This window comes from Umezawaea beigongshangensis (genome assembly GCF_016464305.1).
GTDB classification, from domain to species: Bacteria; Actinomycetota; Actinomycetes; order Mycobacteriales; family Pseudonocardiaceae; genus Umezawaea_A; species Umezawaea_A beigongshangensis.
Genome location: NZ_JAEIOJ010000004.1, coordinates 57,320 through 170,814, shown reverse-complemented (window position 1 = coordinate 170,814; position 113,495 = coordinate 57,320). Strand labels below are relative to the sequence as shown.

Sequence of the window (113,495 nt, the reverse complement as noted above, 5' to 3'; positions counted from 1 at the left end):
CGATCTTGGTGGCCGGGTCCTGGATCATCTCGCGCCAGTGGGCGATCCAGCCGGGCAGACGACCGAGCGCGAACAGCACCGTGAAGAACTTCGTGGGGAAGCCCATCGCCCGGTAGATCAGGCCGGTGTAGAAGTCCACGTTCGGGTACAGCTTGCGCTCGATGAAGTAGTCGTCCGCGAGGGCCGTCTCCTCCAGCTTCTTGGCGATGTCCAGCAGCTCGTCGGACGCGCCCAGCTTGGTGAGGATCTCGTCGGCGGTCTTCTTGATGATCGCGGCGCGCGGGTCGTAGTTCTTGTAGACCCGGTGGCCGAAGCCCATCAGGCGGACGCCGTCCTCCTTGTTCTTGACCTTCCGCACGAACGCCGCGACGTCGCCGCCCTCGCTGCGGATCTTCTCCAGCATGTCCAGAACCGCGCTGTTAGCGCCGCCGTGCAGCGGGCCGAACAGGGCGTTGACGCCCGCGGAGACGCTCGCGAAGAGGTTCGCCTCGGACGAGCCCACCAGGCGCACGGTCGACGTGGAGCAGTTCTGCTCGTGGTCGGCGTGCAGGATGAACAGCAGGTCCAGGGCCTTCACCAGGTCCGGGTCGAGGTCGTAGGGCTCCGCGGGGAACCCGAAGGTCATCCGCAGGAAGTTCTCGACCAGGCCCAGGGAGTTGTCCGGGTAGAGGAACGGCTGCCCCACGGACTTCTTGTACGCGTAGGCCGCGATCGTCGGCACCTTCGCCAGGAGGCGGATGGTGGAGATCTCGACCTGGTTGGCGTCGAACGGGCTGAGGCTGTCCTGGTAGAACGTGGACAGCGCGGACACCGCGGAGGACAGCACCGGCATCGGGTGCGCGTCGCGGGGGAAGCCGTCGAAGAAGCGCTTCAGGTCCTCGTGCAGCAGGGTGTGCCTGCTGATCTTGGAGGAGAAGTCCTCCAGTTGGGCCTGCGTCGGCAACTCGCCGTAGATCAGCAGGTAGCTGACCTCGATGAAGTTGGAGCGCTCGGCCAGCTGCTCGATCGGGTAACCGCGGTAACGCAGGATGCCCGCGTCGCCGTCGATGTAGGTGATCTCAGAGGAGCAGGAGGCGGTGTTGACGAAGCCGGAGTCGAGGGTGACGAGTCCGGTCTTGGCCAGAAGTTTTCCGAGATCGATACCGGGCGCACCCTCGGTGGCCGGCACCACGTTCATCTCGTGCTCTCCGCCCTCATGGCGCAGCGCGACGGTACGGGTGTCGTTCGGCGCAGTCGTCGCGTCGGGCATTCAAGTCCCTCTCACGCTCGGACGGGGTGGAGAGCTCGGCTCGGCCGGTTCGTGCAGGCCGAGCCACTCGGCACGCGGATCTGGGTGACCGCACCGCAGCACCACCCCGTTGGGGTCCTGTCAGTCAGTCCTGCCACGCTAGTCGGCCCCGAACGCCGAGCGCAGCAGCAGAGTGAACCGATTCTGCGAGGTGGGACCGGTATCACACGCCCGCCGGACGCCCCCGCGGACGTGCCCGGCCCTCGCGCGCGTGCGTGCGCGAGGTGCCGGACGCCCCGGATCGCCCGGTCAGCGCCACGAACCGCGCGGTGGGGCGCACCGGGCGAATTCCCACCCGATCGGGGCTGGGAACCGGCACGCGGCCGTGTCGTGGATCACGACGTGCGACGCGTCTCACCTGCTCCGGAAGGCCGCCAGCTCCTCGCTGGTGGGGGGTTCCGCGCCCGCCCTGGTGCACGTGAACGCCGCCGCCGCGCCCGCGTGGGCGAGCGCCTCCGCCCACTCGGCCGGACGCAGTGCCCGGACGGCCTTCGCGGACAGCGCGTCGTGCTCGTGCAGCCAGGCGAGCAGGGCGCCCTGCACGGTGTCGCCCGCGCCGATCGTGTCCACCACGGTCACCGGCGTCGGGGGCACCCGCACGACCTCGCCGTCCCCCGTGAGCGCGACGAGCCCGTCGCCTCCCCTGGTGAGCACGACGGCGGCCGGACCGGCCGCGCGCCACCGCCGGGCCACGTCGAGCACCTCGTCGTCCGGCGCGTCCTCCGGCAGGTCGGCCAGCCAGCGCGCGTCCTCCACCGACACCTTCAGCAGCCCCACGTGCGGCAGCCACGACTCGAAGCGGTCGCGGTAGGCCAGCGGGTCGGTGATGAGCATCGCGCGGACGTTCGGGTCGAGCACGGTCAGCGCGCCGCGCTCGCACTCCCGCACGAGCACCCGCTCGTACACGCTCGCGCCCGGCTCCAGCACCATCGACAGCGTCCCGAAGGACACGGCGCGCACGTCGTCGGCCAGCCCGCCGGGGTCGGCCACCCGCCGGTCGGCGGTGCCCTCGACGTAGAACGAGTAGCGGGCCGACCCGTCGGCCGCCAGGCCCACCACGGCGAGGGTCGTGGGCTCCGGGCCGCGCTGCACCAGGCCGGAGGCGACGCCGGAGGCGTGCAGCCGGTCCACGAGCGCGTCGCCGAACAGGTCGGTGGAGATCCGGGACAGGAAGCTCGTGGGCGCCCCGAGGCGACCGGCCGCGACCGCCACGTTGTACGGCCCGCCGCCCGGTCTCGGCTGGAGGTCGGCCAGGCCGCCCCCGCTCACCTCCGACGACGGAACCAGGTCGACCAGAGCCTCACCGGCCACGACGATCACGAACGCCTCCCCTCGCCAGGACACGGCCGCGCCGGGTCCGGGCGAGAAACTACCCGTCCGCGGGGCGCTCGCGCGCTCCGATCCGCCCCTGCGCCGTGCCCGGTTCCGCCAGGCCGCCCAGCAGCAGGTCGGCCAGCCCGGCGAACGCCTCCGCGTCGGTGACCCCGGCACGCCGGGTGAGCACACCGGTCTGGATGCCCTCGATGAGCAGGCCCGCCATCTCGGCGACGAGCGTGGCGTGCACGTAGCGGAACACGCCGTCGTCGACGCCCCGCTGGACGAAGCCGCGGATGCGGTCGGCGGCGGCGCGGGCGTTGCGCTCGTAGGTGCTGCGGGTGGGGGCGAACTCGGCGACGTCGGCGATGAAGCGGGGCGAGGCGCGGCGCAGCTCCTCCGCCGCGCCGGACAGGTAGCCGCCGATCCGCTCGCGCACGTCGGCGACGTCGGCGACGCGCGCCTCGACGCGCTCGGCGGTGGCCTTGAAGTAGTGCGCGACGACCCGCACGGCCAGCTGCTCCTTGCTCGCTGCCAGCGAGTACAGCGTCGACTTGGAGCAGCGCAGGCGCGCGGCGAGGTCGTCCAGCGTGAAGCGGGCGAACCCCTCGGCCAGGAACAGCTCCTCCAGCCCGGCCAGCAGCTCGACCTGCCTGGCCGTCGGCGGGGTGCGGACCTCCGACGTCGCGCGGGGCAGCGTCATCGCGCCCTCCTCCACTGGCCGCAGTACTGGAAGTAGTCCTACAGTACTGGTACCAGTACTCACCGGAGGTCGCCCGTGCCCGCCGAACGCCTGCTCCCCACCACCGAGGCGCACGACCTCGTCGCCCTCGTCCGCGAGATCGCCCGCGACGAGCTCGCCCCGCGGGCCGCGGAGCACGAGGAGCAGGAGCGCTTCCCCCGCGAGGTGTTCCGGCTGCTGGGCCGCAGCGGCCTGCTCGGCCTGCCCTACCCCGAGCGCTTCGGCGGCGGTGAGCAGCCCTACGAGGTGTACCTCCAGGTGCTGGAGGAGATCGCCTCCGCGTGGATGTCGGTCGCGGTCGGCCTGTCCGTGCACGTCATGTCGAGCTACGGCCTCGCGACGTTCGGCACGCCGGAGCAGCGGGAGCGGTGGCTGCCGGAGGTGCTGGAGGGCCAGCTGCTCGGCGGGTACGCCCTGTCGGAGTCGCACGCCGGGTCCGACGCGGCGGCGCTGAGCACCCGCGCGGTCCGCGACGGCGACGACTACGTGGTCACCGGCACCAAGGCGTGGATCACCCACGGCGGCGTGGCCGACTTCTACGCGCTGATGGCGCGCACCTCCGAGGACCGCTCGCGCGGCATCTCCTGCTTCCTCGCCGACGGTCGCACGCCCGGCATCACCGCCGCGCCGCCCGAGCGGAAGATGGGCCTGACCGGCTCCACCACCACGCAGCTGGTGTTCGAGGGCGCGCGCGTGCCCGCCGAGCGGCTGATCGGCGCGGAGGGCGACGGGTTGAAGATCGCGCTGTCCGCGCTGGACTCCGGGCGGCTCGGCATCGCGGCGTGCGCGGTCGGCCTGGCGCAGGCCGCGCTGGACGAGGCCGTGGCGTACGCGAAGCAGCGCACCCAGTTCGGCCGGTCGATCATCGACTTCCAGGGACTGGAGTTCCTGCTCGCCGACATGGCCGCCGCCGTCGGCTCGGCGCGGGCCACCTACCTGGACGCGGCACGCCGCCGGGACCGCGGGCTGCCGTTCCGGCGGGAGGCGTCGATCGCGAAGCTCGTCGCGACCGACGCGGCCATGCGGGTCACGACGGACGCCGTGCAGGTCCTCGGCGGCGCCGGGTACACCCGCGACTTCCCCGTGGAGCGCTACATGCGGGAGGCGAAGGTGCTCCAGATCTTCGAGGGCACCAACCAGATCCAGCGACTCGTCATCGGCCGGGAGCTGCGCCGGTAGGACCGTCGCCGACCCCGGCGAGCACGCCCTCGCAGCCGCGCGTCACCACCCGCGCGCCACCACCCGCGCGACCCGGCCGGCTGACTCAGGACTCCCGGTAGAACGGGTCCGCCGCCGTGCCGACCCCGGTGGCCTCGTCGAAGGTGTAGACCTCGCGGCCGTCCACGAAGACCCGCAGGGCGCGGCTCATCACGTCCAGCGGATCGCCGGACCAGATCACCACGTCGCCGTCGAGGCCGGGCTTCAGCGAGCCCACGCGGTCGTCCAGGCCGAGGATGCGGGCGGGGTTCGCGGTGATCGACCGCAACGCGGTGTCGGCGTCCAGGCCCTCCTTCATCGCCAGCGTCGCCTGGTGCACGAGGAAGTGGATCGGCACCACCGGGTGGTCGGTCATGATGGCCACCTCGACGCCCGCGCGGGCGAGGACGCCGGGGGTGCGCATCGAGCGCTCGCGCAGCTCGACCTTGGAGCGGGTGGTGAACAGCGGGCCGACGATGACGGGGACGCCGTGCTCGGCCAGCAGGTCGGCGACGAGGTGGCCCTCGGTGCCGTGGTTCACCACGAGCCGGTAGCCGAACTCCTCGGCCAGCCGCAGGGCCGTGGCGATGTCGTCGGCGCGGTGGCAGTGCTGGCACCACGGCAGCTCGCCGTCGAGCACCCTGACCAGGACCTCCAGGGTGTTGTCGCGGTCGAACGGGCTGTCGTCGGCCGCGGCGGCGTCGCGCTTGCGCTTGTAGTCCTGCGCCTTCGTGAAGGCGTCGCGGATGACGGCGGCGACGCCCTGGCGCGTGGAGGGCAGCTTCTTCTGGTCGCCGTAGACGCGCTTGGGGTTCTCGCCCAGCGCGCTCTTCACGCTGACCGGCTCGCGGACGAGCATCTCGTCGACCGTGCGGCCCCAGCACTTCACCGCGACGGTCTGCCCGCCGACGGGGTTGCCGGAGCCGGGCTTGACGACGGCGGTCGTGACACCGCCGGACAGCGCGTCGGTGAAGCCGGTGTCGGCGGGGTTGATGGCGTCCAGCGCACGCATCCGCGCGCCGACGGGGTCGGTCATCTCGTTGGTGTCCTGACCGGCCCAGCCCTCGCCCTCCTCGTGCACGCCGAGGTGCGCGTGCGCCTCGACGAAGCCGGGCAGCACCCACTTCCCGGTCGCGTCGACGGTGGTGGTGCCCGGGGGGACGTCCACCTCGCCGTCGCGTCCCACGGCGACGATCTTGCCGTCCTCGATCAGCACCGTGCCGCCGTCGACGGGATCTCCCTCGACCGGGACGACGTACCCACCCGTGATTGCGAGATTCATGGTTAGCCAGGCTAACTACCTGGCGCGGTTCACGCCAGTGGGCGCACGCCCCAGCGCCCGGCCCAGGTCTCGCCCGGTGCCAGGTGCAGCAGGTCCACGCCCGAGTTCAGCGCGTCCGGCGGGCACGTCATGGGCTCGATCGCGACGGCCCGGCCGCGACCGGGGAAGTTCCCCGGCGTGTAGACCTGGACCCACCGGAACTCCGGATCGGCCCACACCTCCACGGCGCCGTCCGCGCCGCGCAGCACGTGGTGCACCAGCCCGTCCTCACCCGGCCGGCAGTCGCCGAACGGCGTGTCCAGCTCGACCCCGCGCAGCGACCGCGGGCTCGTGAAGTCGTGCTCGGTGCCCGCTACGTCCCGCGCGGGACCGGACGGCACCATGCGCTCGGGGTCGAGCGGCAGCACGGTGCGCGCGGCCAGCGTCAGCTCGCAGTCGTCGGTCTCGGCCTTCCCGGCGCGGACGTAGGGGTGGGTGCCGACGCCGAACGGCACGGTCTTCTCGCCGAGGTTCGTCACGCCGTGGGTCACGGTGAGCCCGTTGTCGTCCAGCGCGTAGCTGATCGTGGTGCGCAGCGGAACCGGCCAGCCGGAACCGGCCCCGATCCCCGCCTCCAGGGACACCAGCGACCCGGTGTGCTCGACGACGGTCCACTCCGCGTGCCGCACCAGGCCGTGGATGGCGTTGCCGCGCGCCTCCTCCGTCACGTCGAGGTGCTGGACCTCGCCGTCGAACGTCCAGGTCGCGTCCGTGACCCGGTTGGGCCACGGCACCAGCACCGCGCCCGCGCCCATCGGCGGCTTCTCGTCCTCGCCGAACGTCTCGGTGTACGGCACGCCGCCGGTCTCGTAGGACCGCAGCCCGGCTCCGGTGGTGGTGATCACGGCGCGCGCCGTGCCGTCGGTGATGACCAGCTGCTCGCCGGTGGGCACGTTCATGCCGGTCAGCCTAGTGCCGTGTCGGACCGCCCCGCCTCCGTCGAGGCGGTCCAGGTGCTCCGCGCCCCCTGCACGCCCACCACCGACACGCGAGTTGAGCGTTCAGGCACCGCGAGTTGAGCGTTCGGACACCGCGAGTTGAGCGTTCGGGTGAGGCTCGTGGCGATTCAGGCTTCGGGGAGCGACGGAGGGCTCCTGCGCTGGGCGACGTGGTTGATCAGCCACAGCACGACCCCGGCCAGCAGCAGGTAGCCCGCGATCCGGTACTCGTCGCCGGGCCGCCCGGACAGCGGACTGGCCAGGTAGGCGCAGCTCAGCGCGCCGAGCACCGGCACGATCGTGGGCGCCCGGAAGTGCCGGTGCTCAGCGGGCTCCCGGCGCAGCACGAGCACGGCGACGTTGACGATCGCGAACACGACGAGCAGCAGCAGCGACGTGGTGCCGCCGAGCTTCGCGATGTCCACCGTCGACACCAGGACCACCGCGACGCCGGTCGTGAACACGATCGACACCCACGGCGTGCGCCGGGACGGGTGCACGAGGCCGAACGCCCTCGGGACGATCCGCTCGTTCGCCAGGCCGTAGACCAGCCGGCTCGCCATCAGCATGTTGATGAGCGCGGAGTTGACGACCGCGAACAGGCCGATCAGCGAGAACACCCACAGCGGGAAACCGGGCGCACCGACCTGGACGACCTTCAGCAGCGCGCCGGAGCCGGCACCGGCCAGCTCGTCGGCCGGGACCAGCAGGGACGACGTGATCGCCACCAGCACGTAGATCAGCGCGGCGACGCCCATGCCGACCAGCACCGCCCGCGGGAAGATCCGGACCGGGTCGCGGCACTCCTCGGCCATGTTGACCGAGTCCTCGAACCCGACCATCGCGAAGAACGCGAGCGCCGTGGCCGAGGTGATCGCGACCAGCGTGCCCTGTCCCTGCGCGGGCTCGACCCGGGTCAGGCGGCTCGCGTCGCCGTCACCGGTCGCGACGGCGTGGACGCCGATCGCGACGACGATCAGCAGGCCGGACACCTCGATGCAGGTCAGGACGACGTTGGTCCTCACCGACTCGGACACGCCGCGGAAGTTCACGACCGCGAGCCCGAGGACGAACAGGATCGCCACCAGCGTGGACGAGACCGCGAACGTGTCCGAGAAGAACTCCCGCACCACCGACTGGAGGTAGGTCCTGCCGAAGGCCAGGGCGGCCGACGCCGCCGACGTGACGCCGGAGCTCATGACCGCGAACGCCACCAGGAACGTCAGGAACCGGATCTTGAACGCGCGGTGCGCGTAGAGCGCCGCGCCCGCCGCCCTCGGGTACTTGCCGACGAGTTCGAGGTAGCTGAACGCGGTCAGGAACGCGACCGCGAACGCGATGAGGAAGGGCAGCCACAGCGCGCCGCCGATCTTGCCCGCGACGTTCCCGGTCAGCGCGTACACGCCGGTCCCGAGGATGTCGCCGATCACGAAGAACAACAGCAGCTTCGGCCCGATGGCCCGGTCCAGCTCGGGCTGCGCGCCCGTGTTCGTCCCCTGCGCCATGCGCGCCGAGTGTGCCGGATCACGCCCGCGGCCGGTAGCGGCCGTTCAGCCCGAGAAGACCGCCAGCCAGATCGCGACGTGGTGGCAGAGCGCGGCGAGGACCGTGGCCGCGTGGAAGAACTCGTGGTGGCCGAAGACGCCGGGCCACGGGTCGGGCCAGCGCGTCGCGTAGAGCACCGCGCCCGCCGTGTAGAACGCGCCGCCGACCGCGAGCAGCACGAGGGCCGCGGTCCCCGCTCCGCGCGCGATGTCCGGCAGCACGAACACGGCGACCCAGCCGAGCGCGATGTAGATCGGCGTGCCCACCCAGCGGGGCGCGCGCGGCCAGACCATCTTGAGCACGACCCCGGCCAGCGCGCCGCCCCACACGACCGCGAGCACGACGCCCCCGGTCGAGGACGACATCGAGAGCACCGCGAACGGCGTGTACGTGCCCGCGATGAACAGGAAGATCATGCTGTGGTCGAGGCGCTTCATCCACACGTAGGACCGCGAACTGGTCCACGTGTGCCGGTGGAACAGCGAGCTGGTGCCGAACAGGCCGATCAGCGTCACGGAGTAGAGGACGACGCTGGCGATGCCGCGGTCCGACAGGTCGGCCAGGACGACGGCGACGGAGATCAGCGTCGAGGCTCCCACCAGGGAGACGTAGAACGACCACAGGTGCAGCCAGCCCCTCAGCGAGGGGCGCTCGCCGGGCGCGGCTTCCGGCGTCAGCAACACGTTGGCCATGGCTCAAAAGTAAGTCAGCCCCATCGGGTCCGCATCTCACACGGAAGTGAACAACATCGCTCCACTCGGTGTTGGTCTGCGGCCTCAGCGTTCCGCGGGTACCGCCGACCCCGTCTCCGGGGTGAAGCGGTAGCGCCAGATCGCCGGGAGCAGCAGGACCGCCACGACCGTCACCACCACCACGAGGACGCCGCCGACCGTCGTCGCGGTCCCAGGGCCGACCGCCGCGCCCGCGGTGCCGTGCAGCAGGTCGGCGAGCCTCGGGCCACCGGCCACGACCACGATGAACACGCCCTGCATCCGGCCGCGCATCTCGTCGGTGGCCGCGGTCTGGAGGATCGCGCCGCGGAACACCATGCTGACCATGTCGGCCGCCCCGGCGAGCGCGAGGAACACCGCGGCCACCCACAGCGACCCGGCCAGGCCGAACGCGGCGATGGCCACGCCCCAGGCGACGACCGCGAGCACGACGCCCACGCCGTGCCGGTGCACGCGGGACAGCCACCCGGACGTCAGTCCGAAGACCAGCGCGCCGATCGGGACGGCGGCGAACAGCACGCCCAGCGCGAAGCCGCCGCCGGGCGGGTCGCCGAACGTCCGCTCGGCCAGCTCGGGGAACAGCGCGCGCGGCATCCCGAAGACCATGGCGATGACGTCCAGCAGGAACGACGCCAGCAGCACCCGCTGGACCGCCAGGTAGCGGAACCCGTCGAGCACGTCCCGCAGTCCCGCGCGCCGCGCCGGGCCGTTGAGCGGGGGCAGCGGCGGCAGCTTCCACACCGCCCAGATCGTCGCGGTGAGGGCGACGGCGTCGATCAGGTAGAGCACCGGCAGGCCGAGGACGGGCATCAGCGCGCCCGCCAGCAGAGGTCCGAGGACCGCGCCGAAGCTCATGACGGTGGAGCTGAGCGCGGAGGCCGCGGGCAGCATCTCGGCGGGCACGAGCCGGGCCACGGACGCGCTGCGCGCGGGTCCGTTGATCGCGAAGAACGCCTGTTGCAGTCCCAGCAGGACGATGACGAGCCACAGCGAGTCCAGCCCCAGCGCGGCCTGGACCCACAGCAGCACCGCCGTGACCGCGAGGCCGGAGTTGGTGACCACGAGCAGTTTGCGCCGGTCGACGGTGTCGGCGATGGCGCCGCCGTAGAGCCCGAAGACCAGCAGCGGCACGAGCGCGGCGCCCGCCGCGACGCCGACCCACGCCGACGAGCCGGTGATGTCGTAGACCTGCTTCGGCACGGCCACCGCGGAGAGCTGGCTGCCGATCGCCGTGACGATCGTGGAGAGCCAGAGCCGCCGGAACGCGACCACCTTCAGCGGCCGCGTGTCGATCGCGATCCTCTTCAGCGCACGCACGACTCGTTAGCCTAGGCGAAGGAGTTGTGCCGACCCCAGAACGTCACCGAGGCCACCCCCGACCGGAGTCGGAGGCGGCCTCGTCGTGCCGGGGGATCAGGGAGCCACGCGTTCCAGCGACCAGCCGTCGCGGCCCTGCCGGAAGCGCAACCGGTCGTGCATCCGGTCGCGGCGGCCCTGCCAGAACTCGACCTCCTCCGGCCGGATGCGCCAGCCGCCCCAGTGCGGTGGCACGGGCACCTGCTCGGCGTCCGCGAACTGCCTCTCGATCTTGTGCAGCGCGCTCTCCAGCGGGCCGCGGCCGCTGACGACGCGGGACTGCGGCGACGCCCAGGCGCCGAGCTGCGACCCGCGCGGCCGGCTCGCCCAGTAGGCGGCCGTCTCCTCCGGGCCGACCTTCTCCACGGTGCCGCGCACGTGCGCCTGCCGCTGCACCGGGTACCAGGGGAACGTGGCCGAGGCGTAGCGCGTGGCCATGAGGTCGTGGCTCTTGTTGGACGTGTAGTTGGTGAAGAACACGAGTCCGCGCGCGTCGAGTCCCTTGGCGAGCACCGTGCGGGAGGACGGGCGGCCCTCGGTGTCGGCCGTCGCGAGCACCATCGCGTTCGGTTCGGGCAGACCCGCGCCCGCCGCCTGGTCCAGCCAGAGCTGCAACTGCTCGTGCCACGTCGGCATCAGCTCCGCCTCGCTCAGCGAACCGTGCTCGTAGGACGCACGCATCGCCGGGAGTGCGATGTTCGTCGTCTCCGTCATGGATCGACCTCCAGCCGAGCGAGAAGACGGGTACTCGTGATGGCCCGTGGTCACGCGACCGTACGGCCAAATCCACCACCGCGAAACCACCCGGACGGTGATGCCCGACACCGGTCGAGGTGACCGTCCGCACGCGTCGCTCGTCTAGATCGTGAACGTGATCGAGTCAGACGATCCCCCGCGTTTCCAGCGGGTTCTCCGGGGAATTCCATCTCGCTTGTGCGCGCGACGCGGAGCCGTCGTCACGCTGCGCTGTCACGGCGTCGCGCGCCAGGACGGTCGTGAGACCGCCGCCGGGAACCGCGTCGGGTCCGGACTCGACGGGGCGCGGCGGGGCGCTGGCGCGGCTGGCGCACGCGCGGTGGAACCGCCCGACTGAATCGTTCACTGGATCGTGATCGAAACCACCGCCGGGATGATTGCCCAGCGGCTCTCGCGGGAGCACTGTGGCGCCAGCCCGCGCGCCGGAGTTCCAGGTCGCGCGCGGAGTCCGGGGAGACGACGCGAGAGAACGGGACGGTGCACGACGTGGTGCAGGTGGTCGAGCAGGACGACGGTTTCAAACCCGGTCTGGAGGGCGTCGTCGCCTTCCGCACGGAGATCGCGGAGCCCGACCGCGACGGCGGCGCGCTGCGCTACCGGGGCGTGGACATCGAGGACCTCGCGGGTCACGTCGGTTTCGGCGACGTGTGGGCGCTGCTGGTCGACGGCCGCTTCGGCCGGGGCCTGCCGCCCGCCGAGCCGTTCCCCGTCCCGGTGCACACCGGTGACGTGCGGGTGGACGTGCAGGCGGCGCTCGCGATGCTGGCCCCCGTGTGGGGCTGCGAGCCGCTGCTGGACATCACCGACGAGCAGGCGCGCGAGCAGCTCGCCCGCGTGTCGGTCATGGCGCTGTCCTACGCGGCCCAGTCGGCGCGCGGCCTCGGCCGCCCGGCCGTGCCGCAGAAGCGGATCGACGAGTGCGCGTCGACCACCGAGCGGTTCCTCACCCGCTGGCGCGGCGAACCCGACCCGGCGCACGTGAAGGCGCTCGACGCGTACTGGGTGTCGGCGGCGGAGCACGGCCTGAACGCCTCCACCTTCACCGCGCGGGTCATCGCCTCGACCGGGGCCGACGTGGCCGCGTCGCTGTCCGGCGCGATCGGCGCGATGTCCGGTCCGCTGCACGGCGGCGCTCCGGCGCGCGTGCTGCCGATGATCGAGGCGGTCGAGCGCTCCGGTGACGCGCGGGGCTTCGTGGCGGGCCTGCTGGACCGCAAGGAGCGGCTGATGGGCTTCGGGCACCGGGTCTACCGGGCCGAGGACCCGCGGGCCCGCGTGCTGCGCCGCACGTGCCAGGAGCTGGGCGCCGAGCGCTACGAGGTGGCCGCCGAGCTGGAGAGGGCGGCGCTGGCCGAGCTGCGCGAGCGGCGGCCGGACCGGGCGATCGAGACGAACGTGGAGTTCTGGGCCGCGGTGATCCTGGACTTCGCGCAGGTCCCGCCGCACATGATGCCCGCGATGTTCACGTGCGCCCGCACGGCCGGCTGGTCGGCGCACGTCATGGAGCAGAAGCGCACCGGCCGCCTGGTCCGGCCGTCCGCGAAGTACGTCGGCCCCGCCCCGCGCACCCCCTCCGAGGTCGAGGGCTGGGACACCGTCTCGGCGGCGTGATCCGCTCCCCGTGTCCACCGACCGGTGGACACGGGGAGTACGTCGCACGGTCGTCCCGCCGGACCCCCTCCGGGCGACAGCATGTGTCCCATGAACACGATCGAAGTACGGGGTCTGCGCAAGACCTACGGGCAGCACGAGGCGGTGCGCGGCCTCGACCTGCACGTGGCGCCGGGCGAGGTGTTCGCCCTGCTCGGCCCGAACGGCGCGGGCAAGTCCACCACCGTGGAGATCCTGGAGGGCCACCGCCGCCGCGACGACGGGCGGGTGTCCGTGCTCGGCGAGGACCCCGGCCGGGCGACGCGGGCGTGGCGGGCCCGCATCGGCGTGGTGCTCCAGAACACCCACGACGCGGGCGAGCTGACCGTCGCCGAGTCGGTCCGCCACTTCGCCCGCCTCTACCCGAACCCGCGCGACCCGGCCGAGGTCGTCGAGCTGGTGGGGCTGACCGGCAAGAGCCGCTCCAGGGCCGACTCGCTGTCCGGGGGTCAGCGGCGGCGGCTGGACGTGGCGCTCGGCATCGTGGGCCGTCCCGAGCTGCTGTTCCTCGACGAGCCGACCACCGGGTTCGACCCGGAGGCCAGGCGGCGGTTCTGGTCGCTGATCAGGACGCTCGCCGCCGAGGGCACCACGATCCTGCTGACCACCCACTACCTGGACGAGGCCGAGGAGCTGGCCGACCGGGTCGCCGTCATCGCGAACGGCGAGGTCGTCGCCGAGGGCACCCCCGCCTCGCTGGGCGGGCGCGCGACGGCCGAGGCCACCGTGCGCTGGGTCGACGAGCGCGGCCCGCAGCTGCGCCGCACCCCGAACCCCACCGCGCTGGTCGCGGAGCTCGGCGCGCACGGTGAGCTGACCGAGCTGACCGTGACCAGGCCGAGCCTGGAGGACACCTACCTGGACCTGATCGGAGCACGCGCATGACCACCACCGAGGCACGTCCGCTCCCCGGCACCCTCGCGCTCGGCCTCGCCAGGGGCGGCGCCGAACTCCGGCAGTTCTTCCGCGCGAAGGAGGCGGTCCTCTTCACCTTCGCGCTGCCCGCGCTGCTCATGGCCCTGCTGGGCAGCGTCTTCGGCGACGAGATCCCCGGCACGGACGTCACGACGAGCCAGATGTTCGCGGCCAGCATGATCGGCGCCGGCATCATCTCGACCTCGTTCCTCACCCTGGGCGTCGGCATCGCGCAGGACCGCGAGGACGGCACGCTCAAGCGCCTGCACGGCACGCCGCTGCCCGCCGCCTCCTACTTCATCGGCAAGCTGGTCCTGGTGGCCGTCGCGAGCGCCGCCGAGGTCGTGCTGATGCTCGCGGTCGCCGTCCCCCTGTTCGACGTGCGCCTGCCGACCGACGCGAGCCGCTGGCTCACCTTCGCGTGGGTGTTCGTGCTCGGCGTGATCTCCTGCTCGCTGCTGGGCATCGCGGCCAGCTCGCTCGCCCGCTCCGCCCGCAGCGCCCCGGCCGTGCTGAACCTGCCGTACGTGGCGCTCCAGTTCGTGTCCGGCGTGTTCATCCTGCCGATCTCCTCGCTGCCGTCGTGGATGGTCACGACCGGTTCGCTGTTCCCGCTCAAGTGGGTCAGCCAGGGGTTCCGGTCGGTGTTCTTGCCCGACACCCTCGCCCTGCAGGAGGCTGCCGGTTCGTGGGAACACGGTCGGATCGCCCTGGTGCTGCTCGCGTGGTGCGTCGCGGGACTCGCCCTGTGCGCGGTGACGTTCCGCTGGACGGACCGGCGCGCGGGATGAGGGTCGACCCGTGGAGCCGCTTCGCCCTCGTCGCGCTCGCGGTGACGGTGGTGGCGGTCCTCCTCGGCGACGGGGTCTCCGCGCGGCGGCAGGCGGTGGCGACCGGTCTCCTGGTCCTCGCCGCCTGCTGGTGCCTGCTGGTGCGGCCGCGGCTGCCGGACGACCGGCTGGAGCTGCGCTGGCGCGTCCCGTTCCTGGGCGTGCTGTTCGTCCTGCACGTGTGCGCGGTGCTGGCCGCGCCCTCGGCGACGTTCGCGCTGTTCGCCCACGTCCCGCTGGTCTACGCGTCCCTGCCGCTGTGGTGGGCGCTCCCGCCCGCCGTCCTGTTCGTGGGCGTCTGGCCGGTGACCGGGTGGCTGACCACCGGTTTCCCGAGCGGGGTGTTCCCGCTGACCGCGCTCGTCGTGGTGCTCTCGCACGCGTTCGCCTGGGCGATCGACCGGATGGTCGGGCAGGCCGAGGAGCTGCGGGAGACGCGGGAGAACTACGCCCGCCTGTCGCACGAGGCGGGCGTGGCCGCCGAGCGGGCAAGGATGGCCGGGGAGATCCACGACACGCTCGCCCAGGGGTTCACCAGCGTCGTGACCCTCGTGCAGGCGGCCGAGTCGCGGCTCGACGGCGACCCCGAGGCGGCACGCCGCTACCTCGCGCTGGCCGCGGGCACCGCGCGGGAGAACCTCGCCGAGGCGCGGGCGCTGGTGGAGACCACCACACCGGCGCAGCTCTCCGGCCGCTCCCTGGACGACGCGCTGGAGCGGCAGGTCGCGCGGCTGGCCGAGGAGCTGGGCATCACCACCGAGCGGTCGACCACCGGCACGCCGCGCCCGCTGCCCACCCCCGTCGAGGTGGTGCTGCTGCGGTCGGCGCAGGAGGCGCTGAACAACGTCCGCAAGCACGCCGGGGCGTCGCACGTGACCCTGGAGCTGCGGTTCGGCCCGGCGTCGGTGCGCCTGCTCGTGCGGGACGACGGCCGCGGCGTCGGCGAGCGGCCGGAGGGGTTCGGCCTGCGCGGGATGCGGGCGCGCGCCGAGCAGGTGGGAGGCTCGCTCGTCGTGCGCGGCGAGCCAGCCGGGGGCACGACGGTCGACCTGGAGGTGCCGCTGTGATCAGACTGCTGCTCGCCGACGATCACCCGGTCGTGCGGGCCGGGCTGCGCGGGATGCTGGAGACCGAACCGGACCTGGTCGTGGTCGGCGAGGCCGGATCGGGCGAGGAGGCCGTCGCGCTGGTCCTCGCCGACCCGCCGGACGTGGTGCTGATGGACCTGCGGATGCCCGGCCTGGACGGCGTGGGCGCCACCGGCCGGATCATCTCCTCGGGGTCGCCCAGCCGTGTCGTCGTGCTCACGACCTACGAGACGGACGCCGACATCCTGCGCGCCGTCGAGGCCGGTGCGGCGGGCTACCTGCTCAAGGACTCCTCCCGCGAGGAGCTGGTCACCGCGATCCGGGCCGCCGCGCGCGGGGAGACCGTGCTGGCGCCGTCCGTCGCGGGCAAGCTCGTGAACCGGGTCCGCACCCCGGTGCGCCAGTCGCTGACGGCGCGCGAGGTGCAGGTGCTGCGCCTGGTGTCCGACGGGCTGTCCAACGCCGAGGTGGGCCGCGCCCTGCACATCGGCGAGGCGACGGTGAAGACGCACCTGCTCAGGGTCTTCGCCAAGCTCGGCGTGTCCGACCGCACCGCCGCCGTGACCACGGCGATCGACCGCGGCGAGCTGACGCGCTGACCGTGACGAGCGGCACCCGGGCGTCATGTCCCGGCTACCCGGCTGCAACACTGGAACTCCCGGCAACGGCGCCGGTCAGGAGGTCCCACCACTCCCGCCCACGGAGGCGTCGCACATGACCCAGACCGCCGACCCGACCACCCTGACGCTGCCCGACGAGCTGAAGCCGTCCGACGGGCGCTTCGGCTGCGGCCCCTCCAAGGTCCGCCCGGAGGCGTTGCAGGCGCTGGTCACGGAGGGCGCGGCCCTCCTGGGCACCTCCCACCGGCAGAAGCCGGTGAAGTCCCTCGTCGGCCGGGTCCGCTCCGGTCTGCGCGAGCTGTTCTCGCTGCCCGAGGGCTACGAGGTCGTGCTCGGCAACGGCGGCACCACGGCGTTCTGGGACGCCGCCGCGTTCGGTCTGGTCCGCGAGCGCGCCCAGCACTTCACCTACGGCGAGTTCTCCTCGAAGTTCGCCAAGGTCACGAACGACGCGCCGTTCCTCGGCGAGTCGATCGTCGTGAAGGCCGACCCCGGTTCCGCGCCGGAGATCGCCTACCAGCAGGGCGCCGACCTCGTGGGCTGGGCGCACAACGAGACGTCGACCGGTGTGGCCGTGCCGGTGAGCCGCCCCGCCGGTTCCGAGGGGGCGCTCGTCGCGATCGACGCCACGTCCGGGGCGGGCGGGCTGCCCGTGGACGTCGCCGACACCGACGTGTACTACTTCGCGCCGCAGAAGTCCTTCGCCGCCGAGGGCGGCCTGTGGGTGGCGCTGATGAGCCCGGCCGCGCTGGAGCGCGTCGCCGAGATCGGCGCGTCGGGCCGCTGGGTGCCGGAGTTCCTGTCGCTGCCCACGGCGGTCGACAACTCCGTCAAGGACCAGACCTACAACACCCCGTCGGTGAGCACGCTGTTCCTGCTCGCCCACCAGATCGAGTGGATTCTCGGCAACGGCGGCCTGGACTGGGCCACCGCCCGCACCGCCGACTCCTCGCAGCGCCTCTACTCGTGGGCCGAGGCCACCGAATACACGACGCCGTACGTGACCGACCCCGCGCTGCGCTCGCAGGTCGTGGGCACGATCGACTTCGCCGACTCCGTGGACGCCTCCGTCGTGGCGAAGGTGCTGCGCGCGAACGGCGTGGTCGACGTGGAGCCCTACCGCAAGCTCGGCCGCAACCAGCTCCGGGTCGGCATGTTCCCGGCGATCGAGCCGGACGACGTGACCGCGCTGACCCGGTCGATCGAGTGGGTCGTGTCCCAGCTCGGGTGATCCTGTCCAGCACCCGGCGAGGCCGTTCCGCGCACCGCGGGGCGGCCTCGCCGGCGTTCGGGGAGTTCACAGCGCGCACGAACTGCGACAACCGGAGTGCGCGGTCGCCGGAGTTGGGGCAGGATCACGTGAAGATATCAAATCGCACGGCGAGCCTCCCGCGTCAAGGAGGCTCGCCGCATTAGCGTCAGCGCTCAGCAGGTGGCGCAGCGGAGGGAGGCCATGATGCGAGCGTTGCGAGTCGTCGGGCTCGACGAGGACGGCAAGTCCGTCATCCTCGAATGTCCCGACCGCGGCGAGCGTTTCGTGCTCCCCGCGGACGAGCGGCTGCGGGCGGCCGCTCGCGGAGATCTCACCCGGCTCGGGCAGATCGAGATCGAGGTGCAGAGCCAGATGCGCCCCCGCGAGATCCAGACGCGCATCCGCGCCGGTGAGAGCGTGGAGCAGGTCGCCGCGGCGGCCGGGCTGCCCACTCACCGGGTCGAGCGGTACGCGTACCCGGTCCTGCTGGAGCGCTCCCGCACGGCCGACCTGGCCCAGCGCGCCCACCCGGTGCGCGAGGACGGGCCGGACGTGCAGACGCTCGGCGAGGTCGTGGCGCACTCCTTCGGGCTGCGCGGCCAGGACTACACCGACGTGCGGTGGGACTCCTGGCGCGGCGAGGACGGCAAGTGGGTCGTCCAGCTGCACTGGCAGGCGGGGCGGTCGGACAACCTGGCCCACTGGGCGTTCCACCCCGGAGCGCACGGCGGGACGGTGACCGCGCTGGACGAGGGCGCCGTCGACCTGATGGACCCGAACCCGAACCGCACGCTGCGCACGGTCCGCCCGGTCACCCAGCTGGCCAGGCAGGCGCTGGAGGCGCAGAGCCGTCCGCAGTCGCCGATCGACCGCGAGCTCGAGCCGGAGATCCTCGCCAAGGAGGAGCCCCGCCAGCCCGAGCCCGTCGAGGTCGTCCTGCCGGAGACGGTCGTGCCCGTGGAGCCCGGCGAGCAGGTCCCGGCGCAGGCCGTCGCGGCCGACGCCGCCGCCGCGCGCAAGGAGCCGCCGAAGCGCGGCAAGAAGAACCACCCGATCGTGCCCAGCTGGGAGGACGTCCTGCTGGGCGTCCGGTCCAACCGGGGGTAGACCGCACGTGCACGGCTCCCGAATCGCGTTGCGACTCGGGAGCCGTTCGCGTTCCGGGGTTTGAGCGGGGTGGCAGAGCGGTAATAGTGCAGGGCGTGACTGATGTGACTCGCACGTCCCCCAGGAGTGTCGTCTTCACCGTTCTCTACCGGGTCGTGGCGTCCGCGGTCGTCGGTTTCGGACTCGTGATGGCGTGGGCCAGCGCGTACCAGAACGGCGTGCTCAACGACTGGCTGAACGAGACGGACATGAGCGAGTTCGTCCTGCTCGTGCTGGTGGCCCTCCCGATCGCCCTGGTGCTGAGCGTGCTGCTGGCCGGTCCCGTCCTGTGGCTGGTCCGCGTCCGCCCGGTCTGGCCGATCGTGGTCCTGGGCCCGTTCGTGGTGGCCGTGGCCCACTGGTTCCGCCTCCACGAGTCGCTGCGCGACGTCGTGGGCAACAAGTGGGTCGCCTCGGCCCTGGTGGCGGCAGCGGGCTACGCCCTGGCCGCCCTGCTGACGTCCTACAAGATCAAGCGCTCCTGACCCCCACGCGGGTCAGGGGCGGGGGACCTCGGTCAGGAGGGGCTGGGGCCAGCCCTCGCGGGCGCACCAGGCCTCGGCCTCGGCGCGGCTCAGGCGGGTGGCTCCGCTCGGGGCGCGGTCGCCCACGCGGTCCCAGCCGTCGGCGGAGAGCACGTGCGCGCGTCCTTCCCGCACGGCCAGCAGACGGCCGTGCGGGAAGGCCATCGAGGGCTCGCTGCGGAGGAAGCGGACCGGCTCCGGGCGCGTCATGGCCCACATGATGTCCAGCACGCACCGCGCTCGGCAACTGGACCTCCAGCGCGCTCCAGGTCGCACGATGGAAAAAGCGGATGCCGGGAACGGGCCGCCTTCGTACTGTCGAGGTGGACCCGAGGGGGACGCGTGACCGACCTGTCCGACCGCAGCACTTCCACCACGTCGACACTGCGCAGGCTCTGGCCCCACGTCCGACCCCACCGGGCGCGGGTGCTGCTGGTGATCTTCGCGACGCTCGTGGCGATGCTCTGCGGCCTCGCGATCCCGCTGGTGATCCGGGAGGTCGTCGACGGGCCGATCGCCCGCGGCGACACCGGCTCGCTGCCGTGGCTCGTGCTGCTCGTCGTCGTGCTCGGCCTCGCCGAGGCCGGGCTGTTCTACCTGCGGCGCAAGCTGATCGCCGCGCCGTCGACGGCGGTGGAGGCGACGATGCGCGCCGAGCTGTACGCCCACCTCCAAGCGCTGCCGGTCTCGTTCCACGACCGCTGGCAGTCCGGCCAGCTGCTGTCGCGGGCCACGACCGACCTCAACACCGTGCGCCGGTTCGTGGCGTTCGCGGCCATCTTCCTGGTGGTCAACACGGCCGTGCTCGTCATCGGTCTCGGCGTGCTGTTCCACCTGTCGGCGCTGCTCGGCGCCGTGCTCCTGGTCACCTCCCTGCCGCTGGTGGCCATCTCCTACCTGTTCGAGTCGAAGTTCAAGGTCGTGGCGCGCACGGCGCAGGACCAGGCGGGCGACCTGACGACCACGGTCGAGGAGTCCGTGCTGGGCATCCGGGTGCTCAAGGCGTTCGGCCGCGGCCCCGAGCTGGCGCGGCGCTTCGCCGCGCAGGCCGCCGAGTTGCGCGCGACCGAGCTGCACAAGGCGCGGATCTTCGCCGCGCTGTGGGCCGTGCTGATCGTGCTGCCGGAGATGGCGGTCGCCGGACAGCTCGCGCTGGGCAGCTTCGGCATCGCGCAGGGCACGACGAGCGTGGGCACGCTGGTCGCGGCGATCACCGTGAGCGCCTACCTGCGCTGGCCGACGGACTCGATCGGCTGGTTGCTGGCCGAGACGAACCAGGCCGCCGCGGCGACCGAGCGGTACTTCGAGGTGATCGACGAGCCGACGACGGTGCAGAACCCGGCCGAGCCGGTGCCGCTGGCCACGCCGGTGCGCGGGCACGTGCGCTTCGAGGGCGTCCGGTTCTCCCACCCCGGCAGCGACGACGAGGTCCTGCGCGGCGTCGACCTGGACGTGCGTCCCGGCGAGACGATCGCGCTGGTCGGGGCCACCGGCTCGGGCAAGACGACGCTCACGGCTCTCGTGCCGCGACTGGCCGACGTCACCGCCGGGCGGGTGACCGTGGACGGCGTGGACGTGCGCGACCTCGACCTCGCCGACCTGCGGCGAGTCGTGGGCACGGCGTTCGAGGAGCCGGTGCTGTTCTCCGCGAGCGTCACCGAGAACGTGGCGCTGGGCGCTCCGGGCGCGGACGAGGCGCGGGTGCGGGAGGCGCTGCGGATCGCGCGGGCGGAGGAGTTCGTCGACGCGCTGCCGTGGGGCCTGGACACGCGCATCGGCGAGCAGGGCCTGTCGCTGTCGGGTGGTCAGCGGCAGCGGCTCGCGCTGGCCCGCGCGGTCGTCGGGCGACCGGCCGTGCTGGTGCTGGACGACCCGCTCTCGGCGCTGGACGTGCACACCGAGGCCGAGGTCGAGGCGGCGCTGCGGCGCGTGCTGCACGGGGTGACGGCGCTCGTCGTCGCGCACCGGCCGAGCACGGTGCAGCTCGCCGACCGGGTGGCGATGATCGTCGACGGTCGGATCGCGGCCGTGGGCGAGCACCACCACCTGCTGGAGCACGACGAGGAGTACCGGCGGTTGCTGTCCAGCGCTGACGGCACCGCCGGCACGGCCGGCACCGCCGGCACCGCCGGGAGCGCGGCGCAGGACGAGGAGGTGGCGGCGCGATGAGCACGACGGACGCGGAGACGGAGCGGGTGGACGTTCCCGCGGCGGAGGAGGCGTGGCGCGGTGTCGCCGCCGAGGACGTCGAGGAGCTGGACCACGCGACGGGCGTGAAGCTCCAGACCAGGTCGCGGCGGCTGCTGGGTTCGCTGCTGCGACCGCGGCTGCGCCCCGTCCTGCTGGCGCTGCTGATCGTGGTGCTGGAGAACGTCGTCACCCTGGCGGGTCCGCTGCTGATCGCGGCCGCGATCGACACGGGTGTCCCGGCGGCGCTGGACGGCCGCCCGCAGGCGCTCGCGTGGCTCGTCGGCGGGTACGCGGCGTCGACGCTGGTCGCCACGGGGATGCGCTACGCGTTCGTGCGGCTGATCGGCCGCATCGGCCAGGACCTCCTCCAGGACCTGCGCAACCGGGTCTTCCGGCACTCGCAGCGGCTGTCGGTGGCCTTCCACGAGTCCTACACGTCCGGCAAGGTCATCTCGCGGCTGACCAGCGACGTGGACGCGTTGCAGGACCTGCTGGAGATGGGGCTGGACGGCTTCTTCACGGCGATGCTGTCGATCGTCGGCATCACCGCGGTGCTGCTGTGGCTGGACCTGCCGCTGGCGCTGGTCGCACTGGCCGGGTTCGTGCCGATGGTGCTGCTGGTGCGGTGGTTCCGGCGGCGCTCGGCGCGGGTCTACCGGGGCACGCGCGGCGCCATCGCCAAGATCATCGTCCAGTTCGTCGAGACGATGAACGGCATCCGCGCGGTGCAGGCGTTCCGCCGGGAGGCGCGCAACGAGAAGATCATGGGCGAGCTGAACGGCCGGTTCCGCGACGCCAACACCGACGCGCTGACCGTGATGGCGACGTTCACGGCGCTGGCCCGCGTGATCGGCAACGTCTCGCTGGCCGTGGTGATCGCGATCGGCGCGGTGCGGGTGGCCGGCGGCGGCCTGGAGCTGGGCGTGCTCGCCGCGTTCACCCTGTACCTGCGGCGGTTCTACGACCCGTTCGACGAGATCGCGATGTTCACCAACTCCTACACGGCGGCGACGGCGGCGCTGGAGAAGATCTCCGGACTGCTGGAGGAGGAACCGTCGGTGCCGGAGCCGCAGGAGCCGAAGCCGCTGCCGCACGCCCGCGGCGACGTGCGCTTCGACGGCGTGGAGTTCCGCTACTCGGAGCGGACGCCGGTGGTGCTGCCCTCCTTCGACCTGCACGTCCCGGCCGGGCAGACGGTGGCGCTGGTCGGTGCGACGGGGGCGGGCAAGACGACGCTCGCGAAGCTCGTGGCCCGGTTCTACGACCCGAGCGCGGGCGCGGTGCTGCTGGACGGCGTCGACCTGCGCTCGCTGTCCGACACCGACCTGCGGCGAGCGGTGGTGATGGTGACGCAGGAGAACTTCCTGTTCTCCGGTTCCCTCGCGGACAACGTCGCGCTGGGCAGGCCGGGCGCGTCGCGGGCCGACGTCGAGCAGGCGGTGGCGTCGGTGGGAGCGCACGAGTTCGTCACCGCGCTGCCCGAGGGCTACGACACCGACGTGCGCAAGCGCGGCGGGCGGCTCTCGGCCGGGCAGCGGCAGATGGTGGCGTTCGCGCGGGCGTTCCTCGCCGATCCGGCGGTGCTCGTGCTCGACGAGGCCACGTCCAGCCTGGACGTGCCGACCGAGCGGGACGTGCAGGCGGCGCTGAAGACGGTGCTGGCCGACCGGACGGCGCTGATCATCGCCCACCGGCTGTCCACGGTGCTGATCGCCGACCGGGTGCTGGTGGTGGACGGCGGGCGCGTCGTCGAGGACGGCACGCCGGAGGAGCTGATCGGGGACGGCGGACGGTTCGCCGCGCTGCACACGGCGTGGCTCGACTCCCTGGCCTGAGCCGCGTTCCCGAGGTCGGCGTCCGGCACCGGCCGCGCCCTACAGCAGGGTCAGGACCAGCGCGAACCAGGCGAGGAGCACGCCGGCGACGACCCCGTGGGCGACCCAGCGCCACACGGGGACCCGGCGGGCGAGCCACACCGACGGCGCGAGCCCGCCCACGACCAGCACGTTCGCCACCAGGGCGAGCCAGCCGCCGGTCTCGCCGAGGCCGAGGGACAGCGTCACGACGCTGAACGCCACCAGGGCCGTGACGACGCCGCTGACGGTGAGCCCGGTCGCCCACGGCGTCTCCTCCGCCGGCGTCTCCTCCCCCGGCGTCTCCTTCGCGGGCGTCGACGGCGACGGCTCCTCCGCCGGACCCTCCGGCGTCGGCGCGGGAGGCTCGGGAGCGGTGATCAGACCCGTTTCACCCGTCACCGGATCGGAGTACGTCACGGGGGTGCGCATCGAGGCCGCGAGCCGCAGCGCGAGCTGCCGGCCGCGCCGGGTGACGAGCGCGGCGGCCGCGCCGTCGTCCGGCACGCCGTTGCGGGTGACGGCGTCGGCGACCTTCGCCCACTCGTGCAGCGCCTCGGCCAGACCGCCGCCGAGCGGCAGCGTGTGCGGGTCGACCTCCTGCTCACCGGTCTCGTCCCGCCCCGCCAGCACCGCGCGGCCATCGCGGACACGCAACTCCACGAACCCCTCGCCTCCACCGACCGGTCGAATTCCGCCGGGTCGAACGTATCGTGTCCGGGCCGTCTCAGGTGATGGCGTAGAACGCCACCGCGGCGGCCGTGGCGACGTTGAGCGAGTCGACCCCGTCCGCCATGGGGATGCGCACGGCGAGGTCGGCCTCGGCCAGCGCCTCCTCGGTGAGCCCCGGTCCTTCCGAGCCGAGCAGCACGGCCACCCGCTCGCCGCGCAGACCGGCGTCCGCCAGGCCGACCGCTCCGCCGCGCGGGGTGAGCGCGGCGACGCGGAACCCCTCGTCGCGCAGCACCTGCAGACCGCCGGGCCAGTCGTCGAGCGTCGCGAACGGGACGCGCAGCACGTGCCCCATCGACACGCGGACGCTGCGCCGGTACAGCGGGTCGCTGCACCCCGGCGCGAGCAGGACGCCGTCGACGCCGAGCGCGGCGGCGTTGCGGAACAGCGCGCCGAGGTTCTCGTGGTCGCCCACGCCCTCCAGCACGGCCAGCCGCCGCGCCCCGGCTGCCAGCTCCCGCGCCGAGCGCCGGGGAGCGCGATCGGCTGCGGCGAGCACGCCCCGGTTGAGGTGGAAGCCCACGACCTCGGCCATCACCTCGGCGGAGGTGACGTAGGCGGGGGCGTCGACCGGCGCGAGCAGCGGCTCCAGCGCCTCGATCCGGCGGCGGACGCCGAGCAGGCCGCGCACGGGGTAGGGCGAGGCGAGCAGCCGTTCCACCACGACGACGCCCTCGGCGATCACGAGGCCGCGCCCGCCGGGCCGGTCGGGACGCCGGTCGGCCGTCGACAGGTCCCGGAAGTCGTCCAGCCTGGGGTCGGCCGGGTCGTCGATCTCGATGGCCTGCACCGGGCCAGTCTCGCATCCCGGACACGTGGGATGCCCCGGAGGGCGCAACGATCAATCCTTCCACCAGCGTCTTCTCGCTGATCGTCACTACGAGGTGACGGAGAGCACCGGGATGGGCGCTGGCGGGGGCCAGGTGTCCGTGCCACGGTGAAGCCTCCGCCGAAACCGCTGTGCCGGGTCGAGCGAAGGGGGGACGACGTGGGAGGAGAGGTCTCCGGTCGCACGTTCACCAGGGAAGACAGGCAGCGGTACCGCGAGAAGGTCCACCGGTCGCTGGACGCCCTGGCGACGATGCTGGCGCAGAACAGCTTCTCCTTCCCCCGTCAGCAGATGGGCCTGGAGATCGAGCTCAACCTCGTCGACGACGAGATGCGTCCGGCGATGGCCAACGCCGAGGTGCTGGAGAAGATCGACGACCCGTCGTTCACGCTGGAGCTGGGTCAGCAGAACCTGGAGCTCAACGTCCCGCCGCGCGCACTGGCCGGGGACGAGGTGCTCGGCCTGGAGCACGAGCTGCGGGAGTCGCTGAACGCGGCGGACGCGAAGGCCGGGGACGCCGGAGCGCGACTGGTGATGATCGGCGTGCTGCCGACCCTGCGGCACGAGCACTTCGACGCCCGCTGGATCTCCCGCGGCCCGCGCTACGCGCTGCTCAACGACCAGATCCTCGCCGCACGCGGTGAGGAGACGGTGCTCCAGGTGGAGGGCACCCCGATGCCGGGCCGCCGTCGGCCGGAGCGGCTGCGCAGCTACGCCGAGACGATCCTGCCCGAGGCCGCGTGCACGTCGGTGCAGCTGCACCTCCAGGTCGCGCCGGAGGACTTCGCCGACCACTGGAACGCCGCGCAGTGCCTCGCGGGCGTGCAGGTGGCGATCGGCGCGAACTCGCCGTTCCTGCTGGGCAAGGCGCTGTGGCACGAGACCCGCATCCCGCTGTTCCTGCAAGCCACGGACACCAGGCCCGACGAGCTGAAGAACCAGGGCGTGCGCCCGCGCGTGTGGTTCGGCGAGCGGTGGATCACCTCGATCTTCGACCTGTTCGAGGAGAACGCCCGCTACTTCCCCGCGCTGCTGCCCGAGACCGGCGACGAGGACCCGTTGGAGGTGCTGGCCGCCGGAGGCGCGCCGCGTCTGGCGGAGTTGAGGCTGCACAACGGAACCGTGTGGCGGTGGAACCGCCCGGTGTACGACGTGGTGGACGGCGTGCCGCACCTGCGGGTGGAGAACCGGGTGCTGCCGGCGGGACCGACGGTCGTCGACACACTGGCCAACGCGGCGTTCTTCTACGGCGCGCAGCGGGCGCTCGTCTCGCAGGACCGTCCACTGTGGAGTCAGATGTCGTTCCAGGCGGCGGAGGAGAACCTCTACACCGGTGCGCGGCACGGGATGCACGCCCAGCTGTACTGGCCGGACATCGGCTGGGTGCCGTCCGACGAGCTGGTGCTGCGACTGCTGCTGCCGATGGCGCACGAGGGCCTGCGCGACTGCGGCGTGTCCGACGCGGCGCGGGAGCGCTACCTCGGGGTGATCGAGCAGCGCTGCCTGGCCCGGTGCACCGGCGCGTCGTGGCAGCGGGACACCGTGGCACTGCTCCAGGAGCGCGGCGCGGACCGGGACACGGCGCTGACGGGCATGGTGAAGCGCTACGTGGAGCTGATGCACACCGGGGAACCGGTGCACACCTGGCCGATCGGCTGAGCCGTCGCGAGCGGGCGGGAGGGCGGCGGTCCTCCTCCCCGCGAGCGGCGGCCGGCGATCAGCGGCGGCGCCCCGACTTCAGCGGCGCCACGTCGGCCCCGTCGTGGGAGCTGCGGCAGTCGTCGGGCGTGACGGCCTCGACGGCGAGCGTCAGCATCCCCTTCACACCCGTGTAGATCGACTCGCCGCGCGAGGCGATCGAGGTGTGCACCCGGTTGGAGTCGGAGAAGTCGCGGTCGTCCGTGACCCGCTTCTTCCCCGCCTCCTCGGGCTTCGTCGCGCTGCGGAGGTTGACCTCCAGCCAGGCGGCGACCTCGGTGGGCGTGGTCAGCACCTCTTCCGGGGTGCGCTCCAGCCGCTCCTGCCGAGGGGACGCGTGGTCGAGCGAGGTGTGTTCGACGTACGCGTGCCAGTGCGTGTTGCGCATGGACCAGGTCTGTTCGACCGGCCAGTCCTCCTCGGATGCCATGGTGTCCAGTCTGCACCCTCCCGCGAGACCGTCGCTCACACGTCCGGAATGCGGTTCACGCGCGCCGCGGCGACGCCGGGCCGGTCGCGCGCCACCAGCGGCAACGTCCCCCGAACGCCCGCACGCGCCTAATTGCCAGTATGTTGCAAGTGATAGACACTTGCAGAAGAAGGCGATGGGAGAGAGCGCGATGGCCCCGTACGTGCTGCCGGACCTGGACTACGACTACGCGGATCTGGAGCCGGCGATCATCGGCGAGATCAACGAGCTGCACCACAGCAAGCACCACCTGGCCTACGTGAAGGGCGCGAACGACACCCTGGAGCAGATCGCCGAGGCGCGCGACCAGGACGCGTTCGGCTCGATCGTCGGCCTGGAGACCACGCTCGCGTTCCACCTCGCCGGTCACTCGCTGCACCAGATCTGGTGGAAGAACCTCAGCCCGGACGGCGGCGACAAGCCGACCGGTGAGCTGGCCGCGGCGATCGACGAGCACTTCGGCTCGTTCGACAAGCTGCGCGCCCAGCTCGGCGCGGCGGCGAGCACGATCCAGGGCTCCGGCTGGGGAGTCCTGGCGTGGGACCCGGTCGGCCGGCGGCTGATCACCCAGCAGCTCAAGGACCACCACTCGAACCTGTCGATCGCCACGACGCCGCTGCTGGTGTTCGACATCTGGGAGCACGCGTACTACCTGCAGTACCGCAACCTGAAGGCCGACTACATCAGCGCGCTGTGGAACGTCGTGAACTGGACCGACGTCAACGCCCGCTTCGAGGCGGCGCGGGCGGGCCAGAACGGCCTGCTGCTGCCCACGACGTAGTCGCGTCGCCGCAGAACTCGGCGTGGACGCTCCGACAAGCTCCCGTCGACGGTGCCGGGCCCTCACGAGGGGTCCGGCACCGGCCTCCTTCCAGCGCGGACGACGGTGCCCCGCCCCTCGCGGTACGAGCGAGGGGCGGGGCACCGTCCGTTCCCGAACTGACCGCCGCTCCCACCACGAAGCGACGAGACTTAGGTTAGCCTAAGCTTTGGCTTCGGGGAAGTCCTTCTCGACGGCGTCTCTGCGGCGCATCAGCACGAACCCGCCGACCAGCGCCGTCACGACGGACACGGCCCCTCCCACGACCAGCGGCGCGCGACCGCTGAAGTGCTCGGCCAGCCAGCCCATCACCGGTCCGCCGAGGGGGTTGCCGCCGAGGAAGACCAGCATGTAGATGCCCATGACGCGCCCGCGCATCGCCGGTGCCACCGACAGCTGCACGGTGGAGTTGGCCGTCGTCGTGAAGGTCATCATCGCGATGCCCACCGGGATCAGCACCGCGCCGACGGTCCAGATGCTCGGCATCAGCCCGGCCACGATCTCCAGCACGCCGAACGTCAGCGCGCCGGTGATCAGCAGCCTCGTGCGGGGTCTGCCGCGCGAGCTGCGCCGGGCGGCCAGCGTCGCGCCGGCCAGCGTGCCGACGGCGAGCAGCGTGGACAGCAGTCCGTAGGCGTCGGCGCCCCCGCCGAAGACGTTGCGGGCCAGCACGGCGAGCGTGACGTAGAAGTTGAGGCCGAAGGTGCTGACGAAGAACACCAGGAACAGCAGGATCATCAGGTCGGGCCGCCGCCGCACGTAGCGCAGCCCCTCGACCAGCTGCCCCTTCTGCCGGGGCACGGGATCGGCGCGGTGCAGGTCGGCGGTCCGCATGAGCAGCAGCCCGGTCAGCACGCCCACGAAGCTCGCCGCGTTGACCAGGAACACCCAGCCGGTGCCGACGACCGTGATCAGCACGCCCGCGACCGCCGGGCCGACCATGCGGGCCAGGTTGAACGTCATCGAGTTGAGCGCGACGGCGTTGCCGAGCTGGTCGCGGCCGACCATCTCCACGACGAAGGACTGCCGCACCGGCGTCTCGACCGCGGACACGCAGCCCAGCAGCAGGCACAGCAGGTAGACGTGCCAGAGCTGGGCGAGACCGGTGACGTCGAGCAGGCCGAGCGCGAGGGCGCACAGGCCGAGCCCGGTCTCCAGGACCAGCAGGAACCGGCGCTTGTCGAGCCGGTCGGCCAGCACGCCGCCCCACAGGGACAGCAGCAGGACGGGCAGGAACTGCAGGGCCGCGGCGATGCCGAGCGCCACCGGGCTGCCGCCGGAGATCTCCAGCACGAGCCAGTCCTGCGCGACGCGCTGCATCCACACGCCGACGAGCGAGACGACCTGCCCGGAGGCGTAGAGGCGGTAGTTGCGGACCCGCAGGGAGCCGAACGTGCCGCTGGCGCGGGGCGCGCGTCCCAGCGGTGGCGACGGTGGCGGTGCTGACGGTGGCGGGGGTAGGGATCGGTCCCGGTCCCGCTGGTCCGCTTCGCCACCACCCGCGTACGCCGGCACGTCGTTACTGCCCCGCCATCCCGTCGATGATCTCCGCCGCCCTCGACAGCAGCTCCCGGTCCTCGCGCGACAGCTCGGCCAGACGCTTGTCCAGCCACGCCTCCCTGGCGGAGATCTCGTCGAGCAGGTACGTCCGGCCCCGCTCGCTCAGCTCGACGATGGCCTGACGGCCGTCGGTCGGGTGCGGGCGGCGGGTGGCGAACCCGAAGTCCTCCAGGGCCGCGATCACCCTGGTCATCGACGGGGGCTGGACGCCCTCCTTCGATGCCAGCTCACCGGGGGTCAGCGGTCCGCACTTGTGCAGTGTGGACAGCGCGGACACCTGCGTGAGCGAGATCGCGGAGTTGGTGCGCTGTGCGCGGAGACGACGGTTCAACCTGACCACCGCCAACCTCAACCGGCCGGCAAGCCCACGATCGTCCGCGTCGTCCACGTCGTTAGCCTACCTCACGATCTCACCCGGCAGTGGCGCCGAACGGGGCGTCACGGGGCCAGCAGGGCCCGGATCGGCCCGATCGCGAAGTAGAGGACGAACGCGGCGGCCACCACCCACATCAGCGGGTGGACGCTGCGAGCGCGCCCGGTCAGCGCGCGCAGCAGCACGTAGCTGACGAACCCCGCGCCGATGCCGTTGGCGATCGAGTAGGTGAACGGCATGACCACCATCGTGAGGAACGCGGGCAGCGCCACGGAGAAGTCGCCGAAGTCGATCTCCTTGACCTGCGTCATCATCAGCGCGCCGACGATCACCAGCGCCGGTGCCGCCGCCTCGACGGGGATGACCTGGTAGAGCGGGGTGAAGAACATCGCGGCGAGGAACAGCAGACCCGTCACGACGTTCGCCAGGCCCGTCCGCGCGCCCTCCGCGATGCCCGAGGCCGACTCCACGAAGACGGTGTTGGACGACGCGGACGCGGCGCCACCGGCCACCGCGCCGAGGCCGTCGACGAACAGCGCCCGGTTCACGTCCGGCAGCTGGCCCCGCTCGTCCACCAGACCCGCCTCCTTGCCCAGGCCCGTCATGGTGCCGACGGTGTCGAAGAAGTCCGTCAGCACGAGGGTGAACACGAGCAGCGCGGCGGTGATCGCCGGGACGCGGGTCCACGCGCCGAACGACACGTCGCCCAGCAGCGACAGGTCGGGCAGGCCGAACACCGAGTCGGGCACGGCCGGGTAGCCGAGGTTCCAGCCCCCGGGGTCGGTGCCCCCGGACGGACCGGCGTGCACGACCGCCTCCAGCACCACGGCCAGCACGGTGGTCGCCAGCACGCCGACGAGGATCGCGCCCTTCACCCGGCGGGCCATCAGGACGCCGATCAGCAGGAGCCCCACGACGAAGACCAGCGTCGGCCAGGAGGCGATGGAGTTGTCGATGCCCAGTCCCACGGGCACGGTGGTGTTCGCCGCGTCGGGCAGCCGCCGCACGAACCCGGAGTCGACCAGGCCGATGAAGCAGATGAACAGGCCGATGCCGACGGCGATGGCCGCCTTCAGCTCGGCGGGCACGGCGTTGAACACCGCCTTGCGCACACCGGTGACGACGAGCAGCAGCACGACGACGCCGTTGACGACGATCAGGCCCATCGCCTCCGGCCAGGTCATCTGCGGCACCATCGTGACGGCCACGAAGCTGTTGATGCCGAGCCCGGCCGCCATCGCGAACGGCAGGTTCGACACCAGCCCGAACAGGATGGTCGTGACACCGGCGACGAGGGCCGTCACGGCGGCGACCTGCGGCACGGGCAGGACCGCGCCGAGCACGTCCTTCTTCGCCCCCGCGTCGTCGGCCGAGAAGCTGCCCAGGATCAGCGGGTTCAGCACGACGATGTAGGCCATCGTCACGAACGTGACGAGCCCGCCGCGCACCTCCCGCCCGATCGTCGAGCCGCGCTCGGAGATCTTGAAGAACCCGTCGATCTTCGACGGCGTCGACGTCGTCGTGGCCATGCGCTTCCCCTCGGTGCGGCGGTTCTCGGCACGTGAGCCTGCCCCACGCGTGTTCCGGCCGGGTAATCTCCGCGACGTGGCCGAACCGTCCGAGATCGACCCGTTGCCGAGTCCCCCGCCGCTGCCGCCGCGTCTCGCGGACCCGGTGCCCGCGATCGTCGGTGGCACGGCGCTGTGGGGCCTGGCACTCGTGGTGCTGCTCGTCGCACGGCTCGCCTTCGACGCGGACACCACGACCTGGGTGTGGGCCAGCCTCTGCGGCTTCGCGCTGGGGATCATCGGGCACGGCCTGTTCCGCTGGCAACGCGGGGCAGCTCGACGCGGATCGCGCACCGCCCAGACGGGGCTGTAGATCACCTATCCGAGCAGCACGGCGGGCGTGGGCTCGGCGACGAGCGCGGCGAACGCGTGCCGCTCGGCCCAGCGCCCGGACGTCCAGGCGAGCGCGCGCGCCAGCCCCTCCGGCGTGTCGGCGGCGTGCGGGACGCCGTCGGCCGTCCACCAGGGCACCTCGTGCTCGACGCCACCGCCGTCCACCACGACCAGCCGGTCGTGGACGACGACCCCGCCCTCCGGCAGGGGCACGTCCAGCAGCTCGCACGCCACGCGCACCGCGCCGAGGTCCTGCCAGCTCACCGGGTCGCCGTCACCCAGCACCGTCCCGCCGAGCTCCTCGGAGGCGAGCGGCAGGTCCAGCAGCTCGGCCAGCGCACGCGCGGTGTCCTCGTCCACCGACGGCGTGGCCAGCACCCGCTCGGCGGGCACGACGCCGAACAGCCACGGCAGGTCGACCACGACGACGGACTCGGCGTCCGCGACCCCGCCGGACAGCACGCGCACGTGGTCCGGCAGGTCGACCCGCGCCGGGTCCACGTCGGCGTCGGCCAGTTCGGCGTGCGCCCGCAGCACCACCCCGGCCGGGATCTGCCGGTCGGGGTCGCCGAGCCGGGCCAGCAGGTCGGAGGCGTCGGCCACGTCCTCCACCACGAGGTCGGCGCGCACGCCGATCAGCTCCAGCAGCGACCGGTCGAGGCCGGTGTCCGGGACGGGGTCGTAGAGGCCGGTCAGCTCCTCGGCGTCGGACAGCCGCCAGTGCCGCGGCGCACGACCGGCGAGCAGCGCGTGCCGCGAGATCCACCACGCCGGGTGGCCGTCCGGGTCGCGCAGGGCGCGCGCCGTGACCGGGTCCCCGGCGAGCAGCCGCAGCGCCCGCGGCCACGCCGTGTCGGCGATCAGGTCGAGGTCGCGGATGCCGACGAGCCGGTTCGGCGGCTCGGGCAGCGCGTCCCACCACTCCTCCTCGTCGGGGAGGTCGTGCTCGGGCGCGGTCGGCAGCTCGTCCACGACCAGCGCGAACCCGTCGATCACGCCGACGGCGGCGAGCACCTCGCGCGGCCAGCTCTCGGCGAACTCGGCGGCCAGCACCCGCACCGGCGCGTCCCGCGCGAGCAGGTCGCGCAGCGTCGAGTCGGGCAGCACGTACTCGTCGGCGCGGTGCCACTCGCCGCCGGCGCCGGGCAGGGCCAGCTCGGACAGCCACGGCTGCTCCCCCGAGCGCACACCGGCGTGCTCGACCAGGCGCAGCACGACGCGCACCAGGTCGGCGGTGTCGAGCCCGGCCTCGGCCTCCTCGACGCTGCGGTGCACGGCCTCGCGCAGCGCGGCGGAGTCGAGCAGCTCGACCGGACCCGCCTCCTGCGCGCCGAGCAGCAGCAACAGCGGGTGGACCGCGTCGGGGTGGACGATGCGCAGACCGGACACGTCGACGCTCGCGAGCAGGTCGAGGATCGCGGGGTCGGCGTCGAACACCAGGACGCCGCGCGGGCTGGACACCGTGCGGCCGTCGGCCAGGGGCACGGGCAGCGCGCCCAGCTCCTCGCGGGCCTGCGGGTCGACCTCGGCGATCGGCAGCAGCGCGGCGTAGAGCCGCCGCCACCAGTCCGGCTCGCCGCTCAGCCCGGCCAGCGCCGCGGCGACCTGCGCCACGCCCAGCCGGGGCACGTCGAGCGCGGCCAGCGCCCGCGCGTGCTCGGGGAGGGTTAGCTCGGCGTCGAGCAGGCCGGGGACGACGTCCTCCAGCAGGTCGACCAGGTCCTCCGACGCCGCGTCGAGCACGCGGGAACGGGCCGGGGCGGCCCACTCGCCGGTGGCCAGCGGCAGCCACTCCGTCTCCCGCAGCCGGGCGAGCACGAGCGCGCGGAGCACGTCGTCCACCTCGGACAGCGGGAAGCCGGGCAGCGGGACGAGCGCGGTGCGGAACATCGCGGGCAGCGCCGCGACCAGCGCCGGGTACTCGCGGGCGGCCTCGGTCAGCACGGCCGTCGTCGCGGGACCGGGCAGGACGCGCCGCCGGGACGGCTCGACCGGCATGGTCGCGAGCAGCCGCGCGGGCAGCGACAGCCGCTCGTCGGTGGGGGTCGGGGCGTGCAGCACGTCCGAGGTCAGCGGCACGGGTTCGTCGTCGCGCAGCGGCACGGCCCAGCACACCGTCCACCTCGGCCGGTCCTGCGCCTCGACGCCCAGCGCGCTCACGGCCTCGTCCGGCAGCTCGCCCCCGGCGCGGTGCACGAGCCAGCGCGTCGTGCCGGCGGGGCCGTGCAGCAGCACGGTGTTCTCCGTCGGCTCCTCGCGCGACCAGGCGCGGTCGCCGATCTCCACCCGGCCGAGGCCGGGCAGGGCGAGCAGCAGGTCCGGCACCTGTTCGACGAAGCCCGCGACCAGCGCGTCGGAGTCGACGCCGGGACGCAGCGGGAGCCTGACCTCGGTGGTGAAGCCCTCGGGGACACCGCCCTCGTCGGTCGGCCACACCAGCCGCAGCACGGGCACGTCGCCACCGCGCAGCTCGGCCAGGTCCGGCAGGGCCTCGCGGGTGCGGTCGGCGGAGAACGCGACACCGCCGGTGGACGAGACCACCCGCGGGGCGTCGGTGACCGCGAGCACGGCGGCGAACCCGACGCCGAACCGGCCGACGGTCCCCGCGCTCTTGGCCGAGGCGCGCAGCGAGGCCAGCGCGGCGACGCCGTCCGCGTCCAGCGGAGCGCCGGTGTTGGCGGCGCGCAGCTCACCGTCCACGACGGACAGTCGCAGCACACCCGGCTCGGCACCGGCCGCGTCGGCGGCGTTCTGGGCGATCTCGACCAGGAGCCGGTCCCGGTAGCCGCCGAGGCGCAGGTCCTCCTCGGCGTTGGCGTCCTCGCGGAAGCGGGTCGGCGAGCCGCGCCAGGAGGCCAGCACCGAGTCGCGGAGCGCGCCGGTGCCGAAGGGGTCCGAACTCACAGCTGCGCCGGTGCTTCCTCCGGCGCGGCGACCGGGACGTTGACCTCCACGTCGAGCAGCGCGTCGTCGTAGATCACGTCGGCGACCGGGATGGCGGGACCGCCCTCGACCGCGACCTCGGAGTGCGCGCCGCAGCCGTACTCGACGTTCACGACGTGGCCGTCCGCCGGGGTCAGCTCGTTGGCGCAGACGCCGAACCCCGCGCCGAGCGAACCGGAGAGCTGGAGGTAGAAGCCGCAGGTGCCGCACGTCGCCGGGGCGCCGCGGGCCATGTCGCTGCGCGGGCCGAACTCACCGGACTGCCAGCGCTGCGCGGCGTCGAGGCGGCCCTCGCGGGACAGCATCCGCACGCGGCCGAGGCCGATCTCCAGCGCCACCTCCTCGACGCCCGTGTCGTCGGAGGCGAGGTAGCCGGGGGACAGCCGCGGGTCGTCGGCCCTGCTGGGCATGAGGTCGCCCACACCGAGGTCACCGGCGCGGACCCGCTCCTCCCACGGCACCCACGCGGGCGCGACGAGCGCGTCGGCGCCGGGCAGCAGCACGACCTCGCTGATCGTCACCGGCGTGCCGGGACCGGCGTACGCCACCGTGACGGCCCAGTTCCAGCCGCCGTAGCCGGGGTGCTGCGCGTCGAACAGGTGGGTGGCCGAGAACTCGTCCTCGGCCTGCACACCGGTGTGCGCGCCCACTCTCTGCTCCCCCGCCACCTCCTGCGCCGCGGCGCGGGCGAGGTCGACGGCGTCGGCGAGCACTGGCTTGGGCTGGGTCGGCGTCGCGGTCACACCTGCGATTGTGCCGCACGCCGTGCCGGGACGTGTGCGCACGTGCCACCCTTCCCGTGTGCGGATGCTCCTGGTGTTGCCGGTGCTGGTGCTGACGGGGGCGTGCTCGGCGTCGCCCGTGCCCGTCGCGGAGCCGCCGGAGGTGCTCGCGCTGCGCCCCGAGGTGATCGCGCGGCTCCCGCACGACGCCGACGCGTTCACCCAGGGCCTGGAGCTGGCCGACGGCGTCCTCTACGAGGGCACGGGTCTCCGGGGGCGGTCGTCCCTGCGCGCGAGCGACCCGGACACCGGCCGGGTCGACGAGCGGGTGGACCTGCCGGCCGACCTGTTCGGCGAGGGGATCACCGTCGTCGGCGACCGGATCTGGCAGATCACCTGGCGCGACGGCGTCGCCGTCGAGCGGGACCGGGCCACGCTGGCCGAGCTCCGCCGCGTGTCCTACGACGGCGAGGGCTGGGGGCTGTGCCACGACGGCGCGCGGCTGGTCATGAGCGACGGCTCGCCGGAGCTGACGTTCCGCGACCGGACCAGCTTCGCCGAGACGGGCCGGGTGACCGTGACCCGCGACGGCACGCCCGTGGAGGAGCTGAACGAGCTGGAGTGCGTCGGCGGCGCGGTGTGGGCGAACGTGTGGCAGACCGACGAGATCGTCCGCGTCGACCCCGCCTCCGGCCGCGTGACGGCGGTCGCGGACCTCGCCGCTCTGAAGCCCGCCGGCGCGTCCGGCGTCCTCAACGGCATCGCCGCGGTGCCCGGCACGGACGAGTTCCTCGTCACCGGGAAGAACTGGCCGACCACCTTCCGGGTGCGGCTGGTCGGGGGCCCGTGACGCGGTCCGCCGGATTTCCGCGCGCACACGGCCCTATGGTCCGGGGATCATGGACGTAGACCTGGGGAACGTAGAGCGCGCGGCCAGGACCATCGACCCGGTGTTCCGCCGCACTCCGCAGTACCGCGACGACCTGCTCGACGAGGCGCTCGACGCGCGGGTGGTGGTCAAGGTCGAGACGGCCAACCCGCTGCGCAGCTTCAAGGGGCGCGGGGTGGACTTCGCGACCTCGCGGCTGGAGCGGGGAACGCGGGTGGTCTGCGCCTCGGCCGGGAACTTCGGTCAGGCACTGGCGTACGTGGGCCGCAAGCGCGGCTTCCACGTCGAGGTGTTCGTCTCCGCCACCGCGTCGGAGAGCAAGGTGGAGCGGATGCGCGCGATGGGGGCGCGCGTCGTGCCGGTCGAGGGCGACTTCACCGACGCCAAGACGCGGGCCCGCGACCACGCGCGCGGTGGGAACCGGGTGTTCCTGGAGGACGGCAGGGAGCCCGCGCTGGCCGAGGGCGCGGGCAGCATCGCGGTGGAGCTGCTCCCGGCCGGGCCGTTCGACACGATCTACGTGCCCCTGGGCGACGGGTCGCTCATCGCCGGGATCGCCGTGTGGTCCAAGAAGCACGCCCCGCGCACGCGCGTCGTCGGCGTGTGCGCCCAGGGCGCGCCCAGCATGGCCGACAGCTGGCAGGTCGGTCAGGTCGTGCAGTCCGACCGCGCGGACACGATCGCGGACGGACTGGCGGTGCGCACGCCGGTGCGCGAGTCCCTCACCCGGCTGGTGGAGGTCGTGGACGACGTGGTGCTCGTCTCGGACGACGCGATGCGCTCGGCCGTGGACCTGGCGCGGCGCACGCTCGGTCTCGTGCTGGAGCCGTCGGGGGCGGCGGGGCTGGCGGCCATCGCCGCGTACGCGCCCTCGCGCGAGCGCTGCGCGACCGTTCTCACCGGGGGAAACGCCGACCCCGGGGAGTGAACGCCACACACGGGCGGTCCCGTTCGGGCAGGATGAGAGCGTGAAGCGATCCGGCTCCGAAGAACCGTCGCGGGGCGCTCCGCGCACCAGGGGGTGGAGCGGCGGCAGGAGGACGCGCCGGGAGCCGGGCCGGCACGAGGGCGTCGTCCAGTGGCCGCCCCGGCAGCAGGCGCCGGCGCCCCAGCCTCACCGGCAGCCACCACCTCCGCCTCCCCGGCAGCCCGCCGGGCGCAGGCCGTGGGAGGAGGACGAGGACTTCGTCACCCGGCCCGTGCGGCGACCTCCGCCGCCGGGACGCCCGCGCGACACCAGGCCGTACCCGACGGGCGTGCCGCCGCTGGACGAGCACCGGCTGGAGCCCCCGGACGAGCGGCGGACCACGCCGCAGCTGCCGAAGAAGCTGACCGTGACGCGCGTCGCCTTCTGGCGGTGGCGCCAGTTCGGGCAGCAGGGGGTCACGACGTTCCGCCGCGCCCTGCACGCCGACGGCGCGAAGCAGTCCGGCCTGTCGTCGCTCACCTACGCGGTGATGCTGAACTACGCCGCCGACGCCGCGATGGCCGTGGCGCTGGCGAACACGCTGTTCTTCTCCGCCGCCGCCGGGGAGAGCAAGGGCAAGGTCGCCCTGTACCTGCTGATCACGGTCGCGCCGTTCGCGCTCGTCGCGCCGGTCATCGGCCCGGCGCTGGACCGCGTCCAGCGGGGCCGCCGCTTCGCGCTCGCGGCGTCGTGCCTGCTGCGGGTGCTGCTGACGATCGTGATGGCGCTGCACTTCGACGACTGGATGCTCTACCCGGCCGCGCTGGGCTCGATGGTGCTGTCCAAGTCGTTCACCGTGCTGAAGTCCGCGATCACGCCGCGCGTGCTGCCGCCGGACATCACGCTGTCCAGGACGAACGCCCGCACGACGGTGTTCGGCCTCGCCGCGGGCGGGGTGTTCGGCGCGGTCGCGGCGGGGCTGTCGGTCCCGTTCGGTCCGGCGGGCGCGCTGTGGTTCACCGCCGTGCTGTCCGCCACGAACGCCTGGACCTGCCTGCGCATCCCCTCGCGGGTCGAGGTGACCGAGGGCGAGGTGCCGGCGTCGCTGCGGCGGGCGCCGCACCGCGCCCGGCGGCAGCCGCTGGGCCGGCACGTCGTGGTCGCGCTGTGGGGCAACGGCAGCGTCCGGATGCTGACCGGCTTCCTGATGCTGTTCTCGGCGTTCGTGGTGCGCGCGCAGACCGAGGGCGACGCGTTCATGCAGCTCCTGCTGCTGGGCGTGATCGCGGGCGCGGCCGGGATCGGCAGCTTCGCCGGCAACGCGATCGGCGCGCGGACGCACTTCGGCGACCCGGACCGGACGACGGTCCTCGCCGTCTCCGCGGCGCTCGCGTCGGTCGTGGTGGCCGCGGTGCTGCCCGGCCTGGTCACGGCGGCGGTCGTCGGGTTCGTCGGCGCGACCGCCTCGTCGCTGGCCAAGATCAACCTGGACGCGGTGATCCAGGACGACCTGCCGGAGCGGTCGCGGGCGTCGGCGTTCGGCCGCTCCGAGACGATCCTCCAGCTCACCTGGGTCTTCGGCGGCGCGCTGGGCGTGCTGCTGCCCCCGGACTACCGGATCGGCTTCGCGGTGCTGGCCGCGCTGCTCGCGCTGGGACTCGTGCAGACGGTCCAGTGCCGCCGCGGCACGTCGCTGATCCCCGGCCTGGGCGGTGACCGGCCCGTTCACCCCAACGCGGTGCAGGAGACCGACAAGTTCACCGAACGGCCGAGGCCGTAGGCTCGCTCGACGTGCGCCCAGTTCTGACCGTCTCCCTGGCAGCCGCTGGTCTCGTCCTGGCCGGGTGCTCCGCACCCCCGGACCCCGAGGTCACGTTCTACGCGGCCGGCACCACGATCGACGTCGGCCCGACCCAGCTGTGCGACGTCGCGCTGAACGAGTGCGAGGCGTTCCCCGGGGCCGCCGGAGCACTGCGGGTGCCGCCGGGCCGTCCGCTCCAGATCTCGGTGCCGGGCGAGGTCGCCGAGACGCCGTGGACGGTCGTGTTCAGCTACCGCAACGCCGCCGGTGAACCGCAGGAGCCCGCGCGCAGCCGCATCTTCACGAAGGACGAGCAGTACGCCTACACGCTGACGCTGCCGGACCCCGGTGACCAGCTGGAGACGGTGGAGGTGCAGCAGCTCGGTGCCGCCCTGACCCCGGACGGCACCGACCTCCAGTTCTTCACGCGGGCGACCTGGGTGCTGTCGATCGACGACCGCGGCTGATCGGGCGGATCACGGGTCCAGCTCCCTGGCGACCGCGCGGACCAGGTCGGCGATCAGCTTGATGTTCTTGCGATCGGGGTAGCGGCCGCGGCGCAGGTCCGGCTGGACCTTCACCTCCAGCACCTTGATCATGTCGTCGATCAGGCCGTGCAGCTCCTCGGCGGGACGGCGACGCGCCTCCACCACGGAGGGGGCCGGATCGACGAGCCGGACGCTCAGCGCCTGCGGGCCGCGCCTGCCCTCGGCCATGCCGAACTCGATGCGCTGACCGGCCTTCAGGCCCTCCACCCCCGGGGGCAGGGCCGACGCCCGGACGTAGACGTCCTCGCCACCGTCCTGGGTGACGAAGCCGAAGCCCTTCTCGGAGTCGTACCACTTGACCTTGCCGGTCGGCACCGCTCTCACCGTTCCTCTGCATCAACACGACGAACGCGCCCCGGGGCGTACCTGGGACGCGTCCCCCCAGAGTAGCCAGAACACTCCCGTCCGGGCACCTCCAAAGGCGTACTACCCTGGAGGCATGACCGCCGCAGCACCCCGTCCGAAGACGTTGCCGATCGCCGTGGCGCTGTTCGCCGCGGGTGTGCTGGCGCTCGTGGTGGTCTTCGGCCTGTTCGCCGCCGGGTACACCGAGATGCCGCTCTGGCTGAGCGTGGCGGCCTGCCTGCTCACCCCGATCGGCCTGGCGATGGCCGTGCTCAGCGTGGTGCGCGACTCGCGACGCGAGCGCTGAGCCGCTCCGCGTTCGCGGCCAGCCACGCCGGGAACCCGGTCAGGTCGGTCAGCACCACGTCGGCTCCGGCGCGCTCCAGCTCCTCCGCCGAGCACGGTCCGGTGACCACGCCCACGGACTCGGCTCCCGCCGCCTTCGCGCCGTGCACGTCACCGGTGTGATCTCCGACGTACACCGCCGCGTCGTGCTGCTTCAGCACGTCGGCCTTGCCCGTGGACCACAGCTCGCCGTGCAGGTGGTCGACCTCCCAGCCGAGCGCGGCCAGGTGCAGCGCCGCGTTGCGCCCGTACTTCCCGGTCACGACGACGACCTGCCCGCCGAGGGCGCGCACGGCCCCCAGCGACGCGGCGGCCCCCGGCAGCGCGCGGGTCGAGGGCACCACGACGTCCGGGTAGAGGGCGCGGAACCGCGCGACGAGGCCGGGGATCTCCTCCTCCGGCACGCCGAACTGCCGGAACGTCAGGTCCAGCGGCGGTCCGAGGTTCGCGGCGAAGTGCTCGCCGTCGATCGCGTGGCCGGTCTCGCGGGCGAGGGCGTCCATGACGGCCACCATGCCGGGTCTCGGGTCGATGAGGGTCATGTCGAGGTCGAAACCGACGGTCAGCCGCACGCCAGCACTCTACGTGCCGCCACCGGCGCCGATCCGCCCGTGCCGACGCCCCGCCCGCGTGATCAGCGCCGGGTCGGGCGGTCCGCCGCCGCCACCGCGGGCACGATCAGCCCCGACTCGTAGGCCACGACGACGGCCTGCGCGCGGCTGGTCAGGTGCAGCTTGCCCATCGTCCTCTTGACGTGGGTCTTGACCGTGGCCTCGCTGAGCACGAGCCGCTGGGCGATCTCGCCGTTGCTCAGGCCGTTGCCGACCAGGCGCAGCACCTCCGTCTCCCGCGCGGTCAGCACCGACAGCCGCGGCGCACCGGCGGCCGCCGCGCGGTGCTGCTGGGCGTGCGACTCGATCAGCCGCCTGGTGATCCGCGGCGCGAGCAGGACGTCGCCCGCCGCGACCGCGTGCACCGCGGCGATGATCCGCTCCGGCGGCGTGTCCTTGAGCAGGAAGCCCGCGGCGCCCTCGCCGAGCGCCGTGTAGACGTACTCGTCCAGGTCGAAGGTGGTCAGCACGATCACCCGGGGCGGGTCCTCGCCGGCCGCGGCCAGGATCTGCCGGGTGGCGGCGATGCCGTCCAGCACGGGCATCCTGACGTCCATCAGGATCACGTCGGGTGCGACCTCGGCGGCCAGCGCCACGGCCTGCGCGCCGTCGGCGGCCTGGCCCACGACCTCCAGCCCCGGCGCCGCCGTGAACAGGGCGGCCAGCCCCGCCCGGATCAGGGCCTGGTCGTCGACGACGAGCACGCGGATCGTCACAGCGCACCGCCGCTCACCGGCAGGCGGACGGACACGGCGAACCCGCCGTGCTCCCCCGGTCCCGCGTCGAGGACGCCGCCGTACAGCTCGGCGCGCTCGCGCATCCCCCGGATGCCGTACGAGGCCGCCACCGGACCCCGGTGCGAGCGGGACGCCGTGCCGTCGTCGGTCACCCGGAGCGTGAGCGTGCGCTCGCCGTAGTCCAGCTCGACGCGCGCGCTGGCCGGTCCCGCGTGCTTGAGCACGTTGGTCAGCGACTCCTGCGCCACGCGGTAGGCGCACAGGTCCGGCCCCGGCGGCAGCTCGCGGACCTCGCCCGTGACGACCACCTCGACGGGGAGTCCCGCGCCGCGCGTGCGCTCCACCAGCTCGTCCAGCATCGCCAGCCCCGGCTGCGGGCTGAGGTCGGTGTCGTCGGCGTCGGCGTCGGTGTCGTCGGCGCCGGTGTCGACGCGCAGCACGTCGAGCAGGTGGCGCATCTCCGCCAGCGCCTCGCGGCTGGTGCCGGCCACGGTGTCCAGCGCGGTGCGGGCGGTCGGCAGGTCGGTGTCCAGCACGTACCGCGCCACGCCCGCCTGGAGCGAGATGACGGACATGTGGTGCGCGACGACGTCGTGCAGCTCCCTGGCGATGCGCACGCGCTCGTCGGCCACCGCCCGCGCCGCCTTCTCGGCGAGCCGTTCGGTGCGCTCCCCCCACCGCCTGGTGCTCTCCCCGAGGACCCACGCACCCAGGGTCACCAGCACCGCCTGCACCACCTGCGCCCACGCGAACGGGTGCGGGAGCGTCGAGAAGCAGAACACCTCGGCGACCGTCGCCGCCAGGAACACGACGGCGGCCACCCACCGGGGCCGCAGCGTCGCCACGGTGAACATCCCGATGAGCATCCCGACGCCGCCGTTGGGGAACGTCCCGAAGCCCAGCAGGCTGAAGGCGGCCAGCGCGCTCACCACGACCACCATCACCAGGACCGGCGCCCACTGGCGCAGGGCGACCGGCGCCACCGTGAGCGCGGCCACCAGGTGCGCGACCCACCCGGCCCCTCCGTCGATCCCGGCGAGGGTGGCCGCGGTCAGCGCCGTCAGCACGACGGCCAGCAGCACGTCCGACAGGACCGGTCTCAGGTTCACCCGCACACCTGCACGGTATCCACCGCGCGGCGGCGCGGTCGCCAGCCGCTGGTGGCATCTCCGGCTACCACCTGCGGGGTAGCCGGAGACCCCGGCGCCCCTACGGGCGCGGGAACGTCACGCCGAGCGCGTCCAGGGCTCGGGTCATCGTCCGCATCACGGCCACCGTGTCGGCGTGCGGCATCCGGGGGCTCTCCACGTCCCCGGCGCGCACCCGGTCCACGACCTCCTGGATCTGGTAGGTGTACCCGGCGCCGTCCAGGGCGACCGTCCGCGTCCGCGGCTCCTCGCCGGTGCGGTGCACGGTGATCGCCTCGGGGCGGAAGAACGGGTCGTGGACCTCGACGCGGCCCATCGTGCCCACGACCGTCGCCCGCACGGCGGGAGCCGTCACCAGCGACGCGCTGAGCAGGGCGTGCGCGCCGCCGGGGTACCCGAGCAGCAGGCCGATCTCGGCGTCCACGCCGCTCGGGGCGAGCGAGCCGTGCGCGTGCACGACCGAGGGCTCCCCGAGCAGCAGGTGCGCGAACGACACCGGGTACACGCCCAGGTCGAGCAGGGAACCGCCGCCCATCGCCGGGTTCCACAGCCTGGCCCGCGCGTCGTAGTCGGCGACGAAGCCGAAGTCGGCGTGCACCGTGCGCACGTCGCCGATCGTCCCGTCCGCGACGAGGGCCCCCAGTTCGCGGACCAGCGGGTTGAACCGCGTCCACATGGCCTCCATGAGGAACAGCCCGCGATCGCGCGCCAGCGCGACCAGGTCCTCCGCGTCGGCGACGGTCAGCGTGAAGGCCTTCTCGCACAGCACGTGCTTCCCGGCCAGCAGCGCGTCGCGGGCGACCTCGTGGTGCTGGGCGTGCGGCGTCGCCACGTAGACGACCTCGACGTCCGGGTCGGCCAGCAGCTCGTGGTGGTCGCCGTAGGGTCGCGGGATGCCGTGCCGCTCGGCGAACTCGCGCGCCCTGTCGATCCTCCGCGACGACACCGCGAGCACCTCGACGTCCGGCACCCGCAGCATGTCACCCGTCACGACCTCGGCGATGCCACCGGTCGCGATCACTCCCCAACGCACTCGTTCGGCCACCGCGGCAGCTTAATCGGGGAACGCGTCGCGCCGTCCTCCGTGGACGACCGGAGGCACGGGGCCGCTCCGGAACGCGATCCGGGGAGACCGGGCGGGCGCCGCGTCCGCGGCTACCGCTCCGTCACCGTCTCGGAGCCGCCGGCCCCCGGCCCGGCCTCGTAGGGCAGGGGGACGACCAGGCACGGGCCGCCGCTGTAGAGCCCGGCGTCCACGGCCACGACCTTGCCGTCGGCGTACACGAGCGGGCCGTCGATCTCCTCCGGCGGCACGCCCATCTGGTCGGCGATGACGCTGTGGCCGTGCACGACCCGGCTGCCGCCCAGCGCCTCCAGCACGTGGTCCACGGTGTCCGAGCCGTGCGGGCCGCGGAAGGCGTAGCGCGTCGTCATCCTGCGCCACACCTCCCACCACTCGCTCAGGTCGTCGCTCGCCAGCACGGCGCGCACCGCGTCGTTGATCTCCTCGACGGTGCCGCCCCACTCCAGGTACGCCGTCGTGTCCGAGTGCATCAGCAGGTGGTCGTCGACCACGGCGAGCACCGGGCAGTTCGTCAGCCACGCGACGTGCTCGTCGGTCAGCCGGTCCTGGTCGCTGCGCAGACCGCCGTTGATCAGCCAGCTGCGGGCGAAGCTGCGCGGGCCCTGGCTGCCGGGCACCTGCTCGTCGCCGAAGCGGCGCATCCCCAGCAGCAGGATCTCGTGGTTGCCGACGAGGGCGTGCACCGCGCCGCCCGCCTCGGCCGCCTGCCGCGACAGCGTCATGACGAGTTCGATCACGCCCACGCCGTCGGGGCCGCGGTCGACGAAGTCGCCCAGGAACCACAGCTCGGAGTTCCCCCCGGCCCAGTTGCCCTCCGCGTCGAGCAGGCCGGTGTCGTGCAGCGCGTGGACGAGTTCGGCGAGGTGCCCGTGCACGTCGCCGACCACGTGCAGAGGCCGTGGGTCGGTGGTCACAGCAGCGACGATAAGCGAAGTGGCGGTGCCGCGCCGAAACGCGGAGGGGACGGGAGCCGCGGTGTCGCCCGCCGACCGCGCGCGGCACCCGTCCGATCACGCCGGGTGGTTCAACCGATCACGTCGGCGGGCTTCCCGGCGAACGGATCGGCCGAGTGGCCGACCAGTTCCGCGATGGAGCCGACGACCCTCGTGGGCCGGAACGGGTACAGCTCGGCCGTGGAGTCGGCCGAGATGCCGCTGAGCACCAGGACGGTCTGCAACCCGGCCTCCAGGCCCGACCGGACGTCGGTGTCCATCCGGTCGCCGATCATCAGGGTGTTCTCCGAGTGCGTGCCCAGCGCGCGCAGCGCCGAGCGCATCATCAGCGGGTTCGGCTTGCCCACGTAGTACGGGGCACGGCCGGACGCGCGCTCGATCAGCGCGGCCACCGCGCCGGTGGCGGGCAGCGAGCCCTCGCGGGACGGACCGGTCGCGTCGGGGTTGGTCGCGATGAACTTCGCGCCCTCCTCCACCAGGCGGATGGCCCTGGTGATGGCGGTGAAGCTGTAGGTGCGGGTCTCGCCCAGCACCACGTAGTCGGGGTCGCGGTCGGTCAGGACGTACCCGGCCTCGTGCAGCGCGGTGGTCAGCCCGGCCTCGCCGATGACGAACGCGGAGCCGTTGGGGCGCTGCGAGTCGAGGAACTTGGCCGTCGCCAGCGCCGACGTCCAGATCGACGACTCGGGCACGTCGAGCCCCGTGCGCAGCAACCGGGCCCGCAGGTCGCGGGGCGTGTAGATCGAGTTGTTGGTCAGGACCATGAACGGGACCTCGTTCGCGCGCAGCTCGGCGACGAACTCGTCCGCGCCGGGGATCAGGTGCTCCTCGTGCACCAGGACCCCGTCCATGTCCATCAGGTAGTTCCAGCGCTTGGGCTCGCTCTCCGACATGCGCCCATGATTCACCCGCTGGAGAGGGCGCGGCCAGCTCACGACCCGACGACGTGCCCGCGGGACTCCTCGATCAGCTCCCGGTCGCAGCGCTCGGCCACGGCGCGCTCCCCCGGCACCGCACGTGGCCGGAGCGCTCCAGCGCCGAGAGGCGCGGCGCCGCTGCGCGCGGTGACCCGACGTGCACCCGTCGCTCCAGGAGCACCACTCGCCCGTGTCAGCGGATTACTCTGGGGAAGGTGACTGCGGTGAACCTGGGAGTCCCCGTCGTGCGCAGCGCGCCCGACGTGTCCGCACGACCCGAATCGCCCCACCTCGTGGACCGCTTCGGCCGGGTGGCCACGGACCTGCGGGTGTCGCTGACCGACCGCTGCAACCTGCGGTGCACCTACTGCATGCCCGCCGAGGGGCTGGACTGGCTGCCGAAGCCGGAACTGCTGAGCGACGACGAACTGGCCCGGCTCGTCTCGATCGCGGTGACGCGGCTCGGTGTGACGGACGTGCGGTTCACCGGTGGCGAACCGCTGCTGCGACCCGGCATCGAGAAGGTGATCGCCGCCACCACCGCGCTCTCCCCGAGGCCGAATACGTCCATGACGACCAACGGCATCACCCTCGCCAAGCGTGCGGCGGGACTCGCCGAGGCCGGGCTGGACCGGGTGAACGTGTCGCTGGACACCCTGGACCCGGCGCGGTTCCACGAGATGACCAGGCGCGACCGCATCTCCGACGTGTTCGCCGGCATGGCCGCGGCGCGCGACGCGGGGCTGACCCCGGTGAAGGTCAACTCGGTGCTGCTGCGCGGGGTGAACGACGACGAGGCCGTCCCCCTGCTGCGCTTCGCGCTGGAGAACGGCTACCAGCTCCGCTTCATCGAGCAGATGCCGCTGGACCCCCAGCACGGCTGGGACCGGTCGAGCATGGTGACGGCGGAGGAGATCCTCGACGCGCTCGGCCGCGAGTTCACCCTCGCGCCGGAGTCGACGGATCGCGGGGGCGCACCAGCCGAGCGGTGGCTGGTCGACGGCGGTCCCGCGGTCGTCGGCGTGATCGCGTCGGTGACCCGGCCGTTCTGCGCCGCGTGCGACCGCACGAGGCTCACCGCGGACGGACAGCTGCGCAACTGCCTGTTCAGCACGAGCGAGACGGACCTGCGGGCACCGCTGCGGGCCGGGGCGACCGACGAGGAGATCGCGGACCTGTGGCGGGGCACGATGTGGGCCAAGGCGGCGGGGCACGGGATCAACCGGGCCGGGTTCGACCAGCCCGACCGGCCCATGAGCGCGATCGGGGGCTGAGGGTGACGCGGGTGACCGTGCGGTACTTCGCGGGGGCGCGCGCCGCCGCGGGCGTGCAGGACGAGAGCGTCGAACTGCCGGGTGAGCCGACCGTGGCCGACGCGCTGTCGGCGGTGCGCGACCGCCACGGCGACGCGCTCGCGCGCGTGCTGACCGCCTCCAGCTTCCTGCTGGACGGCGTGGCCGTGCGGGACCGGTCCGCGCCGGTGCCACCGGGGGCGCTGCTGGACGTGCTCCCTCCGTTCGCCGGTGGCTGACCGCGATTGATCGGTACCCCTCCGGAGCGGATCTCAACCCCTCGTCGATCTCCTCCGCCGGGTGATTCACGGCTAGTGAGACAGTCACGGTCAGCTCAAGAGTGCCCTCGGAAGCGTGAGCCACGCCTCACCTACTGTGATCAATTCTGAATGGTCTCAGAACGGAAACAGACCGATAACGGCGCTCCTACCTGCGAAAACATGGGTGATCGACTGACGTAGCGCCGCGTTACTATGACTTGGGTCACACCCGCTACCGTTTGGCGTCCCGGCTCCGGTTACGTACGGTCGCTAATCGGCTGGCCCCGAATCCAGCCAGAGCACCACCGGGACCGAGCACCGAGCCCTGTCCAAGCGGTTCCCGGCACATACCCCGAGCGAGAGAACTCTGCTGGACAGGGACTGACGAGCACTCCGGGCCCGAACCCGAGCACGTCGTGCAGGTGCAGCAGGCCGAGAGGGAAATGGCTCTTTACCGAGGCAAGCACCGCAAGATGTCCAACACCGCTCGCGGATTCGCGAAGGTCGCCGTCGCCGGCGCCATCGTCGGAGCGCCGCTGAGCATCGCCGCCGGCACGGCGAGCGCGGAGGGTTCCGGTGTCAACTGGGACGCCGTCGCCGCGTGCGAGAGCGGCGGAAACTGGTCCATCAACACCGGCAACGGCTACTACGGTGGCCTCCAGTTCTCCCCCCAGACCTGGGCCGGCCACGGTGGCCAGGGCAGTGCGGCGAACGCTTCCCGCGAGGAGCAGATCGCCGTCGCCGAGCGCGTCATGCAGACCCAGGGCATCGGTGCCTGGCCCGTCTGCGGCCCCAAGGGCCTCGGCGGTGGCGGTAGCGCCGCGCCGGTCCAGCAGCAGCGCGCTCAGGCGCCCGTGCAGCAGCAGGCCCCCGTGCAGCAGCAGGCGCCGGTGCAGAAGCAGGCGCCCGTGCAGAAGCAGGCGCCCGTGCAGCAGGCGCCCGTGCAGCAGGCCGCGCCGGTGACGGTGGCCCTGCCGACGTCGAACCCGAACGGTGACTACGAGATCAAGGCCGGGGACACCCTGTCGAAGATCGCGTCCGAGCTGAAGATCGAGGGCGGCTGGACGGCCCTGGCGGAGAAGAACAAGGACTTCCTGCCGAACCCGGACCTGATCATGGTCGGCCACAAGATCGCCACCAAGTAGGGCCCGCACAGCAGCACCGGACCCCCACCGCACCCCTCGCGGTGGGGGTCCCGCGCGCAGGGGCACGGCCCCGGCGAACCGCGAACGCTCCACTCGCGGTGCCCGAACGCTCCACTCGCGGTGCCCGAGCGCTCAACTCGCGCAGCGGGCGCGCGGCCTCACCGCCTCGCCGAAGGCGAGGCCGGGGTCAGGGGCAGTTCACCCACTCGTCCGTGCCGTCGGTGAAGACCTGGCGCTTCCAGACGGGGAGACGCAGCTTCACCTCGTCGACCAGGTCGGAGCAGGCGGCGAACGCCTCCCGGCGGTGCTCGGCGGCGACGGCGACGGCGAGCGCCACGTCGCCGATGCCGAGCGGGCCGACCCGGTGGGTGACGGCGACGGCGCGCACGCCGCTGTGCCTGGTGGCCAGCTCGGCGACGACGTCGGCGACGACGTCGGCCGCGCTGGGGTGCGCCTGGTACTCCAGCTCGCGCACGGAGCGACCGCCGTCGTGGTCCCGGACGACGCCCGCGAACGTCACCACGGCTCCCGCTCCGGCGTCGTCGACGAGCGCGGCGTGCTCCTCGACCGACAGCGGCTCCTCGGTCACGGTGGCGCGCAGCACGGCCGCCGGGCCGGTGTGCACCGCCCCGTGCGAGTGCCGGTGCGGCTGCGCGGGCGCGTGGTCCCCGCCTCGCAGCTGGTCCACGGCGTGGTCCAGCACGCCGCCCAGGACCTCCAGGCCGTCGCGCACCCCGCCGGTCGAGCCGGGCAGGTTCACCACGAGGGTCCGGCCGGCGACCCCGGCGACGCCGCGCGACAGCACGGAGGTCGGCACGCCGGGCCAGCCCGCCGCGCGGATGGCGTCGGCCAGGCCGGGCACCTCCCGGTCGAGCACGCCGAGGGTCGCCTCGGGGGTCCGGTCGGTGGGGCTGACGCCCGTGCCGCCGGTGGTGATCACCACGTCGACCCCGTCGGCCACGGCCCGTCGCAGCGCGTCGGCCACCGGCTCGCCGTCCGGCACGACCACGGGCTCGCCCACCTCGTAGGAGCGGCCCCGCAGCCACTCCACGATCAGCGGGCCTCCCCGGTCGGCGTACACACCGGCCGAGGCGCGGTTGGAGGCGGTGATGACGCGGGCGGTGTTCATCGGCCCTCCGGTCGGGTCCACGTGCCGCTCTTGCCGCCGTCCTTGCGCTGGACGCGGACCGCGTCCAGGGTGGCGGCGGGGTCCACGGACTTGATCATGTCGTGCAGCGCGAGACCGGCGACGGACACCGCGGTCAGCGCCTCCATCTCGACGCCGGTGCGGTCGGTGGTCCGCACGGTGGCGGTGATCAGCACCTCGTCCGCGCCGAGGACCAGGTCCACCTTCACGCTCGACAGCGAGATGGGGTGGCACAGCGGCACGAGGTCGGAGGTCCGCTTCGCGGCCATGATCCCGGCGATCCTGGCCGTGGCGAGCGCGTCGCCCTTGGGCAGTCCGCTGGAGCCGAGCAGCTCCACCACCTCGGCGGTGGTGCGGACCACACCGGTGGCCACGGCCGTGCGCGCGGTCTGGACCTTGTCGGAGACGTCGACCATGCGGGCGGCGCCGCTGGCGTCGAGGTGGGTGAACTGCTCGCTCATGACAGCGATGCTAGGCGTGCGGGCCGCCCGCCGGAGCGGGGCGGCCCGCACGGCCTCACACCTGCTCGGACACGGCCTTGCGGACGGCCTCGGCCACGGCGGGCGCGACCGTCGTGTCGAACACGCTGGGCACGATGAACGACGCGTTGAGGCGGTCGCCGTCCACGACGTCGGCGATGGCGTGCGCGGCGGCCAGCAGCATCGAGTCGTCGATGGTCCTGGCGTGCGCGTCCAGCAGCCCGCGGAACACGCCGGGGAACGCCAGCACGTTGTTGATCTGGTTCGGGAAGTCGCTGCGGCCCGTGGCCACGACGGCGGCGTGCTTCTGCGCCTCCATCGGGTCGATCTCGGGGTCCGGGTTGGCCAGCGCGAACACGATGGCGTCCGAGTTCATCGTCGCGACCTGCTCGGCGCCGAACAGGTTCGGGGCCGAGACGCCGATGAAGACGTCCGCGCCGACGAGCGCGTCGTGCAGGCGCCCGCTGACGTTGTGCTTGTTGGTCTGGGCGGCGATGGACGCCAGGTTGCTGTCCAGGCCCTCGCGGTCGCGGTGGACGATGCCGTCCACGTCGACGGCGACGACGTCACCGGGGCTCTGCTGGCACAGCAGGCGGATGATGGCCGACCCGGCCGCGCCGACGCCGCAGACGACGACCTTGCAGTCGGAGATCTTCTTGCCGACGACCCGCAGGGCGTTGCGCAGCGCGCCGACGACGACGATCGCCGTGCCGTGCTGGTCGTCGTGGAAGACGGGGATGTCGAGCTTCTCGCGCAGCCGGGCCTCGATCTCGAAGCACCGCGGCGCCGCGATGTCCTCCAGGTTGATGCCGCCGTAGACGGGGGCGATCAGCTCGACCGTGCGGATGATCTCCTCGGTGTCCTGGGTGTCCAGGCAGACCGGCCAGGCGTCGACGCCGGCGAACTTCTTGAACAGCGCCGCCTTGCCCTCCATGACCGGCAGGGCCGCGGCGGGACCGAGGTTGCCCAGGCCCAGCACCGCGGAGCCGTCGGTGACCACGGCGACGGTGTTGCGCTTGATGGTCAGGCGGCGCGCGTCGTCCGGGTTCTCCGCGATGGCCTGGCACACCCTGGCGACGCCGGGGGTGTAGGCGCGGGAGAGGTCGTCGCGGTTGCGCAGCGGGACCTTGGAGCTGATCTCGATCTTGCCGCCGAGGTGGACCAGGAACGTGCGGTCGGAGACCTTGCGGACCTCGATCCCCGGCAGCAGCCCCAGGGTGTCGGTGATGTCCTTCGCGTGGTTCGCGGAGAGCGCGTTGCACGTGAGGTCGATGACGACGCGGTCGGCGTGCGACTCCACGACGTCGAACGCGGTGATCACGCCACCGGCGCGACCGACCGCGCTGGTGAGATCACCCGCGGCACTCGCGGAGGGCGGGGCCTCCAGGCGAACGGTGATCGAGTACCCGGGGCCGGGGACCGGCATCGAACCTCCCACATCGACACAGCTCAAGCAGGTCTTGAGCGTAGTCCCGCCCCGTTCGCAGAACGCGGGCGGCTCGATGTGTGGTCCGGAGCACGCGGCGAGGTGCGGACGTCCTCGCCGCGCGCGCCGGGAGGACTACCTGTTGATCTCGGTCCTCGGGTGCTGGTAGCCGAGCTCGTCGGCGGGGAGCGGGAACACGACCTGCCCGAACGGGGACTGCGCGCCCTGCACCTCGCTCGCGAGCTCGCTCACCGCGTGCTCGCCCTCGGGAGCCTGCGGCCAGCTGGGGTCGATGCGCTCGGGGCGTGCCTTCGCCACGATTCCTCCTCGGTGGTGCCTGTGTCCGGACAAGTGTGCCCCAGACCTCCGGCAGCGCCATATACCGTGGTGCAGATGTCCGGCACCACACTGGCCGACTGGCTGCGCGCGCAGGACGACGCCACCCTCGTGGCGCTGCTGCGCGCACGGCCCGATCTGGCCACGCCGCCTCCCGCGGACACCACCGTGCTCGCCACCCGCACGGGGACCCGCGCGTCCGTCTCGCGGGCCTGCGAGGACCTCGACACGTTCACGCTGTCGGTGCTGGAGTCCCTGCTGGTCCTGGACGCCGACGTGGACCCGGTGCCGCTGCGGGCGGCGACCGCGGTGCTCGGCCGGGACGTGCGGGCGAAGCAGGTCAAGCAGGCGGTCGCGACCCTGCGCTCCCGCGCCCTGGTCTGGGGGGCCGACGACGTGCTGTGCGTGCCGCCCGCCGCCCGCGAGGCGGTGCCGCGCTTCCCCGGCGGCCTGGGCCGCTCCTCCCCGAAGCTCGCCGAGACGAACGTCACCGAACTGGTCGACGGGCTCGACGAGGGCGAGCGGCGGGTGCTGGAGGCGCTGGCCTCCGGTCAGCCGATCGGCCAGACGCGGGACGCGGCCCTGATCGTGCCCCTGGAACGCGCGGAGACGCCCGTGCAGCGGCTCCTGGCGCGCGAGGTGCTGCTGCGCCGCGACCCGTCCACCGTCGAGCTGCCGCGCGAGATCGGCGTGGCGCTGCGCGGCGCGCACCCCATGGGTGAGATCAAGGTCACCGAGCCGCCGCTGCGGACCACGTCGCTGAACCCCGCCACCGTGGACGCCACGGGCGCCGGGGAGGCGCTGGAGGTGCTCCGGCACACCGAGACGCTCGTCGCGAGCTGGTCGGAGGACCCGCCCGCCGTGCTGCGCTCCGGGGGCCTGGGCGTGCGCGAGCTGCGCAAGCTCGCCAGGGACCTGGACGCCGACGAGCGGCGGGCCGCGCTGCTCGTCGAGGTGGCCGTGCACGCCGGGCTGATCGCCGACAGCGAGGGCACCGACCCCGAGTGGGTTCCCACGACGCAGGCCGACGCGTGGCTGCTGACGCCCGTGGAGCAGCGCTGGGCCGCGCTCGCCGCCGCCTGGCTGGACCTGCCGCGGCTGCCCGGCCTCGTCGGGCGGCGCGACGACCGCGACCGGCTGCTCAACCCCCTCGCCGACGAGCTGCGCCACCCCGGCGCCTCCCGCGACCGCAGGCGCGTGCTGGAGGCGCTGGCCGCGCTGGAGCCGGGCACGGCCGCGCCGAGCACCGGGGAGCTGGCCGCCGTGCTCGCCTGGCGCGCGCCCCGGCGCGGCGGGCGGCTGCGCGACGAACTGGTGGCCTGGACCGTCGAGGAGGCGACCGCGTTCGCCGTCGTCGCCCTCGGCGCGGCCACCAGCGCCGGGCGGGTGCTGCTCGACCAGGGCCCCGGCCCGGCGGCCAAGCAGCTCGCCGACGCGCTGCCCGAGCCGGTCGACCACGTCTTCGTGCAGGCCGACCTCACCGTGGTGGCCCCCGGACGGCTGGAGCCGGAGCTGGCCGAGGACATGGCCGCCGTCGCCGACGTCGAGTCGGCCGGGGGCGCCACGGTGTACCGGGTGAGCGAGAACTCCGTGCGCCGCGCCCTGGACTCCGGACGCACGGCGGCCGAGCTCCAGGAGCTGTTCCGCAGCCGCTCGCGCACGCCCGTGCCGCAGTCCCTGACGTACCTGATCGACGACGCGGCCCGCAAGCACGGCCGGTTGCGCGGCGGAGCGGCCGGCGCGTTCCTGCGCTGCGACGACCCCGTGCTGATCGCCGAGGTGCTCGCCCACCCGATCGCCGAACGGCTCGAACTGCGCCGGATCGCCCCGACCGTGCTGGTCGGCCCGCTCCCGCTGGCCGACGTGCTGGACACCCTGCGCGCCGCCGGGTTCTCCCCGTCGGCCGAGGGACCGGACGGCCGCGTCCTGGACCTGCGCCCCGGCGGCAGGCGGATCACCGGCCGCAACCGCGCCCGCCGGGCCGTCTCACCGCCCCCGGCGAGCGACGAGCAGCTCTCCGAGCTGGTGCGGCTCGTGCGGGCCGGTGACCGGGCGGCGAGCACGCCGCGCGGCACGCGGGTGTCCGTGCCGGCCAACCTCGGCTCCGGCCCGTCCGCGACGCTCGCGCTGCTCCAGCGGGCCGCGCGGGAACAGCGCGGTGTGCTGGTCGGCTTCGTCGACTCGCACGGCACGGCCGCCGAGCGGGTCGTCCGGCCGCAGATCGTCGGCGGCGGGGTCCTGGAGGGCGTGGACGTGAGCTACGGCGAGGTGCGCCGCTTCCCCCTGCACCGGATCACGTCCGTCGCGCTCGTCGACGACTAGGCCGCGTTCCGGAGGTCCGTGCCCGGCACCGGCCGTGCCGGGGCGGCCCCCGCCGGACTAGACCTCGGACGCACGACCCGGCACGACGCCGAGGGGCCGCTCCGGTGTCGGAGCGGCCCCTCGGGGTTCGTGCGGTTCCGCGTCAGCCCGCGCGGACGGACATCCACTGCCGCATGGCGTGTTCCACCAACGTGATCAGCGTCTGCTTGGTCGACTGCCGGTTCCGCGCGTCGCACGTGACGATCGGGACCGACTGGTCGATGGTCAGCGCCTCTCGGACGTCCTCGATGCGGTGGTGGAGCAAACCGTCGAAGCAGTTCACCCCGACCACGTACGGCAGCTGCCGGTCGTCGAAGAAGTCGATCGAGGCGAACGCGTCGGCGAGACGGCGGGTGTCGACCAGCACGATCGCGCCGATCGCGCCGCGCACGAGGTCGTCCCACATGAACCAGAACCTGTGCTGACCCGGCGTACCGAACAGGTACAGGATCAGGTCCTGGTCGAGCGAGACACGACCGAAGTCCATCGCCACGGTCGTGGTGACCTTGTTCGGCGTCGCGGACAGGTCGTCCACGCCCGCACTCGCCTCGGTCATCACCGCCTCCGTGGTCAACGGAACGATCTCGGACACCGAGCCGACGAACGTCGTCTTGCCCACGCCGAAGCCACCAGCCACCACGATCTTCGCGGAGGTCGTCGGCTTCCGTACGCCCTCGGCCTGGGGACTAGAGCCTGCGAAGCCCACTGAGCACCCTCTCAAGGAAATCAATGGAAGGCCTGTCCCCCACGACCAAGCCACCCTGGTGAATCAAAACCAATCCAGCACCGGCCATGTCCCCGATGAGCACCCGGGCGACCCCGAGGGGCAGTCGCATGAGTGCGGCGATCTCGGCGACCGAACGGGTGTCGATGCACAACCCGCAGATCGACCGGTGCTCCGGGAGCACCGCCGCATCACGTTCCAGCCCTCGCTCACTGGTGGACACCAGTGCCTCGATCGCCAGATCGTAGTCCGGTCGGGTGCGGCCACCGGTACGCGTGTAGGGACGCACCAGCGACCCGGACTCCGCGGCCGGGTTCTCCTCGCGCCGAACGACCGGCTGGGGGCCGGTCGTGTACGGCGTCTGCTCCGGCACGCTGCTGGGCAGATCGTGCGTACCGAACAGGTCGGCACCGGGACCACCGAACAGCCCGCTGCCGTACCCGTCGATGTCGAACCGGTTCGGGACGTCGTCGTAGTCGTACGACGAATCGTTCACCTCACGCTGAGACATGTCGTCTAGCCCCTGCCCTGTGCCCTCGACCCGTGCGCCTCTGACCCCTGCGCCCTCGGCGTGCTCGGGCTCTTCGTGCCACGTGTTGCGTGCGCTTCCGGCGTTCTCGTCCTCTGCGGGGCCAGCATCGGGCTCGTCGAACTGGAAGCCGCCGCCCGCCCACTCCTGGTAGTTGAAGTTCCTACCGAAGCGACGGCCACCGGCGCCAGGGCGTTCAGCCATTTACTAGTCACCCCCGCGGTCATCGGACGACTACCGGCGAACCACACCCTGGAGCTGGGCACGCAGCTCCGGGGTGAGCTGCTGGCCGACTCTCTCGACCAGCAGTGTCATCTCGTAGGCAACCAGACCGATGTCACAGTTGGGTGCCGCCAGGACGGCGAGGCACGAACCGTCGCTGATGGACATCAGGAACAGGTAACCCCGTTCCATCTCGACCACGGTCTGGTTCACGACCCCGGCCTCGAAGCACCTGGCCGCGCCGGCCGTGAGGCTGACGAGACCGGATGCCACGGCCGAGAGCTGTTCTGCGCGGTCACGTGGCAGGCCCTGCGAGCCGGCGAGCAGCAAGCCGTCCGCCGACACGACGACGGCGTGTGCAACGCCGGGAACCCGACGCACGAAGTCGGTGATAAGCCAACCAAAGGTGCCTGGCTGCGCTGCGGTCGTCACTCCTGCTCCTCGTCTTGCCGGCTGGACTGGTCACCAGCGTATGCGTCGATCAAAGCGTGCCGGCCACGGCGGACCCCCTGTTGGAGGCTCGACATCCGGCCGCGGATCGCATCTGGCGACCGCGGGGGCAGCGGAGGCCGCTGCACTTGCTGCGCCGACTGCGGCTTCGGTGCTGCTGAACCGGGCACGAGCTGCGCCTTCGGGGTCCGCTTGGGCAGACCCGCCGGCGTCTTGCTCTCCGGTGCCTTGCTCAGCAGCGCCTGAGCAGCGTGCCAGCCCTCGTCGGCGGGCGACTGCCACGCCGACTCAGCTGAACGCGCCGCCCGCTCGGGGAATTCCGCCCGCTCGCGAGCGACGGGCTCCTGCACGGGTTCCGGAGCGGTGGGCTCCGGGGTGACGGGCTCGGGCTCGGGCTCGGGGACGCGGGTCTCCGGTGCCCTGCTCTCCGGGGTCCGCTTCGGCAGGGACGACCCGGAGGTCGATCCGCTGCTCGCCGCGGGTTCCGGACGCGACGGCAGCACCGTCTCCTGCGTGGTGGGTGCCACGGCGGGCACCGGCTTCGGCTTGCGCGTCGGCAGCGGCTTCTCCTCCCGTGCGGGGGCGGCGGTCTCCTGCGGCTCCGCTGCGGGAGGCACGGCCTGTGCGGTGGACGCGGAGGTCTCGCCGCCCACGGCCTGGAACCACTGGGACAGCACGGCCTCGTATATCGGCAGCCGCTCGGTCGGAGCGTCGTCCCGCTGCTGGACACGGGCCGCGTCGGAGGTGCCGTTGCGCTGCACGCCCTGGTCGAGCCCCTGGTCCAGGCCGAGAGCCGGCGCGAACTGCGTCGTCTCGAAGCCCTGCTCGTAGGGCGCGTCGGCGTCCTCGCCGCGGTCCTCGTAGGCGGTGAACAGCGTCGGCTCGCCGAAGGAGCCCTGCGGCTCCGGCAGCTCGTTCACGCCGGACCGCTCCAGCGGGGTGACGCCCGACTGCTCCAGCTCGTCGCCGGACACCGGCAGCCAGGGCTGCGAGATCTCCTGCGGCGTCTCCGCGAAGACGGGGAAGCTGCCGGTCGCCGAGCCGTTGGTGCTCTGCACGACGCTGACCGGGAACTCCGGCTGGGCCGGGAAGCTCGGCTGGTCGTCCAGCCTCGGCACGGCGCTGGTGAACGCGCCGGCGATGCCGCTGGCCCGCTGCGCGGGGTGGCTGTAGTCGGCGGTCGGCTCCGGCTGGACCATCGGCTGCGGGCTCGCGCCCGGCATCGCGACCAGCGTGTCCGGCACGATCACGAGCGCGGTGGTGCCGCCCTCGATGTCGTCGTTCGCCCGCAGCCGCACCTTGATGTCGTGCCGCTTGGCCAGCCGCGCGACCACGTACAGGCCCATGCGGCGGGAGACCGCGACGTCGACGTCCGGCGGGTCGGCCAGTCGCTCGTTCGCGTCGACGATCTCCTGGTCGCCCATGCCCACGCCGCGGTCGTGGATCTCGACCGCCAGCTCGCCCTTGCGGGTGCGGGCCGTGCGGACCGTGACCTTCGTCACCGGGTCGGAGAACGCCGTGGCGTTGTCCAGCAGCTCGGCGATGAGGTGCACGAGGTCGTTGACGGCGCGACCCTGGACGGTGAGCTCCGGGGTCTGGCCGACCTGCACGCGGGCGTACTGCTCGACCTCGGAGACCGCGGCGCCGAGCACCTCGGCGGCCGGGACCGGCCTGGTGAGGCGCCGGGAGAGGTCCGTGCCGGAGAGGACCAGCAGGTTCTCGCTGTTGCGGCGCATGCGGGTTGCGAGGTGGTCGAGCTCGAACAGGCTCGCGAGCTGGTCCGGGTCCTGCTCGTCCTGCTCCAGCCGGTCGATCAGGTTCAGCTGGCGCTCGACGAGCGCCTGGCTGCGGCGGGAGAGGTTGACGAACATGGCGTTGACGTTGTCGCGCAGCAGGGCCTGCTGGGCCGCCAGGCGGACCGCCTCGCCGTGGACCGCGTCGAACGCCCTCGCGACCTGACCGACCTCTTCCCTCGTGTGCACGGGCACCGGGGCGATGGCGCCCTTGGACGCCTCCTGCGGGTTCGGGTCGGCGAGAATCCTCTCGACCGCGTCCGGCAGACCGTGGTCCGCGACCTCCAGGGCCGTGCGGCGCAGGATGCGCAGCGGGCCGAGGATGGAGCGGGCCACGAACAGCGCCATGACGAGCGCCAGTGCCAGTGCGCCCAGCACCAGTGCGGAGTCCTGGAAGGCGCGGGCGCGTGCGGCGGCGGCCTTGTCGTCGGAGTCCGTCTGCAACTGCTCCAGCAGCAGGCTCTCGACGTCGCGGGTCAGGTTCACCGTCAGGGTGGACGCGATGTCCCAGTCCTTGGGCGACAGCGCCGAGAAGTCGTCGTTCCCGGTCTGGACCCGGCTCAGGGCCGCTTCCTGCATGTCGTGCGCGTTGTCGACGACGAGACCGATGACGGTGTCGTCGTAGATCCTGGCCTGCTCCGCGGTCGCCGACTTGCGGAAGTCGTTGCGCGCGGCGTCCAGCTCGGCGTCCGCGGCGAGGAGCTGACGCTCCTGGTCGCCGATGAACTGCTGGCGCTGGAAGACGTCGAGGAGGATGCCGCGCTTGCGGGACTCCTGCTCCTTGATGCGCGCGATGGCGTTCGTCGCGAGGTGCAGTCGCACCAGAACCGGGTCGTCGATGTCCGCGATGGCCTGCTCACCGAGGTCGAGCAGGCTCTCCACCGACTCGGAGTACGTGCGCAGCACGGCCTCCGAGGGGTAGCTGGTGTCGATCACCGCGGTGCGCAGGCTGTTCAGCCGCGCGAGCTGGTCCGAGGCCCTGCGGTAGCGCTCGGCCACCACCGGGTCCAGGTCGCCGCTCAGTTCGGAGATCCTGTCGTCCAGCTCCGCCTGCGCGTCGTTCACCCGCTTGAGCTGGCGGTCGAGCACGATGCGCTCGACCCTCCTGCCGGACGCGACGTAGTCCGCGCTCAGGTCGCGCTCGCGCTGGAGCTGCTGCACGAGGTCGCCCACGGCGTCCTCCAGGCGAACCTGGTTGGCGAGCTGCGCGAGACCTTCGGCCTCGTCGAGATCGGTGTAGACGCGCAGTCCGCCCAGCGCGAGAGCGCAGATGGTCGGAATGGCGAGCACCGCGAACAACTTGGTGCGCAGACGCCAGTTCTTCAGGCGCCACGTCGCAGCGCGGGACCTCCGTGCCTCGTCGGTGCTGGTCGAGCTCTTCTCACGCACGTCGGTCGTGCCGTACCCGGTTGACTCAGTCACGTTTCCATCACTCGGCGCAGCCAACCCGTCACCCGATTCGGGCCTTCCGGAACGCGGTGACAACCCCACGCCGGTCTGGCTGGGACCTCTTTCTCGTCGGGCCACCCTGGTGCTTCCTCTTCCGGCAGCAGTGTCCCCGGCCACTCCCCCTGGACCGAAGCTTGGACTCGAAAATCGGGCCGAACTGCAGCCCCGGAGCGGCGACGTCGGTTCGACACCCCACCACCCCCGGACCGGGGCACGATGGTCCGCTTGGACCTTGTGCCACCCGGCGGGGAGCGTAATGGGCAATTCCGCTCCGGGGAAGCCTCTGGAAGCACGGACCGTATCGACATGGGCTGTCGTTTCACACGTCCGGGTGGTTAACATCCCCGGTTGTCGGTACGCCCCACCACGACCGTTGCTCCGTTTCGGACCTCGATCATTATGACCTGTGGCGACCGTCACCCACCAACTCGACTCACCCGAGGACAGCAGGCGAGAGGTTTCATGGCTACCCGAGCGCATGTTCTGCGACGTGCCGCCGCGATTCTCGCGAGCGTCGCCACCCTCACCGCGAGCGCCGGTTGCAGCCTGCTGCCGGGGTCCGGTGACGGCGAGAACCCGCAGATGGAGCGCAACACGCTGCGCGTCGGCTACCTCCAGGTCGTCGACGTGGCCCCGTTGCAGATCGCCAAGGAGCAGGGCCTGTTCGAACGGGCCGGGCTCACCGTCGACCTGGTCGACGAGAGCAGCGAGCTGGAGGGGATCAACCAGCTCGACACGACGCTGGACGTCGCCTGGGCGAGCCACGTCAACCTGTTCCGCGCCATCGGCAACGACGGCAAGGAGCTTCAGATCCAGGGCGAGGCGTACCAGGCCGGCAGCAACACGATGGCCCTCGTCGCCGGGCCGAGCTCGCCCTACAACGGGCCGTCGGACGACGCGAACCCGAGGATCGCGGTGCCGGACGACCAGGACGTCGGCATGCTCACGACCAAGGCGGTGCTGGGCACCGCCGGCGTGGAGAAGGGCCGGATCGTCGCGAACGAGATGCCGTTCGACCAGATGGCGGACGCGCTGAACTCGGGCACGGTCGACGCCGCGTGGATGATCGAGCCGTACATCACCAGGGTGCAGACGAGCATCGGCGCGAAGATCGTGACCGACACCGCGCGCGGCCCGACGGTGGACTTCCCGATGTCCGGCTACGCGTCGTCGAAGAAGTTCGCCGACGAGAACCCCGAGACGCTGAGGGTCTTCCGGTCGGTCCTCCAGCAGGCGCAGCAGCTCGCGTCGACGGACAAGATCAGCGTGCAGGACTCGCTGCGCGAGTACATGGACCTCGACCAGCAGACCGCCGCGCTGGTGTCGGTCGGCACCTTCCCGCTGTCGCTCAGCCCGGTCCGCCTCCAGCGCGTCGCGGACATGATGCTGGACGAGAAGGTGCTCCCCAACCGCTTGGACGTGCAGTCGCTGATCCCGCCGGACGCCCGGAGCTGACGATCACCGCCGTGGCGGGTGGCCGCTGGAGCGGCCGCCCGCCACGGCGTCAGACGGGCTCGCCGAGGCAGAGCGTCGTCGGGGGCTGCGAGTAGGTGAGCACGCCGAGAGCGCCCTCCTCGTTCGGGCAACCGGCCTCGTCCCGGCGGTCGAGCACCTCGACGACCTTGAACGTGGACGACGACGTGCAGGCCGACTTGTCGGTCCTGCCGAAGACGGTGCTGCCGGACTCGGTGAAGCAGTCGCCCACCGAGGCGTTGAGCATCAGGCACAGCCGGTACCCGTTGCTGCGGCGGCCCTTCTGGCTGTACTCGGCGTAGTCGCCGTCCGGGCAGGACGCGGTGCGGCTGTCCAGGTTCACGGCCACCTCGTAGGACGCGTCCGGTGCCGAGCAGTCGACCTTCTCCGCGTCGGCGTCCGACGCGCTGGCGCTGGTGACCTTCACGCACTCGCCCGCCTTCGCGGCGCCCGCGCCGGTGCCCCAGACGTTGAAGCCGACGATCACGAGCACCAGCACGATCACGCCGACTCCGGCGAGGGCGAGCTTCCGGCCGCCTCCGGACGCGGGTCGCTGCCCGCCGGGGACCTGCCCCGCCGGGTGCTGACCGCCGGGGTACTGCCCCGGTCGCTGCTGCGCCCAGCCCTGGTTCTGCTGGTTCCAGTCCTGCGGGGGCGCTCCCTGCGGCGGAGTGGCGACCCACGGCTGCTGCTGCCCCCACTGCGGCTGCGGCGGCGCACCGGGAGGCGGCCCCCAGGGCTGCTGCGGCTGCTGGCCGCCCGGCCGGGGCGGGAACCCCGGCGACTGACCCGGCGGGGGCTGGTGGGGAGGCGTGGTCACGTGCGGTTCCTCTCGCTGTGCTGGCGAGCGGAACCTAGCCCTCCGGCGGGTCGCGCGCGGGCGGTTCCACCGCATCGTTGCGCTCCCGCGTCAGCCTCCGTTCTCGGCGAGGCAGAACGTGAGCACGGGCTTCGGGAACACGACCTTGCGGTCCTTCCCGCAGACGCCGTCCTCGGCCGTGCCGGTGACGGCCCTGGTGATCCGCACCGAGCGGGGCGCGTCGCACGAGACCTTCACGATGCCCGCGCGCTCGTCCTGCCCGTAGCAGGAGCCCTCGACGAAGTTGGGGATCAGGCAGAGCACGACGTCCGTGGTGAACGTCGAGTAGGGGGCGCCGCCGGAGGGGCAGCGCGCGCCCTGCGGCTCGATGGTGGCGATCTTCACGTTGGCGTGGTCGGCGGAGCAGTCGATGCGCTCGTAGGGACGCTTGCCGTCCGCCTCGGACACGCTGGCGCAGTCGCCGACCCGCGCACGGGCGGCCTCCTCCTCCGCGTTCTTCGAGACGGACCCGATGACGTACAGCACGGCGACGAGTGCGACGAGCACCGCTGCGATCAACCCGAACTTCTTCACCCCTGTTCATCGACCGTTCCCCCCGGCCGGTGAATCCCCGGATCGTGGGACGGCCGCTGCTCACCGTGCCCCCGCGGGCACGCGGGGCGACGGGGAATTCCCGCGGGCTTGCGGCGTGTTGCCACACTGGGAAGACGGCCAACCGACAGGAGTTCCCCCACGTGACCGACGGCCCTCTGATCGTCCAGTCCGACAAGACCCTCCTGCTGGAGGTGGACCACCCCCTCGCGGACGAGACCCGCACGGCCATCGCGCCCTTCGCGGAACTGGAGCGCGCCCCGGAGCACGTGCACACCTACCGCGTCACCCCGCTCGCGCTGTGGAACGCCCGCGCGGCCGGTCACGACGCCGAGCAGGTCGTGGACGCGCTGGTCCGCTACTCGCGCTACCCGGTCCCGCAGCCCCTGCTGGTCGACGTCGTGGACACGATGGGGCGCTTCGGCCGGCTCCAGCTCTCCCAGCACCCGGCCCACGGCCTCGTGCTCACCTCGATCGACCGCGCGGTGCTGGAGGAGGTGCTGCGGCACAAGAAGATCGCACCGATGCTGGGCGCGCGCGTCGACGACGACACCGTGGTCGTGCACCCCAGCGAGCGCGGCCGGCTCAAGCAGGTGCTGCTCAAGGTCGGCTGGCCCGCGGAGGACCTCGCCGGGTACGTCGACGGCGAGGCCCACCCGATCTCCCTGGAGGAGAACGGCTGGGAGCTGCGCGACTACCAGCGGCGGGCGGCGCAGGCGTTCTGGGCCGGCGGCTCCGGCGTGGTCGTGCTGCCCTGCGGCGCGGGCAAGACGCTGGTCGGCGCGGCGGCGATGGCCGAGGCGGGCGCGACGACGCTGATCCTGGTGACGAACACCGTCGCCGGGCGGCAGTGGAAGCGCGAGCTGATCGCGCGCACGTCGCTGACCGAGGAGGAGATCGGCGAGTACTCCGGCGAGCGCAAGGAGATCCGGCCGGTCACGATCGCGACCTACCAGGTGATCACCCGCAGGTCGAAGGGCGAGTACAAGCACCTGGAGCTGTTCGACTCCCGCGACTGGGGCCTGATCGTCTACGACGAGGTGCACCTGCTGCCCGCGCCGGTGTTCCGCATGACGGCCGACCTCCAGTCCCGCCGCCGCCTCGGCCTGACCGCGACCCTGGTGCGCGAGGACGGCCAGGAGGGCGACGTGTTCTCGCTGATCGGGCCCAAGCGGTACGACGTGCCGTGGCGCGACATCGAGGCGCAGGGCTGGATCGCGCCGGCCGAGTGCACCGAGGTCCGGGTGACGCTGACCGACAACGAGCGGCTGACCTACGCGACGGCCGAGCCGGAGGAGCGCTACAAGCTGTGCTCCACGGCCGACACGAAGCTGCCCGTGGTCAGGGCGATCCTCGACCGGCACCCGGACGAGCCGACGCTGGTGATCGGCGCGTACCTCGACCAGCTCGACGACCTGGGCGCGGCGCTGGACGCGCCGGTGATCCAGGGGTCGACGAAGAACAAGGAGCGCGAGGTCCTGTTCGACCGGTTCCGCCGGGGTGAGCTGCGCACGCTGGTCGTGTCGAAGGTCGCGAACTTCTCCATCGACCTGCCGGAGGCGTCGGTCGCCGTGCAGGTGTCCGGCACGTTCGGCTCGCGGCAGGAGGAGGCCCAGCGGCTGGGCCGCCTGCTGCGCCCCAAGGGCGACGGCAGGCAGGCGCACTTCTACTCGGTGGTCTCCCGCGACACGCTCGACACCGACTACGCGGCGCACCGGCAGCGGTTCCTCGCCGAGCAGGGCTACGCGTACAAGATCGTCGACGCGGACGACCTGCTGGGCCCGAAGCTGCCCGAGGTGGGCTGAGCCCCTGGTGCGAGGATTCCCCGGTGGAACTCGACAGCGCCTTCGTCTACTCGATCCCGATGCGCACCAGGTTCCGGGGCATCACCGAGCGCGAGGGCGTGCTGCTGTCCGGTCCGGCCGGGTGGGGCGAGTTCTGCCCGTTCCTCGACTACTCCGACGCCGAGTGCGCGCCGTGGCTGGCGTGCGCCGTCGAGGCGGTCGCCGAGGGGTGGCCCGCGCCGGTCCGGGACCGGATTCCGGTCAACTGCACGGTGCCGGTCGTGTCCCCGGAGCGGGCGCACGAGATCGTCGCGGCGTCCGGCTGCGCCACGGCGAAGGTGAAGGTGGCCGACCCCGGTTCGCGCCTCTCCGACGACCTGGAGCGGGTGGCCGCGGTGCGCGACGCGCTGGGGCCGTCCGGTGCGATCCGGGTCGACGCGAACGCCGCGTGGGAGGTCGGCGAGGCGGTGGCGGCGATCCGCGAGCTGGAGCGGGCGGCCGGTGGGCTGGAGTACGTGGAGCAGCCCTGCCGGACGATCGAGGAGCTGGCCGCCGTGCGGCGGCGGGTGGACGTGCGGATCGCGGCGGACGAGTCGATCCGGCGTGCCGATGACCCGCTGCGCGTGGCGGTGGCCGGCGCGGCCGACGTGGCGGTGATCAAGGTGGCCCCGCTGGGCGGGGTGCGCCGCGCGCTGCAGGTCGCCGAGGCGTCGGGACTGCCGTGCGTGATCTCCTCCGCCGTGGAGACGTCCGTGGGCCTGGCCGCGGGGATCGCCCTGGCGGCGGCGCTGCCCGAGCTGGACTTCGCCTGCGGCCTCGGCACCCTGCCGCTGCTGACCGGTGACGTGGCGACGGACTCGCTGCGGCCCGTCGACGGCCACCTGCCGGTGCCGCCGGTGGCCCCGGTGCCCGATCTGCGCGCCGGTGTCGCCGCCGACGCGGCGACCACCGCGCGCTGGCTCGACCGGCTCGCCAGGGTGGCCGCGCTCGGCTGACCCCGGGGTTCCCCCGGTGTCCGGCGATCAGCGGTGGATCGCCCCGTCGGTCGCGGTCAGCCGCTCGCCGCGCCCGCCCCAGCGCAGGGCGATGATCTCGGCGGCGATCGACACGGCCGTCTCCTCCGGAGTCCGAGCGCCCAGGTCCAGGCCGATCGGCGAGGACAGCAGACCGATCTCCTCCTCGGTCACCCCCGCCTCCCGCAGCCGGGCCAGCCGGTCGTCGTGGGTGCGCCGCGACCCCATCGCCCCGACGTAGGCCAGCGGCAGCCGCAGCGCCACCTCCAGCAGCGGCACGTCGAACTTCGGGTCGTGGGTGAGCACGGCGACGACCGTCCGCTCGTCGACCCGGCCCGCCGCGGCCTCGGCGGCGAGGTAGCGGTGCGGCCAGTCCACGACCACCTCGTCGGCGTCGGGGAAGCGACTGGCCGTGGCGAACACCGGGCGCGCGTCGCACACCGTGACCCGGTAGCCGAGGAACGCGCCCTGCCGCGCCATCGCGGAGGCGAAGTCGATCGCGCCGAAGACCAGCATCCGGGGCGGCGGCTCGAACGAGTTGACGAACACCGTCGCGCCGTCGCCGCGGCGCTGCCCGTCCGGCCCGTAGTGCAGGACGCCGGTGCGGCCGGTGGCCAGCATCCCGCGCGCGTCGTCGACGACCGCGTCGTCCAGCCTGGCCGATCCCAGCGACCCGGACGCCCGGTCGGGCCACAGCACCAGCCGACGGCCCAGCCGGTCGGCGTCGGGGTGCTCGACCACGGTGACGACCGCGACCGGCCGCTCCGCCCGCACGCTCTCCACCACCTCCGCGAACTGCGGGAACGTCGTGGCGTCGACCTTCTCCACGTACACGTCGAGGATGCCGCCGCAGGTCAGGCCCACGGCGAACGCGTCGTCGTCGCTCACGCCGTAGCGCTGGAGCACCGGCGCGTCCTCGGCCACGACCCGTTGCGCCAGCTCGTACACCGCGCCCTCGACGCAGCCGCCGGACACGCTGCCGACGACCGCGCCGCCCTGGTCCACCAGCATCGCCGCGCCGGGCGGACGCGGGGCCGAGCTGAACGTCGCCACCACCGTGCCCACCCCCACCGACTCGCCGGCGGTCCACCGCAGGGCCAGTTCTTCCAGCACGTCACGCATCGCGCACCTCGTTCAGCAGTCGTTCCGGCTCCCGCAGGTGAGCGCGCTCGTGGCCGGACACGCGCAGGGCGTGCGCGAACCCGGTCAGACTCGTGATCAACCCGTCCACGCTCCGATTGTGCCCGTGCCGGAGCCCGGCACGGCGCCGCTGCGACGGGCGGGGGCGGTGCGAGCGACCGGGGCGGGTGCCGGGGTCGTGATCCGGGTAGGACCGGGGTCGGTCCCCGATGTGCGCGCCGCCGCCCGCGACCAGGGTGGGGACATGACGAACGACGTGCTGAACGAAGCGACGACGAAGTTCAGGCAGCTGCGGCGCAGCCGGCAGGACCGGATGGTCGCCGGTGTCTGCGGCGGTGCCGCGCAGGCGCTCGGCGTGGACGCGGCCCTGCTGCGCCTCCTGCTGGTGGCCGCCACCCTCCTGGGATTCGGCGCCGGAGCGGTCCTCTACCTGGTGGCCTGGGCACTGGTGCCCGACGAGACCCCGTGACCCCGCCTACCGGGGAAATCCCGGAACGCCCGGCAGGCTCTGCCACGGGCGCGGTCCGGCCAGCGGCCGGTACTCCACGCCCAGCGCGTCCAGGCGCGGCAGGTGGTGGGTGGTGAGCCGGTCGAGGAACGCCGGGTCGCCCGCCGTGCCCCAGACGACCTCGGCGAACGCCGAGAGCCGGGGGAACGCCGCGTAGTCGAGCCGCCGGGGCGAGTCGACGTGCTCGGTCCACAGGTTCGCCTGCGCGCCGAGCACCCGCCCCGGCTCGTCGCCGGTGATCTCCGGCGGCACCGGGGAGTACCGGTAGACGTCCTCCACGCCCAGCACGGTGCCGACCGGGATCGGCTCGGACGGCAGGTCCGACTGCCGGTAGTCCAGGTACACGTGCTGCTCCGGGCACATGACGACGTCGTGGCCCTCCCGGACGGCCGCGACGCCCTGCTCCTCCCCCCGCCACGACGCGATGATCACGTCGTGCGGCAGCGGGCCGGACTCGGCGATCTCGTCCCAGCCGTACGGGCGGCGGCCGCGCCCGGTGAGGTGCGCGGCGAGCGCTCGCACGAACGCGCCGTGCTCGGGCCCCTGGTCGGGGACCTCGTCGCCGCCGAGGCCGATCACGGTGCTCGGGAACACGTCCACGAGCTCGTCGAACACGTTCCGGTAGAACTCCAGCGTCTCCGGGCCGACGTCGAGCACGCGCGGGTTGACGCCCCAGTCGGTCCACACGCCGCCGCCGTGCAGACCGAGCGCGGGGTAGGCGGCGACGGCGGCCTGGCTGTGACCGGGCACGTCGATCTCCGGCACGACGGTGACGTGCCGCTGCGCGGCGTACGCGACGACCTCGCGCAGGTCGTCCTGCGTGTAGAAGCCGCCGTGCGGGCGGGCGTTCACCAGCCCGCCGCGCCGGTCGCCCAGCCGCGACTCCGGCCGCCACGACCCGACCTCCGTCAGCGCCGGGTAGCGCTTCACCTCGAAGCGCCAGCCCTGGTCGTCGGTGAGGTGCAGGTGCAGCACGTTGAGCTTGTGCGCGGCCAGCAGGTCGACGTAGCGCAGCAGGTCGTGCTTGGGCAGGAAGTGCCGCGCCACGTCGATCATGCAGCCCCGCCAGGCGAACCGCGGCCGGTCCACGACCGTGCAAGCGGGCAGCACCGCCGGGCCGGGACGCAGCGGCGCGGCGCGGAAGGCGTCCGGTCCGCGCAGCTGCCGGATCGTCTGCTCCGCCCAGAACGCGCCCGCCTCGTCCGACGCCTCGACCAGCACGCGCTCGGGCGTGATCTCCAGCCGGTAGCCCTCCGGCTCCCCGGCCACGAGGCGCACCTCGGGTCGCGGGTCGCCCCGGAACTCGCCCTCGCCGCGCGCGAACGACACCGGTCGCGGCAGCAGCGTCGTCATCAGCCCTTCACCGCCCCGGCGAGCCCCGACACCAGGCGTCGTTGCACGAACAGGAAGAAGACCAGCACCGGGATCGTCATGAGCGTCGATCCCGCCATGATCGCTCCCCAGTCGTTCTGGTCCGGCTTGACGAACACCTGGAGCGCCAGCGGCAGCGTCTGGTTCTCCGCCGCCGAGATGATGAACGTCTTGGCGAACAGGAAGTCGTTCCAGGCGTGGATGAACGACAGCACGCTGGTCGCCACCAGGCCGGGCGCGACGAGCGGGAACAGCACCTGCCAGAGGAAGCGGAAGCGGCTCGCGCCGTCGAGCGTCGCGGCCTCCTCCAGCTCCACCGGCACGGCCGCGACGAACCCGCGCAGCATCCAGATCGCGAACGGCAGGCCGAAGGCGAGGTGCACGAGCACGAGCGAGCCGAGGTGGTTGAGCCCGAAGGCCGGAACGGTGTCGCCGACCGAGCGCATGAGGAAGAACAGCGGGACCGTCAGCGCCTCCACCGGCACCATCTGCACCACGAGCAGCATGATCAGCAGGGTGGTGCGGCTGCGGAACCGGAACCTCGTCAGCGCCGTCGCGGCGAGGAACGAGATCAGCAGGCTCAGCGCCACCACGATCAGCGCGATCACGACGCTGTTGAGGAAGTAGCGGCCGAAGCTCTGCACGGTGAGCGCGCGGGTGAAGCTGTCGAGCGTGGGCGCGAACGTCCACGGCCGAGGCTCGGCGGAGATCACCTCCGCCGACGGCTTCAGCGCGGTCAGCACCATCCAGTAGAGCGGGAACGCCACGACGGCGGCGACCAGCACGGTCACGCCCTCCGCGACGGTCCGCCCCGGCCGCTTGCCCAGCGGGGACGTCACAGTTCCTCTCCCGTCCGGCGCAGGGCCCGCAGGTATCCGAAGGTGATGAGCAGCAGCAGGGCGGTCATCACGACGCCGATCGCCGCGCCCATCCCGTACTGCGAGGCCGCGAACGCCTGCTGGTAGGCGTAGACGTTGAGCACGAGGTTGCGCCCGGCGATGCCACCGCCGTTGGTCATCACGTAGATCTGGGTGAAGACCTTGAAGTCCCAGATGATCGACTGGATGGTCACGATCAGCAGCAGGGGCCGCAGCAGCGGCAGGATCACGCTGCGCGCGGTCCGCCACGTCGACGCGCCGTCCAGCGCGGCGGCCTCGACCACCTCCACCGGAATCGCCTTGATGCCCGCGTAGAGGGTGACCATCACGAACGGGAACGAGCACCAGATCACCTGCGCGGCCACCAGGCCGAAGGCGATCCAGCGGTCGTAGGTCCAGGAGAAGCCGGTCGTGCCGAGCACCTCGTTGACGAACCCGAAGTTCGCGTCGAACAGGAACAGCCAGATCGTCGACCCGGCGACCGCCGGGGTGGCCCACGCGCCGAGCGCGGCCAGGAACAGCAGCGTCCTGGCCCACGTGCGGACGCGCGTGCTCAGCACGGCGAGCGCGGTGCCGACGAGCAGCGTGCCGAGCACGCAGACCGCGGCGAAGCCGACGGTCTGCGCGAGCACGGTCCAGAACTGGGAGTCCGACAGCAGGGCCCGGTAGTTGCCCAGCCCCAGGAACTCCAGCGCCGCCCCACCGCTGACCTGCTCCTGCCCGTAGTCGAACAGGGAGATCAGGACCAGCTGGTAGATCGGGTACCCGAGCAGTCCGGCGAGCACGAGGAGCGCCGGCGCGAGGTAGGCGTAGGCGACCCGCCCGTCCCCGCGCCGGAACCTCGTCCGGACGACCTGCTGGCTCACGAGCCGAACGCGGCGTTCATCTGCTCGGCCGCCGCCGTGGTCGCCGTGTTCACGTCCTGCGCGCCCGTCGCGACCTGCTGGAACATGGTCGGCAGCACGGCCTGCGCGTCGATCTCGGCCCAGTCGGCGGTGACCGGCACGAACCGGGCGCCCGCGGAGAGGGTCTTGATGAAGGGCTCCTCGAACGGGTCGTTCTTCGCGACCTCGGCCTGCACGTCGGCGAACGTGGGCAGGTTGCCCATCGCGGTGAACATCTTCTGCTGGTACTGCTTGCCGCCCAGCAGCTTCAGGAACTCCACGGCGAGCGTCTTGCGCTCGGTGCCGCTCATGACGCCGAGCAGGTTGCCGCCGGAGAACGCGGGCGCGATGGACCCGGCGGTCTCGCCGGGCAGCGGCACGACGGCGTACTTGCCCGCCGCGGCGCTCTCGTCGACGGACTTGCGGTTGAAGTCGCCGCCGATGGTCATCGCGGCCTTGCCGGCGCGGAACGCCTCCACGCTGGCGTCACCGCCGTTGCCCGCGCACTGGGCGGGCGGACAGATGTCGTCGCGCAGCAGCTCGGTGTACGCGGCGACGCCCTGGCGGGCCTGCTCGGAGTCGATGGCGGCGGTGTGCTTCCCGCCCTCCTCCTCCGCGATCTCGCCGCCCTTGGCCCACACGAACGGCATGGCGCCGTAGGTGTACTTGCCGCCCACGGAGATGCCGAGCAGGTCGGGCTTGGCGGCGCGGACGCGCCGGGCGAGGGGGGCGATCTCGGCGAGCGTCGTCGGCGGGGTCAGGCCCAGCTCGGCGAACACGTCCGTCCGGTAGTAGAGGGCGCGGACGCCGACGTACCAGGGCAGGCCGTAGACCTTGCCGTCCACCTTCGCGGTGTCCAGGACGGCGGGCAGCAGGTCGGCGCCCTCGTCCCAGCCGGACACCTCGCCGCTGATGTCGGCGAAGCCGCCCGCGGCGACGTAGCCCGCGAGGTCGGTGTTGCCGAACTCGGCCACGTCCGGCGCGCTCTTCGGGTCGCTGAACGCGGCCTTGAAGCGCTCGGCCCTGGTCTGCACCTGGACGTACTGCACGTCGACGGTGACGCCGGAGTGCGCGGCCTGGAACTCCTCGACCGCCTCCTTCACCACGGCCTCCTTGGGACCGCGGTTGACCTCGTCGAACAACCACACCCGGAGCTGGCCGGTCTTCTCGTCGGAGCCGGACGAGGCCGGCCCCGACTGGACCGGCGCGCACCCGGCCACCACGGCGGCACCCACCGCCGCCACCACCGCGAACCGCACGAACCGCATAGACCGAATCCCCTCACCGTGCGTTGCACATCATGCAACGCGTGTTTCGTGGAGAGCAACGAATGCGGCGATGCTAAGAGGGCGAACGGCGATGAGCAAGGGTCTGGACCAGACCGCTACAGGACGTTGACCACCTCATCGGCCCAGGTGCGGACCGCGGCGGCGTCGACGGGCCCCTCCCAGCCACGGGGACGCACCGCTCCGCCGACGTGGAACCCGGTGATCCCCGCCGCTGTGAGGCCGGTCACCTGATCGAGCCTCAGGCCGCCGCCGACGAGCACCGCCACCCCGTCGCGCTCCTGCCGCGCGGCCAGGTCGCGCAGCACCGGCAGCCCGTCGGCCACACCGCGCGGGCTCCCGGCGGCGAGCACCGTGTCGCAGCCCAGCCCCACCACGACGGGCCAGGAGGCCAGCGGGTCCGCGGAGTTGTCCAGCGCCCGGTGGAACGTCCAGGCGCAGCCCTCGATCTCCGCCAGCACCGCGGCGCAGGCGGCCTCGTCCACCCGGCCCGCGGCGTCCAGGAAGCCGAGGACGAACTCCTGCGCCCCCGCCCCGCGCGCGTCGGCGGCGGCGCGGCGCAGCGCGGAGAGGTCGCCGGGGGCGAACCCGGTGGCGTCGCGCAGCATCACCCGCACCGGCAGGTCGGTCGCCGACAGCACCTCGCGGATCGTCGAGACGGGCGGCGTGAGCCCGTCGGAAGCCATGTCGGCCACCAGTTCCAGCCGGTCGGCCCCACCGGCCTGGGCCGCGGTCGCATCGGTCGCGTCCAGCGCGATCACCTCGAACACGGTCTGGACCATAACGACGATCCACACCCGCATCCACGCCCGTGGACAGCTCCGCGGACCGGGTTGGGCGAAGTGGACGTATCTGGGTGTGCCCCGTCGACTCCTGATCTGGTGGAAGCCCCGCCGCAACCGAGGGAGGAACCCGGATGAGCACCGATCCCGCCACCACGATCCCGGTCAGCACCACGAAGCCCGTGAAGACCGTGGAGCCCGGCACCGACGTGCCGACGCCGCCCGCGACGACCGTTCCGCCGGTCACCCCGAACGGGCACCACCAGCCGTTCGGCGAGCCCGGCTCCGTCAACTGAGAGACCCCTCGGGGGAGGGGGAGGTGACCCGTCGGTCGACTTCGAGGGGTGTCGATCGAGGGGGATCACCCCGCACGGGGCGGTTCGCGGCGAGGGAGGGCGCCGCGAACCGCTTCCGCGGACAGCACCGCCGAACCACCGCTGCTCCGTTCGTGTGAAGCTTGCACGCGCGCGGCGGTCGCACGTATCTGGTACCGGACAGGTTCCTCCTGTCCGATCGAACGGCGTCGTCATCGAGGACGTCCGATCGGAGGTTCGGCGTGAGAGAAGTGCGCACGACGGGCGAACACCCGCCGTGGGAGGGACTCGACGGTACCGAACGCCACGCGGCCTGCATCGTCGCCGCACGTGCCGGGAACCGGCAGGCGATGGACGTGCTGGTCGCCGAGCTCACACCGCTGGTGTGGCACGTGGCCAGGGGGAACGGGCTGGACCGCAGCACCGCGGAGGACGTGGTGCAGACGGTGTGGCTCGCACTGCTCAAGAACGTGGACCGCCTGAAGGAACCGCGAGCGCTGGTGGGGTGGCTCGTGGTCACCGCGCGACGGGAGGCCCAGCGGACCTGGCCGTCGCAGAAGACCGAACTCCCGCTGGCCCCCGAGGTGGCGGACCAGCTGAAGAGCGAGACGGGCCTGCCGGAGGACGCCGCGCTGAACGACGACCGCGACCACCGGCTCTGGCGGGCGTTCGGCCGGTTGAACGCCCGCTGCCAGGAACTGCTGAGACTCACCGTCCTCGCCGGCCGCTCGGAGTACCGGGCGGTCGCCGAGGCTCTCGCCATGCCGCGCGGCAGCATCGGCCCGACCAGAGGCAGGTGCTTGACCGTGCTGCGCGGTTTTCTCGAACAGGAAGGAGGATCGCGGTGAACGACATCGACCCGCGCGATGACCGCAGAGGGAACGAGGACACCGCCGTCCTCACCGCGCTGGCGCACCTCGTCGACGAACTGGACCCGCCCCCCACCGATCTGGTGCAGCGCGTGCAGTTCGCCATCGACCTGGAGGACATCGACGTCGAGGTGGCGCGCTGGGTGCGCGCCGGCTCGCTGACGGGTGTGCGCGGCGGACAACCCGGCACCATCACCTTCACGGTGGACAACCTGACGCTGATGGTGAACTTCACGGCCACCGGCGAGCGCAACCGCATCGACGGGTGGCTCGTGCCGGCCGGGGAGCACACCGTGGAGGTCCGGGTGTCCGAGCACGCGTCGGCGACCACGACCGCGGACGACGGCGGGCGGTTCGTGCTGGCCGACGTGCCGACCGGGACGACGCAGATCGTCGTCCACCTGGTCAACGCGCGCGGCGAACGGGGACGCACGGTGGTGACACCCACGATCGTCCTCTAGGGGTCACGGAGCGTGCGTCTCCGACCCCGCACCGAACGCAACCCGTTCGGATCACCACACAACTCGGCCAGGGGCCCCACCGGACGCGCCAGGTGTGTTGCCATTGGGCACGTGCCTCGAACACGTCCCCCAGCTGCCGCGCCGACCCTGTCCCGCCGACCGGCGACAGGCGCCGCCGCCGCTCCCCCGGACGCCCGCTCGAACGGCGGCGCTCCGGAGGGCGGGGCGCTGGACGGCGCCGAAGCGAACGACGCTGAAGCGAACGATGCCGAAGCGAACGGTGGTGCGCCCGGCGACGTCACCGCGGCCGACGCGGTGCGCGACGCGCTCGCCCTGCGCGCGCAGGCGCACGCCAGGGCCGAGGCCGGCAGACCCGCCGACGCCGTGCGGCTGCTGCGCAGGGCACTGCGCGTCCTGCCGCTCGGAACGGGCGGCCTGGAGGCCACCGAGGTGCGCACGAGGGTGCTGATCACCCTCGCCTACGCCGAGGCCGAGGTCGGGTCCACCGCGACCGGCCTGGTGCACCTGGGCACCGCGAGCGACCTGCTGGCGAGCTGGCCCGACGGGAGCGTCCGGTTCGAGCTCCAGGTGCTCGTCAAGGCCCAGCACGCGCTCATCCTGCACCGCGCGGGCCGCAGCGCCGAGTCCATCGCCCTGCACGACGAGGCGATCGAGCTGCTCCAGAACGCCGGGGACGTCCCCGTGAGCCCGATCCTGCTGCCCGGCGTCGTGATGAACCGCGGGCTCACGCACATCGCCTCCGGCCGCCCGGTCGAGGCGGAGGCCGACATGCGCCTGGTCGCCCGCACGGCCGACGAGCGCGGCCTCCCGCTGGTGAAGGCCAAGGCGCTGGGCAACCTCGGTGACGTCGCGAAGCTCACCGGCGACGTCCCCGGCGCGCTGAGGTACTACGCCGAGGCGGAGCTGATGTTCCGCGAGCTCGCGCCCGACCTCGTGCCGCGCACCCAGATCGACCAGGGCACGGCGCTGCTCGCGGCGGGCCTCGCCGACGAGGCGGCCGAGCAGCTCGACCTGGCCCTGCCCCAGCTCCGCCGCAACCGGGCCGGTCAGGACCTCGCCGAGGCCGAACTGGCCCGCGCCGCTGCCGCGCTGCTCCAGGACGACCTGGACGGGGCCAGGCTCCTCGCGGGCAGTGCGCAGCGCCGGTTCGCCCGGCGCGGCAGCAGGTCGTGGGCCGAGGTCGCCGCGCTGACGAAGATGCGCGCCGAGGCCGTCGCCGTGCTGCGCGACGAGCACGGGCGGTCGGCCACGCCCGCCAGGGCGGCGAAGCTCGCGAGGCGGCTCGGCGACGTGGGCCTCACCGACGAGGCGTCGATGGCGAAGATGCTCGGCGCGCGGCTCGCGATCCGGCGCGGGTCCCTCCCCACCGCACGGGCGCTCGTCGCCCAGGTCTCCCGCCCCGGCCGCACCACGCCCGTCGACCACCGGATGCTGCTGCGGTTGTGCCGCGCCGAGCTGTCCGTGAGCGCCGGGGACCGCGCGGGCGCGCTCGCCGAGGCCGGTGCCGGGCTGACCGAGCTGGGCCGGGTCCGCGACCGCATGGGCGGGCTGGACCTGCTGAGCGGCACGGCCGTGCACGGCCGCGAGCTGGGAGAGCTGGCCGTGGGCCTCGCCCTGGAGGGCAGCGACGCCCGCGAGGCGTTCGCCTGGCTGGAGCGCACCAGGGCGCAGGTGTACCGCTACGAACCGCTGCCGGCCATCGACGACCCGGTGCTCGCCGACCGGGTGGCCGAGGCGCGCTCGGTCAGCCGGGCGCTCCAGCAGGCACGCCTGGAGGGACGGCCGGTGACCGAGCTGGAGGCCCGCGACGAGGAGCTCCAGCGCGAGGTCACCCGGCTCGGGTGGTACACCAGCCGGTGGGGGCGCCCCCGCCCGGTGTGCACCGCGGACGACGTCGTGCCGGTGCTCGGCGAGCGCGCGCTGGTCAGCTTCACCACCCACGACGAGGAGCTGTCCGCCGTCGTCCTGACCTCGGACGGCGCCAGCCTCGTGCGACTCGGGGCGGCCGAGCCCGCGGCGGAGATCTCCCGCCAGCTGCACGCCGACCTCGACGTGCTCGCCCCCGACCACCTGCCGCAGCCGCTGGTCGACGCCGTGACCGCCTCGGCGGCACGCCGCGCCGAGGCGCTGGACGCCGTCCTGATCGGTCCCCTGGCCGAGCTGGTCGGCACGCGGGAGCTGGTCGTCGTCCCGACCGGTTCGCTCTACGCGGTGCCGTGGGGCGCGCTGCCGTCGCTGCGCGGGCGCCCGGTCGTCGTCGCGCCGTCGGCGACCGCGTGGCTCACCGCGGCGCGGGGCGCGGCCGACAGCGGCCGCCGCGAGGGCGTGGTGCTGGTGGGCGGCCCCGACCTGCCGGAGGGCGTCGGCGAGGTGCGCAGGCTGCGCGCGGCCTTCCCGGACGCCGCGCTGCTCGACGGCGACCTCGCGACCGTGCAGAACGTCGTGGCGGAGCTGGACGGCTCGCGCCTGGCCCACGTCGCGGCGCACGGCGTGCACGAGCCGGACAACGCGCTGTTCTCCCGGCTGGAACTGGCCGACGGCCCGCTGTTCGCGCACGAGCTGTCCCGGCTGGGGCGGGTGCCGGAACGGGTCGTGCTCGCGGCGTGCGAGCTGGCGCTCAGCCACATCCGGCCGGGCGACGAGGCGCTGGGGTTCGCGGGCGCGCTGCTCGCCAGCGGCTCGCACACCGTGGTGGCCGCGGTGAACCGCGTCGGCGACCGGGCCGCCGCGGAGACGGTGGACGAGTTCCACCGGCTGGTGTCCGAGGGCAAGCCCGTGGCGCACGCCCTGGCCGAGGCCACTGCCCTGGACCCGCTGCGCCGGCCGTTCGTCTGCCTGGGCACGTCCTGAGCACCCGGTAGGACACGAAGAGGCCCCGCGACGAGTCGCGGGGCCTCTTTCGGTCGTTCAGGCGTGGATCAGAAGTCCATGCCGCCGGCGTCGGGCGCGGCCGGGGCCGCGTTCTTCTCCGGCTTGTCGGCCACGACGGCCTCGGTGGTGAGGAACAGAGCCGCGATGGAGGCGGCGTTCTGCAGCGCGGAGCGCGTCACCTTGGCGGGGTCGATGATGCCCGCGGCGACGAGGTCCTTGTACTCGCCGGTGGCGGCGTCCAGACCCTCGCCGGCCTTCAGGCCCTTGACCTTCTCCACCACGACGCCACCCTCGAGGCCGGCGTTGACGGCGATCTGCTTCAGCGGAGCCTCGACGGCGACGCGAACGATGTTCGCACCGGTCGCCTCGTCACCCTCCAGGTGCAGGCCCGCGAAAGCGGCCTCGGCGGCCTGGAGCAGGGCCACGCCACCACCGGCGACGATGCCCTCCTCGACGGCGGCCTTGGCGTTGCGCACCGCGTCCTCGATGCGGTGCTTGCGCTCCTTGAGCTCGACCTCGGTCGCGGCACCGGCCTTGATCACCGCGACGCCACCGGCCAGCTTGGCCAGGCGCTCCTGGAGCTTCTCGCGGTCGTAGTCGGAGTCCGACTTCTCGATCTCGGCGCGGATCTGGTTGACGCGGCCCTGGATCTGCTCGGCGTCACCCGAACCCTCGACGATGGTCGTCTCGTCCTTGGTCACGACGACCTTGCGGGCGCGGCCCAGCAGCGACAGGTCGGCGTTCTCCAGCTTCAGGCCCACGTCCTCGGTGATGACCTGGCCACCGGTGAGGGTCGCGATGTCCTGGAGGATCGCCTTGCGGCGGTCGCCGAAGCCGGGCGCCTTGACGGCGACGGACTTGAAGGTGCCGCGGATCTTGTTGACGACCAGCGTGGCCAGGGCCTCGCCCTCGACGTCCTCGGAGATGATCAGCAGCGGCTTGCCGCCCTGCATGACCTTCTCCAGGAGCGGGAGCAGGTCCTTGACCGTGGAGATCTTCGAGCCGTAGAGCAGGACGTAGGGGTCCTCCAGGACCGCTTCCTGACGCTCCGGGTCGGTCACGAAGTACGCGGAGACGTACCCCTTGTCGAAGCGCATGCCCTCGGTGAGCTCCAGCTCAAGCCCGAGCGCGTTGCTCTCCTCGACGGTGATGACGCCTTCCTTGCCGACCTTGTCCATCGCCTCGGCGATGAGCTCGCCGATCGTCGGGTCGGCGGCGGAGATGGACGCGGTGGCAGCGATCTGCTCCTTCGTCTCGATCTCCTTGGCGGTCTTCAGCAGCTGCTCGGCGATGGCCTCGACGGCCTGCTCGATGCCGCGCTTCAGGCCCAGCGGGTTCGCGCCGGCGGCCACGTTGCGCAGACCCTCGCGGACGAGCGCCTGAGCGAGCACGGTCGCGGTGGTGGTGCCGTCACCCGCGACGTCGTCGGTCTTCTTCGCGACCTCCTTGACGAGCTCGGCCCCGATCTTCTCCCACGGGTCCTCGAGCTCGATCTCCTTCGCGATGGAGACGCCGTCGTTGGTGATCGTCGGCGCACCCCACTTCTTCTCGAGGACGACGTTGCGGCCCTTGGGGCCGAGGGTCACCTTGACTGCATCCGCGAGGATGTTCATGCCGCGCTCAAGACCGCGGCGGGCTTCCTCGTCGAACGCGATCATCTTGGCCATTGCGGTGTGTTCCTCCGCCTGATCTACGAATGGGGCCACTGCGGACGTGCTGCCCACAGCGGAACACGGTGCTCAGGCCAGGCTCGGTGCCCGCGACGGACGACCTGCCCCGATCTCTCGGAGCCTGCCTCACCGTCCCAGCCTCACGTGCTGGCACTCAAGTGGTGCGAGTGCCAGTTCGTGTTTAGCACTCGACCGCGACGAGTGCAAGAACCGCAGCTCAGCGCGTCGCCCAGAAGGAGGCGGTTCTCACCCTCCGGCCTCAGTTGCTCCGCACGGGCACGCTCGTCGGCAGCGGCTTCCTGCTGCCGCTCTCGCCGACCGGGATCGACTCGCCCGTGGAGGTCTGCCCGCCGGTCGGCGGACGCGGCGGCTCGTCCTTCGGCGAGAAGACGATCACCAGCACGACGATGATCGCCAGCGCCACCGCGCCCGCGGCGACCGGCGCGAACCACGCAGGACGCGACGGGCGGCCGCTGAACGCGCTGGAGCTGATCTGCGCCGGCGCGCGCAGCCGGACCGGCTCGCCCAGCGCGGACTGGCCGTACGGGGGCTGCGGCTGGGGCTGCTGGTAGCCCTGCGGCGGCCCGAACACGGGCACCGCGCCCGTGCCGGGACCGAGGTGGGGGTGCTGGACCGGCTGCTGGCCGGACTGGGGCTGGCCGGACTGGAGTTGCCCGGACTGGGGCTGCACGGACTGGATTTGCCCGGACTGGGGCTGCCCGGACTGCGACTGGCCCGGCTGCTGGCCCGACTGCTGCTGGACCGGCTGCTGCCCGGACTGCGGGTGCTGCACCGGCTGCGACTGGCTCGTCTGGCCCGGCTGCGCGGAGCCCTGCTGCCCCTGCTCGCCCTGCGGGCGCAGCGGCGCCGGGGTGCCGGGACGCGCGACGGCGGCCAGCGCCGTGCGCGCGGCGTTCACGAACTCGGTGCACGTGGCGTAGCGCTGGTGGGGGTCCTTCGAGGTGCCCTTGCGCAGCACGTCGTCGATCGCGCTGGGCAGCGCCACCAGGGACGTCAGCGGCGGGATCTCGGAGCCGAGGTGGCCCTGGATGACGTCCTGCACGTTGCCCTGGAACGGCGGCCTGCCGCTCAGGCAGGCGAAGAGCATGCAGGCCAGCGCGTAGGCGTCGGTGCGGCCGTCGACCGGCTCACCGCGCAGGTGCTCCGGCGCCGCGTAGGTGGGCGAGCCGAGGAAGTCCCCGGTGCGGGTGCGGTGGCCGGTGGCGCCGCGCCTGGTCAGGCCGAAGTCGGCGAGGTAGACGTGCTCGCGCGACGCCTCCTTCGTGGTCACCAGCACGTTCGCCGGTTTCACGTCGAGGTGCACGAGGCCCTTGCCGTGCAGCATGTCCAGCGCCTCGGCGACCTGGCCGAGCAGCGTCAGGGTGCGGCCGGGCGCGAGCGGGCCGTCCTTGATCAGGCTCGCGAGGTCGGAGCCGTCGACGAGCCGCATGGCGATGTAGAGGAGGCCGTCGACCTCGTCGAAGTCGTACAGCGGCACGATGTTCGCGTGGTCGATCGCCGAGGTGTTGCGCGCCTCGTCGACGAACCGCTCGCGGAACTCCGCGTCGGCCGTCAGGTGCTCCCCGATGACCTTCAGGGCGACCTTCCGCCCGAGTCTCACGTCCGTCGCCCGGTACGTGACGCTCATACCACCGCGGCCGAGCACGCCGTCGATGCGGTAGTGGCCTAGACGTCGCCCGCTGAGGTCCTCCGACACGCCGGGCAGCCTAACCTCCGCAGATCGCGGTCCGCGTGCGGTTCCGCGAACCGGGCCCGGCGCGGGCGGGCGCCGACCGTCCCGGCGAGCCCGCGGACCGCGCGGACGCACCGGTCACGAACGGCGGCCGGAACCGCTGTCCCGCAGCCAGGACGCCGCCCGGCGCGGGCTGCGCGTCCTGGTCAGCACCAGGCCGGGTCCGGCGAAGTCGAGCACGAGCCCGCGACCGGTGCGCACGGACTGCGGCGCGTCCGGGACCAGCGCCCGCAGCCTGCACTGGAGGGTGTCGGCGAACCCGGCGACGTGGCCGCTGTCGACCGTGACCAGCTCACCGGCCTCCAGCGTGACGACGTCCAGCATCCCGTAGCAGGCGAGCACCACCGCGCCGCGGCCGTGCACGAAGCGCAGGAACCCGCCGTGATCACCGCCGAAGAGGGCGCGCAGCGGAGGCGCGGTGGACTCCACCGACACGGTTCCGGCCGAGCCGAGCCAGCCGTCCGCGGCCACGCACCAGCCGGTGGAGCCGTCGAGCTCCAGCACGTGCAGGTCGCCGGGCAGCGGCGGCGCGAGGTCCACCCAGCCGCCCTCCACGCCCGCCGTGCAGGTCCCGGCTCCCCCGCGCCCCTTCCGCTCGACGCCCAGGCCGTAGCTGGTGGCCACCACCGAGTCCGGGTCGATCAGCGCGGACTCCGACGGGGCCAGGGTCAGGCGCGCCACGCCGAAGGTCGGCGTGTGCCGGGTGCGGACCTGCAACATCTCCTCCAGGGACGCGGGCGGGACCAGGCGGCGACGAGCATCGCGGTGATCGTCCGGCGGCCGGTCGGAGCAGTCTCGCACGAGCGGGGGAAGATGCGGGACGTGTCGAAACCACTCACCGCGGTCGCGGAGCACAGGACGCGCGTCGCCGCTCTCGTCGGCCTCATGCCGGTCCTGGAGCTGCCCGTCTCCGACTGCCTCGGCCTGGTGCTGGCGCGCGACCTCGTCGCTCCGGTGTCCCTGCCGCCGTTCGACAACTCCGCGATGGACGGCTACGCCGTGCGCGCCGCCGACGTGGCCGGGGCCGCACCGGACTCCCCGGTGGAGCTGCCGGTGGCCGAGGACGTCCCCGCCGGGCGCACGGACCTGCCGCCGCTGCTGCCCGGCACGGCCCACCGCATCATGACCGGCGCACCCGTTCCCGCCGGGGCCGACGCGGTGGTCCAGGTGGAGCTGACCGACGCGGGCACCGAGCGGGTGCGGCTGTTCGCCCCCGCCGCGCCCGGCGCGAACATCCGCACGGCGGCCGACGACGTGACCACCGGTGACACCGTGCTGCGCGCCGGTCGGCAGCTCGGCCCGGCCCAGCTCGCGCTGGCCGCCGCGCTGGGCTTCGGCGCGCTGCCGGTGCGGCGCAGGCCGCGGGTGCTGGTCCTGTCCACCGGCTCCGAACTGGTGGGGCCCGGCCAGCCGCTGCTGCCGGGGCAGATCTACGAGTCCAACGGCGTGATGCTGGCGACGGCGGTGCGCGAGGCCGGCGGCGAGGCCGAGCTGCTGCGGTTCGTGCCCGACGACGTGGAGCAGTTCCTGGCCGCGCTGGACCCGCGTCTGGAGGAGGTCGACCTGGTGATCACCTCCGGCGGCGTGAGCGCGGGGGCCTACGAGGTCGTCAAGGACGCGTTCACCGGGCGCGGCGTGGAGTTCGGCAAGGTCGCGATGCAGCCGGGCGGCCCGCAGGGCGCCGGGCGGTACCGGGACACGGCCGTGGTGACGCTGCCCGGCAACCCGGTCAGCGCGCAGGTGTCGTTCGAGGTGTTCGTGCGTCCGGCTCTGCTCGCGTCGATGGGGCACGAGCGGGTCGAGCGGACCACCGCCCGCGCCGCGATCAGCACCGCCATCACCTCGCCCCCCGGCCGCGTGCAGTACCGGCGCGGCGCCCACGACCCGGAGTCCGGCCGGGTGGTCACGCCGGTGGGCGGCCCCGGCTCGCACCTGCTGTCGGCGCTGGCCGTCGCGAACTGCCTGATCGAGGTGCCGGCGGACGTCGTGGAGCTGGCCGAGGGTGACGAGGTGCTCGTCCGGTACCTGCACAGTCCGTGAAACGGGTGTGACGGAGGGCTCACCGCAGTGCGTTGATCACGGTGTGTGATCCGCATTACACTTCAGGGCGAGGGTGCCCTGCGGGCACCGCATCAGCAGTGCTGGAAGCCCGGTCGGCGCGTGCATTCGTCGGGGGATGCACGCGTCGACCGGACGGCCACCTCGGCCGCGGTCGCGTAGCGTGTGCTCTTCCGCCACCCACCCCACCGGAAGAACAACGGATTCCAGACGAGATGACCAGCGACAAGCCCAGCGGTGCCGCTTCCCACTTCCTCGAACTGGCCCGGAGCGTGGTGCCGCCGATGCACCCGGCCGGACGCCCGTTCGTCGCCGGTGCGGCCGCCGCGACCCTCCTGCTGCGCCGCCTGTCCCCCAAGCTCGGTGTGGTCGGCGGGCTCGTCACGGCCTGGGTCGCGTGGTTCTTCCGCGAGCCGAAGCGCGTGACGCCCACCCGCCCGAACGTCGCCGTGGCCCCCGCCGACGGCACCGTGTCCCACGTCGTCGAGGTGCCCGCACCCGCCGAGCTGGGCCTGGGCGACGAGCCGATGGTCCGCATCAGCGTCTTCCTGTCGGTGTTCGACGTGCACGTCCAGCGCGTCCCCGTCGACGGCGAGGTGCGGCAGGTCTCCTACCACCCCGGCAAGTTCCTCTCCGCCGACCTGGACAAGGCCAGCGAGGAGAACGAGCGCAACACCGTGCTGGTGCGCACGCCGTCCGGCCGCGACGTCGTGGTCGTGCAGATCGCCGGCCTCATCGCGCGCCGCATCGTGTGCGACGTCGTCGAGGGCGAGAAGGTCGGCGCCGGTCAGACCTACGGGCTGATCCGCTTCGGCTCGCGCGTCGACCTGTACGTGCCGCGCGGCAGCCGTCCCCTGGTCGAGGCCGGTCAGCGCACCGTCGGCGGCGAGACCGTGCTCGCCGAGCTTCCGGAGGACTGATCCTTGGCGCCCAGCACGCCGGGCATCAGGCTGCTGCCCAACGCCATCACCGTGCTCGCGATGTGCTCCGGCCTGTCCGCCATCCAGTTCGCGCTGGCGGGGTTCTACGGCCTGGCGATCGGCGCCATCGCCGTCGCGGCCGTGCTCGACGGGCTCGACGGGCGCATCGCGCGGATGCTCGACGCGAGCAGCAAGATGGGCGCCGAGCTGGACTCGCTGGCCGACGCCATCTCCTTCGGCGTCGCGCCGGCGCTGGTGATCTACGTGTGGCGGTTCGACGACCGCCTCGGCTGGGCCATCTCGCTGGTCTTCGCGGTGTGCATGGTGCTGCGCCTCGCGCGGTTCAACACGCTGCTGGAGGTCGAGCAGCCGCCGTACGCCAAGGAGTTCTTCGTCGGCGTGCCCGCTCCGGCCGGTGGCCTGCTCCTGCTGCTGCCGCTCATCGTCGACGAGCAGATGCACCGCTCCGGCTGGTGGTCGTCGACGCCGGTGGTGATGATCTGGACCGTCGCCGTCGGCGTCCTCGCGATCAGCCGCATCCCGACGCTGTCGGTCAAGACCGTGCGGGTGCCGCCGAGCTACGCCGCGCCGCTGCTGGTGGCCGTGGCCGTGCTCGGCGCGATCATCTTCATCTACCCGCTGGTGGCGCTGATCGCCGCGATGGTGATCTACCTGGCCCACCTGCCCTACTCGGTGCGCCGCTACCGCTGGCTGGCGAAGCACCCCGAGGCGTGGGAGGTCGCTCCCGCCGACCGCCGCGCCATCCGCAGGGCGCACGGCGTCGCCGCCCGCAGGCTCGGTCTGCGCCGGCCGCTCCGCGGCCGGGTGGCCGGTGCCGCGCTCCGCGCGGTGCGCCTGCCCCGCCGCCACGCGGTCCGCTCGACGCCCCCGCCGCCCCCGCGCCGCGACTGGCGCGGCGCGGGCATCCGCCGGACCCAGAAGAACCAGACCACCCCGCCCGACCAGCCCGAGTAACCCGCCCCAGCCCCGCGAGTTGAGCGTTCGGGCACCCCGAGTGGAGCGTTCAGGCACCGCGAGTGGAGCGTTCAGGCACCGCGAGTGGAGCGTTCAGGCACCGCGAGTGGAGCGTTCGGTCGCCGCACGCTCCACTCGCGGCGGGCGCTGGTCGCCTAGGCTCTGGGCGTGATCGCGTTGACGGCAAGGCTGTCCCCGTCCGCACTGGACACCCGCAGGGGTGTCGTCCGGATGCACCCGGAGGTGCTGGACGCGCTCGGCCTGCGCGCGTGGGACGCCGTGAAGCTCACCGGCGCACGGGTCAGCGCCGCGCTCGCCGCGGCGGGTGACGGGCCGCCCGGCGTGGTGCTGCTCGACGACGTGACGCTGTCCAACCTGGGCGTCACCGAGGGCTCCGAGGTCGTCGTCACACCCGTCGAGGTCGCGGCGGCCCGCACGGTCACCGTGTCCGGCTCGCGCCTGGCGACCACCTCGCTCACCCCGGAGACGCTGCGGCTCGCGCTCACCGGCAAGGTGCTCACCGTGGGCGACGCCGTGTCGCTGCTGCCGCAGGACCTCGCCCCGCCGCCCGGCGCGGACGTGCCCACGACCCGGCGGAAGCTGTCGAACGCCATCGGCACGACGTGGACCAGCGAACTGCTCACCATCACCGCCACCGATCCCACCGGCCCCGTCGCGGTGCAGCCGTCGAGCCTCGTGGGCTGGCGCGACGGTGCTCGCACCGGTGACGTCGCGCCGGCTCCGGCACCGGCCGCCCCCGCTCCGCGGACCGCCGCGGCGGCGGAACCGGCCCGGCCGCCGGTCCCCCTCGCCGACCTGGTGGGGCAGCGCGAGCAGGCGAAGCGGTTGTCGGAGTGGCTGGAGCTGACGTTCCAGCGTCCCGACCTGCTGACCCTGCTCGGCGCGCAACCCCGGCTCGCCGCCCTGCTCAGCGGCCCGGAGGGGGTGGGCAAGACGACGCTGGTGCGGTCCGTCGCGCAGGGCGCGGGCGCGCACGTCGTGGAACTGGCCGCGCCGAGCGTCGCCGTGCTGGAGGCCGGTGCGACCGCGCGGCGGATCGCGGACGCCATCGGCGAGGCCACGGCGCGGCAACCCGCCGTGCTGCTGCTGACCGACGTGGACGCGCTGCTGCCCGCCACGACCCCGCCCCCGGTGGCGACCGTGGTGCTGGACGCGCTGAGCGCCGCCGTGCGCACGCCGGGCTTCGCGCTGGTCGTCACGAGCGCGCACCCCGAGTCGCTCGACCCGCGCCTGCGGGTGCCGGAGCTGGTGGACCGGGAGCTGGTGCTGCCGCTGCCCGACGGCGAGACGCGCTGCGGGCTGCTGCGGGTGCTGCTGCGGGACGTGCCGGTGGAGTCCGGTGTGGACCTGGGCGCCATCGCCGACCGCACACCGGGTTTCGTCGCGGCCGACCTCGTCGCGCTGCGCCGCGAGGCCGCCGTGCGCTCGGCGCTGCGCCAGCGCGACGCGGACGCGCCGCACGTCGGCCAGGAGGACCTGCTGGCCGCGCTGGAGACCGTCCGGCCGATCTCGATGTCCACTTCGGACACGTTGCAGACGGGCGGGCTGACGCTCGACGACGTCGGCGACATGACCGAGGTGAAGCAGGCGCTGACCGAGGCCGCGCTGTGGCCGTTGCAGTACCCCGACTCCTTCGCCCGGCTCGGGGTGGCCCCGCCGCGCGGCGTGCTGCTCTACGGGCCGCCCGGCGGTGGCAAGACGTTCCTCGTCAGGGCGCTGGCGGGCAGCGGCAAGCTGAACGTGCTGTCGGTCAAGGGCGCGGAGCTGATGGACAAGTTCGTCGGCGAGTCGGAGCGGGCGGTGCGCGAGCTGTTCCGCCGCGCCGCCGAGGCGGCTCCCGCGATGATCTTCCTGGACGAGATCGACGCGCTCGCCCCGCGACGCGGGCAGTCGTCGGACTCCGGCGTGGGCGACCGCGTCGTGGCGGCGCTGCTCACGGAGCTGGACGGCGTGGAGCCGCTGCGCGACGTGGTCGTGGTGGGCGCGACGAACCGGCCGGAGCTGATCGACCCGGCGCTGCTGCGGCCGGGCAGGCTGGAGCGCCTGGTCTACGTGCCGCCGCCGGACGCACCGGCCCGCGCGGCGATCCTGCGGGCCACGTCGCGCAACACGCCGCTGGCCGGCGACGTCGACCTGGACGCGGTGGCGGCCGACCTGGACGGCTACTCGGCGGCGGACTGCGCCGCGCTGATCCGGGAGGCCGCGCTCACCGCGATGCGCGAGTCGCTGGAGGCCGCGGAGGTCACCGCGGCGCACCTGACGGCCGCCCGCCGGACGGTGCGGCCGTCCCTGGACCCGGCCCAGCTCGCGTCGCTGGCGGCCTACGCGGAGTCGCGCTCCTCGTGAGCGCGACCCCGGCTACTTGGTGGCGGCCTTCGTCCCGTAGTCGTTGGTGACGATCACGATGATGCCCTCGTGGGCCGCCTGGATGCCGTCGAAGCGCGGCTCCACCCTGGCCCGGATGATCGCGGCGAGGGTCTTCGCCGACGCCTCCTCCGGTGTGCCCGGCCGGTAGTAGACGGTCGTCGTGGGGATCTGGCCCTGCGAGTAGTTGCCCGTCTCGGCGACGGTCCAGCCGTTGGTCCGGACGTCCTCCGACGCGCGGCTCGCGAGCCCGGCGACCGTGCTGTTGTTGTAGACGCGCACCGGGGGCCGCTCGGCGGCGTTGCCGTCGGTCTCCGCGGCGGTCGGCTGCCCGGCCGCGGGCTGGCTGGTGGTGGCCGGTGGCTGCTCGGTCGGCGGCTGCGTCGTCGGCGACTGCTCGCTCGTGGTGCTGGCGGCCGTCGAGGACTCCGGCGCCTGCGTCGTGGACGGCGCGGGCTCGTCGGAGCCGCCCCCGCCCTGGTCGCCACCCGGCGCGCTCGTGCTCGGCGGGTCGGCCGGCGGGCCTCCGGCGAGCGGGTCGCCGGAGTCACCGCCGTCGACGAGGCTGAGGACGCCGATCACGAGGGCGACGACGGCGACGGCGATCAGGGCGATGCCCGCCGTCTTCGCCGGGCGGGCGGAACCCGCGCTGTCAGGAGAGCTCATCGGGGCTCGATTCCCAGCCTGCGGTCCGCGCGGGACCGCTGACGGACGGTGCGGACACGGCGCAGGCGCTTGACGAGCATCGGATCGGCCGCCAGGGCCTCCTGCTTGTCGACGACTCCGTTGAGCAACTGGTAGTAGCGGGTCGCCGACATGTCGAACAGCTCCCTGATGGCCTGTTCCTTGGCTCCCGCGTACTTCCACCACTGGCGTTCGAAGGCCAGGATCGCTTGCTCCCGGCTGTTCAAACCGCCGTCCGGCTCCCCAGCCGGTGCCAGTGCCTCTGCGGCGTCCATCCGGCTCCTCGCCACGCCCGTGTTCTTCTCGGCGCTCATTACACCACGTGATCGTCATCGCGGTCGTCTCATCACCCGGCGCGTCAGCAGAGGAGCGCGGATAAAGTTCACCACATGGCAGTTCACCCCATCCGGATCGCCGGCGATCCCGTCCTGCACAACCCGACCAGGCCGGTCGAGGTGTTCGACGAGGAGCTGCGCACCCTCGTGGCCGACATGTTCGAGACGATGGCCGCCGCGCACGGCGTGGGCCTCGCGGCGAACCAGATCGGGATCGACCTGCGGCTGTTCGTCTACGACTGCCCCGACGAGGAGGGCGTGCGCCACCGCGGTGTCGTCGTGAACCCGGTGCTGGAGACCTCCGAGATCCCCGAGTCCATGCCGGACCCCGAGGACGACCACGAGGGCTGCCTGTCCGTGCCCGGCGAGACGTACCCGACGGGCCGCGCGTCCTGGGCGAGGGTCACCGGCGTCGACGCCGAGGGCGACCCCGTCGAGGCCGAGGGCACCGGTTTCCTCGCCCGCTGCTTCCAGCACGAGACGGACCACCTCGACGGCCACCTCTACCTGGACCGCCTGATCGGCCGCCACCGCCGCGAGGCCAAGCGCATGATCAGGTCCAACGGCTGGGGCGTCCCCGGCCTGTCCTGGGACCCGGCGACGTCGGAAGACCCCTTCGCCGACGACGAGGACTGATCCGCGAGTCGCCCGTTCCAGCTCCGCGCCGGGCCGCTGGTCGGCGTGGCCGACCCGGAGCTGGGCGTGTTCGCGGTGTCGTTCCTACCGCAGTTCGTGCCAGCCGGAGGCGCGGGAGAGCCCCTCCTCGTGCTGGTCGCCGTCGTGCTGGTCACCGTCGTGCTGGTCACCGTCGTCCGGGTCGCCGTCGACGCGGTCTGGCGCCTGGTCCTCGTCGGGTTCCCGCACCGCATCGGCGGGTGGCTCGGCGGACCGCGCGTGCGCACGTGCCTGGAGAAGCCTTCTGGCGGCGTCCTGCTGGCGCTCGGAGTTCGGCTCGTACTCGACGCGGACCGATCCCGATCCGCCGCGCCGCCAGAACAGCTCCGGCATCGTGGTCACCTCGACCTGGGTGGTCGGACGCGCCAGCTCGTCGTAGTGCCCGGCGAGCACCTGCGCCCGGATGCGCTGGATCTCCCCGGCCGTGGCCACGTCTCCCGCGAGCAGGAACGGCAGGCACAGCCGCCACGTCTTCACGACCGTGTCGCGGGTCCGGTGCGGGGCGCGCAGCACGGCGCGCGCCACGCGCAGCGAGTGCTCCAGCGCGGTGATGGCCCCCGGGTGGCCGTGGTGGTCCCACGACCAGCGCAGCTCCTCCGCGAGGGCGCAGCGCACGCAGTCGACCGGGCCCGTGCCCAGCTCGGCCGCGCACTCCGAGCACTCGACGAGGGTCATGGCCCAGTCGGTGCACGTCCACGAGTACGTGCCGACCTCGGCGGCGACGACCAGCTCCGCCAGCTCGCGCTCACCCGCGCCGCCGGACGTCCGCTGCTGGGCGGAGAGCAGCTCCTGCCAGTCCAGCAGCCACGGCTGCTCCACCAGCTCCACGCAGTACCGGCACTCGGGGTAGCCCCGACCGGCCAGTCGGCCGCACGACGGGCACGGCGAAACCTCGACGGGACGCTCACCGCGTCGGGCGCCGGGCGGGAAGGGCTGGCGATCAGCCACGCGTGCAAGGTACTGCCAAACCGGGTGCCGTGTGGAGGGGCTGGCACGATCTTGCCGGGGATCGTCCTCCGGACGGTTCTTGGCAGTGGGGCCGTGCCGTGGTTATGGTCGGGCGGACAACTCCACAACGCGGGAGCTCGCGCCTGAGCGGGCTGAGAGGGCGGTTGGTGTCGACGTGTCGACCCGGTGCCGCCGACCGCCTGAACCTGACCGGGTAATGCCGGCGTAGGGAGGAACGTCGTGACGGCACTTGACGACCGCTCGGTCCGACCCAGTGTCACCACGGGCCCGATCTCGGGCTCGCGCAAGGTGTACCGCGATGCCGGTGACGGTGTCCGGGTGCCCTTCCGCAGGGTGGACCTGACCAACGGCGAGCACGTCGACCTCTACGACACTTCCGGTCCGTACACGGACGAGAGCGCTACCATCGACGTCCACAGTGGACTTGCTCCGCTGCGTGCGCCGTGGATCGCGGCTCGCGAGCCGATCAACGGGGCGGTGACCCAGCTGGCGGCGGCCAGGGCCGGGACCATCACGCCCGAGATGCGCTTCATCGCCGTCCGCGAGGGACTCGCACCCGAGTTCGTGCGCGACGAGGTGGCGATCGGCCGGGCGGTGATCCCGGCGAACCGCCGCCACCCCGAGGCCGAACCGATGATCATCGGCAAGAAGTTCCTCGTGAAGATCAACGCGAACATCGGCAACTCGGCCGTGTCGTCGTCGATCGAGGACGAGGTGGACAAGATGGTGTGGGCGACCCGCTGGGGAGCCGACACGATCATGGACCTGTCCACCGGCAAGCGCATCCACGAGACCCGCGAGTGGCTGATGCGGAACTCGCCGGTGCCCGTCGGCACGGTGCCGATGTACCAGGCGCTGGAGAAGGTGAACGGCGATCCGGCCGCGCTGTCCTGGGAGGTCTACCGGGACACCGTGATCGAGCAGTGCGAGCAGGGCGTGGACTACATGACCGTGCACGCGGGCGTGCGCCTGGCGTACGTGCCGCTCACGGCGAAGCGGGTCACCGGCATCGTCTCGCGCGGCGGTTCGATCATGGCGGCGTGGTGCCTGGCGCACCACCGCGAGAGCTTCCTCTACACGCACTTCGAGGAGCTGTGCGAGATCCTGCGCACCTACGACGTGACGTTCTCCCTCGGCGACGGCCTGCGGCCGGGGTCGATCGCGGACGCCAACGACGAGGCGCAGTTCGCCGAGCTGCGGACGCTGGGCGAGCTGACCCACGTGGCGCGGGCGCACGACGTGCAGGTGATGATCGAGGGCCCCGGTCACGTGCCGATGCACAAGATCGCCGAGAACGTGCGGCTGGAGGAGGAGTGGTGCGGCGAGGCGCCGTTCTACACCCTCGGCCCGCTGGCCACGGACATCGCGCCCGCCTACGACCACATCACCTCGGCCATCGGCGCGGCGCAGATCGGCTGGCTCGGCACGGCGATGCTCTGCTACGTCACGCCCAAGGAGCACCTGGGCCTGCCGAACAGGGACGACGTGAAGACCGGCGTGATCACCTACAAGATCGCGGCGCACTCGGCGGACCTCGCCAAGGGGCACCCCGGCGTGCAGGAGTGGGACGACGCGCTGTCGAAGGCGCGGTTCGAGTTCCGCTGGGAGGACCAGTTCAACCTCTCCCTGGACCCGGACACCGCCCGGTCGTTCCACGACGAGACGCTGCCGGCCGAACCGGCGAAGACCGCCCACTTCTGCTCGATGTGCGGGCCGAAGTTCTGCTCCATGAAGATCACCCAGGACGTGCGCCGCTACGCGGAGGAGCACGGGCTGACCAGCACGGAGGCCATCGAAGCCGGGATGCGGGAGAAGTCCGGCGAGTTCGCGGACCAGGGCGGCAGGGTCTACCTTCCGGTCGTGGAGCCGAGTTGAGCCAGACACCGCCCAAGGTCCTCACCATCGCCGGATCGGACTCCGGCGGCGGTGCCGGCCTGCAAGCCGACCTCCGCACGCTGTTCGCCAACGGCGTGCACGGCATGACCGCCGTCACCGCCGTCACCGTGCAGAACTCGCTGGGCGTGACGGGGTACACCGCCATCCCGCCCGACGTGGTGGCCGCCCAGATCCGGGCGGTGGCCACCGACATCGGCGTGGACGCGGTGAAGACCGGGATGCTGGCGAACGCGGAGATCATCGCCGCCGTCGCCGAGGCCTGCGACGAGGTCCACATCGGACGGTCGGGCGGCACGCCGTTCGTCGTGGACCCGGTGTCGGCGTCGATGCACGGCGACCAGCTCCTCGCCGACGACGCGCTCGACGCGCTGCGCACGCTGCTGTTCCCGCGCGCGACGCTCGTGACGCCGAACATCGACGAGGTGACGCTGCTGACCGGCGTCGAGGTCGGCGACCGCGCCGACCAGCGCAGGGCGGCGCGGGCGCTGCACGAGTTCGGCCCGGAGTGGGTGCTGGTGAAGGGCGGCCACATGTGGACCGACCCGGAGTGCCTGGACCTGCTGTTCGACGGCAGCGACTTCGTCGAGCTGCCGGGGCCGCGCTACGACGTGAAGCACACCCACGGCAGCGGCGACACCCTGGCGTCGGCGATCTGCTCCCGCCTGGCGCGCGGCGAGGACGTGCCCACGGCGGTCCGCTTCGGCAAGGACTTCGTGGTCCGCTCGGTGCGGGCGGCGTACCCGCTGGGCAGCGGCGTGGGCCCGGTGTCCCCGCTCTGGCGCCTGCCCGACTGACGACGGTGTGGAGGGCCGCGGCGCCACCGGCCCTCCACACCCGGTCACCGGTTCGGCCGCAGTGGTCCACACCTGCGGCGGACGCGGCCGTCCTCTCCCCCTCCTAGCGTCGAGGGCGGGGAGGTCTCATGACTCATCACTCGTCGGTGCTGATCGTCCTGGCCAAGCAGGGGGAGCTGGACGCGCTGGCTCACGCGTCCGAGCGCGACGCCCGCGAGGTCCAGCCCCTGGTCGAGTTCGTCCCCGGGCCGAAGCGGGACGGCCGGGTGGCGAAGGGGTTCACCACCGCCGTGGGACACCTCACCGGACGAGGGCGGCCGGTGATGGTCGACTGCTCGCAGCTGGAGGGCCTGGACGAGTTCGGCACGGGTCCGCTCGGCGCACTCGGCGCCCGCTGCCAGGACACCGCCGACGCGCTGCTGGACCGCGACCAGCTCTTCCACCGGGAGCCGCTGCTCGTCCCGGTGGTGCGGCGGGACGCGTCGGACCAGCGGATCGTCGCGGCGAAGATCGTCGCCGAGCAGTACGGCTGCGGTCTCTGCCTGCGTGTCCAGCTCACGCCCGACACCGATCAGGAGACGATCGCCCGGAGCGTCGAGCGGACGCTGTCCGTGCTCCACCTCCCACCGAGCGAGCTGTCGGTGGTCCTGGACCTGGGCTACCTCGGGGACCTCACCGGCTCGGCGTGGCAGGTGCGGGTGGCCGACGCCGCACTCGACGGAGCGGACCGGGTTCCCGGCCTGCGCTCGGTGTCCGTCGCGGCCGGATCGGCCCCCGGCGGGCGCGACGACTACACCGGCCGGTTGCTGCCGCGTCACGAGGAGACCCTGTGGGAGCGCTTGGGCCGGAGGTGCGGATTCGCCGACCACGGCGTGGTGCACCCGGTGCGGAAGGAGAGCGGCGGCCGCCGGAGCACACCGAACCCGTACCTGCGCTACACCGTCCGCGGCGGGGCGCTCTGCTTCAGCGAGAAGGTGCCGCGCCCCGGTGGCGTGCCGAAGGGCGAGGACCTCGGCGAGGGGTTCGACAGGATCAGTCACGACCTCGTGGTGGGACACGGCGACGACTTCGCCGGTCCCGACTTCTCGTGGGGCGACCGGCAGTTGCACGAGTGCGCGCGACGGGGCGGGCGCACGGCGAAGACGGTGCCGCGCTGGATCGGCGTGGCCACGTCGCACCACGTGGCGTACCTGGCGCACCGCTTCGCGCGACCGCGCTGAGCCGCGCGCCGCGTCGGCGACCAGCCCGCGGTGCTCGAACGCTCAACTCACCGTGCTCCAACGCTCAACTCGCCGTGCCTGAACGCTCAACTCGCGCATCGCGGGTGGCGGAGCACCCGGACCGCCGCGACGTGGGCGCGATCGACTACTCGGTCAGCGATTCCAGGGAGTCCAGGGCGTCCAGGAGTGCCCGGCGGTGGTCCGGGGTCAGGCCCTCCAGGCGGCGGCGCAGCTCCTCGACGCGGGCCGAGCGCACGCCGGACACCATCGTCTCGCCCTCGGGGGTGGGGGTGGCCAGCCACGCCCTGCCGTCCTGGGGGTCCGGCTCGCGGCGCACGTAGCCCGCCTCGACGAGCGCGGCGACGATGCGGGACAGCGTCGGCGGGGCGACGCCCTCCTTCGCGGCCAGGTCGCCGAGCCGCATCGGGCCGCAGCGGGCCAGCGTCGCGAGCGCGGACACGGCGCCCGGTCCCAGACCGGGAGAGCCGGTGCGGCGCAGCAGCCTGGCGAGCCTGCCGATCGCGAGGTACAGGCGCGCGGTGGCATCGGAGATCTCGTCGGCCATCGGGGCCGTCACGGCACTCTCCTCCTCGAAGACGACGTCGAGACACCACGTGGTGAGTGCTCCAGCATCCACGATGCCGTTGCGCGCTGCCAGCAGCCCTCTCAGATCGCGTCGCGGTCGGGACTCGACGCCTGCGCCCAGAACCGCTGCGGGATGCGACCGGCGAGCCTCGCCAGGCGACCGGCCTCGACGGCCGCGCGCATCGCCGCCGCCATGCGCTCGGGGTCCTGCGCCCTGGTCACGGCCGTGGCGAGCAGCACGGCCGAGCAGCCCAGCTCCATCGCGAGCGCCGCGTCGGACGCCGTGCCGATGCCCGCGTCGAGCACGACGGGAACCGCGGCGCGGGAGGTGATCAGCTCGATGTTGTGCGGGTTGCGGATGCCGAGACCGGTGCCGATGGGCGAGCCCAGCGGCATCACGGCGACGCAGCCCACGTCCTCCAGCCTGCGGGCCAGCACGGGGTCGTCGTTGGTGTAGGGCAGCACGGCGAACCCGTCGTCGACGAGCTGCTCGGCGGCGTCGAGCAGCTCGATCGGGTCCGGCAGCAGCGTGCGGTCGTCGTGCACGACCTCCAGCTTCACCCAGTGCGTGCCGAGCGCCTCGCGCGCGAGCCGCGCGGTGAGCACCGCCTCGGCCGCGCCGCGGCAGCCCGCCGTGTTGGGCAGGGCCTCGATCCCCAGGCGCCGCAGCAGGTCCAGCACGCCGGTGCCGCCACCGGCGTCGGCGCGGCGCAGGGCCACGGTGGTCAGCTCGGTGCCCGACGCCACGAGGGCGCGCTCCAGGACGGCGAGGTTCGCCGCTCCCCCGGTCCCCATGACGAGCCGCGAGCCGAACTCGCGGCCGGCGATGATCAGCGGGTCGTCCACGTCAGCCTCCCTGCACGGCGGTCAGAACCTCGACGACGGCCCCGTCCGTCACGGGGGTGCCGGACCAGGCGGCGCGCGGCACCACCTCGCCGTCCAGCGCGACGGCCACGCCGGTGCCCGGCAGGCCGAGCAGTTCGACGACCGACGCGACGGTGGCGTCCTCCGGCAGGTCGCGCGGTTCGCCGTTGACCCTCGCCCTCACGTGTCCTCCCTCGTGCGCAGCAGGTCGAGGACCCGGTGCGCGGTCACCGGCGCCAGCAGCACGCCGTTGCGGTGGTGGCCGGTCGCGGCGAGCACGCCGGGTTCGAGCCACCGGATGATCGGCAGGTTGTCCGGGCTGCCCGCGCGGAACCCGGCCGCGGACTCGGTCAGCGCGTACTCGGCGACGCCGGGCAGCACGGTCTCGGCGTCGCGCAGCAGGTCGCGGACGCCGCCGACGGTGACGGCCGGGTCGAAGCCCGCCTCGTACTGGGTCGCGCCGAGCACGAGGCCGTCGTGGCGGGGCACGAGGTAGACCTGCCTGCCCTCGACGTGGGCGCGGACGACGTGCCGCGGCGGGGGGAGCGCGCCGGGCCGGGCGGTCAGCCGCAGGATCTCCCCCTTCACCGGGCGGACGAGGGCCTTCAGCTCGTCGTGCAGCTCACCGCTCCACGCGCCCGCCGCGATCACCGTGACGACCGAGGGGTCGGGGGCGCGGACGCGGCGTTCCTCGAAGACCGCTCCGGCCCGCACGCACGCCCGGCGCAGCGCGGTGAGCAGGGAGCGGTTGTCCACCGCCAGGTCTCCGGGCACCGACAGTCCACTGCGGACGGACGGACCGAGGCCGGGCTCGCGGCGGCGCAGCTCGCGGCCGGTGAGCCGGTCCGCCGTGCGGCCCAGGCCGTGCAGGTGGGCGGCGAGCTGGTCGAGCACCTGCGCGTCGGCCCGGTCGACCGCGACGGCCAGCGTCCCGCCGGTGTGCAGCTCCACGTCCAGGTCGCGGGCGAACCGCGGCCACAGGTCGAGCGAGCGGACGCCGAGGTCGAGCAGGGCCTCCTCGCCGGGCCACGCCTCGGTGACGGGGGCGAGCATCCCGCCGGCGACCCACGAGCCGCCGTGCGGGGAGGAGTCGTCGGAGACGGTCACCGCGAAGCCGTCGCGCGCGGCGAGCCACGCGATCGACAGACCGACGACCCCACCGCCGACGACGGCGACCTGCACTGCCAAGGCACTCACGCTCCCTGCGCCGGCATGACCCGGATCAGGTTCGACGGTCGGAGCGCTCCACGCTCCCTCTCAGCCCGGTCGTGTCCCGGGCTCCCGTGCGGACCGCTGTCACCGTAGCGCACCGGTTCGGCGCTTCCCACCTGCCGAGCGGGCGGTTACGGTGCCGCCGTGCCAGGACTCGACGGGAACACGATCAGGCGGCGGCTCGCGGACGCCAGGCTCTACCTCTGCACGGACGCGCGGTCCGGCGCCGACGACCTCGCCGAGTTCGTCGACGCGGCGCTGTCCGGCGGCGTGGACCTCGTGCAGCTGCGGGACAAGCGGGGCGGCGCACCGCTGGAGGCGCGGCAGGAGATCGCCGCGCTGGAGGTGCTGGCGGAGGCGTGCGAGCGGCACGGCGCGCTGCTGTCGGTCAACGACCGCGCCGACGTGGCGCTCGCGGTCGGCGCGGACGTGCTGCACCTGGGTCAGGACGACCTGCCGGTGGAGGTGGCGCGGCGCGTCCTCGGCGACGAGGTGGTGATCGGGCGCTCGACCCACGACGGCGAGCAGGTGCGCGCGGCGGCGCGGCAGGACGGCGTGGACTACTTCTGCGTCGGGCCGTGCTGGCCCACGCCCACGAAGCCCGGCAGGCACGCCCCCGGCCTCCCGCTGGTGCGCGAGGCGGCGGGGCTGGGCACCGAACGGCCGTGGTTCGCGATCGGCGGGATCGACGCCGACCGGCTCGGCGAGGTGCTGGACGCGGGGGCCGGCCGGATCGTGGTGGTGCGGGCGATCACGGAGGCGGAGGACCCGAGGGCCGCGGCGGAGGCGCTGCGCCGACGACTTGCGTGAAAGTTGTAGCAACTTCCCGTACCCTCGAAGTTGAACCTTCAACTTCCAAGGAGCGAACCGTGCCCGACGAGCGGATGCCCGTGCTCTACCTCGGCCACGGGGCGCCCCCGCTGGCCGACGACCCCACGTGGACCGGCGAGCTGGCCGCCTGGTCGGCGGCTCTGCCGACGCCTCGGTCGATCCTGGTCGTCTCCGCGCACTGGGAGGAGTCGCCGCTGACGCTCGGCTCCACCACGGGGGCACCGCTCACGTACGACTTCTGGGGCTTCCCGCGGCGCTACTACGAGGTCGCCTACGACGCGCCGGGAGCGCCGGAACTGGCCGCGGACGTGCGGGCGCTGCTCGGCGCCGCCGGGCCGGTGGCGAGCGACGAGGAGCGCGGACTCGACCACGGCGCCTACGTGCCGCTCAAGGAGATGTTCCCCGACGCCGACGTGCCGGTGCTCCAGATGTCGATGCCGAGCCTCGACCCGCTGGCGCTGTTCGACGTGGGGCGCCGGCTGGCCCCGCTGCGCGACGCGGGCGTGCTGGTGGTCGGCAGCGGCTTCCTCACGCACAACCTGAGCTGCGTGGACTTCGCCGCGGGCACCGGCAGCACCCCGCCGTCGTGGTCGGTGGAGTTCGACGACTGGGCAGCGCGGACGCTCGCCGCGGGCGACGTGGACTCGGTGCTGGACTTCCAGCGCAGGGCTCCGGCCGCCGGGATCGCGCACCCGCGCACCGAGCACTTCGCGCCGCTGTTCGTCTCGCTCGGCGCGAGCGGCGGGCAGGCCGCGCCGGAGACCGCCGTGGAGGGCTTCTGGTACGGCCTGTCCAAGCGCTCGTTCCAGTTCTCCTGAGGACGAGCGGAACGCCCCCGGACCCGAGGGGGGATGTGGAGCGGGTCCGGGGGCGTTCCGCGGAGGGCGACCGGCAGGGGCGGTCACCACCCGTCGCGTCAGCCCGTGGTCAGGGTCAGGCCGTACGCGGAGAGGGCCTCGCCCACCGGCTGGAAGTACGTCGTGCCGCCGGAGGAGCAGTTGCCGGAACCGCCCGAGGTCATGCCCTGGGCCTGGCTGTAGCCGGAGCCCGCGACCCACGAGCCGCCCGAGTCACCGGGCTCCGCGCAGGCGTTGGTGCGGGTCAGGCCGGACACCGAGCCCTGCGCGTAGTTCACCGTCTGGTTCTTGGCCTGGACGGTGCCGCAGCGCCAGCCGGTCGTGGAACCGGAGCGGCAGATCGCCGCGCCGACCGCGGCGGAGGTGGCACCGGTGACGGTCACGTTCGTGCCGCTGCGGTACACCCACGGACGCGGGGTCCAGTTGGCGTTGGTCCGCACCCAGGCGTAGTCGTTGCCGGGGAAGGACGACCCGGCGAAGGTGCCCTGGGCCACGCGGTTGAAGCCCGTGGTCGCCTGGCCGACCCGGCCGCAGTGACCGGCGGTGACGAAGCCGCCGGACACGGAGAAGCCGACCGAGCAGCGGCCGCTGCCGATGTAGTACGCGTCACCACCGCGGATGTCGTACAGCGGCGTGGGCGACTCGGTCACCTCGGCCACGACCACGGCCGGGCTGATGCCCTTCGCGGTCGCGACGAACGCGTCGGCGGCGGCGTCGCGGGTGTTCTTGTTGACCTCGACGACGACGGTGTTGCTCGTCTCGTCCACCCGCCAGCCCGTGACGGAGAGCGGCGCGGACAGGGTGTCGAGCACCGCCTTCGTGCCGTTCAGGGACTTCTGGGAGTGCTTCACGAACGTCACGTCGGCACCGGCCGCACGCGCGGCGGACGCCTTCGAGGCGTCGGTGAGACCGACCGTGAGCTTGCCGGTGCCCTGGTCGATCCAGGCACCGCCGAAGGAGTCGCCCGCGACACCCCGGACGGCGTTCTCGACGTCGACGGCGTTCGCGTCGCGCGTCAAACGCTCCTGCGCCTGTTGGGCGTTCAGGCCCAGGTCGCGCTGGGCCGCTTGGACCAATTCGGCGGGAACGGCAGCCGCTTCGGGCAAGCTTGCGGTGGCGGTCGCGGCAGCATCGGCGTTCGCCGGTACGCTGAACGATGTCGCGACACCGGCGGCGAGCAGAACAGCCCCGGTGAAGCGGGCCGCACTCGTGCGGTTCATGAACGTCTCCCTCATCTTCGGGTGCAGGGAACCCGAGAACTGGTTGCAGGGACCACTCTCGGGGGCTCTAGGGGGACGGGTGGTGGGGCGGCGGCAGGGGTCGCCCCACCCCATCTTCTTCGTCCGTTCCCGTCCAGCTCGCCCTCACGGCGCTGGCGCTGGCCGACGTCCACGGCGGAGCGACGCGCATCTCATCATCGACCACGAGCGGCATCTGGCACTCCTTCCGGTGCAGGAACCGGTCGGTCAGTCACCCGTAAGAGCGACTTCATGGCCTCTTCACCTATGACGGTCCAGGCCATCCGAGGGCTGAGTGTGTCACAGCACCCGCTCGGTCAACTGCGCTGTGTAGCCGTTGACTATTAACGTTTGCTCACCGTAGTGAAATGCACACTCAAACAATAAGAGTGCGGTGATCACATCCGGGCGAAGTACCCAAAAAGGGTCAACCGCCAGTGGTCGGTGCCACCGTCGGCTGACTGGGTGTCATTACTTCCGGCCGAGCGGGGGCGGACGTCACCCCTTCGGACGTCTGCGGAGAGCCGGACGTCTCAGTCGGCTCGGACGACGTCTCCGGCGAGCCGGGCGTCGGGGCGCTCCCGCTCGACGGGCCGGTGGACGGCGCGGTCGTCGCGGACTCCTCGCTCGCGCTCGGCGCGTCGGTTCCGCCGGGCGTCTGCCGCTGCTCCTCCTGCCGCTGCTCCTCCTGCCGCTGCTCCTCCTGCCGCCGGCCGCCGCCCGAGCCGCCGCCCTCGGTGATCGCGCCGATCGTCGTGGCGCTCCCGTCGCCGGACAGCGACTCGCCGCGCGCCCACTCGATCCCGGTGACCGCGAGCATCCCGATCACGAACACCAGCACGCTGGCCGCCGCGGCGAGGTGCCAGCGCGGCCGGGTCGCGCGAGCGGGCGGGGTCTCGATCGCGTGCACCCTCTCGCCGGGGCTCGCGGTGTCGGCGCCGACGGGGGTCTCGCCCCGCGCGGGTCTGATCACCCACGCCCTGCTGCCGACCTTGCGCACCGACTCGGTCGTGCGCTCCAGCGAACGCTGGTAGAGCGCACTGCCGATCGTGCTCACCACGCTCGCCACCGCGGCTCCCGCCACGGTTCCGGCGACGTTCAGCCGCGCTCCCAGCACGGCGGCGGTGACGGCGGCCAGCGCTCCAGCGGCGACCTGCACCGGGGTGATGCCCAGCGGTCCTGTCTTCTCCTGCTCGTCGCTCATGATCCTTTTCTGTGCGTAGACAACTCGGCTCTGACGGGGGACGGTTCACCCCGTAGAGGGGTTCACCGATCGTGAGGACCAACACCTCGTCCCGGCATCATGTTCACGTGACCCTCGTGACGATCGACGACATCCGGGCGGCGGCGGCGATCATCGCCCCCGCCGTCGTGCGCACGCCCCTGCTTCCGTGCGCCTGGTCGACGCCCGACCGACCGCTGTGGCTCAAACCGGAGAACCTCCAGGTCATCGGCGCGTTCAAGATCCGCGGCGCGTTCCACGCGCTGTCCCGGCTGCCCGAGGAGGTCAGGGCGCGCGGCGTCGTCGCCCACTCCAGCGGCAACCACGCGCAGGCCGTGGCCAGCGCCGCGAGGTCCTTCGGGGTGCCCGCCGCGATCGTGGTGCCCTCGTCGGCGCCGCAGATCAAGGTCGACGCGACCAGGGCGCTCGGCGCGGAGGTGCTGATCGTGCCGATGGCCGAGCGCGAGACGCGCGCCCAGCAGCTCGCCGAGGAGCGCGGGGCCACGCTGATCCCGCCGTTCGACCACCCGGACGTGATCGCCGGGCAGGGCACCGTCGGCCTGGAGATCGCCGAGGACCTGCCCGACGTGGAGGTGGTGCTCGTGCCGGTCAGCGGCGGCGGGCTGATCTCCGGCGTGGCGGCCGCGGTGAAGGCGCTCTGCCCGGACGCGGCGGTCGTCGGCGTGGAGCCCGAGCTGGCGGCGGACGCGCGCGAGGGTCTGCGCGCGGGAGAGCGGGTCGACTGGTCGCCCGAGCTGCGCGGGCGCACGATGGCGGACGGGCTGCGCGCCCAGCCGTCCGAGCTGACCTTCAGCCACCTGCGCGCGCTGGTGGACGACGTCGTGACGGTGTCGGAGGAGGAGATCGCCGCCGCGGTGCCGCTGCTGGCGCGGCGCAGCCGTCTCGTGGTGGAGCCCAGCGGCGCGACGGTCGTCGCGGCCCACCTGCACCGCGGCGCGGAGCTGCCCGCCGGGCGCACGGTCGCGGTCGTGTCGGGCGGCAACGTCGACCCCGCGCTGTTCACGTCCCTGCTGGCGGGCACCGGCGACCCGGCGCGCGCGTAGGGGGTCAGGCCCGCACGTGGGTGGGCGGCGCGTCGACGCCGCAGCTCAGGCAGTCGCCGGGCCTGGGCCGTTCCGGCGGCTCCGCGGTGGCCGGGCGGTTCAGCACGCGGTTGTCGACGCCGAGCGCCAGCACACCGCCCACCGCCGCCGCGACGGCGCACACGAGCAGCGCCGTCCGCCAGCCCGAGGTCAGGGCGGCCGGATCGGTGTACCCCGCGCCGGTCAGCCCGGCCACGGCCGGGAGCACGGCGACCGCGAGCAGGCCGCCCGTCCTGGCGACGGCGTTGTTCACACCGGAGGCCACCCCGGCGTGGTGGTCCGGCGCCGCGGCGAGGACGGTGGCCGTGACCGGCGCGACGACCGCGATCAGGCCGAGCCCGAACACCAGCACGCCGGGCAGCACGCCGGTCGCGTAGGTCGCGCCCGGTTCGGCGCGGCGCAGCAGCAGCATCCCGGCGGCGATCAGCAGCGGGCCGACGACCAGTTGCGCGCGTGGTCCGGCGCGCTGCGCGAGGCGGCCGGAGCGGGCGGAGAACAGCAGCATCAGCACGGTGATCGGCAGGCTCGCGACGCCCGCCGCCGTCGGCGAGTAGCCCAGCGACACCTGGAGCTGGAGGACCAGCAGCACGGACACGCCGCCCAGCGCGGCGTAGACGAGGAACGTCAGGGCGTTGGCCAGCACGAACGTCCGGTCGCGGAACAGCGAGGTCGGCACCAGCGGCGCGCGCCCGCGCGCCTGGAGCAGGACGAAGCCGCCCAGCGAGACGACGCCGACGACACCCGCGACGAGCACCAGCGGGTCGGCCGCACCGCGCGCGGGCGCCTCGACGAGCGCCGCGGTGACCCCGGCCAGGCCGAGCGCCCCCACGGCCGCGCCCGCGACGTCGAGCCGCCCGGTGATCTGCTCGTCGCGCGACTCCGGCACCGAGCGCTGGGCGAGCCACACGCACACGACGGCCACCGGAACGTTGATCAGGAACGCCAGCCGCCACGACCACGCCTGCACGAGCAGGCCGCCCACCAGCGGCCCGACGGCGGCGGCGACACCCGACAGGCCGGACCAGGCGCCGATCGCGCGGGCGCGGTCCGCGCGGGCGAACGCCGACTGGAGCACGGCCAGCGACCCCGGCGCGAGCAGCGCGGCACCGACGCCCTGGAGCACGCGCGCCGCGACGAGGTAGCCGACGTCGGGAGCGAGACCGCACAGCAGGGACGCGACGCCGAACCAGACGACACCGATCACGAAGACGCGACGCCGGCCGTAGCGGTCGCCCAGCGACCCGGCGACGAGGATCAGCGCGGCGAGCGACAGCAGGTACCCGTCGAGGATCCACTGCAGACCGGTGACCGAGGCCCCGAACTCCGCTCCGATGCTCGGCAGGGCGACGTTGACGACGGTGCTGTCCAGCATCGCGACGCCGGACCCCAGCACGGTCGTCGCGAGCACGGCCCGCGCCCGCGGCGTCCCCCAGGTGAGCTGCCCGTCCGCCACCGTCAGTGCGGACGGTTCAGGGTGGCGACGAACTTGTAGCGGTCGCCCCGGTAGACCGAGCGGACCCACTCCACCGGATTGCCCTCGGTGTCGAAGGAGTGCCGCGACAGCAGCAGCATCGGCAGGCCGATGTCGGCGCCGAGCAGCTCGGCCTCCTCCGGGCTGGCGAGCGCCGTCTCGATCGTCTCCTCGGCGTGGCCCATCTCGATGCCGAAGCGGTCGCGCAGCACCTGGTACAGCGAGCCGCCGGGCGCGAGGTAGCGGCGCAGGCCGCGGAACCGGCCGAGGGCGAGGTGCGTGGTCTCGATGGCCATCGGCTCGTCGTCGGCCAGGCGCAGGCGGTGCAGGCGGAGCACCTTCGCGCCGGCGCGCACGCCGAGCAGCCGGGCCAGTTCGGCCTCCGCGGGTTGCTCGGACGCCTCCAGCAGCCGGGACGACGGCTGGCGGCCCTGGGCGCGCATGTCCTCGGTGTAGGAGGAGAGCTGCAACCGCTGCGCCACCTTGGGTTCCGCCGCGAACGTGCCCTTGCCCTGCACGCGCAGCAGCCTGCCCTCGACGGTCAGCTCGGCGAGGGCCTGGCGGACCGTGGTGCGGGAGACGTCGAACTCGGCGGCGAGGGAGCGCTCGGTGGGGATGGGCGATCCGGGCGGCAGCGCGCGCAGCAGGTCGAGCAGGTGCCGCTTGAGACCCCAGTACTTCGGCTCGCGCTGCGCGCGGGTCCTGGTGTCCACGCCCGGCGCAGGCGTCGTCTCCAGCATGGCTCTCCTCCTCGAAGGACTGCGCGGCTCCCGCTCACAGGATGCCCTGTCCAGCGCACATCGTGCTTCCGAACCCCCGAGAAGCGGCCGGAAATTGATCGGATGACTTTGCAACGTCTCGGCAACGTCCTTGACAGGACCTGTGGCGCGGCACACTCTATGCCGCATTGGTCTACACCACTTCGAAGATCCGGCGAGGGCCGGGCTTGGTGAAAGGGCGCACACTGTGAAGGGCTGGAGAGGACTCGCCGCCGGTGCCGCCGCACTGGCGGTGGCACTGACCGCGTGCGGGACGAGCGGCAGCGGCGGCGCGGGCGGCGACAAGACGCTGACCGTGTGGCTGATGGACGGTTCCGCGCCCGCGGCGCTGACCGACTCCCTGAACAAGGAGTTCCAGGAGTCGAACCCCGGCGTCACGGTCAAGTACGAGGTCCAGAAGTGGACCGGCATCCAGGAGAAGCTGACCACGGCGCTGACGAGCAACAACCCGCCGGACGTCATCGAGCTCGGCAACACCCAGACCCCGAAGTTCGCCGCCGAGGGCACCCTGCTGGACCTCTCCGGTGACGTGTCGAACCTCAACGGCGACCAGTGGCTCGGCGGTCTGAAGGACTCGCTGACCTGGGACGGCAAGCAGTACGGCGTGCCGTTCTACGCCGCGAACCGCACGGTGGTCTACCGGACCGACATGTTCGAGGCCGCCGGCATCGCCACGCCGCCGACCTCGCGCGCCGAGTGGCTCGACGCGATCGAGAAGCTCAAGGCCGCGAACGCGTCCAACCCGGACTTCCAGTCCGTGTACCTGCCCGGCCAGTCCTGGTACGTCCTGCTGTCCTTCATCTGGGACGAGGGCGGCGACGTCGCGAAGAGCGACGGCGGCACCTTCACCGGCACGCTGACGACGCCCGAGGCCAAGGCGGGCCTGAAGTTCTACGAGGAGCTGGTCGAGAAGTCCGGCACCAAGGCCCCGAAGGACACCGACGAGGCCACCCCGCAGCAGATGGAGGTGTTCGCCCAGGGCAACACCGCCATGATGATCGGCCTGCCGTGGGAGCTCGCGGGCGCCGTCAAGGCCAACCCGGAGCTGGAGGCCAAGACCGCGGCCTTCCCGATCCCCTCGAAGACCGCGGGCAAGACCGCCCCGGTGTTCCTCGGCGGCTCGAACCTCGCCATCCCGGCCGGCAGCGCCAACGCCGACCTGGCGAAGTCCTACCTGAAGCTGCTGGGCGGCAAGAAGTACCAGGACCAGCTCGCCGCGACCGGCATGGTCCCCGGCACCTCGACCGACACCACGCAGCTCGCCTCCAACCCGGTCGGCGAGGCCATGGCGGCCTCGGCCCCCGGCGGCAAGGTCACCCCGGTCACCCCGGCGTGGGCGGCGGTCGAGGCGGGCCAGAACCCGCTGAAGGACCTGCTGACGTCCGTGCTCACCGGCACCCCGGTGGACGACGCCACCGCGTCGGCGAACGACGCGCTGACCAAGCTGCTCGCGGGCTGACGGACGTCCGATGACGGCCGTGAAGACCACGACCGACGCCGTGCCGGCCGGGGTTCCCACCCCTCCGGCACGGCGTCGTGCTGCCACGGGCGGCGCACCGCGCCGCCGGGCGGGCGCCCTCGACCGGGCCCTGCCCCACCTGCTGCTGGCCCCCGCCGTGATCGGCATCCTGTGGCTGATCGGGTTCCCGGTGCTGTCCGTGCTGTTCACCAGCTTCCGCAAGCTCGACCTGGGCGAGCTGGTGCGCGGCGAGATCGTGTGGACGGGGCTGGACAACTACGCCGAGGTGCTCGGCGACAGCGAGTTCTGGACGATCACCCTGCGCACGGTCGTCTTCACCGCCGTCGTCGTCGGCGTCTCGGTGCTCGCCGGTCTGCTGATCGCGCTGCTCATGAAGCAGCTCCACCCGGTCGTGCGGATCGTTCTGCAGATCGCGATGCTGCTGGCGTGGGCGATGCCCCAGCTCGCGGCGACCACCGTCTACCAGTGGATGTTCGACCAGCAGTTCGGCATCCTCAACAAGACCCTGGTGAAGATCGGCTTCGAGTCGTTCGCCGGGTACTCCTGGTTCACCACCGGCACCTCCACGCTGTCGGTGATCGGACTCCTGATCGTCTGGCAGGCCATCCCCTTCCTGGCCTTCTCGCTCTACGCCGGCGTGATCGGGGTGCCGAAGGACCTCTACGAGGCCGCCGGGATCGACGGCGCCAGCCCCGTGCAGACGTTCCGCGCGGTCACCTGGCCCGAGCTCAAGCCGCTGCTGCTCATGGTGACGTTCCTGTCGATGCTGTGGGACTTCAAGGTGTTCACCCAGGTGTGGGTGTTCAAGCAGGGCGGTCCCGACGGCGGGAGCACGACGCTCCCGGTGCTCCAGTACCTCAAGGGCATCTCGCAGAGCCACTTCGGCGTGGCCGCCGCGGTGAGCGTGCTGATGGTGCTCATCCTCGGCGCGCTGACGTTCCAGTACGTCCGCAGGCTGATCCGCTCCCAGGAGGGTGTCCTGTGACCGCCAAGAAGGTGGCGGCGAACGCCGCGGCGGTGCTCGTCGCCCTGTTCTTCGCCTTCCCCACGTACTGGATGGTGACGACGGCGCTCAAGCCGCGCGCCGACCTGCTGTCGAGCGACTTCGACCTGATCCCGTCGACGGTGGTGTTCACCAACTTCTCCACGGCGTGGAGCAAGCCGGGCTTCCTGTCGTCGCTGACCAACAGCCTGCTCGTGTCGCTGTCGGCGGTGGCCGCCGCGCTCGTCGTCGGCCTGCTCGCCGCGGTCGCGCTGGCCCGGATGAGGTTCCGCGGCCGCAAGGGCTTCCTGCTGATGATGCTCGTCGCGCAGATGGCGCCCTTCGAGGCGCTGCTGATCCCGATGTTCCTGATGATGCGGGACCTCGACCTGCTCGACCGGCTCCCCTCGCTGATCCTCATCTACTTCGCGGTGACGCTGCCGTTCTGCGCCTGGACGCTGCGCGGCTTCGTCAACGGCATCCCCGCGGAGCTGGAGGAGGCCGCGATGGTCGACGGCTGCGGCCGGTGGGGCGCGTTCCGCCGGGTCACGCTGCCGCTGCTCGGCCCCGGCCTGGTGGCGACGTCGGTGTTCGCGTTCATCACGGCGTGGAACGAGTTCCTCTTCGCGCTCGTGCTGATCCGCGACCAGAACAAGCAGACGCTGCCGGTGTGGCTGTCCGGCTTCCAGTCGGCGTTCGGCACGGACTGGGGCGGCACGATGGCCGCGTCCGCGCTGTTCACCGTGCCCGTGCTGGTGTTCTTCCTGATCGTCCAGCGCAAGATGGTGGCCGGCGGGACCGCCGGCGCCGTGAAGGGATAGCGCCCATGTCCTTGCACGAGCTGGCGGCGGCCGTGCTGCTGCCCGGTTTCCACGGCACGACCGCGCCGGACTGGCTGCTGCGCCGCGTGGCGGACGGCGGCCTCGGCGGTGTGGTGCTGTTCGGCCGCAACGTCGTGGACGACCAGCAGGTGTCCGCGCTGAGCGCGGCCCTGCGCGCGGCCAGGCCGGACGTCGTGATCGGCATCGACGAGGAGGGCGGTGACGTCACCCGGCTCGACGCCGGGCGCGGGTCGGAGGTTCCTGGCAACCACGCGCTCGGCGCGGCCGGGGACGTGACGCTGACCCGCGAGGTGGCCGCGTCGATGGGCGCGCGGCTCGCGGCGTGCGGGGTCAGCCTGAACCTCGCGCCGTCCGCCGACCTGGTCCTGACGCTGGAGGACCCGATCATCGGCGTCCGCGCGTTCGGCTCGGACCCCGAGGAGGTCGGCCGGCACGTCGCCGCCTACGTCGGCGGGATGCAGGCGGTCGGCGTCGCGGCGTGCGCGAAGCACTTCCCCGGCCACGGCGCGTCCACGGCCGACTCGCACCACGAGCTGCCGGTGCTGCCGCGGACCGAGGAGGAGCTGACCGCGGTCGAGCTGGTGCCGTTCCGCGCGGCGGTGGCCGCGGGGGTGCGGTCGATCATGACCGGGCACCTGGTGGTGCCCGCGTGGGGCGACGCCCCGGCGACGCTGAACCCGCGCGCGATCGAGGTGCTGCGCACCGAGCTGGGCTTCACCGGCGCGATCATCACCGACGGGCTGGACATGAAGGCCGTGGGCGGCGACCTGGCGCACGGCTCGGTGCGCGCGCTGGTGGCCGGGGTGGACGCGCTGTGCCTCGGCGGCGAGCCGCTCGACGACGCGGGGCTGGAGGCGCTGATCGCCAGCGTCGTGGCGGCCGTGGAGTCCGGCGAGCTGCCGGAGGAGCGGCTGGCGGAGGCGGCGCGGCGCACGGCGGCGCTGGGCACTCCCCCGACGAGCACGCCCGCCCACGACCCGGAGCTGGGTCTCGCGGCGGCGCGGCGGGCGGTGCGGGTGCGCGGCGAGCTGGCGCTGTCGGCTCCGCCGCTGGTGGTGGACCTCGTCGTGGCGCCGTCCGTCGCGGTCGGCGACGTGCCGTGGGGCCTCGGGCCGCACCTGGTGGAGCTGCTGCCGGGCACCGAGGTGCTGACCTCGTCCGCGCCGACGGCCGCCGAGGTTGCGGCGGTGGCCGAAGGGCGGACGATCGTGGTCGTGACCAGGGAGGCGCACCGGCACGCGCGAGCTCGCGACCTGGTGGTCGAGTTGGCTAATATTGGTCTAGACCTCGTGCACGTCGAGACCGGCGTGCCTGGTCCCGACCTGGGCAGCGCCGCCCGAATCGACACCCACGGCGGGTCACGGGTGTGCCTGCGGGCCGCAGCGGAGCGGATCGCCTCCACGACAGGGGTCAGAACATGAGCACCGAACAGCAGCCGGGCGGCCACATGGCCGCGGAGATCGCCCAGCAACCGGCGATCTTCGACCGACTCGTGGCCCGTCGCGCCGAGATCGCCGAGGTGGCCGAGGTCGTGCGCCGGCGCGCGCCGCGCTTCGTCCTGCTCGGCGCGCGCGGCTCCAGCGACCACGCCGCGCTCTACGCCAAGTACCTGACCGAGGTCCTGCTCCAGCTCCCCGCCGGCCTGGTGTCGCCGTCGACCACCACGCTCTACGGCGCCGAGCCGGACCTGACCGACGTGCTGGTGATCTCGGTCAGCCAGAGCGGCGGCTCGCCCGACCTGCTGGAGGTCACCGAGTCGGCGCGGCGGCGCGGCGCGCTGACCGTGGCCGTGACCAACACGTCCGGCTCGCCGCTGAACGCCGCGGCCGAGCTGTCGATCGACGTCGGCGCGGGCCTGGAGAGGGCCGTGGCGGCGACGAAGACGTACTCGGCGACGCTGCTGGCCCTGTACCTGCTGGTGGACGCGGTCCGCGGCGGGCGTGGCGAGCACGCGGCGGCGCTGGGCGAGCTGGCGCAGAAGACCCTCGACCACTCGCGGGAGGCGGTGGCCGAGGCCGTGCAGCGCTACCGCTTCGTGAACCGGGTCATCACGACCGGCCGCGGCTACTCGTCGGCGACGGCGGCGGAGGCGGCGCTGAAGCTCGCGGAGACCAGCTACCTGGCCGCGCGCTCCTACAGCGGGGCCGACCTGCTGCACGGCCCCGTGGCGGCCGTGGACGGCGAGACCGGCGTGCTGGCCGTGACCAGCGCCGGCCGGGGCGGCGACGCGCTGCGCGAGGTGCTCGACGTGGTGCACGGCCGCGGAGCCGACGTGCTCGCGGTCGGCTCGGCCGCCGACGAGGTGGCCGCGGCGCTGCGCGTCCACGTCGAGCGGACGGCCGAGGAGGTCGCGCCGGTCCTGGAGATCCTGCCGATCCAGCGCCTGGCCCACGGTCTGTCGCTGGCCAGGGGTGGCGACCCGGACGCCCCGCGCGGGCTGAACAAGGTGACCCGCACCCGCTAGACCGTCACGAGCGGGGAGGGACGCGCGTGCGTCCCTCCCCGCTCGCGTCTCCGGCCGGACCCGGCGCCGCCTCCGGGTAGCGCTCGCGGAAGGCGCTGCTCGCGGCAGGTCCGGCGGCGAAGACGAACCCGTCGCCGTCGACCCGGCGGCCGGTGGCCGCGTCCACCAGCACCGGCTCGACCTCCCGGCGCGTCCCGGCGTCGACGAGCACCATGCTGCGCTGCTCGGGGGCGAGCCGGGAGTTGCCCCACGCGGCGAGCGCGACGAGCACGGGCCGCAGCGACCGGCCCAGGTCCGTCAGCACGTACTCGTGGCGCACCGGCCGCTGCTGGTAGGGCCGCTTCTCCAGCAGCCCGTCGTCGACCAGGGCGCGCAACCGCGCGGTGAGCATGCTGGTGGAGATCCCCAGGTTCTCCTGGAACTGGTCGAACCGCGTGTAGCCGTCGAACACGTCGTGCAGGATCAGCAGCGTCCACCACTCGCCGACGTAGCCCAGGGCCGTCGACAGCGGGCACTCCCGGTCCTCCAGCCGCACCTTGCTTCCCACCACGCCACCTCCGCACCCAGTAGGTGCTAATGTCGAAGTCACTTACTTCTATTTTAGCACTCACAGGAGGTCGGCAGTGGAACTGGCGAGCAGGCACGCCCTGGTCACGGGTGGCACGAAGGGCACCGGCGCGGCGGTCGCCGCACGCCTGGCCGAGCTGGGGGCCGAGGTCACCGTCACCGCGCGGAACGCGCCGGCGACCCTCCCGCCCGGCGCGAGGTTCCTCGCCGCCGACACCGGCACCGCCGCGGGCGTGGCACGGGTCGCCGCCGAGGTCGGCGAGGTCGACGTGCTGGTGCACGTCGTGGGCGGCTCCAGCGCGCCCGCGGGCGGGTACGCCGCGCTCACCGACGAGCACTGGGCGGCCGAACTGGACCTCAACCTGCTCGGCGCGGTGCGCCTGGACCGGGCGCTGGTGCCGGGCATGACCGCCCGCGGCCGGGGCGCGGTGGTGCACGTGACCTCCGTGCAGCGCGAGATGCCGCTGCACGAGGCGACGCTGGGCTACGCCGCGGCCAAGGCCGCGCTCACCACCTACAGCAAGGGCCTGGCCACCGAGGTGGCCCCGCACGGCGTGCGGGTCAACACGGTCGCGCCGGGCTTCGTCCGCACCTCGGCGGCCGACGCGATGGTCACCCGCATCGCCCGCGGCCAGCGGATCACCGAGGCCGAGGCGCTGGACGGCGTCATGGCCTCCCTGGGCGGCATCCCGCTGGGCCGCCCGGCCCGGCCCGAGGAGGTCGCCGAACTGGTGGCGTTCCTCGTCTCCGACCGCGCCTCGGCCATCACCGGCGCCGAGCACCGCATCGACGGCGGCACCGTCCGCACCATCTGACCAGCACGGGAGAGGACGCACGACGAGCACGACCCCCGACGTCGTCCGCCGCTACTTCGAGCTGGCCGCCCGGCCCGACGACGAGGAGTACCTCGCCCTGTTCGCCCCGGACGCCGTGGTGCACGACGAGGGCCGCGAGCACAGCGGGCTCGACGCCGTCCGCGCGTGGCGGAGCGGGGTGCCGCTGGTGCGGTACGAGATCACCGACGTCGTCTCCACGCCGGAGGGCCCCGTCGTCACCACCACCATCAGCGGCGACTTCCCCGGCAGCCCGGTCGCGGGCCTGCGGTTCCGGTTCGAGGACTTCGACGACACCGCGATCCGCCGGCTGCGCATCGCGCCCTGACCGGGGAGGGGACCCGCGCGTCCCCTCCCCGTCCGGAGGTCAGGCCGGGGTGGCCGTCGCGTAGGAGGAGACCCCGGCCGCGCCGTCGAAGACGACCTCGCCGTCCGCGTCGAAGACGTCGGCGGCGGTGGCGGTGGCGGCGTCGAAGACGACCTCGCCGTCCACCCACACCCGACGAGGACGCAGGTCGTCGTCCCACCAGACCAGGTCGCCCACCGCGCCGGGGGCCAGCCTGCCCAGGGTCGGCTCGCCGATCGCGTCGGCGGGCACGATCGTCGCCGCCGCGAGGGCCCGCGCCGGGTCCACGCCCAGCGACACGACGTTGCGCACCGCGCGGTCCAGCGTCAGCGCGCTGCCCGCGATGACGCCCTCCGGCGAGCGCGGCACGCCGTCCTCGGCGAGCAGCACGTCCGCGCCGCCGAGCCGGTAGCGGCCGGGCGGCATCCCGGCCGCGGCCATGGCGTCGGTCACCAGGGCGACGCGGGACGCCGCCGCGGCGAACACGAGCCGGACCACGTCGGGTCCCACGTGCGCGAGGTCGGCGATCAGGCCGAGGGTGAAGCGCTCGTCCACCAGCGCCACGCCGGGCACGCCCGGTTCGCGGTGCCCCAGCGGGCGCTGCGCGTTGAACAGGTGGGTGACCATGGCGGCACCGGCGTCGGCCGCGGCCCTGGTCTGCTCGCCGGTGGCGTCGCTGTGGCCCACGGACACGAGCACACCGGCCTCGGTGAGGCGTCGCACGGCCTCCAGCGCGCCGGGCCGCTCCGGGGCCAGCGTCACCAGGCGCAGGGCGTGCCGCACGAGGTCGTCGCCGAGCAGGGCGTCGATCTGCGCCCGTCCCGGCTCGTCCATGAGGGCCGGGTCGTGCACGCCGGCGCGCTGCGGCGACAGGAACGGACCTTCGAGGTGCAGACCGAGCGGTCGCGCGCCGCCCGACTCCGGCAGCGCGGCAGCGGCGGCGAGCACCGCCCCGGCCTGCCGGAGGATCACGGCGACGGGCGCGGTGATGAGGGTGGGCACGAACCGGGTCACGCCGGTGCGCGGGAGCGCGTCGACGACCCTGCGCATCCCGGCCGCGTCGACGTCGGCGAAGTCGACGCCCACGGCGCCGTTGACCTGGAGATCCACCAGGCCGGGGGTGAGCAGCCCGCCGCCGCACACCTGCGCGCCGGGCGGGGGGTCGCCCGCCACTACCTCGACGACGCGGCCCTCGCGGATCCGCACCGAGGCAGGACCGGTGATCGAGTGGCCGAGCAGTGCCCGTGGAGCTGCAACGACGGTGTCCAAGGTCCCTCCAAGAGTGGTCCAGACCATTATGACGACGCCGGGCGGACAGCACCACCACTTCGTTAGAAGGTAACCGAATTCGGTAACAGAAAGTGAGAAATGACCGCAGGTCTGCGGAGAACGGTGAACGCCACCGGCCTGACATGAGAGTGATTCATACTGACGAACCAGACATCCGAGGTCTACGAGCGAGTCGAGGGCGCGTGGCAGTCACGGACGACGCGATCCTGCGCGTCAAGGAGATGATCGTCTCCGGCGAGCTGAAACCGGGCGACCGGCTGCCGCGCGAAGCCGATCTGGCCGAACGGCTCGGCCTGTCCCGCAACTCGCTGCGCGAGGCCGTGCGGGCCCTGTCGCTGGTGCGCGTGCTGGACGTGCGGCAGGGCGACGGGACCTACGTGTCGAGCCTGCGCGCCGACGAGCTGCTCGGCGCGCTGTCGTTCGTCCTGGAGCTGCACCACGGCGACGACTCGGTGCTCCAGGTGCTCCAGGTGCGCCGCATCCTGGAGCCCGCCGCCACCGCGATGGCGGCGCAGCGCGCGCAGCCCGACGAGATCGCCGAGCTGCGCGCGCTGTGCGACGCGGCCGAGACCGCGCGGTCGGCGCAGGAGCTGGCCGGGCACGACCTGGCGTTCCACCGGGCGGTCGCGCGCTGCTCGGGCAACACCTACCTCGCGCGGCTGCTCGACACGATGGCCGGTCCCGCCGCGCGGACGCGGGTCTGGCACGGCATCACCGGGGCGCGCGCCGTGGAGCGCGTCGTGGCCGAGCACCGCGCGATCGTCGACGCGCTGGAGGCGCGTCAGCCGGAGCTGGCCCGCTCGTGGTCCACGGTGCACGTCGCCGGTGTCGAGCGGTGGGTGTCGGGCTGACGGGCCGAACGCGGCCGGCCCGACGTCGAACACCGGCTCCGGCGGCGCCCGTCCCCGTGCGCGGGGTGTCGATCGAGCGCGCCGGGACGGGATCGGAACGTCCCCCGGTAGGAGGACTGGGGTAGCGGTCCCCGGCGGCCCCGGTGAAGATCGTGTCGGCCGTCGGACGAGGAGAGGACGAGCCGGTTGAACGTCTCGCAGATCGTGCCACCGCCCCGCCACGACGCCCCGATCCGGCTCCGGTAGCCGAGTGCGCCGCGCTGCTCCGCTCGGACGACGCACGGCCGAAGCCCGTCGACGACCCTCCGATCGGGGGTGCGGTCGACGGCCACGGGCCGACGTGGACCGGATCTGACCTCTCGCAGGGTCCGCCCGCACCGCGGGGAACGCGGGGGGAGCGGCCGTCGAACTCAGGGGATGAAGATGAGACACCACCGGCTGAACCGGCCGACGGGGGTGGGCGCCGCGCTCGGCGTCGCGCTCCTGACGACCGCGCTCACCGCACCGGGCGCGCAGGCCGCGCCCGAACCCGGCGCCGTGCTCGCCGAGCCGCTGCCGAACTCCGCGACCGAGGTCGTGCACACCGGGTCCTCCGAGCGGATCGGCGCGACGCTCGCGCGGGCGACCGGCACGGTCACCGCGTTCGTCGAGCTCGCCGAGACACCCGCCGTCGAGGCGTTCTCCGACGAGCGGGCGAGGAGCGCGGACCTGGGCGCGGCGACCGAGGCCGCCAAGCGCACGCGCGTCCGCAGCGCCGAGAAGGCCGAGAGGGTGCTGGAAGTGCTGCGCGACAAGGACTCCGCGACGCGGGAGGTCGCGAAGACCGCCAACGCCGTCGCCGGTCTCGTGGTGTCGGCGGACGCGGCCGGGGTGCGCGAGCTCGTGGCGCTGCCCGAGGTGCGCTCCGTCCGGCTGTCCGTGCCGAAGGTCGTGCAGAACGCCAGCTCCGTGCAGCTCACCAGGGCCGTGCAGGTCTGGCAGCGGACCGGTCGCCTCGGCGAGGGGATGCGCATCGGCGTCGTCGACACCGGCGTCGACTACACCCACGCCGACTTCGGCGGCCCCGGCACGCCCGAG

At 73.1% G+C, this 113,495-nt stretch carries 107 protein-coding genes, 1 pseudogene and 1 riboswitch (2 of these 109 running past the window's edge); of the genes and pseudogenes, 51 read left to right on the top strand and 57 right to left on the bottom strand.

Annotation, left to right across the window (positions count from 1 at the left end; all coding sequences use genetic code 11):
- The 3 genes from IMZ35_RS12450 to IMZ35_RS12440 all read right to left on the bottom strand — a co-directional run.
- On the bottom strand, positions 1 to 1,249 hold the 5' portion of the coding sequence (locus IMZ35_RS12450) for a citrate synthase (RefSeq protein ID WP_199441186.1). Its footprint begins 65 nt before the window's first position; 1,249 of the gene's 1,314 nt are visible here — the first part of the coding sequence; it begins with the start codon at positions 1,247 to 1,249; its stop codon lies off the left edge, out of view.
- A 393-nt stretch (positions 1,250 to 1,642) separates the two neighbouring features.
- Complete coding sequence (locus IMZ35_RS12445) at positions 1,643 to 2,608, bottom strand: carbohydrate kinase family protein (RefSeq protein ID WP_199441531.1); 966 nt, start codon at positions 2,606 to 2,608, stop codon at positions 1,643 to 1,645.
- 49 nt (positions 2,609 to 2,657) lie between these two features.
- Positions 2,658 to 3,305 carry a TetR/AcrR family transcriptional regulator gene (locus tag IMZ35_RS12440; protein ID WP_199441185.1) on the bottom strand — a complete coding sequence of 216 codons (648 nt, stop codon included), beginning with the start codon at positions 3,303 to 3,305 and terminating at the stop codon, positions 2,658 to 2,660.
- A gap of 75 nt (positions 3,306 to 3,380) precedes the next feature.
- Between IMZ35_RS12440 and IMZ35_RS12435 the strand changes: the two genes are divergently transcribed.
- Positions 3,381 to 4,523 carry an acyl-CoA dehydrogenase family protein gene (locus IMZ35_RS12435; protein WP_199441184.1) on the top strand — a complete coding sequence of 381 codons (1,143 nt, stop codon included), beginning with the start codon at positions 3,381 to 3,383 and terminating at the stop codon, positions 4,521 to 4,523.
- An 85-nt stretch (positions 4,524 to 4,608) separates the two neighbouring features.
- On the opposite strand, the gene IMZ35_RS12430 is transcribed toward IMZ35_RS12435, so the two are convergent.
- From IMZ35_RS12430 to pdxH, 6 genes are all read right to left on the bottom strand, one after another.
- Positions 4,609 to 5,823: an amidohydrolase gene (locus IMZ35_RS12430; protein ID WP_199441183.1), complete on the bottom strand. Its 1,215-nt coding sequence runs from the start codon at positions 5,821 to 5,823 to the stop codon at positions 4,609 to 4,611.
- Between the two features lie 29 nt (positions 5,824 to 5,852).
- The gene (locus tag IMZ35_RS12425; protein ID WP_199441182.1) at positions 5,853 to 6,761 is read right to left on the bottom strand and encodes an aldose 1-epimerase family protein; all 909 of its coding nucleotides are present in this window, start codon (positions 6,759 to 6,761) and stop codon (positions 5,853 to 5,855) included.
- A gap of 167 nt (positions 6,762 to 6,928) precedes the next feature.
- The gene (locus tag IMZ35_RS12420) at positions 6,929 to 8,305 is read right to left on the bottom strand and encodes an APC family permease (RefSeq protein ID WP_199441181.1); all 1,377 of its coding nucleotides are present in this window, start codon (positions 8,303 to 8,305) and stop codon (positions 6,929 to 6,931) included.
- Between the two features lie 45 nt (positions 8,306 to 8,350).
- Positions 8,351 to 9,037, bottom strand: a complete 687-nt coding sequence (gene trhA / locus IMZ35_RS12415; protein WP_199441180.1) for a PAQR family membrane homeostasis protein TrhA — start codon at positions 9,035 to 9,037, stop codon at positions 8,351 to 8,353.
- A gap of 84 nt (positions 9,038 to 9,121) precedes the next feature.
- Complete coding sequence (locus IMZ35_RS12410) at positions 9,122 to 10,393, bottom strand: MFS transporter (protein ID WP_307867989.1); 1,272 nt, start codon at positions 10,391 to 10,393, stop codon at positions 9,122 to 9,124.
- 96 nt (positions 10,394 to 10,489) lie between these two features.
- Positions 10,490 to 11,146, bottom strand: a complete 657-nt coding sequence (gene pdxH, locus IMZ35_RS12405) for a pyridoxamine 5'-phosphate oxidase (protein WP_199441179.1) — start codon at positions 11,144 to 11,146, stop codon at positions 10,490 to 10,492.
- 528 nt (positions 11,147 to 11,674) lie between these two features.
- Between pdxH and IMZ35_RS12400 the strand changes: the two genes are divergently transcribed.
- The 8 genes from IMZ35_RS12400 to IMZ35_RS12365 all read left to right on the top strand — a co-directional run bounded on the left by IMZ35_RS12400 (position 11,675) and on the right by IMZ35_RS12365 (position 19,174).
- Positions 11,675 to 12,799, top strand: a complete 1,125-nt coding sequence (locus IMZ35_RS12400; RefSeq protein WP_199441529.1) for a citrate synthase 2 — start codon at positions 11,675 to 11,677, stop codon at positions 12,797 to 12,799.
- A gap of 90 nt (positions 12,800 to 12,889) precedes the next feature.
- Positions 12,890 to 13,723 (top strand): ABC transporter ATP-binding protein, encoded by an 834-nt coding sequence (locus IMZ35_RS12395; protein WP_199441178.1) that lies wholly within the window; start codon positions 12,890 to 12,892, stop codon positions 13,721 to 13,723.
- Positions 13,720 to 14,544 carry an ABC transporter permease gene (locus tag IMZ35_RS12390; RefSeq protein WP_199441177.1) on the top strand — a complete coding sequence of 275 codons (825 nt, stop codon included), beginning with the start codon at positions 13,720 to 13,722 and terminating at the stop codon, positions 14,542 to 14,544. Before IMZ35_RS12395 ends, IMZ35_RS12390 begins: the two co-directional genes overlap by 4 nt.
- A complete protein-coding gene (locus IMZ35_RS31730) occupies positions 14,502 to 15,650 on the top strand; it encodes a sensor histidine kinase (RefSeq protein ID WP_199441176.1) in 1,149 nt (382 codons plus the stop codon). The genes IMZ35_RS12390 and IMZ35_RS31730 overlap by 43 nt, the downstream gene beginning before the upstream one ends.
- Entirely contained in the window at positions 15,647 to 16,270 is a 624-nt protein-coding gene (locus IMZ35_RS12380; protein ID WP_199441175.1) for a response regulator, read from the top strand. The genes IMZ35_RS31730 and IMZ35_RS12380 overlap by 4 nt, the downstream gene beginning before the upstream one ends.
- A 115-nt stretch (positions 16,271 to 16,385) precedes the next feature.
- A complete protein-coding gene (gene serC, locus IMZ35_RS12375) occupies positions 16,386 to 17,522 on the top strand; it encodes a phosphoserine transaminase (RefSeq protein WP_199441174.1) in 1,137 nt (378 codons plus the stop codon).
- A gap of 225 nt (positions 17,523 to 17,747) precedes the next feature.
- The gene (gene sepH / locus IMZ35_RS12370; protein WP_199441173.1) at positions 17,748 to 18,650 is read left to right on the top strand and encodes a septation protein SepH; all 903 of its coding nucleotides are present in this window, start codon (positions 17,748 to 17,750) and stop codon (positions 18,648 to 18,650) included.
- A 95-nt stretch (positions 18,651 to 18,745) separates the two neighbouring features.
- Complete coding sequence (locus tag IMZ35_RS12365; protein ID WP_199441172.1) at positions 18,746 to 19,174, top strand: hypothetical protein; 429 nt, start codon at positions 18,746 to 18,748, stop codon at positions 19,172 to 19,174.
- A gap of 12 nt (positions 19,175 to 19,186) precedes the next feature.
- Here IMZ35_RS12365 and IMZ35_RS12360 read toward each other — a convergent pair whose 3' ends face one another.
- The gene (locus IMZ35_RS12360; RefSeq protein WP_229371735.1) at positions 19,187 to 19,423 is read right to left on the bottom strand and encodes a hypothetical protein; all 237 of its coding nucleotides are present in this window, start codon (positions 19,421 to 19,423) and stop codon (positions 19,187 to 19,189) included.
- Positions 19,424 to 19,555: 132 nt separating this feature from the next.
- On the opposite strand from IMZ35_RS12360, the gene IMZ35_RS12355 reads away from it, so the two are divergent.
- Positions 19,556 to 21,382 (top strand): ABC transporter ATP-binding protein, encoded by a 1,827-nt coding sequence (locus IMZ35_RS12355; protein WP_307867985.1) that lies wholly within the window; start codon positions 19,556 to 19,558, stop codon positions 21,380 to 21,382.
- Positions 21,379 to 23,238, top strand: coding sequence for an ABC transporter ATP-binding protein (locus IMZ35_RS12350; RefSeq protein ID WP_199441171.1), 1,860 nt, complete (start codon positions 21,379 to 21,381; stop codon positions 23,236 to 23,238). Before IMZ35_RS12355 ends, IMZ35_RS12350 begins: the two co-directional genes overlap by 4 nt.
- A 39-nt stretch (positions 23,239 to 23,277) precedes the next feature.
- On the opposite strand, the gene IMZ35_RS12345 is transcribed toward IMZ35_RS12350, so the two are convergent.
- Together IMZ35_RS12345 and IMZ35_RS12340 are read right to left on the bottom strand one after the other, a co-directional pair.
- Positions 23,278 to 23,919, bottom strand: a complete 642-nt coding sequence (locus IMZ35_RS12345) for a DUF2537 domain-containing protein (protein ID WP_199441170.1) — start codon at positions 23,917 to 23,919, stop codon at positions 23,278 to 23,280.
- Positions 23,920 to 23,983: 64 nt separating this feature from the next.
- Complete coding sequence (locus IMZ35_RS12340; RefSeq protein ID WP_307867983.1) at positions 23,984 to 24,778, bottom strand: TrmH family RNA methyltransferase; 795 nt, start codon at positions 24,776 to 24,778, stop codon at positions 23,984 to 23,986.
- Positions 24,779 to 24,976: 198 nt separating this feature from the next.
- Between IMZ35_RS12340 and IMZ35_RS12335 the strand changes: the two genes are divergently transcribed.
- Positions 24,977 to 26,476 carry a glutamate-cysteine ligase family protein gene (locus IMZ35_RS12335; protein ID WP_199441169.1) on the top strand — a complete coding sequence of 500 codons (1,500 nt, stop codon included), beginning with the start codon at positions 24,977 to 24,979 and terminating at the stop codon, positions 26,474 to 26,476.
- Between the two features lie 58 nt (positions 26,477 to 26,534).
- Here IMZ35_RS12335 and IMZ35_RS12330 read toward each other — a convergent pair whose 3' ends face one another.
- Positions 26,535 to 26,945, bottom strand: a complete 411-nt coding sequence (locus IMZ35_RS12330; RefSeq protein ID WP_199441168.1) for a hypothetical protein — start codon at positions 26,943 to 26,945, stop codon at positions 26,535 to 26,537.
- A gap of 190 nt (positions 26,946 to 27,135) precedes the next feature.
- Between IMZ35_RS12330 and IMZ35_RS12325 the strand changes: the two genes are divergently transcribed.
- On the top strand, positions 27,136 to 27,765 hold the full coding sequence (locus IMZ35_RS12325) for a superoxide dismutase (protein WP_199441525.1): 630 nt from the start codon (positions 27,136 to 27,138) through the stop codon (positions 27,763 to 27,765).
- A 201-nt stretch (positions 27,766 to 27,966) separates the two neighbouring features.
- Here the strand turns inward: IMZ35_RS12325 and IMZ35_RS12320 are convergent, their stop codons facing one another.
- The 3 genes from IMZ35_RS12320 to IMZ35_RS12310 are packed head-to-tail and all read right to left on the bottom strand — an operon-like array spanning position 27,967 to position 31,266.
- Entirely contained in the window at positions 27,967 to 29,319 is a 1,353-nt protein-coding gene (locus IMZ35_RS12320; protein WP_199441167.1) for an MFS transporter, read from the bottom strand.
- Between the two features lie 4 nt (positions 29,320 to 29,323).
- Positions 29,324 to 29,752 (bottom strand): MarR family winged helix-turn-helix transcriptional regulator, encoded by a 429-nt coding sequence (locus IMZ35_RS12315; protein ID WP_199441166.1) that lies wholly within the window; start codon positions 29,750 to 29,752, stop codon positions 29,324 to 29,326.
- 50 nt (positions 29,753 to 29,802) lie between these two features.
- The gene (locus IMZ35_RS12310; RefSeq protein ID WP_199441165.1) at positions 29,803 to 31,266 is read right to left on the bottom strand and encodes an NCS2 family permease; all 1,464 of its coding nucleotides are present in this window, start codon (positions 31,264 to 31,266) and stop codon (positions 29,803 to 29,805) included.
- Between the two features lie 76 nt (positions 31,267 to 31,342).
- On the opposite strand from IMZ35_RS12310, the gene IMZ35_RS12305 reads away from it, so the two are divergent.
- Positions 31,343 to 31,618 carry a DUF2530 domain-containing protein gene (locus tag IMZ35_RS12305; RefSeq protein ID WP_307867982.1) on the top strand — a complete coding sequence of 92 codons (276 nt, stop codon included), beginning with the start codon at positions 31,343 to 31,345 and terminating at the stop codon, positions 31,616 to 31,618.
- A 5-nt stretch (positions 31,619 to 31,623) separates the two neighbouring features.
- On the opposite strand, the gene IMZ35_RS12300 is transcribed toward IMZ35_RS12305, so the two are convergent.
- Positions 31,624 to 34,542: a sacsin N-terminal ATP-binding-like domain-containing protein gene (locus IMZ35_RS12300; RefSeq protein WP_199441164.1), complete on the bottom strand. Its 2,919-nt coding sequence runs from the start codon at positions 34,540 to 34,542 to the stop codon at positions 31,624 to 31,626.
- Positions 34,539 to 35,324 carry a DUF3027 domain-containing protein gene (locus IMZ35_RS12295; RefSeq protein ID WP_307867981.1) on the bottom strand — a complete coding sequence of 262 codons (786 nt, stop codon included), beginning with the start codon at positions 35,322 to 35,324 and terminating at the stop codon, positions 34,539 to 34,541. The genes IMZ35_RS12300 and IMZ35_RS12295 overlap by 4 nt, the downstream gene beginning before the upstream one ends.
- 64 nt (positions 35,325 to 35,388) lie before the next feature.
- On the opposite strand from IMZ35_RS12295, the gene IMZ35_RS12290 reads away from it, so the two are divergent.
- Genes IMZ35_RS12290 through IMZ35_RS12280 form a run of 4 tightly spaced genes read left to right on the top strand, consistent with a single transcriptional unit; the run spans position 35,389 to position 39,367 of the window.
- On the top strand, positions 35,389 to 36,153 hold the full coding sequence (locus IMZ35_RS12290; RefSeq protein WP_199441163.1) for a glutaminyl-peptide cyclotransferase: 765 nt from the start codon (positions 35,389 to 35,391) through the stop codon (positions 36,151 to 36,153).
- A gap of 49 nt (positions 36,154 to 36,202) precedes the next feature.
- The gene (locus IMZ35_RS30590; protein ID WP_229371734.1) at positions 36,203 to 37,120 is read left to right on the top strand and encodes a threonine ammonia-lyase; all 918 of its coding nucleotides are present in this window, start codon (positions 36,203 to 36,205) and stop codon (positions 37,118 to 37,120) included.
- Positions 37,121 to 37,160: 40 nt separating this feature from the next.
- Positions 37,161 to 38,879: an MFS transporter gene (locus IMZ35_RS12285; protein WP_307867980.1), complete on the top strand. Its 1,719-nt coding sequence runs from the start codon at positions 37,161 to 37,163 to the stop codon at positions 38,877 to 38,879.
- An 11-nt stretch (positions 38,880 to 38,890) separates the two neighbouring features.
- Positions 38,891 to 39,367 carry a DUF2771 family protein gene (locus tag IMZ35_RS12280; RefSeq protein ID WP_307867979.1) on the top strand — a complete coding sequence of 159 codons (477 nt, stop codon included), beginning with the start codon at positions 38,891 to 38,893 and terminating at the stop codon, positions 39,365 to 39,367.
- Positions 39,368 to 39,376: 9 nt separating this feature from the next.
- Here IMZ35_RS12280 and IMZ35_RS12275 read toward each other — a convergent pair whose 3' ends face one another.
- Positions 39,377 to 39,763, bottom strand: a complete 387-nt coding sequence (locus tag IMZ35_RS12275; protein WP_199441521.1) for a cold-shock protein — start codon at positions 39,761 to 39,763, stop codon at positions 39,377 to 39,379.
- Positions 39,764 to 39,887: 124 nt separating this feature from the next.
- Between IMZ35_RS12275 and IMZ35_RS12270 the strand changes: the two genes are divergently transcribed.
- The gene (locus IMZ35_RS12270; protein ID WP_199441161.1) at positions 39,888 to 40,100 is read left to right on the top strand and encodes a hypothetical protein; all 213 of its coding nucleotides are present in this window, start codon (positions 39,888 to 39,890) and stop codon (positions 40,098 to 40,100) included.
- Here IMZ35_RS12270 and IMZ35_RS12265 read toward each other — a convergent pair.
- The 6 genes from IMZ35_RS12265 to IMZ35_RS12240 all read right to left on the bottom strand — a co-directional run bounded on the left by IMZ35_RS12265 (position 40,066) and on the right by IMZ35_RS12240 (position 45,564).
- Positions 40,066 to 40,710, bottom strand: a complete 645-nt coding sequence (locus tag IMZ35_RS12265; RefSeq protein ID WP_199441160.1) for an HAD family hydrolase — start codon at positions 40,708 to 40,710, stop codon at positions 40,066 to 40,068. The two genes, IMZ35_RS12270 and IMZ35_RS12265, sit on opposite strands and share 35 nt — an antisense overlap.
- A 62-nt stretch (positions 40,711 to 40,772) precedes the next feature.
- A complete protein-coding gene (locus tag IMZ35_RS12260; protein WP_199441159.1) occupies positions 40,773 to 41,465 on the bottom strand; it encodes a response regulator in 693 nt (230 codons plus the stop codon).
- Complete coding sequence (locus IMZ35_RS12255; RefSeq protein ID WP_307867978.1) at positions 41,462 to 42,595, bottom strand: sensor histidine kinase; 1,134 nt, start codon at positions 42,593 to 42,595, stop codon at positions 41,462 to 41,464. The genes IMZ35_RS12260 and IMZ35_RS12255 overlap by 4 nt, the downstream gene beginning before the upstream one ends.
- Positions 42,596 to 42,695: 100 nt before the next feature.
- A complete protein-coding gene (locus IMZ35_RS31725; RefSeq protein WP_199441157.1) occupies positions 42,696 to 43,679 on the bottom strand; it encodes a Gfo/Idh/MocA family protein in 984 nt (327 codons plus the stop codon).
- A gap of 110 nt (positions 43,680 to 43,789) precedes the next feature.
- The gene (locus tag IMZ35_RS12245) at positions 43,790 to 44,632 is read right to left on the bottom strand and encodes a metallophosphoesterase (RefSeq protein WP_307867977.1); all 843 of its coding nucleotides are present in this window, start codon (positions 44,630 to 44,632) and stop codon (positions 43,790 to 43,792) included.
- A 110-nt stretch (positions 44,633 to 44,742) separates the two neighbouring features.
- Positions 44,743 to 45,564: an HAD-IIA family hydrolase gene (locus IMZ35_RS12240; protein ID WP_199441156.1), complete on the bottom strand. Its 822-nt coding sequence runs from the start codon at positions 45,562 to 45,564 to the stop codon at positions 44,743 to 44,745.
- Between the two features lie 239 nt (positions 45,565 to 45,803).
- Between IMZ35_RS12240 and moaA the strand changes: the two genes are divergently transcribed.
- From moaA to IMZ35_RS12225, 3 genes are all read left to right on the top strand, one after another.
- The gene (moaA, locus tag IMZ35_RS12235; RefSeq protein WP_199441155.1) at positions 45,804 to 46,862 is read left to right on the top strand and encodes a GTP 3',8-cyclase MoaA; all 1,059 of its coding nucleotides are present in this window, start codon (positions 45,804 to 45,806) and stop codon (positions 46,860 to 46,862) included.
- 2 nt (positions 46,863 to 46,864) lie between these two features.
- Positions 46,865 to 47,119, top strand: a complete 255-nt coding sequence (locus tag IMZ35_RS12230; RefSeq protein ID WP_199441154.1) for a MoaD/ThiS family protein — start codon at positions 46,865 to 46,867, stop codon at positions 47,117 to 47,119.
- Positions 47,120 to 47,583: 464 nt separating this feature from the next.
- The gene (locus IMZ35_RS12225; RefSeq protein WP_199441153.1) at positions 47,584 to 48,285 is read left to right on the top strand and encodes a LysM peptidoglycan-binding domain-containing protein; all 702 of its coding nucleotides are present in this window, start codon (positions 47,584 to 47,586) and stop codon (positions 48,283 to 48,285) included.
- Positions 48,286 to 48,472: 187 nt separating this feature from the next.
- Here the strand turns inward: IMZ35_RS12225 and IMZ35_RS12220 are convergent, their stop codons facing one another.
- The 4 genes from IMZ35_RS12220 to IMZ35_RS12205 form a co-directional block, all read right to left on the bottom strand.
- Positions 48,473 to 49,414: a molybdenum cofactor biosynthesis protein MoaE gene (locus IMZ35_RS12220; protein ID WP_199441152.1), complete on the bottom strand. Its 942-nt coding sequence runs from the start codon at positions 49,412 to 49,414 to the stop codon at positions 48,473 to 48,475.
- A complete protein-coding gene (gene moaC / locus IMZ35_RS12215; protein ID WP_199441151.1) occupies positions 49,411 to 49,893 on the bottom strand; it encodes a cyclic pyranopterin monophosphate synthase MoaC in 483 nt (160 codons plus the stop codon). The genes IMZ35_RS12220 and moaC overlap by 4 nt, the downstream gene beginning before the upstream one ends.
- A gap of 55 nt (positions 49,894 to 49,948) precedes the next feature.
- Positions 49,949 to 51,337 carry an NAD-dependent malic enzyme gene (locus tag IMZ35_RS12210; RefSeq protein ID WP_199441150.1) on the bottom strand — a complete coding sequence of 463 codons (1,389 nt, stop codon included), beginning with the start codon at positions 51,335 to 51,337 and terminating at the stop codon, positions 49,949 to 49,951.
- Positions 51,338 to 51,472: 135 nt separating this feature from the next.
- Complete coding sequence (locus tag IMZ35_RS12205; protein WP_199441149.1) at positions 51,473 to 51,655, bottom strand: hypothetical protein; 183 nt, start codon at positions 51,653 to 51,655, stop codon at positions 51,473 to 51,475.
- A gap of 75 nt (positions 51,656 to 51,730) precedes the next feature.
- Between IMZ35_RS12205 and IMZ35_RS12200 the strand changes: the two genes are divergently transcribed.
- Positions 51,731 to 53,995 carry a helicase-associated domain-containing protein gene (locus IMZ35_RS12200; RefSeq protein ID WP_199441148.1) on the top strand — a complete coding sequence of 755 codons (2,265 nt, stop codon included), beginning with the start codon at positions 51,731 to 51,733 and terminating at the stop codon, positions 53,993 to 53,995.
- 142 nt (positions 53,996 to 54,137) lie between these two features.
- Here the strand turns inward: IMZ35_RS12200 and IMZ35_RS12195 are convergent, their stop codons facing one another.
- Genes IMZ35_RS12195 through IMZ35_RS12180 form a run of 4 tightly spaced genes read right to left on the bottom strand, consistent with a single transcriptional unit; the run spans position 54,138 to position 59,174 of the window.
- Complete coding sequence (locus tag IMZ35_RS12195) at positions 54,138 to 54,740, bottom strand: GTP-binding protein (protein ID WP_199441147.1); 603 nt, start codon at positions 54,738 to 54,740, stop codon at positions 54,138 to 54,140.
- The gene (locus IMZ35_RS12190; protein WP_229371731.1) at positions 54,721 to 55,491 is read right to left on the bottom strand and encodes a DUF742 domain-containing protein; all 771 of its coding nucleotides are present in this window, start codon (positions 55,489 to 55,491) and stop codon (positions 54,721 to 54,723) included. Before IMZ35_RS12190 ends, IMZ35_RS12195 begins: the two co-directional genes overlap by 20 nt.
- 30 nt (positions 55,492 to 55,521) lie before the next feature.
- Positions 55,522 to 55,941, bottom strand: a complete 420-nt coding sequence (locus IMZ35_RS12185; RefSeq protein WP_199441146.1) for a roadblock/LC7 domain-containing protein — start codon at positions 55,939 to 55,941, stop codon at positions 55,522 to 55,524.
- Positions 55,938 to 59,174, bottom strand: a complete 3,237-nt coding sequence (locus IMZ35_RS12180) for a sensor histidine kinase (protein ID WP_307867975.1) — start codon at positions 59,172 to 59,174, stop codon at positions 55,938 to 55,940. Before IMZ35_RS12180 ends, IMZ35_RS12185 begins: the two co-directional genes overlap by 4 nt.
- A gap of 489 nt (positions 59,175 to 59,663) precedes the next feature.
- On the opposite strand from IMZ35_RS12180, the gene IMZ35_RS12175 reads away from it, so the two are divergent.
- Entirely contained in the window at positions 59,664 to 60,656 is a 993-nt protein-coding gene (locus IMZ35_RS12175; RefSeq protein ID WP_199441144.1) for an ABC transporter substrate-binding protein, read from the top strand.
- Positions 60,657 to 60,705: 49 nt separating this feature from the next.
- Here the strand turns inward: IMZ35_RS12175 and IMZ35_RS12170 are convergent, their stop codons facing one another.
- Positions 60,706 to 61,494 carry an LppU/SCO3897 family protein gene (locus tag IMZ35_RS12170; RefSeq protein ID WP_199441143.1) on the bottom strand — a complete coding sequence of 263 codons (789 nt, stop codon included), beginning with the start codon at positions 61,492 to 61,494 and terminating at the stop codon, positions 60,706 to 60,708.
- A gap of 90 nt (positions 61,495 to 61,584) precedes the next feature.
- Complete coding sequence (locus tag IMZ35_RS12165) at positions 61,585 to 62,067, bottom strand: LppU/SCO3897 family protein (RefSeq protein ID WP_199441142.1); 483 nt, start codon at positions 62,065 to 62,067, stop codon at positions 61,585 to 61,587.
- A gap of 161 nt (positions 62,068 to 62,228) precedes the next feature.
- On the opposite strand from IMZ35_RS12165, the gene IMZ35_RS12160 reads away from it, so the two are divergent.
- A complete protein-coding gene (locus IMZ35_RS12160) occupies positions 62,229 to 63,890 on the top strand; it encodes a DNA repair helicase XPB (RefSeq protein ID WP_199441141.1) in 1,662 nt (553 codons plus the stop codon).
- Between the two features lie 23 nt (positions 63,891 to 63,913).
- Complete coding sequence (locus IMZ35_RS12155; RefSeq protein ID WP_307867972.1) at positions 63,914 to 64,864, top strand: o-succinylbenzoate synthase; 951 nt, start codon at positions 63,914 to 63,916, stop codon at positions 64,862 to 64,864.
- Between the two features lie 27 nt (positions 64,865 to 64,891).
- Here the strand turns inward: IMZ35_RS12155 and IMZ35_RS12150 are convergent, their stop codons facing one another.
- Positions 64,892 to 66,004, bottom strand: coding sequence for an XdhC family protein (locus IMZ35_RS12150; protein WP_199441140.1), 1,113 nt, complete (start codon positions 66,002 to 66,004; stop codon positions 64,892 to 64,894).
- A 262-nt stretch (positions 66,005 to 66,266) separates the two neighbouring features.
- Between IMZ35_RS12150 and IMZ35_RS12145 the strand changes: the two genes are divergently transcribed.
- Positions 66,267 to 66,491, top strand: a complete 225-nt coding sequence (locus IMZ35_RS12145) for a PspC domain-containing protein (RefSeq protein ID WP_199441139.1) — start codon at positions 66,267 to 66,269, stop codon at positions 66,489 to 66,491.
- A 6-nt stretch (positions 66,492 to 66,497) separates the two neighbouring features.
- Here the strand turns inward: IMZ35_RS12145 and IMZ35_RS12140 are convergent, their stop codons facing one another.
- The 5 genes from IMZ35_RS12140 to IMZ35_RS12120 all read right to left on the bottom strand — a co-directional run bounded on the left by IMZ35_RS12140 (position 66,498) and on the right by IMZ35_RS12120 (position 71,731).
- On the bottom strand, positions 66,498 to 67,883 hold the full coding sequence (locus IMZ35_RS12140) for a beta-N-acetylhexosaminidase (protein WP_199441138.1): 1,386 nt from the start codon (positions 67,881 to 67,883) through the stop codon (positions 66,498 to 66,500).
- Positions 67,883 to 68,740, bottom strand: a complete 858-nt coding sequence (locus tag IMZ35_RS12135; protein ID WP_199441137.1) for a carbohydrate ABC transporter permease — start codon at positions 68,738 to 68,740, stop codon at positions 67,883 to 67,885. Before IMZ35_RS12135 ends, IMZ35_RS12140 begins: the two co-directional genes overlap by 1 nt.
- Positions 68,737 to 69,645, bottom strand: a complete 909-nt coding sequence (locus IMZ35_RS12130; RefSeq protein ID WP_199441136.1) for a carbohydrate ABC transporter permease — start codon at positions 69,643 to 69,645, stop codon at positions 68,737 to 68,739. Before IMZ35_RS12130 ends, IMZ35_RS12135 begins: the two co-directional genes overlap by 4 nt.
- A complete protein-coding gene (locus IMZ35_RS12125) occupies positions 69,642 to 70,931 on the bottom strand; it encodes an extracellular solute-binding protein (RefSeq protein ID WP_199441135.1) in 1,290 nt (429 codons plus the stop codon). The genes IMZ35_RS12130 and IMZ35_RS12125 overlap by 4 nt, the downstream gene beginning before the upstream one ends.
- A 116-nt stretch (positions 70,932 to 71,047) precedes the next feature.
- Complete coding sequence (locus IMZ35_RS12120) at positions 71,048 to 71,731, bottom strand: copper homeostasis protein CutC (protein WP_199441517.1); 684 nt, start codon at positions 71,729 to 71,731, stop codon at positions 71,048 to 71,050.
- 134 nt (positions 71,732 to 71,865) lie between these two features.
- Between IMZ35_RS12120 and IMZ35_RS12115 the strand changes: the two genes are divergently transcribed.
- The 4 genes from IMZ35_RS12115 (at position 71,866) to IMZ35_RS12100 (ending at position 76,246) form a co-directional block, all read left to right on the top strand.
- On the top strand, positions 71,866 to 72,027 hold the full coding sequence (locus IMZ35_RS12115; RefSeq protein ID WP_199441134.1) for a hypothetical protein: 162 nt from the start codon (positions 71,866 to 71,868) through the stop codon (positions 72,025 to 72,027).
- Positions 72,028 to 72,287: 260 nt separating this feature from the next.
- Positions 72,288 to 72,893: an RNA polymerase sigma factor gene (locus tag IMZ35_RS12110; protein WP_199441133.1), complete on the top strand. Its 606-nt coding sequence runs from the start codon at positions 72,288 to 72,290 to the stop codon at positions 72,891 to 72,893.
- Positions 72,890 to 73,375 (top strand): carboxypeptidase regulatory-like domain-containing protein, encoded by a 486-nt coding sequence (locus IMZ35_RS12105; RefSeq protein WP_199441132.1) that lies wholly within the window; start codon positions 72,890 to 72,892, stop codon positions 73,373 to 73,375. The genes IMZ35_RS12110 and IMZ35_RS12105 overlap by 4 nt, the downstream gene beginning before the upstream one ends.
- A 111-nt stretch (positions 73,376 to 73,486) precedes the next feature.
- A complete protein-coding gene (locus IMZ35_RS12100; protein ID WP_307867970.1) occupies positions 73,487 to 76,246 on the top strand; it encodes a CHAT domain-containing protein in 2,760 nt (919 codons plus the stop codon).
- Between the two features lie 68 nt (positions 76,247 to 76,314).
- Here IMZ35_RS12100 and groL read toward each other — a convergent pair whose 3' ends face one another.
- From groL to IMZ35_RS12085, 3 genes are all read right to left on the bottom strand, one after another.
- Entirely contained in the window at positions 76,315 to 77,934 is a 1,620-nt protein-coding gene (groL, locus tag IMZ35_RS12095) for a chaperonin GroEL (RefSeq protein WP_199441131.1), read from the bottom strand.
- Positions 77,935 to 78,196: 262 nt separating this feature from the next.
- Entirely contained in the window at positions 78,197 to 79,654 is a 1,458-nt protein-coding gene (locus tag IMZ35_RS12090) for a serine/threonine-protein kinase (RefSeq protein ID WP_199441130.1), read from the bottom strand.
- A 114-nt stretch (positions 79,655 to 79,768) separates the two neighbouring features.
- Positions 79,769 to 80,410, bottom strand: coding sequence for an AIM24 family protein (locus IMZ35_RS12085; protein ID WP_307867969.1), 642 nt, complete (start codon positions 80,408 to 80,410; stop codon positions 79,769 to 79,771).
- A 93-nt stretch (positions 80,411 to 80,503) separates the two neighbouring features.
- Between IMZ35_RS12085 and moeA the strand changes: the two genes are divergently transcribed.
- The 4 genes from moeA (at position 80,504) to IMZ35_RS12065 (ending at position 86,010) form a co-directional block, all read left to right on the top strand.
- Positions 80,504 to 81,730 (top strand): molybdopterin molybdotransferase MoeA, encoded by a 1,227-nt coding sequence (gene moeA, locus IMZ35_RS12080; RefSeq protein WP_199441129.1) that lies wholly within the window; start codon positions 80,504 to 80,506, stop codon positions 81,728 to 81,730.
- A gap of 233 nt (positions 81,731 to 81,963) precedes the next feature.
- Positions 81,964 to 82,668, top strand: a complete 705-nt coding sequence (locus tag IMZ35_RS12075) for a phosphatidylserine decarboxylase (protein ID WP_199441128.1) — start codon at positions 81,964 to 81,966, stop codon at positions 82,666 to 82,668.
- Positions 82,669 to 82,671: 3 nt separating this feature from the next.
- Positions 82,672 to 83,643: a CDP-diacylglycerol--serine O-phosphatidyltransferase gene (pssA, locus tag IMZ35_RS12070; RefSeq protein ID WP_199441127.1), complete on the top strand. Its 972-nt coding sequence runs from the start codon at positions 82,672 to 82,674 to the stop codon at positions 83,641 to 83,643.
- A gap of 168 nt (positions 83,644 to 83,811) precedes the next feature.
- Complete coding sequence (locus tag IMZ35_RS12065; protein WP_199441126.1) at positions 83,812 to 86,010, top strand: AAA family ATPase; 2,199 nt, start codon at positions 83,812 to 83,814, stop codon at positions 86,008 to 86,010.
- A 12-nt stretch (positions 86,011 to 86,022) separates the two neighbouring features.
- Here IMZ35_RS12065 and IMZ35_RS12060 read toward each other — a convergent pair whose 3' ends face one another.
- The gene (locus IMZ35_RS12060) at positions 86,023 to 86,694 is read right to left on the bottom strand and encodes a LytR C-terminal domain-containing protein (protein ID WP_199441125.1); all 672 of its coding nucleotides are present in this window, start codon (positions 86,692 to 86,694) and stop codon (positions 86,023 to 86,025) included.
- A complete protein-coding gene (locus IMZ35_RS12055) occupies positions 86,691 to 86,987 on the bottom strand; it encodes a DUF3263 domain-containing protein (RefSeq protein WP_199441514.1) in 297 nt (98 codons plus the stop codon). The genes IMZ35_RS12060 and IMZ35_RS12055 overlap by 4 nt, the downstream gene beginning before the upstream one ends.
- A gap of 114 nt (positions 86,988 to 87,101) precedes the next feature.
- Between IMZ35_RS12055 and IMZ35_RS12050 the strand changes: the two genes are divergently transcribed.
- Positions 87,102 to 87,683 (top strand): peptide deformylase, encoded by a 582-nt coding sequence (locus IMZ35_RS12050; RefSeq protein ID WP_199441124.1) that lies wholly within the window; start codon positions 87,102 to 87,104, stop codon positions 87,681 to 87,683.
- An 84-nt stretch (positions 87,684 to 87,767) separates the two neighbouring features.
- Here the strand turns inward: IMZ35_RS12050 and IMZ35_RS12045 are convergent, their stop codons facing one another.
- On the bottom strand, positions 87,768 to 88,670 hold the full coding sequence (locus IMZ35_RS12045) for a hypothetical protein (protein WP_199441123.1): 903 nt from the start codon (positions 88,668 to 88,670) through the stop codon (positions 87,768 to 87,770).
- 240 nt (positions 88,671 to 88,910) lie between these two features.
- Here IMZ35_RS12045 and thiC point away from each other — a divergent pair, with 240 nt between their 5' ends.
- The 3 genes from thiC (at position 88,911) to IMZ35_RS12030 (ending at position 92,601) form a co-directional block, all read left to right on the top strand.
- Positions 88,911 to 90,566, top strand: a complete 1,656-nt coding sequence (gene thiC / locus IMZ35_RS12040; protein WP_199441122.1) for a phosphomethylpyrimidine synthase ThiC — start codon at positions 88,911 to 88,913, stop codon at positions 90,564 to 90,566.
- Positions 90,563 to 91,381 carry a bifunctional hydroxymethylpyrimidine kinase/phosphomethylpyrimidine kinase gene (gene thiD / locus IMZ35_RS12035; RefSeq protein WP_199441121.1) on the top strand — a complete coding sequence of 273 codons (819 nt, stop codon included), beginning with the start codon at positions 90,563 to 90,565 and terminating at the stop codon, positions 91,379 to 91,381. Before thiC ends, thiD begins: the two co-directional genes overlap by 4 nt.
- A gap of 128 nt (positions 91,382 to 91,509) precedes the next feature.
- Positions 91,510 to 92,601 carry a beta family protein gene (locus tag IMZ35_RS12030; RefSeq protein ID WP_199441120.1) on the top strand — a complete coding sequence of 364 codons (1,092 nt, stop codon included), beginning with the start codon at positions 91,510 to 91,512 and terminating at the stop codon, positions 92,599 to 92,601.
- Between the two features lie 145 nt (positions 92,602 to 92,746).
- Here the strand turns inward: IMZ35_RS12030 and IMZ35_RS12025 are convergent, their stop codons facing one another.
- From IMZ35_RS12025 to thiO, 4 genes are all read right to left on the bottom strand, one after another.
- Positions 92,747 to 93,166: a MarR family winged helix-turn-helix transcriptional regulator gene (locus tag IMZ35_RS12025; RefSeq protein ID WP_199441513.1), complete on the bottom strand. Its 420-nt coding sequence runs from the start codon at positions 93,164 to 93,166 to the stop codon at positions 92,747 to 92,749.
- A gap of 101 nt (positions 93,167 to 93,267) precedes the next feature.
- Positions 93,268 to 94,032, bottom strand: coding sequence for a thiazole synthase (locus tag IMZ35_RS12020; protein ID WP_199441119.1), 765 nt, complete (start codon positions 94,030 to 94,032; stop codon positions 93,268 to 93,270).
- Between the two features lies 1 nt (position 94,033).
- Entirely contained in the window at positions 94,034 to 94,234 is a 201-nt protein-coding gene (gene thiS, locus IMZ35_RS12015) for a sulfur carrier protein ThiS (protein ID WP_199441118.1), read from the bottom strand.
- Positions 94,231 to 95,247 (bottom strand): glycine oxidase ThiO, encoded by a 1,017-nt coding sequence (thiO, locus tag IMZ35_RS12010; protein ID WP_438816866.1) that lies wholly within the window; start codon positions 95,245 to 95,247, stop codon positions 94,231 to 94,233. Before thiO ends, thiS begins: the two co-directional genes overlap by 4 nt.
- Positions 95,233 to 95,345: riboswitch (TPP riboswitch) on the bottom strand. (Overlaps the previous gene by 15 nt.)
- Positions 95,346 to 95,406: 61 nt before the next feature.
- On the opposite strand from thiO, the gene thiE reads away from it, so the two are divergent.
- On the top strand, positions 95,407 to 96,072 hold the full coding sequence (gene thiE / locus IMZ35_RS12005) for a thiamine phosphate synthase (RefSeq protein ID WP_199441116.1): 666 nt from the start codon (positions 95,407 to 95,409) through the stop codon (positions 96,070 to 96,072).
- A gap of 74 nt (positions 96,073 to 96,146) precedes the next feature.
- On the top strand, positions 96,147 to 96,911 hold the full coding sequence (locus tag IMZ35_RS12000) for a dioxygenase family protein (protein WP_199441512.1): 765 nt from the start codon (positions 96,147 to 96,149) through the stop codon (positions 96,909 to 96,911).
- A gap of 98 nt (positions 96,912 to 97,009) precedes the next feature.
- Here the strand turns inward: IMZ35_RS12000 and IMZ35_RS11995 are convergent, their stop codons facing one another.
- On the bottom strand, positions 97,010 to 98,170 hold the full coding sequence (locus tag IMZ35_RS11995) for a S1 family peptidase (protein ID WP_199441115.1): 1,161 nt from the start codon (positions 98,168 to 98,170) through the stop codon (positions 97,010 to 97,012).
- Between the two features lie 445 nt (positions 98,171 to 98,615).
- Entirely contained in the window at positions 98,616 to 99,392 is a 777-nt protein-coding gene (locus IMZ35_RS11990; protein WP_199441114.1) for a hypothetical protein, read from the bottom strand.
- Positions 99,393 to 99,499: 107 nt separating this feature from the next.
- Between IMZ35_RS11990 and IMZ35_RS11985 the strand changes: the two genes are divergently transcribed.
- Positions 99,500 to 100,474: a threonine ammonia-lyase gene (locus IMZ35_RS11985; RefSeq protein WP_199441113.1), complete on the top strand. Its 975-nt coding sequence runs from the start codon at positions 99,500 to 99,502 to the stop codon at positions 100,472 to 100,474.
- Positions 100,475 to 100,478: 4 nt separating this feature from the next.
- Here IMZ35_RS11985 and IMZ35_RS11980 read toward each other — a convergent pair whose 3' ends face one another.
- Positions 100,479 to 101,966, bottom strand: coding sequence for an MFS transporter (locus IMZ35_RS11980; protein ID WP_307867968.1), 1,488 nt, complete (start codon positions 101,964 to 101,966; stop codon positions 100,479 to 100,481).
- A gap of 2 nt (positions 101,967 to 101,968) precedes the next feature.
- On the bottom strand, positions 101,969 to 102,724 hold the full coding sequence (locus IMZ35_RS11975) for a GntR family transcriptional regulator (protein WP_199441112.1): 756 nt from the start codon (positions 102,722 to 102,724) through the stop codon (positions 101,969 to 101,971).
- A gap of 226 nt (positions 102,725 to 102,950) precedes the next feature.
- Here IMZ35_RS11975 and IMZ35_RS11970 point away from each other — a divergent pair, with 226 nt between their 5' ends.
- The 5 genes from IMZ35_RS11970 to IMZ35_RS11950 are packed head-to-tail and all read left to right on the top strand — an operon-like array spanning position 102,951 to position 108,531.
- A complete protein-coding gene (locus tag IMZ35_RS11970) occupies positions 102,951 to 104,222 on the top strand; it encodes a sugar ABC transporter substrate-binding protein (RefSeq protein WP_199441111.1) in 1,272 nt (423 codons plus the stop codon).
- A 10-nt stretch (positions 104,223 to 104,232) separates the two neighbouring features.
- On the top strand, positions 104,233 to 105,228 hold the full coding sequence (locus tag IMZ35_RS11965; protein WP_199441110.1) for a carbohydrate ABC transporter permease: 996 nt from the start codon (positions 104,233 to 104,235) through the stop codon (positions 105,226 to 105,228).
- On the top strand, positions 105,225 to 106,046 hold the full coding sequence (locus IMZ35_RS11960; RefSeq protein WP_199441109.1) for a carbohydrate ABC transporter permease: 822 nt from the start codon (positions 105,225 to 105,227) through the stop codon (positions 106,044 to 106,046). Before IMZ35_RS11965 ends, IMZ35_RS11960 begins: the two co-directional genes overlap by 4 nt.
- A gap of 5 nt (positions 106,047 to 106,051) precedes the next feature.
- Positions 106,052 to 107,488: a glycoside hydrolase family 3 protein gene (locus IMZ35_RS11955; RefSeq protein ID WP_199441108.1), complete on the top strand. Its 1,437-nt coding sequence runs from the start codon at positions 106,052 to 106,054 to the stop codon at positions 107,486 to 107,488.
- Positions 107,485 to 108,531, top strand: coding sequence for an SIS domain-containing protein (locus IMZ35_RS11950; protein ID WP_199441107.1), 1,047 nt, complete (start codon positions 107,485 to 107,487; stop codon positions 108,529 to 108,531). Before IMZ35_RS11955 ends, IMZ35_RS11950 begins: the two co-directional genes overlap by 4 nt.
- A gap of 4 nt (positions 108,532 to 108,535) precedes the next feature.
- On the opposite strand, the gene IMZ35_RS11945 is transcribed toward IMZ35_RS11950, so the two are convergent.
- Positions 108,536 to 109,078, bottom strand: a complete 543-nt coding sequence (locus IMZ35_RS11945; RefSeq protein ID WP_199441106.1) for a winged helix-turn-helix transcriptional regulator — start codon at positions 109,076 to 109,078, stop codon at positions 108,536 to 108,538.
- A gap of 76 nt (positions 109,079 to 109,154) precedes the next feature.
- Between IMZ35_RS11945 and IMZ35_RS11940 the strand changes: the two genes are divergently transcribed.
- Positions 109,155 to 109,913, top strand: a complete 759-nt coding sequence (locus tag IMZ35_RS11940) for an SDR family oxidoreductase (RefSeq protein WP_199441105.1) — start codon at positions 109,155 to 109,157, stop codon at positions 109,911 to 109,913.
- A gap of 55 nt (positions 109,914 to 109,968) precedes the next feature.
- Positions 109,969 to 110,259, top strand: a pseudogene (locus IMZ35_RS11935) (nuclear transport factor 2 family protein); the annotation flags it as partial.
- Between the two features lie 39 nt (positions 110,260 to 110,298).
- Here the strand turns inward: IMZ35_RS11935 and nagA are convergent.
- A complete protein-coding gene (nagA, locus tag IMZ35_RS11930; RefSeq protein ID WP_199441104.1) occupies positions 110,299 to 111,546 on the bottom strand; it encodes an N-acetylglucosamine-6-phosphate deacetylase in 1,248 nt (415 codons plus the stop codon).
- A gap of 203 nt (positions 111,547 to 111,749) precedes the next feature.
- Here nagA and IMZ35_RS11925 point away from each other — a divergent pair, with 203 nt between their 5' ends.
- Both IMZ35_RS11925 and IMZ35_RS11920 read left to right on the top strand, forming a co-directional pair.
- Positions 111,750 to 112,418 carry a FadR/GntR family transcriptional regulator gene (locus IMZ35_RS11925; RefSeq protein ID WP_199441103.1) on the top strand — a complete coding sequence of 223 codons (669 nt, stop codon included), beginning with the start codon at positions 111,750 to 111,752 and terminating at the stop codon, positions 112,416 to 112,418.
- 423 nt (positions 112,419 to 112,841) lie between these two features.
- Positions 112,842 to 113,495: the beginning of a S8 family peptidase gene (locus tag IMZ35_RS11920; protein ID WP_199441102.1), read on the top strand. The gene runs 2,691 nt beyond the window's last position; the window shows 654 of its 3,345 coding nt (coding positions 1-654); the start codon lies at positions 112,842 to 112,844; its stop codon lies beyond the right edge, outside the window.

Excerpts from the sequence above, each read along its gene's own strand:
- IMZ35_RS12325 (WP_199441525.1), top strand. The coding sequence starts at position 27,136 with ATGGCCCCGTACGTGCTGCCGGACCTGGACTACGACTACGCGGATCTG.
- IMZ35_RS12055 (WP_199441514.1), bottom strand. The coding sequence starts at position 86,987 with ATGGACGCCGCAGAGGCACTGGCACCGGCTGGGGAGCCGGACGGCGGT.
- IMZ35_RS12390 (WP_199441177.1), top strand. The coding sequence starts at position 13,720 with ATGACCACCACCGAGGCACGTCCGCTCCCCGGCACCCTCGCGCTCGGC.
- IMZ35_RS11995 (WP_199441115.1), bottom strand. The coding sequence starts at position 98,170 with ATGAACCGCACGAGTGCGGCCCGCTTCACCGGGGCTGTTCTGCTCGCC.
- IMZ35_RS12150 (WP_199441140.1), bottom strand. The coding sequence starts at position 66,004 with ATGCGTGACGTGCTGGAAGAACTGGCCCTGCGGTGGACCGCCGGCGAG.
- IMZ35_RS12425 (WP_199441182.1), bottom strand. The coding sequence starts at position 6,761 with ATGAACGTGCCCACCGGCGAGCAGCTGGTCATCACCGACGGCACGGCG.
- IMZ35_RS12190 (WP_229371731.1), bottom strand. The coding sequence starts at position 55,491 with ATGGCTGAACGCCCTGGCGCCGGTGGCCGTCGCTTCGGTAGGAACTTC.
- sepH (WP_199441173.1), top strand. The coding sequence starts at position 17,748 with ATGCGAGCGTTGCGAGTCGTCGGGCTCGACGAGGACGGCAAGTCCGTC.
- IMZ35_RS12430 (WP_199441183.1), bottom strand. The coding sequence starts at position 5,823 with ATGAATCTCGCAATCACGGGTGGGTACGTCGTCCCGGTCGAGGGAGAT.
- IMZ35_RS12395 (WP_199441178.1), top strand. The coding sequence starts at position 12,890 with ATGAACACGATCGAAGTACGGGGTCTGCGCAAGACCTACGGGCAGCAC.
- IMZ35_RS12360 (WP_229371735.1), bottom strand. The coding sequence starts at position 19,423 with ATGACGCGCCCGGAGCCGGTCCGCTTCCTCCGCAGCGAGCCCTCGATG.
- moaC (WP_199441151.1), bottom strand. The coding sequence starts at position 49,893 with ATGAGCGAGCAGTTCACCCACCTCGACGCCAGCGGCGCCGCCCGCATG.
- IMZ35_RS12270 (WP_199441161.1), top strand. The coding sequence starts at position 39,888 with ATGACCGCCGCAGCACCCCGTCCGAAGACGTTGCCGATCGCCGTGGCG.
- IMZ35_RS12350 (WP_199441171.1), top strand. The coding sequence starts at position 21,379 with ATGAGCACGACGGACGCGGAGACGGAGCGGGTGGACGTTCCCGCGGCG.
- IMZ35_RS12220 (WP_199441152.1), bottom strand. The coding sequence starts at position 49,414 with ATGAACACCGCCCGCGTCATCACCGCCTCCAACCGCGCCTCGGCCGGT.
- IMZ35_RS12240 (WP_199441156.1), bottom strand. The coding sequence starts at position 45,564 with ATGTCGGAGAGCGAGCCCAAGCGCTGGAACTACCTGATGGACATGGAC.
- IMZ35_RS11975 (WP_199441112.1), bottom strand. The coding sequence starts at position 102,724 with ATGCTGGAGACGACGCCTGCGCCGGGCGTGGACACCAGGACCCGCGCG.
- IMZ35_RS12310 (WP_199441165.1), bottom strand. The coding sequence starts at position 31,266 with ATGGCCACGACGACGTCGACGCCGTCGAAGATCGACGGGTTCTTCAAG.
- moeA (WP_199441129.1), top strand. The coding sequence starts at position 80,504 with ATGCGGGACGTGTCGAAACCACTCACCGCGGTCGCGGAGCACAGGACG.
- IMZ35_RS11955 (WP_199441108.1), top strand. The coding sequence starts at position 106,052 with ATGTCCTTGCACGAGCTGGCGGCGGCCGTGCTGCTGCCCGGTTTCCAC.
- IMZ35_RS12200 (WP_199441148.1), top strand. The coding sequence starts at position 51,731 with ATGTCCGGCACCACACTGGCCGACTGGCTGCGCGCGCAGGACGACGCC.
- IMZ35_RS12120 (WP_199441517.1), bottom strand. The coding sequence starts at position 71,731 with ATGGTCCAGACCGTGTTCGAGGTGATCGCGCTGGACGCGACCGATGCG.
- IMZ35_RS12075 (WP_199441128.1), top strand. The coding sequence starts at position 81,964 with ATGACCAGCGACAAGCCCAGCGGTGCCGCTTCCCACTTCCTCGAACTG.
- IMZ35_RS12440 (WP_199441185.1), bottom strand. The coding sequence starts at position 3,305 with ATGACGCTGCCCCGCGCGACGTCGGAGGTCCGCACCCCGCCGACGGCC.
- IMZ35_RS30590 (WP_229371734.1), top strand. The coding sequence starts at position 36,203 with ATGGACGTAGACCTGGGGAACGTAGAGCGCGCGGCCAGGACCATCGAC.
- IMZ35_RS12060 (WP_199441125.1), bottom strand. The coding sequence starts at position 86,694 with ATGAGCTCTCCTGACAGCGCGGGTTCCGCCCGCCCGGCGAAGACGGCG.
- IMZ35_RS12330 (WP_199441168.1), bottom strand. The coding sequence starts at position 26,945 with ATGGCATCCGAGGAGGACTGGCCGGTCGAACAGACCTGGTCCATGCGC.
- IMZ35_RS12050 (WP_199441124.1), top strand. The coding sequence starts at position 87,102 with ATGGCAGTTCACCCCATCCGGATCGCCGGCGATCCCGTCCTGCACAAC.
- serC (WP_199441174.1), top strand. The coding sequence starts at position 16,386 with ATGACCCAGACCGCCGACCCGACCACCCTGACGCTGCCCGACGAGCTG.
- pdxH (WP_199441179.1), bottom strand. The coding sequence starts at position 11,146 with ATGACGGAGACGACGAACATCGCACTCCCGGCGATGCGTGCGTCCTAC.
- groL (WP_199441131.1), bottom strand. The coding sequence starts at position 77,934 with ATGGCCAAGATGATCGCGTTCGACGAGGAAGCCCGCCGCGGTCTTGAG.
- IMZ35_RS12085 (WP_307867969.1), bottom strand. The coding sequence starts at position 80,410 with ATGTTGCAGGTCCGCACCCGGCACACGCCGACCTTCGGCGTGGCGCGC.
- IMZ35_RS12420 (WP_199441181.1), bottom strand. The coding sequence starts at position 8,305 with ATGGCGCAGGGGACGAACACGGGCGCGCAGCCCGAGCTGGACCGGGCC.
- IMZ35_RS12125 (WP_199441135.1), bottom strand. The coding sequence starts at position 70,931 with ATGCGGTTCGTGCGGTTCGCGGTGGTGGCGGCGGTGGGTGCCGCCGTG.
- IMZ35_RS12145 (WP_199441139.1), top strand. The coding sequence starts at position 66,267 with ATGACGAACGACGTGCTGAACGAAGCGACGACGAAGTTCAGGCAGCTG.
- IMZ35_RS12000 (WP_199441512.1), top strand. The coding sequence starts at position 96,147 with ATGCCCGTGCTCTACCTCGGCCACGGGGCGCCCCCGCTGGCCGACGAC.
- IMZ35_RS12140 (WP_199441138.1), bottom strand. The coding sequence starts at position 67,883 with ATGACGACGCTGCTGCCGCGACCGGTGTCGTTCGCGCGCGGCGAGGGC.
- IMZ35_RS12115 (WP_199441134.1), top strand. The coding sequence starts at position 71,866 with ATGAGCACCGATCCCGCCACCACGATCCCGGTCAGCACCACGAAGCCC.
- IMZ35_RS12210 (WP_199441150.1), bottom strand. The coding sequence starts at position 51,337 with ATGCCGGTCCCCGGCCCCGGGTACTCGATCACCGTTCGCCTGGAGGCC.
- IMZ35_RS12175 (WP_199441144.1), top strand. The coding sequence starts at position 59,664 with ATGGCTACCCGAGCGCATGTTCTGCGACGTGCCGCCGCGATTCTCGCG.
- IMZ35_RS12225 (WP_199441153.1), top strand. The coding sequence starts at position 47,584 with ATGGCTCTTTACCGAGGCAAGCACCGCAAGATGTCCAACACCGCTCGC.
- IMZ35_RS12025 (WP_199441513.1), bottom strand. The coding sequence starts at position 93,166 with ATGGCCGACGAGATCTCCGATGCCACCGCGCGCCTGTACCTCGCGATC.
- IMZ35_RS11990 (WP_199441114.1), bottom strand. The coding sequence starts at position 99,392 with ATGAGCGACGAGCAGGAGAAGACAGGACCGCTGGGCATCACCCCGGTG.
- IMZ35_RS12290 (WP_199441163.1), top strand. The coding sequence starts at position 35,389 with ATGCTCCTGGTGTTGCCGGTGCTGGTGCTGACGGGGGCGTGCTCGGCG.
- IMZ35_RS12030 (WP_199441120.1), top strand. The coding sequence starts at position 91,510 with ATGACTCATCACTCGTCGGTGCTGATCGTCCTGGCCAAGCAGGGGGAG.
- IMZ35_RS11950 (WP_199441107.1), top strand. The coding sequence starts at position 107,485 with ATGAGCACCGAACAGCAGCCGGGCGGCCACATGGCCGCGGAGATCGCC.
- IMZ35_RS11965 (WP_199441110.1), top strand. The coding sequence starts at position 104,233 with ATGACGGCCGTGAAGACCACGACCGACGCCGTGCCGGCCGGGGTTCCC.
- trhA (WP_199441180.1), bottom strand. The coding sequence starts at position 9,037 with ATGGCCAACGTGTTGCTGACGCCGGAAGCCGCGCCCGGCGAGCGCCCC.